General features: G+C 70.2%; 97 protein-coding genes and 1 riboswitch (1 of these 98 only partly in view). Of the genes, 47 read left to right on the forward strand and 50 right to left on the reverse strand.

Annotated elements, in window-relative coordinates:
- The 5 genes from OIE47_RS36930 to OIE47_RS36950 form a co-directional block, all read left to right on the forward strand.
- Nucleotides 1-39 carry the final stretch of an ABC transporter ATP-binding protein gene (locus tag OIE47_RS36930; RefSeq protein WP_326559192.1) on the forward strand. 915 nt of this gene lie to the left of the window's left edge, so only the last 39 of its 954 coding nucleotides appear in the window; its start codon lies beyond the left edge, outside the window; its stop codon occupies nucleotides 37-39.
- Nucleotide 40: 1 nt separating this feature from the next.
- Nucleotides 41-856, forward strand: coding sequence for an ABC transporter permease (locus tag OIE47_RS36935; protein ID WP_326559193.1), 816 nt, complete (start codon nucleotides 41-43; stop codon nucleotides 854-856).
- A 10-nt stretch (nucleotides 857-866) separates the two neighbouring features.
- Nucleotides 867-1,631, forward strand: a complete 765-nt coding sequence (locus tag OIE47_RS36940) for an ABC transporter permease (protein WP_326559194.1) — start codon at nucleotides 867-869, stop codon at nucleotides 1,629-1,631.
- Nucleotides 1,632-1,723: 92 nt separating this feature from the next.
- Nucleotides 1,724-2,149 carry a J-domain-containing protein gene (locus tag OIE47_RS36945; protein WP_326559195.1) on the forward strand — a complete coding sequence of 142 codons (426 nt, stop codon included), beginning with the start codon at nucleotides 1,724-1,726 and terminating at the stop codon, nucleotides 2,147-2,149.
- A gap of 59 nt (nucleotides 2,150-2,208) precedes the next feature.
- The gene (locus tag OIE47_RS36950; protein WP_326559196.1) at nucleotides 2,209-2,943 is read left to right on the forward strand and encodes a M15 family metallopeptidase; all 735 of its coding nucleotides are present in this window, start codon (nucleotides 2,209-2,211) and stop codon (nucleotides 2,941-2,943) included.
- 15 nt (nucleotides 2,944-2,958) lie between these two features.
- On the opposite strand, the gene OIE47_RS36955 is transcribed toward OIE47_RS36950, so the two are convergent.
- Together OIE47_RS36955 and pnuC are read right to left on the reverse strand one after the other, a co-directional pair.
- Nucleotides 2,959-4,095, reverse strand: a complete 1,137-nt coding sequence (locus OIE47_RS36955; RefSeq protein ID WP_326559197.1) for an AAA family ATPase — start codon at nucleotides 4,093-4,095, stop codon at nucleotides 2,959-2,961.
- Nucleotides 4,092-4,769 carry a nicotinamide riboside transporter PnuC gene (gene pnuC / locus OIE47_RS36960; RefSeq protein ID WP_326559198.1) on the reverse strand — a complete coding sequence of 226 codons (678 nt, stop codon included), beginning with the start codon at nucleotides 4,767-4,769 and terminating at the stop codon, nucleotides 4,092-4,094. Before pnuC ends, OIE47_RS36955 begins: the two co-directional genes overlap by 4 nt.
- A gap of 127 nt (nucleotides 4,770-4,896) precedes the next feature.
- On the opposite strand from pnuC, the gene OIE47_RS36965 reads away from it, so the two are divergent.
- Entirely contained in the window at nucleotides 4,897-5,433 is a 537-nt protein-coding gene (locus OIE47_RS36965) for a hypothetical protein (protein WP_326559199.1), read from the forward strand.
- Nucleotides 5,430-6,236, forward strand: coding sequence for a phosphatase (locus OIE47_RS36970; RefSeq protein ID WP_326559200.1), 807 nt, complete (start codon nucleotides 5,430-5,432; stop codon nucleotides 6,234-6,236). Before OIE47_RS36965 ends, OIE47_RS36970 begins: the two co-directional genes overlap by 4 nt.
- Before the next feature lie 27 nt (nucleotides 6,237-6,263).
- On the opposite strand, the gene OIE47_RS36975 is transcribed toward OIE47_RS36970, so the two are convergent.
- Nucleotides 6,264-6,779, reverse strand: a complete 516-nt coding sequence (locus OIE47_RS36975) for a GNAT family N-acetyltransferase (protein WP_326559201.1) — start codon at nucleotides 6,777-6,779, stop codon at nucleotides 6,264-6,266.
- A gap of 163 nt (nucleotides 6,780-6,942) precedes the next feature.
- On the opposite strand from OIE47_RS36975, the gene OIE47_RS36980 reads away from it, so the two are divergent.
- From OIE47_RS36980 to OIE47_RS36990, 3 genes are all read left to right on the forward strand, one after another.
- Nucleotides 6,943-8,799 (forward strand): amidase, encoded by a 1,857-nt coding sequence (locus tag OIE47_RS36980; RefSeq protein WP_326559202.1) that lies wholly within the window; start codon nucleotides 6,943-6,945, stop codon nucleotides 8,797-8,799.
- Nucleotides 8,796-8,975 carry a hypothetical protein gene (locus OIE47_RS36985; protein WP_326559203.1) on the forward strand — a complete coding sequence of 60 codons (180 nt, stop codon included), beginning with the start codon at nucleotides 8,796-8,798 and terminating at the stop codon, nucleotides 8,973-8,975. The genes OIE47_RS36980 and OIE47_RS36985 overlap by 4 nt, the downstream gene beginning before the upstream one ends.
- Nucleotides 8,976-9,259: 284 nt before the next feature.
- The gene (locus OIE47_RS36990; RefSeq protein WP_326559204.1) at nucleotides 9,260-10,093 is read left to right on the forward strand and encodes a SigB/SigF/SigG family RNA polymerase sigma factor; all 834 of its coding nucleotides are present in this window, start codon (nucleotides 9,260-9,262) and stop codon (nucleotides 10,091-10,093) included.
- A gap of 130 nt (nucleotides 10,094-10,223) precedes the next feature.
- On the opposite strand, the gene OIE47_RS36995 is transcribed toward OIE47_RS36990, so the two are convergent.
- A complete protein-coding gene (locus OIE47_RS36995) occupies nucleotides 10,224-10,808 on the reverse strand; it encodes a CGNR zinc finger domain-containing protein (RefSeq protein WP_326559205.1) in 585 nt (194 codons plus the stop codon).
- 134 nt (nucleotides 10,809-10,942) lie between these two features.
- On the opposite strand from OIE47_RS36995, the gene OIE47_RS37000 reads away from it, so the two are divergent.
- Nucleotides 10,943-11,653: an SDR family oxidoreductase gene (locus OIE47_RS37000; protein WP_326559206.1), complete on the forward strand. Its 711-nt coding sequence runs from the start codon at nucleotides 10,943-10,945 to the stop codon at nucleotides 11,651-11,653.
- A 36-nt stretch (nucleotides 11,654-11,689) separates the two neighbouring features.
- Here the strand turns inward: OIE47_RS37000 and OIE47_RS37005 are convergent, their stop codons facing one another.
- From OIE47_RS37005 to OIE47_RS37025, 5 genes are all read right to left on the reverse strand, one after another.
- Complete coding sequence (locus OIE47_RS37005) at nucleotides 11,690-12,067, reverse strand: TSCPD domain-containing protein (RefSeq protein ID WP_326559207.1); 378 nt, start codon at nucleotides 12,065-12,067, stop codon at nucleotides 11,690-11,692.
- A gap of 188 nt (nucleotides 12,068-12,255) precedes the next feature.
- On the reverse strand, nucleotides 12,256-16,335 hold the full coding sequence (locus tag OIE47_RS37010; protein ID WP_326559208.1) for a ThuA domain-containing protein: 4,080 nt from the start codon (nucleotides 16,333-16,335) through the stop codon (nucleotides 12,256-12,258).
- Between the two features lie 84 nt (nucleotides 16,336-16,419).
- On the reverse strand, nucleotides 16,420-17,682 hold the full coding sequence (locus OIE47_RS37015; RefSeq protein WP_326559209.1) for a multicopper oxidase domain-containing protein: 1,263 nt from the start codon (nucleotides 17,680-17,682) through the stop codon (nucleotides 16,420-16,422).
- A 106-nt stretch (nucleotides 17,683-17,788) separates the two neighbouring features.
- A complete protein-coding gene (locus tag OIE47_RS37020; RefSeq protein WP_442792028.1) occupies nucleotides 17,789-20,926 on the reverse strand; it encodes an OmpL47-type beta-barrel domain-containing protein in 3,138 nt (1,045 codons plus the stop codon).
- A 577-nt stretch (nucleotides 20,927-21,503) separates the two neighbouring features.
- Nucleotides 21,504-22,748, reverse strand: coding sequence for an alanine racemase (locus tag OIE47_RS37025; RefSeq protein ID WP_326559211.1), 1,245 nt, complete (start codon nucleotides 22,746-22,748; stop codon nucleotides 21,504-21,506).
- Nucleotides 22,749-22,899: 151 nt separating this feature from the next.
- Between OIE47_RS37025 and OIE47_RS37030 the strand changes: the two genes are divergently transcribed.
- The 8 genes from OIE47_RS37030 to OIE47_RS37065 all read left to right on the forward strand — a co-directional run bounded on the left by OIE47_RS37030 (nucleotide 22,900) and on the right by OIE47_RS37065 (nucleotide 32,149).
- Nucleotides 22,900-24,198, forward strand: coding sequence for a helix-turn-helix domain-containing protein (locus OIE47_RS37030; protein WP_326559212.1), 1,299 nt, complete (start codon nucleotides 22,900-22,902; stop codon nucleotides 24,196-24,198).
- A complete protein-coding gene (locus OIE47_RS37035) occupies nucleotides 24,195-25,466 on the forward strand; it encodes an amidohydrolase/deacetylase family metallohydrolase (RefSeq protein ID WP_326559213.1) in 1,272 nt (423 codons plus the stop codon). Before OIE47_RS37030 ends, OIE47_RS37035 begins: the two co-directional genes overlap by 4 nt.
- 3 nt (nucleotides 25,467-25,469) lie before the next feature.
- Entirely contained in the window at nucleotides 25,470-25,850 is a 381-nt protein-coding gene (locus tag OIE47_RS37040) for a RidA family protein (protein ID WP_326559214.1), read from the forward strand.
- A gap of 180 nt (nucleotides 25,851-26,030) precedes the next feature.
- On the forward strand, nucleotides 26,031-27,317 hold the full coding sequence (locus OIE47_RS37045) for an extracellular solute-binding protein (RefSeq protein WP_326559215.1): 1,287 nt from the start codon (nucleotides 26,031-26,033) through the stop codon (nucleotides 27,315-27,317).
- 5 nt (nucleotides 27,318-27,322) lie between these two features.
- Nucleotides 27,323-28,213: a carbohydrate ABC transporter permease gene (locus tag OIE47_RS37050; protein ID WP_326559216.1), complete on the forward strand. Its 891-nt coding sequence runs from the start codon at nucleotides 27,323-27,325 to the stop codon at nucleotides 28,211-28,213.
- On the forward strand, nucleotides 28,210-29,046 hold the full coding sequence (locus OIE47_RS37055) for a carbohydrate ABC transporter permease (RefSeq protein WP_326559217.1): 837 nt from the start codon (nucleotides 28,210-28,212) through the stop codon (nucleotides 29,044-29,046). Before OIE47_RS37050 ends, OIE47_RS37055 begins: the two co-directional genes overlap by 4 nt.
- Entirely contained in the window at nucleotides 29,046-30,674 is a 1,629-nt protein-coding gene (locus tag OIE47_RS37060; RefSeq protein ID WP_326559218.1) for a beta-N-acetylhexosaminidase, read from the forward strand. Before OIE47_RS37055 ends, OIE47_RS37060 begins: the two co-directional genes overlap by 1 nt.
- Nucleotides 30,675-30,790: 116 nt before the next feature.
- On the forward strand, nucleotides 30,791-32,149 hold the full coding sequence (locus tag OIE47_RS37065; protein ID WP_326559219.1) for a fibronectin type III domain-containing protein: 1,359 nt from the start codon (nucleotides 30,791-30,793) through the stop codon (nucleotides 32,147-32,149).
- Nucleotides 32,150-32,207: 58 nt separating this feature from the next.
- On the opposite strand, the gene OIE47_RS37070 is transcribed toward OIE47_RS37065, so the two are convergent.
- A complete protein-coding gene (locus OIE47_RS37070; protein ID WP_326559220.1) occupies nucleotides 32,208-32,894 on the reverse strand; it encodes a formylglycine-generating enzyme family protein in 687 nt (228 codons plus the stop codon).
- A gap of 18 nt (nucleotides 32,895-32,912) precedes the next feature.
- A complete protein-coding gene (locus OIE47_RS37075) occupies nucleotides 32,913-33,851 on the reverse strand; it encodes an ion transporter (protein ID WP_326559221.1) in 939 nt (312 codons plus the stop codon).
- Nucleotides 33,852-34,373: 522 nt separating this feature from the next.
- Between OIE47_RS37075 and OIE47_RS37080 the strand changes: the two genes are divergently transcribed.
- Together OIE47_RS37080 and OIE47_RS37085 are read left to right on the forward strand one after the other, a co-directional pair.
- Entirely contained in the window at nucleotides 34,374-35,735 is a 1,362-nt protein-coding gene (locus OIE47_RS37080; protein ID WP_442792205.1) for a DUF1996 domain-containing protein, read from the forward strand.
- 110 nt (nucleotides 35,736-35,845) lie between these two features.
- Nucleotides 35,846-36,580 carry a GNAT family N-acetyltransferase gene (locus OIE47_RS37085; protein ID WP_326559222.1) on the forward strand — a complete coding sequence of 245 codons (735 nt, stop codon included), beginning with the start codon at nucleotides 35,846-35,848 and terminating at the stop codon, nucleotides 36,578-36,580.
- A 34-nt stretch (nucleotides 36,581-36,614) separates the two neighbouring features.
- Here the strand turns inward: OIE47_RS37085 and OIE47_RS37090 are convergent, their stop codons facing one another.
- Nucleotides 36,615-37,184 carry a TetR/AcrR family transcriptional regulator gene (locus OIE47_RS37090; protein WP_326559223.1) on the reverse strand — a complete coding sequence of 190 codons (570 nt, stop codon included), beginning with the start codon at nucleotides 37,182-37,184 and terminating at the stop codon, nucleotides 36,615-36,617.
- A gap of 81 nt (nucleotides 37,185-37,265) precedes the next feature.
- On the opposite strand from OIE47_RS37090, the gene OIE47_RS37095 reads away from it, so the two are divergent.
- Nucleotides 37,266-37,760: an FBP domain-containing protein gene (locus OIE47_RS37095; protein ID WP_326559224.1), complete on the forward strand. Its 495-nt coding sequence runs from the start codon at nucleotides 37,266-37,268 to the stop codon at nucleotides 37,758-37,760.
- 201 nt (nucleotides 37,761-37,961) lie between these two features.
- On the forward strand, nucleotides 37,962-38,612 hold the full coding sequence (locus OIE47_RS37100) for a maleylpyruvate isomerase family mycothiol-dependent enzyme (RefSeq protein WP_326559225.1): 651 nt from the start codon (nucleotides 37,962-37,964) through the stop codon (nucleotides 38,610-38,612).
- 59 nt (nucleotides 38,613-38,671) lie between these two features.
- Here OIE47_RS37100 and OIE47_RS37105 read toward each other — a convergent pair whose 3' ends face one another.
- Nucleotides 38,672-39,097: a nucleoside deaminase gene (locus tag OIE47_RS37105; protein WP_326559226.1), complete on the reverse strand. Its 426-nt coding sequence runs from the start codon at nucleotides 39,095-39,097 to the stop codon at nucleotides 38,672-38,674.
- Between the two features lie 201 nt (nucleotides 39,098-39,298).
- Here OIE47_RS37105 and OIE47_RS37110 point away from each other — a divergent pair, with 201 nt between their 5' ends.
- A complete protein-coding gene (locus OIE47_RS37110; protein ID WP_326559227.1) occupies nucleotides 39,299-39,748 on the forward strand; it encodes an Lrp/AsnC family transcriptional regulator in 450 nt (149 codons plus the stop codon).
- A gap of 106 nt (nucleotides 39,749-39,854) precedes the next feature.
- Here OIE47_RS37110 and OIE47_RS37115 read toward each other — a convergent pair whose 3' ends face one another.
- On the reverse strand, nucleotides 39,855-41,108 hold the full coding sequence (locus OIE47_RS37115) for a phosphodiester glycosidase family protein (protein WP_442792206.1): 1,254 nt from the start codon (nucleotides 41,106-41,108) through the stop codon (nucleotides 39,855-39,857).
- A 315-nt stretch (nucleotides 41,109-41,423) separates the two neighbouring features.
- Here OIE47_RS37115 and OIE47_RS37120 point away from each other — a divergent pair, with 315 nt between their 5' ends.
- Nucleotides 41,424-42,299: an alpha/beta fold hydrolase gene (locus OIE47_RS37120; protein WP_326559229.1), complete on the forward strand. Its 876-nt coding sequence runs from the start codon at nucleotides 41,424-41,426 to the stop codon at nucleotides 42,297-42,299.
- A 186-nt stretch (nucleotides 42,300-42,485) separates the two neighbouring features.
- Here OIE47_RS37120 and OIE47_RS37125 read toward each other — a convergent pair whose 3' ends face one another.
- From OIE47_RS37125 to OIE47_RS37140, 4 genes are all read right to left on the reverse strand, one after another.
- Complete coding sequence (locus tag OIE47_RS37125; RefSeq protein WP_442792029.1) at nucleotides 42,486-43,205, reverse strand: amino acid ABC transporter ATP-binding protein; 720 nt, start codon at nucleotides 43,203-43,205, stop codon at nucleotides 42,486-42,488.
- 55 nt (nucleotides 43,206-43,260) lie between these two features.
- Nucleotides 43,261-44,040 (reverse strand): amino acid ABC transporter permease, encoded by a 780-nt coding sequence (locus tag OIE47_RS37130; protein ID WP_326559230.1) that lies wholly within the window; start codon nucleotides 44,038-44,040, stop codon nucleotides 43,261-43,263.
- A gap of 41 nt (nucleotides 44,041-44,081) precedes the next feature.
- On the reverse strand, nucleotides 44,082-44,954 hold the full coding sequence (locus tag OIE47_RS37135) for an ABC transporter substrate-binding protein (RefSeq protein ID WP_326559231.1): 873 nt from the start codon (nucleotides 44,952-44,954) through the stop codon (nucleotides 44,082-44,084).
- Nucleotides 44,955-45,222: 268 nt separating this feature from the next.
- A riboswitch (SAM riboswitch) is annotated at nucleotides 45,223-45,312 on the reverse strand.
- Between the two features lie 73 nt (nucleotides 45,313-45,385).
- Complete coding sequence (locus OIE47_RS37140; RefSeq protein ID WP_326559232.1) at nucleotides 45,386-46,336, reverse strand: NADP-dependent oxidoreductase; 951 nt, start codon at nucleotides 46,334-46,336, stop codon at nucleotides 45,386-45,388.
- Nucleotides 46,337-46,384: 48 nt separating this feature from the next.
- Here OIE47_RS37140 and OIE47_RS37145 point away from each other — a divergent pair, with 48 nt between their 5' ends.
- Nucleotides 46,385-47,008, forward strand: coding sequence for a TetR/AcrR family transcriptional regulator (locus OIE47_RS37145; RefSeq protein WP_326559233.1), 624 nt, complete (start codon nucleotides 46,385-46,387; stop codon nucleotides 47,006-47,008).
- 7 nt (nucleotides 47,009-47,015) lie between these two features.
- On the opposite strand, the gene OIE47_RS37150 is transcribed toward OIE47_RS37145, so the two are convergent.
- The 3 genes from OIE47_RS37150 to metX are packed head-to-tail and all read right to left on the reverse strand — an operon-like array spanning nucleotide 47,016 to nucleotide 50,094.
- The gene (locus tag OIE47_RS37150) at nucleotides 47,016-47,504 is read right to left on the reverse strand and encodes a CoA-binding protein (protein WP_326559234.1); all 489 of its coding nucleotides are present in this window, start codon (nucleotides 47,502-47,504) and stop codon (nucleotides 47,016-47,018) included.
- Entirely contained in the window at nucleotides 47,501-48,859 is a 1,359-nt protein-coding gene (locus OIE47_RS37155) for an O-acetylhomoserine aminocarboxypropyltransferase/cysteine synthase family protein (protein WP_326559235.1), read from the reverse strand. The genes OIE47_RS37150 and OIE47_RS37155 overlap by 4 nt, the downstream gene beginning before the upstream one ends.
- Entirely contained in the window at nucleotides 48,856-50,094 is a 1,239-nt protein-coding gene (metX, locus tag OIE47_RS37160; RefSeq protein WP_326559236.1) for a homoserine O-acetyltransferase MetX, read from the reverse strand. Before metX ends, OIE47_RS37155 begins: the two co-directional genes overlap by 4 nt.
- An 83-nt stretch (nucleotides 50,095-50,177) precedes the next feature.
- Between metX and OIE47_RS37165 the strand changes: the two genes are divergently transcribed.
- Together OIE47_RS37165 and OIE47_RS37170 are read left to right on the forward strand one after the other, a co-directional pair.
- Nucleotides 50,178-50,726, forward strand: a complete 549-nt coding sequence (locus OIE47_RS37165; protein ID WP_326559237.1) for an OsmC family protein — start codon at nucleotides 50,178-50,180, stop codon at nucleotides 50,724-50,726.
- 31 nt (nucleotides 50,727-50,757) lie between these two features.
- On the forward strand, nucleotides 50,758-51,978 hold the full coding sequence (locus tag OIE47_RS37170; RefSeq protein ID WP_326559238.1) for an NAD(P)-binding domain-containing protein: 1,221 nt from the start codon (nucleotides 50,758-50,760) through the stop codon (nucleotides 51,976-51,978).
- Between the two features lie 15 nt (nucleotides 51,979-51,993).
- Here the strand turns inward: OIE47_RS37170 and OIE47_RS37175 are convergent, their stop codons facing one another.
- Nucleotides 51,994-52,590 (reverse strand): TetR/AcrR family transcriptional regulator, encoded by a 597-nt coding sequence (locus OIE47_RS37175; protein WP_326559239.1) that lies wholly within the window; start codon nucleotides 52,588-52,590, stop codon nucleotides 51,994-51,996.
- Between the two features lie 92 nt (nucleotides 52,591-52,682).
- Here OIE47_RS37175 and OIE47_RS37180 point away from each other — a divergent pair, with 92 nt between their 5' ends.
- From OIE47_RS37180 to OIE47_RS37190, 3 genes are all read left to right on the forward strand, one after another.
- Nucleotides 52,683-53,612: an SDR family oxidoreductase gene (locus OIE47_RS37180; RefSeq protein ID WP_326559240.1), complete on the forward strand. Its 930-nt coding sequence runs from the start codon at nucleotides 52,683-52,685 to the stop codon at nucleotides 53,610-53,612.
- Between the two features lie 170 nt (nucleotides 53,613-53,782).
- A complete protein-coding gene (locus tag OIE47_RS37185; RefSeq protein WP_326559241.1) occupies nucleotides 53,783-53,977 on the forward strand; it encodes a hypothetical protein in 195 nt (64 codons plus the stop codon).
- The gene (locus tag OIE47_RS37190; protein WP_326559242.1) at nucleotides 53,944-56,682 is read left to right on the forward strand and encodes a helix-turn-helix transcriptional regulator; all 2,739 of its coding nucleotides are present in this window, start codon (nucleotides 53,944-53,946) and stop codon (nucleotides 56,680-56,682) included. Before OIE47_RS37185 ends, OIE47_RS37190 begins: the two co-directional genes overlap by 34 nt.
- 163 nt (nucleotides 56,683-56,845) lie before the next feature.
- Here OIE47_RS37190 and OIE47_RS37195 read toward each other — a convergent pair whose 3' ends face one another.
- Nucleotides 56,846-57,751 carry an oxidoreductase gene (locus OIE47_RS37195; protein WP_326559243.1) on the reverse strand — a complete coding sequence of 302 codons (906 nt, stop codon included), beginning with the start codon at nucleotides 57,749-57,751 and terminating at the stop codon, nucleotides 56,846-56,848.
- A gap of 128 nt (nucleotides 57,752-57,879) precedes the next feature.
- Here OIE47_RS37195 and OIE47_RS37200 point away from each other — a divergent pair, with 128 nt between their 5' ends.
- From OIE47_RS37200 to OIE47_RS37220, 5 genes are all read left to right on the forward strand, one after another.
- Nucleotides 57,880-58,755 (forward strand): helix-turn-helix transcriptional regulator, encoded by an 876-nt coding sequence (locus OIE47_RS37200; protein WP_326559244.1) that lies wholly within the window; start codon nucleotides 57,880-57,882, stop codon nucleotides 58,753-58,755.
- A gap of 210 nt (nucleotides 58,756-58,965) precedes the next feature.
- Nucleotides 58,966-59,190, forward strand: a complete 225-nt coding sequence (locus OIE47_RS37205; protein ID WP_326559245.1) for a hypothetical protein — start codon at nucleotides 58,966-58,968, stop codon at nucleotides 59,188-59,190.
- Nucleotides 59,191-59,212: 22 nt separating this feature from the next.
- A complete protein-coding gene (locus OIE47_RS37210) occupies nucleotides 59,213-59,989 on the forward strand; it encodes a class I SAM-dependent methyltransferase (protein ID WP_326559246.1) in 777 nt (258 codons plus the stop codon).
- A 94-nt stretch (nucleotides 59,990-60,083) separates the two neighbouring features.
- Complete coding sequence (locus tag OIE47_RS37215) at nucleotides 60,084-60,986, forward strand: bile acid:sodium symporter family protein (RefSeq protein WP_326559247.1); 903 nt, start codon at nucleotides 60,084-60,086, stop codon at nucleotides 60,984-60,986.
- Nucleotides 60,983-64,162, forward strand: coding sequence for a BTAD domain-containing putative transcriptional regulator (locus tag OIE47_RS37220; RefSeq protein WP_326559248.1), 3,180 nt, complete (start codon nucleotides 60,983-60,985; stop codon nucleotides 64,160-64,162). The genes OIE47_RS37215 and OIE47_RS37220 overlap by 4 nt, the downstream gene beginning before the upstream one ends.
- Nucleotides 64,163-64,354: 192 nt before the next feature.
- On the opposite strand, the gene OIE47_RS37225 is transcribed toward OIE47_RS37220, so the two are convergent.
- A complete protein-coding gene (locus OIE47_RS37225; protein WP_326559249.1) occupies nucleotides 64,355-64,648 on the reverse strand; it encodes a DUF1330 domain-containing protein in 294 nt (97 codons plus the stop codon).
- 62 nt (nucleotides 64,649-64,710) lie between these two features.
- Nucleotides 64,711-64,833 (reverse strand): hypothetical protein, encoded by a 123-nt coding sequence (locus OIE47_RS37230; protein ID WP_326559250.1) that lies wholly within the window; start codon nucleotides 64,831-64,833, stop codon nucleotides 64,711-64,713.
- Nucleotides 64,834-64,893: 60 nt separating this feature from the next.
- On the opposite strand from OIE47_RS37230, the gene OIE47_RS37235 reads away from it, so the two are divergent.
- Together OIE47_RS37235 and OIE47_RS37240 are read left to right on the forward strand one after the other, a co-directional pair.
- Nucleotides 64,894-65,403, forward strand: coding sequence for a SigE family RNA polymerase sigma factor (locus tag OIE47_RS37235; RefSeq protein WP_326559251.1), 510 nt, complete (start codon nucleotides 64,894-64,896; stop codon nucleotides 65,401-65,403).
- Complete coding sequence (locus tag OIE47_RS37240; protein ID WP_326559252.1) at nucleotides 65,400-66,860, forward strand: WD40 repeat domain-containing protein; 1,461 nt, start codon at nucleotides 65,400-65,402, stop codon at nucleotides 66,858-66,860. The genes OIE47_RS37235 and OIE47_RS37240 overlap by 4 nt, the downstream gene beginning before the upstream one ends.
- 325 nt (nucleotides 66,861-67,185) lie before the next feature.
- Here the strand turns inward: OIE47_RS37240 and OIE47_RS37245 are convergent, their stop codons facing one another.
- The 5 genes from OIE47_RS37245 to OIE47_RS37265 form a co-directional block, all read right to left on the reverse strand.
- Nucleotides 67,186-68,580 (reverse strand): endo-1,4-beta-xylanase, encoded by a 1,395-nt coding sequence (locus tag OIE47_RS37245; RefSeq protein ID WP_326559253.1) that lies wholly within the window; start codon nucleotides 68,578-68,580, stop codon nucleotides 67,186-67,188.
- A gap of 779 nt (nucleotides 68,581-69,359) precedes the next feature.
- Nucleotides 69,360-69,506: a hypothetical protein gene (locus tag OIE47_RS37250; RefSeq protein WP_326559254.1), complete on the reverse strand. Its 147-nt coding sequence runs from the start codon at nucleotides 69,504-69,506 to the stop codon at nucleotides 69,360-69,362.
- A 38-nt stretch (nucleotides 69,507-69,544) separates the two neighbouring features.
- A complete protein-coding gene (locus OIE47_RS37255) occupies nucleotides 69,545-71,050 on the reverse strand; it encodes a tripartite tricarboxylate transporter permease (RefSeq protein ID WP_326559255.1) in 1,506 nt (501 codons plus the stop codon).
- A 20-nt stretch (nucleotides 71,051-71,070) separates the two neighbouring features.
- Entirely contained in the window at nucleotides 71,071-71,532 is a 462-nt protein-coding gene (locus tag OIE47_RS37260) for a tripartite tricarboxylate transporter TctB family protein (protein ID WP_326559256.1), read from the reverse strand.
- A gap of 1 nt (nucleotide 71,533) precedes the next feature.
- A complete protein-coding gene (locus tag OIE47_RS37265) occupies nucleotides 71,534-72,550 on the reverse strand; it encodes a tripartite tricarboxylate transporter substrate-binding protein (RefSeq protein ID WP_326559257.1) in 1,017 nt (338 codons plus the stop codon).
- 175 nt (nucleotides 72,551-72,725) lie between these two features.
- On the opposite strand from OIE47_RS37265, the gene OIE47_RS37270 reads away from it, so the two are divergent.
- Together OIE47_RS37270 and OIE47_RS37275 are read left to right on the forward strand one after the other, a co-directional pair.
- Nucleotides 72,726-73,409: a response regulator transcription factor gene (locus OIE47_RS37270; protein WP_326559258.1), complete on the forward strand. Its 684-nt coding sequence runs from the start codon at nucleotides 72,726-72,728 to the stop codon at nucleotides 73,407-73,409.
- Between the two features lie 6 nt (nucleotides 73,410-73,415).
- Complete coding sequence (locus OIE47_RS37275) at nucleotides 73,416-74,897, forward strand: sensor histidine kinase (protein WP_326559259.1); 1,482 nt, start codon at nucleotides 73,416-73,418, stop codon at nucleotides 74,895-74,897.
- Nucleotides 74,898-74,932: 35 nt separating this feature from the next.
- On the opposite strand, the gene OIE47_RS37280 is transcribed toward OIE47_RS37275, so the two are convergent.
- Both OIE47_RS37280 and OIE47_RS37285 read right to left on the reverse strand, forming a co-directional pair.
- Nucleotides 74,933-75,892, reverse strand: coding sequence for a TAXI family TRAP transporter solute-binding subunit (locus tag OIE47_RS37280; protein WP_326559260.1), 960 nt, complete (start codon nucleotides 75,890-75,892; stop codon nucleotides 74,933-74,935).
- A gap of 141 nt (nucleotides 75,893-76,033) precedes the next feature.
- On the reverse strand, nucleotides 76,034-76,972 hold the full coding sequence (locus OIE47_RS37285) for an alpha/beta hydrolase (protein WP_326559261.1): 939 nt from the start codon (nucleotides 76,970-76,972) through the stop codon (nucleotides 76,034-76,036).
- A 296-nt stretch (nucleotides 76,973-77,268) separates the two neighbouring features.
- On the opposite strand from OIE47_RS37285, the gene OIE47_RS37290 reads away from it, so the two are divergent.
- Genes OIE47_RS37290 through OIE47_RS37310 form a run of 5 tightly spaced genes read left to right on the forward strand, consistent with a single transcriptional unit; the run spans nucleotide 77,269 to nucleotide 80,800 of the window.
- On the forward strand, nucleotides 77,269-77,964 hold the full coding sequence (locus tag OIE47_RS37290) for a TetR/AcrR family transcriptional regulator (RefSeq protein ID WP_326559262.1): 696 nt from the start codon (nucleotides 77,269-77,271) through the stop codon (nucleotides 77,962-77,964).
- Nucleotides 77,961-78,161, forward strand: coding sequence for a ferredoxin (locus OIE47_RS37295; protein ID WP_326559263.1), 201 nt, complete (start codon nucleotides 77,961-77,963; stop codon nucleotides 78,159-78,161). The genes OIE47_RS37290 and OIE47_RS37295 overlap by 4 nt, the downstream gene beginning before the upstream one ends.
- Nucleotides 78,158-79,378: an NAD(P)/FAD-dependent oxidoreductase gene (locus OIE47_RS37300; protein WP_326559264.1), complete on the forward strand. Its 1,221-nt coding sequence runs from the start codon at nucleotides 78,158-78,160 to the stop codon at nucleotides 79,376-79,378. The genes OIE47_RS37295 and OIE47_RS37300 overlap by 4 nt, the downstream gene beginning before the upstream one ends.
- A complete protein-coding gene (locus OIE47_RS37305; RefSeq protein ID WP_326559265.1) occupies nucleotides 79,375-80,583 on the forward strand; it encodes a cytochrome P450 in 1,209 nt (402 codons plus the stop codon). Before OIE47_RS37300 ends, OIE47_RS37305 begins: the two co-directional genes overlap by 4 nt.
- Before the next feature lie 22 nt (nucleotides 80,584-80,605).
- Nucleotides 80,606-80,800 (forward strand): ferredoxin, encoded by a 195-nt coding sequence (locus OIE47_RS37310; RefSeq protein WP_326559266.1) that lies wholly within the window; start codon nucleotides 80,606-80,608, stop codon nucleotides 80,798-80,800.
- A 147-nt stretch (nucleotides 80,801-80,947) separates the two neighbouring features.
- Here OIE47_RS37310 and OIE47_RS37315 read toward each other — a convergent pair whose 3' ends face one another.
- Nucleotides 80,948-83,056, reverse strand: a complete 2,109-nt coding sequence (locus OIE47_RS37315; RefSeq protein WP_326559267.1) for an MMPL family transporter — start codon at nucleotides 83,054-83,056, stop codon at nucleotides 80,948-80,950.
- A 308-nt stretch (nucleotides 83,057-83,364) separates the two neighbouring features.
- Between OIE47_RS37315 and OIE47_RS37320 the strand changes: the two genes are divergently transcribed.
- Nucleotides 83,365-84,630, forward strand: coding sequence for a sensor histidine kinase (locus tag OIE47_RS37320; RefSeq protein ID WP_326559268.1), 1,266 nt, complete (start codon nucleotides 83,365-83,367; stop codon nucleotides 84,628-84,630).
- Nucleotides 84,631-84,689: 59 nt separating this feature from the next.
- On the opposite strand, the gene OIE47_RS37325 is transcribed toward OIE47_RS37320, so the two are convergent.
- The 17 genes from OIE47_RS37325 to OIE47_RS37405 all read right to left on the reverse strand — a co-directional run bounded on the left by OIE47_RS37325 (nucleotide 84,690) and on the right by OIE47_RS37405 (nucleotide 114,726).
- Complete coding sequence (locus tag OIE47_RS37325; RefSeq protein ID WP_326559269.1) at nucleotides 84,690-85,535, reverse strand: ABC transporter permease; 846 nt, start codon at nucleotides 85,533-85,535, stop codon at nucleotides 84,690-84,692.
- Nucleotides 85,532-86,485: an ATP-binding cassette domain-containing protein gene (locus OIE47_RS37330; RefSeq protein WP_326559270.1), complete on the reverse strand. Its 954-nt coding sequence runs from the start codon at nucleotides 86,483-86,485 to the stop codon at nucleotides 85,532-85,534. The genes OIE47_RS37325 and OIE47_RS37330 overlap by 4 nt, the downstream gene beginning before the upstream one ends.
- A gap of 34 nt (nucleotides 86,486-86,519) precedes the next feature.
- A complete protein-coding gene (locus tag OIE47_RS37335) occupies nucleotides 86,520-87,593 on the reverse strand; it encodes a class I SAM-dependent methyltransferase (protein ID WP_326559271.1) in 1,074 nt (357 codons plus the stop codon).
- 96 nt (nucleotides 87,594-87,689) lie between these two features.
- On the reverse strand, nucleotides 87,690-89,363 hold the full coding sequence (locus OIE47_RS37340) for a phytoene desaturase family protein (RefSeq protein ID WP_326559272.1): 1,674 nt from the start codon (nucleotides 89,361-89,363) through the stop codon (nucleotides 87,690-87,692).
- A gap of 14 nt (nucleotides 89,364-89,377) precedes the next feature.
- Nucleotides 89,378-90,124 carry a 3-oxoacyl-ACP reductase FabG gene (gene fabG, locus OIE47_RS37345; protein WP_326559273.1) on the reverse strand — a complete coding sequence of 249 codons (747 nt, stop codon included), beginning with the start codon at nucleotides 90,122-90,124 and terminating at the stop codon, nucleotides 89,378-89,380.
- Nucleotides 90,125-90,144: 20 nt separating this feature from the next.
- Nucleotides 90,145-90,666, reverse strand: coding sequence for a 3-hydroxyacyl-ACP dehydratase FabZ family protein (locus tag OIE47_RS37350; protein ID WP_326559274.1), 522 nt, complete (start codon nucleotides 90,664-90,666; stop codon nucleotides 90,145-90,147).
- Nucleotides 90,666-91,091 carry a 3-hydroxyacyl-ACP dehydratase FabZ family protein gene (locus OIE47_RS37355; RefSeq protein WP_326559275.1) on the reverse strand — a complete coding sequence of 142 codons (426 nt, stop codon included), beginning with the start codon at nucleotides 91,089-91,091 and terminating at the stop codon, nucleotides 90,666-90,668. Before OIE47_RS37355 ends, OIE47_RS37350 begins: the two co-directional genes overlap by 1 nt.
- Nucleotides 91,081-92,187 (reverse strand): beta-ketoacyl synthase N-terminal-like domain-containing protein, encoded by a 1,107-nt coding sequence (locus OIE47_RS37360; protein WP_326559276.1) that lies wholly within the window; start codon nucleotides 92,185-92,187, stop codon nucleotides 91,081-91,083. The genes OIE47_RS37355 and OIE47_RS37360 overlap by 11 nt, the downstream gene beginning before the upstream one ends.
- Complete coding sequence (locus OIE47_RS37365; protein WP_326559277.1) at nucleotides 92,184-93,440, reverse strand: beta-ketoacyl-[acyl-carrier-protein] synthase family protein; 1,257 nt, start codon at nucleotides 93,438-93,440, stop codon at nucleotides 92,184-92,186. Before OIE47_RS37365 ends, OIE47_RS37360 begins: the two co-directional genes overlap by 4 nt.
- A 37-nt stretch (nucleotides 93,441-93,477) precedes the next feature.
- A complete protein-coding gene (locus OIE47_RS37370) occupies nucleotides 93,478-93,735 on the reverse strand; it encodes an acyl carrier protein (protein ID WP_326559278.1) in 258 nt (85 codons plus the stop codon).
- Nucleotides 93,736-93,781: 46 nt separating this feature from the next.
- Complete coding sequence (locus tag OIE47_RS37375) at nucleotides 93,782-93,994, reverse strand: MbtH family protein (protein ID WP_326559279.1); 213 nt, start codon at nucleotides 93,992-93,994, stop codon at nucleotides 93,782-93,784.
- Nucleotides 93,987-97,943, reverse strand: coding sequence for an amino acid adenylation domain-containing protein (locus OIE47_RS37380; RefSeq protein WP_326559280.1), 3,957 nt, complete (start codon nucleotides 97,941-97,943; stop codon nucleotides 93,987-93,989). Before OIE47_RS37380 ends, OIE47_RS37375 begins: the two co-directional genes overlap by 8 nt.
- Complete coding sequence (locus OIE47_RS37385; RefSeq protein ID WP_326559281.1) at nucleotides 97,940-110,374, reverse strand: non-ribosomal peptide synthetase; 12,435 nt, start codon at nucleotides 110,372-110,374, stop codon at nucleotides 97,940-97,942. The genes OIE47_RS37380 and OIE47_RS37385 overlap by 4 nt, the downstream gene beginning before the upstream one ends.
- Nucleotides 110,375-110,378: 4 nt before the next feature.
- Nucleotides 110,379-111,425, reverse strand: coding sequence for a 2,3-diaminopropionate biosynthesis protein SbnA (sbnA, locus tag OIE47_RS37390; RefSeq protein ID WP_326559282.1), 1,047 nt, complete (start codon nucleotides 111,423-111,425; stop codon nucleotides 110,379-110,381).
- A 38-nt stretch (nucleotides 111,426-111,463) separates the two neighbouring features.
- Nucleotides 111,464-112,480: a 2,3-diaminopropionate biosynthesis protein SbnB gene (sbnB, locus tag OIE47_RS37395; protein WP_326559283.1), complete on the reverse strand. Its 1,017-nt coding sequence runs from the start codon at nucleotides 112,478-112,480 to the stop codon at nucleotides 111,464-111,466.
- 527 nt (nucleotides 112,481-113,007) lie between these two features.
- On the reverse strand, nucleotides 113,008-113,652 hold the full coding sequence (locus tag OIE47_RS37400) for a response regulator transcription factor (protein WP_326559284.1): 645 nt from the start codon (nucleotides 113,650-113,652) through the stop codon (nucleotides 113,008-113,010).
- Between the two features lie 540 nt (nucleotides 113,653-114,192).
- Entirely contained in the window at nucleotides 114,193-114,726 is a 534-nt protein-coding gene (locus OIE47_RS37405; protein ID WP_326559285.1) for a hypothetical protein, read from the reverse strand.
- A 313-nt stretch (nucleotides 114,727-115,039) separates the two neighbouring features.
- Between OIE47_RS37405 and OIE47_RS37410 the strand changes: the two genes are divergently transcribed.
- A complete protein-coding gene (locus OIE47_RS37410; RefSeq protein WP_326559286.1) occupies nucleotides 115,040-115,192 on the forward strand; it encodes a hypothetical protein in 153 nt (50 codons plus the stop codon).
- Nucleotides 115,193-115,343: the final 151 nt, after the last annotated feature.

Below are 115,343 nucleotides of genomic sequence, written 5' to 3' on the forward strand. Positions count from 1 at the left end.
GTCTTCCTCGCCCTGACCGGCCGGACCCTGGTGGACTGAGATGGCCACCGAAACCCTCGCCCCGCCGGTCGACGAAGCGACCACCGGCACCGGCATGGCGTTGCGGGCCTACCGGTACTGGACGTTGCGCTACCGGCGGACCTGGCGCGGCACCATCGTCATCAGCGTCGCCAATCCCCTGCTGTTCCTGGTCGCGATGGGGCTCGGACTGGGCCGGCTGATCGGCCCGGACACGGCGGTCCTCGGCGGCGTCGGTTATCTCGCCTTCTTCGCGCCCGGCATGCTCGCCGCGGCGTCGATGCAGAACGGCATCATCGAGGCCGCCTTCCCGGTCGCCTGGAGTCGGCGGCCGGGCGGCGCCTACCCGGTCGCGGCCGGGACACCACTGGAGCCGGAGGACATCCTCCACGGCCACCTGCTGTTCATGACCCTGCGGGTCCTGACGAGCGCCGCCGCGTTCCTGGTGGTGATGGTCGCCTTCGGGGCCGCGATGTCCCCGCTGGTCGCGCTGGCCCTGCCGGCGGCCACCCTGACCGGGATGGCGTTCGCCCTCCCGTCGGCCGCCTGGGCGGTGACGCTGACCGACGTCGGACCGGTCGGGGGCGTCTTCAAGTGGGTCGTCATGCCGCTCTACCTCTTCTCCGGCACCTTCTTCGCGGTCGAGCAGCTACCGGAGGCGCTGCGACCGGTCGTCTACGTCACGCCGCTGTGGCACGGCGTCGAACTGTGCCGCACGCTGAGCCTCGGTACGGCCACCTGGCCGACCAGCCTGGTCCACATCGCCTACCTGGCAGCCCTGACCGGCGTCGGCTACCTCGTCGCCCGCCGCAACTACCGACGTCACCTGCACGCGTAGGGAGCCGACCGTGTCCTCCGCACACCTGATCGTCCTGCGCCACCTGTGGGTGCTGCGCCACGGGCGGCCGTGGAACCTCGTCGTGAACGGCATCTTCGAGCCGTTCCTCTACCTGCTCTCGGTCGGCATCGGCATCGGCCAGCTCGTCGACGACGGCGCGACCGGCGGAGCGACCACCCGGTACGCGGCCTTCGTCGCCCCGGCCCTGCTCGCCACCTCGGCGATGAACAGCGCCGTGAACGAGACCACCAACAACGCGTGGTGGCGGGTACGTTTCGACAAGCTCTACGACGCCATCGTGACCACCCCGATGCGGATCGCCGACATCGCGGTCGGTGAGATCGCCGCCTCGGTGCTCCGCAGCACCCTCTCGGCCACCTGCTTCTTCGTCGTCATCGTCGCGCTCGGCATGGTCCACTCGTGGTGGGCGGTGCTGGCCGTGCCGGCGGCGGTGCTGATCGCCTTCGCGTTCTCCGCCGCCGGGCTCGCCGCGGCGACCTACATCCGCGACCCGCACCACCACCAGTACCTGCAACTGTGCATGCTGCCGATGTTCCTGTTCGCGACGACGTTCTACCCGCTGTCGGTCTATCCGACCGGGGTGCAGCCGGTGGTCGCGGCGCTCCCGCTCTACCAGAGCATCGAGCTGCTGCGGGGACTCACCACGGGTCACCTCGGGCTCGGCATGGTCGGGGCGACCGCGTACCTGCTGGTGATGGGGGTGGGCGGGGTGTGGCTGGCCAACCGCCGGTTGAGCGGGATGCTGCTGACCTGACCTCGGCACCGCCGACCCGTGACCAGGGGAAAGTGGGAGATGCCCGGCTAAACTCGGCGGGAAGTGGTTCTACCCAGGGCAGGTGAGCGCTGATGTCGAGCTGGTACGAGTCCCGGATCGACCGCCAGATCCGCGAGGCGCAGGAGCGGGGCGAGTTCGACAACCTCCCCGGTGCCGGCAAGCCCCTCCCCGATCGCGGCACCCCCTACGACGAGGACTGGTGGATCAAGGCCTGGATCCGGCGGGAGAACCTCACCGGGCTGGCGCCGACCTCGCTGCGGCTGCGCAAGGAAGCCGAAGACCTGGTACGCACCCTGACCGGAAAACCGTCGGAACAGGCGGTACGGGACAGCGTCGCGGATCTCAACGAGCGGATCCGGCGGGCCCGGCAGGGACTGGTCGACGGACCACCCGTACTGCTCGACACCTTCGATCCGGACGAGGTGGTCGAGATCTGGCGGGAGCAGCGGACCCGTCCCGGCGACTCTGCCAGCAAAAATGGTGCAGTTGGCGCCTGACGTCGCAATCCCCTCTTCCGGAACGGCCTTCCCGCCGTTGGCCGCGTACCGTTTCCGCGGTGCGACGCCGTCCCCACGGGCTGATCCCGGTGCTCCTGCTGGCCCTCGCGGTCGGCGGCTGCGGCACTCCGGCACCCCGGCCCGGCGCGGGCGCGGGCGCGGGTTCCGGCTCGGGCGCGACGTCGCCGTCCGGGACGGCGAGCACCGGCACCCCGGCACCACCCGCTTTCAGCTCCGAGATCACCACGGTGACCGCCACCGAACTCGGGGCGAGCTGGCGACCCGGCTGCCCGGTCGGTCCGGCCGATCTCAGAACGCTGAAGCTGAGCTACTGGGGCTTCGACGGCCAGTCCCACCTCGGCACGATCGTCGTGCACCGTACGGTGGCCGACGAGGTTGTCGGCGTGTTCGCCACCCTGTACCGCGAACGGTTCCCGATCCGTCGACTCACCCCGGTCAGCGACTACGGCGGCAGCGACGACCGGTCGATGGCCGACGACAACAGCTCCGGGTTCAACTGCCGGGAGGCGGTGGCCGACGGGCCGACGAAGTGGTCCGCGCACGCGTACGGGCAGGCGATCGACATCAACCCGGTGGAGAACCCGTACCTGGTCGACGGCGACGTGCTGCCGCCCGCGGGCGCCCCGTACGCCGACCGTACGACGGTCGAGGGCGACGGCCTGGCGGTGCCCGGCGGGACGCTGGTGAAGGCGTTCGCCGGGGCCGGGTGGCAGTGGGGCGGCGAGTGGTCGACCGCGCCGGACTACCAGCACTTCAGCCGGACCGGCGACTGAGCCGGGTCCGGCCGCTCAGCGGGAACGGTCGGCACCCGCCTCGGCCAGCGGCGGAGCGAGCCGCCAGCCGCCAGCCACCAGGTCGGCGCAGGCGGACCGGGCCGTGGCGAGACGCACCTCGGGCGGCCCCGTCAGTTCGCGTACGGGCACCCCGGTGTCGCGCAGCACCTCCCGGAACCGCCCGGTCATCCAGGCGCGCAGGTGCTCCCCGTCACGCAGGCCGTCGTCCTCGAACGGCACACCCTCGTGGTCGGTGAGCAGGTAGAGGTCGGGGCGCCGGGCGGCGGCGAGCGTCGCCACGGACGGGGAGCCCAGGTAGCGCTCCTCCCAGACCGCGGTGGCAGCCGCGTCGGTGTCACACACCAGGATCGGTCCGCCGGACCGGGCCGCGTCGTCCTCGGCCCGATTCTGGGTCTCGGCCACCTCGACGAAGTCCTCCCGCGACCAGGTCACGTCGAACACGCTCGCCCCCGGATCGGTACGCCGCAACGCGGTGAGCTTGCGCTGGGTCAGCTCACGGCCGAACTCCGGGACCCAGCGGGTCTGCGTCCAGACGCCGCCGTCACCGCGCAACGCCTCGGCCAGGGCACGGGCCATCGTCGTGGTGCCCGTGGACTCCGCACCGACGACCACCACCCGCCGGGTGAACCAGGCCCGCACCGGCGGGGCCAGGTGCCGCCACTGCGACACCGGGTCCGCCCGCACCTTGGTCCCGGACACCCCGATGGTGCTCCGTGCCTGGTCAACGCAGACGTGGGTGGCGGAGAACCGCCTGGCCAGCTCGTCGCCGTACCGCTCGGAGCTGAACACGGCGTCCACCGGACCGTCGAGCGCGGCCCGGAAGACCTGACAGTGCGCGTCCCAGGCCACCGGGTCGGCGTAGTCGACCGGGTGATCGTCGACGACGCCGACGAACCACACCCACGGCGTGCTCGCGTGCACCTCGCGCAGCCAGTCCAGCCGCAGTTCGAGCGGAATCGACTCCACACTCGACGGTGCCACCACCACGGTCACCCGGTCGCAGGCCGCCGCGGCGGTGGCGATCAGGTGATGGTGGCCGGCGTGCGGCGGGTAGAACTTGCCCACCACCAGACCGTGCCCGAACCGGCTCTCGGCGGCCGGACGGTCGGGGCGGGGCGCAGGTGCGCTCATGCGGTCACCGTGGCGCCCACCGGGCCGGGTCCTGCCGACCGTTCGCGCAGGTCGGCCCGCCATGCCCGCCACCCGAGTCCGCACAGCCCGAGGAATCCGACGTACAGGATCGCGGTCAGCCACAGGCCCTTGTAGCCGTAGAGCGGGATGTAGACCAGGTCGACCGCCGCCCACAACCACCAGCTCTCCACCAGCTTGCGCGCCTGGCCGTACGTCGCGAGCAGGGAGAGTGCGGTGGTGAACGCGTCCGGCAGCGGGACCGTCGAGCCGGTGAAACGATCCAGGAAGAACCAGAGCAGACCGGTGAGCACCACCCCCGCTGTCGCGAGGCCGGTCCACTCGACCCTCGTGGTGGTACGCACCCCGGTCACGCCGTCCCGTCCGGTGCCCCGGGTCCACTGCCACCAGCCGTACCCGCCGAGCACCACGTAGACGATCTGCAGCCCGGCGTCCGCGTAGAGCCCGGCGGACCAGAAGACCACCATCAACAGCAGCACGTTCAGGATGCCGACCGGCCAGTTCGCGACGTGCTGCCGTACGACGAGCAGCACGCAGAGCATCCCGGTGGCGAACCCGAGCAGTTCCGCCCACGAGGTCGGCGCCCCGAACACCGTCACCGCCGGTGAGTTGAGCCAGTCCAGCATCGCCTCGTCCGTCCGCTCGGCAGTGGCCATACGCTAACGGAAGCCGTACGGCGTGCCGCGACAAGCCCTCCCCGTACCGCGCGGTTCCGCGACGGGGCGGACCTTCCTGTCACCGGAACTGATCGCCGGGCTCGGTGCCCAACCGTACGATCTTCGGGTGTCACTCTTCGGCTACTTCATCGTCGCCCGTCACGTACGACCGCTGCCCGAGCTTCCCTCGATCGAACGGCTCTGCCGGGAGAGTGTCGACGGGATCCGTGCCGGCACGGTCGGTGGTCTCCACAGCGATGGCGACTGGCAGTTCCTACAGGTCCTGGACGGTGCCGGGCTGGACGTCGCGGACCTGGTGGCCGAGACGGGCGCGCCGGCGCTGAGCGTTTATGTGATCGAAAGCGCCGTCGGTGTGGTCGGGGGCGCCGCACCGGGCGGCGACGAGTGGTACGGCTGCCTCAACCCGGCGGACGCCGTCAGGGCGTTCGACATGCCATCCGAACTCGCCGGTTCGGTCGAGCAGACAACCGGGTACGCGGTCCGCTGGGCGGAGTCAGCGGGCCGGACGGCGGATCCGGTAGCGGTCGCCGCAGCGGTCGATGGGGGTGTCGGTCCCTTCGGCGAGGGAGTGAGATCCTTTGTCGACGGTCTCGGGTTCCGCTTCGGCTTCGTCACGGCCGAAATGGGAAGGAAGACGTCATGACCGACACACCGAGCCGGGAGGCTCTGCTCGACCACCTGGTCACGACCCGGATCGCCGGACGGGTCGCCACCCCGCGCGACAACAACCTCGACCATTTCCGGCGGATGAGCAAGCGCCAACCGCTCTACCTGTTCGGGCTCGAACCCGTGGGCACCTGGACGCCGGCCGAGGTACTGGCACTCATGGTGGAGCGTTGCGGAGTCTCCCCCGACGTCGGACACGTACGCGGCGACGACACCATCGACCCCGAGCGCACGGTCGAGCGGCTGGAGGCGATGGCCGTGCTCGTACGCGACGCCGCCCGGCAGCGGCAACGGGTGCTGGTCGCGACCGGACATCCACACGGGGTGATGTCCATCCACCGCGCGCTGGCGCGGGCACTGCGTACGGCGGGCTGTTCGCTGCTCTCGGCGGCGGCGGGCTGGGCGCACCCGGACGAGCCGTCCTACCGCAGCCCGCACCGGTCGATCCGGTTCCTCGACGACGTCGCCGTGCTGACCGACTCCTCCGGTCGGCCGAAGCACACCCATTCCCCGCTGCCGATGGTGGCCATCCTGGAGGCGCTGGAGACCGCCGGCCAGCCGCTGCCCGAACTGGTCATCGGAGACCACGGGTGGGCCGGTGCGGCCGCGCAGGCCGGGATAGCCACGGTCGGTTTCGCCGACTGCAACGACCCCGCGCTGTTCGTCGGTGAGGCGGAGGGCCGGGTACGGGTGTGCGTGCCGCTGGACGACAACCTCGATCCGGGCCTCTACGCGCCGCTGACCGCGTACCTGCTGCACCACGCGGGCCTGGACGGCTGAAGCCGGCCGGTCTTCTTCGACGCGCCGCTAGACGGCGTCGGCGGGGCGGCGGGCCACGTCCCGGGCGATCTCGGCGACGATCTCCCCGTCCTCGTCCGGTTCCTGCTCGACGAAACCAACCGACGCATAGAGCCTGCGGGCCGTGACGTTCGACTGGTCGACGGAGAGTCGGACGGCTGGACAGTCGGGGCGCTCCATCAGCCAACGCACCAGGCTCAGCACGGCGGCGCGGCCCAGCCCCCTGCCCTGCTGCCCCGCGTCGACGAGCATGCCGCCGAGCCAGTAGGTCAGGTCGTCGTTGTCATGCCCCCACATCAGGTGACCGACCACCTCCTCGTCCGCGTAGACGGCGAGCGACCGCCACACCCCCTCACGCATGCTGAGCAGCAGGTATCGGGCTGCCGACGGCGCGACGAAGGCGCGCTGCTCGTCGAGCGGCACGACGTCGGCAACCGCGCGCCAGTTCTCGTCGTCGACCGGCCGCAGTGTGACCCGCCGGTCCGCTCGGTCCGTCAACCCGTAGTCGATCAAGTCCGTGCTCATCCCGGTAGCCTTCCACGCCGCGGATCGGTTTACCGAGCCGAAAAGAGATCGAAAACTCGCCGCAGCGACGACGTTGCGATGATCTTGGCGGGCCGCCAGCCGGCGCCCAGCGGGCATCTCAGCGCGGTGCCCATTCCTGGCACAAGACAGGAGCCCTCAGCACATGCCCGACAAGTTAGACACCTCCCCGAAGGCCGCGGATCCGAACGACGACCACCGGACCGGGTTCAGCCGACGGATGTTCCTCGGCAGCGGCGCGGCGGTGGCCGGCGCGACGGTGACCACCCTCGCCGTCGCGGAGCCCGCGGCAGCGACCCGCAACGAGCACGACGAACTACTCGACTCGCTGCCCTCGGTACGCGACATCCCCCGCCGGGCCAGGATCGTCGACTACGAGATCGCCGAACTGATCGTCCTGCTCCGCGCCAACCGGCTGACCTCGGTCGAGCTGACCAGGGCGTACCTGGAGCGGATCGACCGGCTCAACGGCCCGTTCGAGGTCTACGGCGACAACGGCGGTTACAACGCGTTCGTACGGATCGACCGGGTGGGCGCACTCGGTCAGGCCGCGGCGGCGGACAAGCTGCTGCGCAAGGGTTCGCGCTCGGCGCCGCCGCTGTGCGGCATCCCGTTCGGGATCAAGGACTCGGTCGGCGTACGCGGGCTGGAGGCCAAGAACGGGACGCACGCGTACGACGGGAACGTGGCGTACCGCGACTCCACGGTGGTCGCCAAGTTGCGAGCGCAGGGCGCGGTGATCATCGGCCACACGATCGCCTCGGCGTTCTCGGGCTCGATCTCCGGCACCTTCGCCGGCAACGCCTGGAATCCCCGCTTCATCCCGGGCGGGTCGAGCCAGGGTTCCGGCGTCGCCACCGCCGCCCGGTTGGCGGCGGCAACCATCGGCGAGGAGACCGGTGGCTCGATCATGATGCCGGCCTCGGCGAACGGCGCCAGCGCCATCAAACCGTCGCTCGGCCTCGTCTCGACCGCCGGGGTGATGCCCCTGTCCCCCGGGTACGACGTGCTCGGACCGATCGCCCGCTCCGTCCGGGACGCCTCCCTGGTCCTGGCCGCGATCCTCGGCCCCGACCCGGCACCCGACCCGCTCACGCTGTCCGCCCCGAACCCGTTCCCCGCGCTCCCGGTCGCCGCGCGCAAGGGCAGGTCCCCACTGGCCGGCGTCACCATCGGCATCCCGCAGACCGACTGGATGACCCGCGGTGGAACCGGCACCGCCCCGGCCGAGACCTACGACGCCGACTACCGGGCGGCGTTCGAGCGGTTCAAGCAGGAGCTGGTCAGGCTCGGTGCGCGGGTCAAGGAGTTCCCCGGCCTGGACGTCACGGTGCCCGAGAACGACCCCTACTTCCGTACGCCGGACCGGTTGCCGGTGCCGGTGGGTGCCCCGGTGTCACCGGCGACCGCGGTGCTCAGCCCCAACCGGTACGAGATCCGCTACTGGCAGGCGGTACAGGCGTTCGCCGACTCCCATCCGGCGAACGCAGAAGCGCTCCGGCGCCAGTTCGGTGACTTCGCCGCGGCTGCGGCCACGGCCGGTTCGATCCCCGCCTCCGTACGCGACGAGGGCGAACGCCGTCGCCGCGTCCTGCAGGCCAACTACCAGCGGGCGCTGGACGAGGCCGGGGTCGACTTCATGCTGGTGCTGCCGATCGGCGCCCGGATCGGGCCACGCTCCGGCGGGACCCAGTTGTCGAACTACCGCACCTTCTACCAGCTTCCGAATGCGCTGACCTGGCCGATGGTCTCGTTCCCGATCGGGTACGACGGCACCGAGGGCCTTCCGATCAACGCCGCCTTCTGGGGTCCGCGGTTCTCCGAGCCGACCCTGGTCCAGGCCGCGATCGACTACCAGGACCGGTACCCCTCGTACCACCGGGCGGCACCGCCGGACCCGACCTTCGAAGCCCAGCGCAGCCGGGGGCTGTCGCCCTCGGAGGAGGTCGTACCGCCGGAACTGTCGAACGATCCACTGGTGGCCGAGCGGGCCTGGTCATGACGGCCACCGGTCCGTTCCTGACCGTCGAGTGGCAGCCGCTGCTCAACGCCGGTCTGCCACTGCGCGAGCCGGACGACGAGCCGGCACCCGTACTCACCGTGGAGTGGGGGCCCAAGCTCGGCACGAGCTACTACGCGTACGCCGACGACCTCTCCGGGGAGTCGCCGCACCACTGATCCGACGAACAGGTACGGCGGCGGCCCGGTCCAACCAACGGACCGGGCCGCCGTCGTACCCCCGAACGGGGCGGCTGCCGCCCGTTTCGACCACTTTTAGGGTGTTTCACCCCCTATATACATCGTACTTTCGGCTAGCTTCCGGCTGACTAAACAGGTTATGGTGGCTGCACTGATCGGCCCTAAGCGAACAACCGGTCAGCTCACAGCAACACCGAACGACCTACAACGAACTTTTGTGCAGCACTTGTCTTGTCCGCGGACGAGGTGCAGGGAGGACCACCATGACCGCGTCAACCACCACCGAGCAGGACACCACCACAGCGGTAGCCGCCAAAGCAGCGCCGAAGCTCGACCCGAACGCGCTCACCGACTCGGCCACCGACCTGCTCCTCGCGATGACCGCCCTACCGGCGAAGCACCCCTCCCGCGCCGCCCTGCGCGACCGGGCCATCGAAGCCTGGCTCCCCCTGGCCAACCACCTCGCCCACCGCTACGGCGGACGCGGCGAACCCACCGACGACCTCACCCAAACCGCCGCCATCGGCCTCATCAAAGCCATCGACAAATTCGACCCCACCCGCGGCGTCGACTTCGCCGGCTACGCCATCCCCACCATCATCGGCGAACTCAAGCGCCACTTCCGCGACCGCACCTGGGACATCCGCGTCCCCCGCCGCCTCCAGGAACTCCGCCTCAGCATCAGCGAAGCCAACAGCACCCTCCTGCAAACCCTCGGCCGCTCCCCCACAGTCGCCGACATCGCCACCCACCTCAAAGTCACCGAGGAAGAAGTCCTCGAAGGCCTCGAAGGCGCCCGCGCCTACAACGCCGTCTCCCTCTCGACCCCCACCGGCGACGGCGAACGCGCCACCGAACTCGGCGACATGCTCGGCGGCGAAGACCCCGACTTCGAACAAGCCGAACTCCGCATCGCCCTCGGCCCCGCACTCGCCACCCTCGACGAGCGGGAACAGAAGATCCTCACCCTCCGCTTCTACGGCAACCTCACCCAATCCCAGATCGCCGACCAGATCGGCGTCTCCCAGATGCACGTCTCCCGCCTGCTCACCCGCGCACTGACCAAACTCCGCGGACAGCTCAGCGAGACCTACTGAGCCTCGAGGGAGGGTCCGGTACAGCGAGACGCCGGATGTCAGGGGCCGGGCCATATTGGCCCGGCCCCTGACGCGTCGGTTCGCGACGTGATCGAACCCCGCGCCGTACGGCCGGTGTCCGGTATCGCCGTCATCGGTCCCGGTCGGCCGCGGTACGTCGTTTGCGTTCCCGGGCGGCGCGCAGGTTCGCGACGTTGCCGCACGTGCTGACGTCGTGCCACACACCGCTGCGGTTACGCGACGCGTCGTAGAACGCCGTACGGCAGGTCTCGTTGCGGCACAGCTTGATCCGGGACCAGGTGTCGGACTGTTGGGCGAGCAGCGTCTCCGACCAGAGGGCTGACGCAAGCCACTCGGTGCCCCGCCCACTCGGTACGGGTCGCACCATCCCGTCCTCGCCCGGCACGAGGGTCACCGCGACACCGGGCGTCGCCCCGGACGGAAGTTCGCCACCCTCGATCAGCCGCTCGAACGTCGTACGCAGCCGACGCAGGGCAGCGGCGTCCTCGTCCGACAGGTCACCGTCCGGAACGGCGACTCCCCGGACCGACGCCCAGTGGCGGACGCTCCGGTCCCACCACTCCTGCGCGTGCCCGCGCCCGGACAACAGATCCGGCGCGCCGTCCAGGGCACGCGTATTGATCAGATCCTGGATCAGCGCGGCACCGGTGTCGGCCGCGCGCAACCCGTACCGGCCGGTCGCCATCCATGACATAACCCAACACTAGTTGGTTCTGTCGTGGAGTGCTAACGTTCCTTCCTGACAGAGTCAAACGGATTTTGGTTCTGTCAGGTCCGGGCGCCGGTCTCGCGCACCCGACCCATCCCTCCACCAGCGAAGGAACAGCGATGAAGATCCAGGACTCCGTGGTGTTTGTCACCGGCGGTAGCCGCGGCCTCGGCAAGGCTCTGGTCGACGAGGTGCTCGCGCGCGGCGCGGCCAAGGTGTACGCCACCGCCCGCGACCCGAAGACGATCACCAACCCGAACGTCGTCCCGCTCCGGCTCGAACTGAGCGATCCGGCCTCGGTGGCCGCCGCCACGGCGCAGGCGTCGGACGTCAATCTTCTGATCAACAACGCCGGCGTCACCCTCGGCGCGAACTACCTCAACGGCGACCTGGCGGAGATCCGGCGGGAGATCGAAATCAATTTCTACGGACCGCTGCAGGTGATCCGGGCCCTCGCCCCCCGGCTCATCGCGAACGGCGGCCATCTGCTCAACATCCACTCGGCGCTGTCCTGGTACGCGGCCTTCGGCGCGTACGGGGCGTCCAAGGCGGCGCTGTGGTCGATGACCAACGGCCTGCGGCAGGACCTGCACCCGCACGGTGTCGGCGTCACCGGGCTGCACGCCGGCTGGATCGACACCGACATGGCGGCCCGGTGGGCGGCACCGGACGCTCCCCGGTCCGCCCCGGCGGACGTGGCCCGGCAGGCGATCGACGGCGTCGAGGCGGGCCGGCACGAGGTGCTCGCCGACGACTGGTCCCGGACGGTGAAGAGCGGCCTGGCGGCGGACATCACCACGCTCTACCCGCACCTGGCCGACCACGCCTGAGCTGGCCGAGCCGGAGAAGCCGGGCAGTCACGGTGGTCAGCGCACCTCGCGGCCGTTCGGGTAGTCGAGGTCCAACCGCCGTACGACGTAGTCCCCCAGCGAGGTCGCGCGTGGGATGTCCGGATCATCGGTCGGACCGGCGGGCGGGTAGCTCGTCACCCGGAGTTGTTCGACGAAGGCGGACAGCGGCGCGCCTGCCCGCAGACCCGTGGTGAGCGCGATGGACAAGGCGTCAGCCATGCCCCCGAGGGTGGAGCCCTGCTTGTCCACCGACAGGTGGACGTCGCTCAACCGGCCGTCGGCGAGCGCGGCCGTGACCAGGTGCCCCTCGGTGCCGTCCACGACAAAGCCGACGGTCGCTCCGGACCGTCGGCGCGGAACCGGCACCCTGGCGTCGACCTGCACATCTGTCATGGAATCCCCCTCGACGGCCCGCGCGGGCTGGCACCCGCCCCGATCCGCCAAACCGTAGGTGGCCCGGGGGCCGACCACCAGCACGACACGGCACCCATTCGTACACGTGAACGAATGGGTGCCGTGCTTCGGGTCCACACCGGCGGTGCCGGGTACGGGCGGTCACGCCCGCACCCGGCACCGGTCGGTCAGAGCTCCCTGACCCTGACGTTGCGGAAGTCGATCAGGTCGTTGGTGCCGTGGTTCTGCAACCCGACGTACCCGCTGAGGAACTGCCGCAGATCGGTCGACGGGTCGCCCTGGCGGGACGACTGCTTGCCGGGTGTGTTGTCGAACTCGCTGATCACCACACCGTTGCGGATCATCGTGTAGTGCTGGCCGACCACGCGGATCTCGTAGTCGTTCCACTGGTTCTTCGGGGTCACCCCGGCCTTGTCCAGGGTGTTCGGCGAGAAGTTGTAGACCGAGCCGGTCTTCTGCGGCTCACCGGTCTCGCCGTCGTAGATCTGGATCTCGTGACCGCAGTAGATCGCTACCCAGGCCTGCGAACTGCGGGCCGACCCGACCGTGCCGCAGCTACCCGGCGGGCGCTGGTCCAGCGGGGTCCTCGGGTCCGGGAACCGGACGAAGACTCCGGTGTTGGCGCGGACGTTCTCCGGGGAGACGTCCCGGAACTGAACCTTGATCGAGTAGTCCGCGAACTGCTGGTCGGCGTACCACAGCATGCCGAGGCCACCGGAGCTGCGGATGGAGCCGTCGGGACGCAGCGAGAACGACCCGCTGGGCGCCTGACGCCAGCCGGCGAGCGACTTCGCCGAACCGTCGAAGATCGGCTCGTACCCGTTGGTGACACCGATCGGGGACTGTGCCCCGGCCCGGCGTAGCTTCGTCACCTCACGGTTGTCGATGACGTGCGCCGCGCTCAGTTCGGCGAGGACGGCATCGAGGTGGCTGACGAACGCACCCTTGTTCGGCCAGGTGGTCTCGTCGTCGATCAGATCGTTGATCGTGCAGCCACCGCCGGCCTGACGGTTGGCCACACCGGTGTCCGTGTCGAGCATCCAGACCGTCGGCCGGGCGTCGGCCGCGGCACAACCGGCGTTGACGTCGATCTTCCCGGTGACAACCTCGCCGTCGGCGTACGTCACCTTGACCGTCGCCTGGAAGGTGCCGTACCGCTTGTAGGTGTGCGTCGGGTGGGCCTGGGTCGACACCTTGCTGCCGTCGCCGAAGTCCCACTCCCAGGCCACGCCGCCGACCTTCGCGGCCGAGAACGCGACCGTACGGGGCTGGCTCGGTGTGACCGACTGCGCCTCGGCCAGGCTCGGGTTCGGGGTGGCCTGACCACCCTGGTAGGTGATCCGGATCAGCTTCTGGTTCTGGTGCAGGCTGAAGAAACCACCGGCGTAGTCGAGCAGGTACAGCGCGCCGTCGGGGCCGAACTTCGCGTCCATCCAGGACTGGAGCTGGGTGGTGCCGTTACCGCCCTGGATGATGCTGCGCAGGTCCTCGGCGAAGGCCGGGGCGCCCGCCTGTTCGACCTTGGTCGGGTCGACGGTGACGGCGATCCGGTTGTTGGAGTTGGACTGGTCACCGATGAACCACTTGTTGTCCCAGTACGCCGGCCACGCGACGCCACTGTTGACGTCGACCTTCGAACGCTGGTAGGTCGGGCCGTCCATGATGGCCTGACCGCCACCGCTCAGGTACGGCTGGGTGTAGGTCGTCTGGCTGGTGACGTACGTCGGCAGGCCGCTGCCGTCGGTGCGCTTCGGGAAGACCGGGCCACCGCCCTGGGGCGAGTACCAGATCATGTTGTCCCGGGCCGGCGGGATGTTGACCAGACCGGTGTTGCGCGGCGACTCGTTCTTGAGGTTGTCGCAGTCGTACCAGCCGGTCAGGACCGTGGCGTCGGTGGTGCTGCGGTCCCGGTACGGCTGCCGGTTACCCATGCAGTACGGCCAGCCCTGGTTGCCCGCCGAGGTGATGATCGTGGCGGTCTCGTACTTCGCCGGACCCAGCTCCGGGCTCGGCGCACCCGCGTCCGGGCCGACCCACGCGGCGGTGAGCCAGTCGTTCACCGGGTCCCAGGCGATCCGGGCGATGTTGCGTACGCCCATCACGTAGATCTCCGGACGGGTCTTGCCGCCGCCCTGCTCCTCGCCGGTGAAGAGGTTGCCCTCGGGGATCGAGTAGGTCCCGTCCGCCTCCGGGTGAATACGGATGATCTTGCCGTTGAGGTCGTTCGTGTTACCCGAGGTACGGCGGGCGTCCTGGAACGAGGTGCCCGCGTACTCCTGGGTCCAGTTGTTGCCGGAGTAACCGTCCGAACCGCCGGAGGAGTTGCTGTCACCGCTACCGATGTAGAGGTTGCCGGACTCGTCGAAGGTCATCCCGCCACCGGCGTGGCAGCAGCTGTGGATCTGGGTGTCCCAGTGCAGCAGGTCCTTGCGGGTGCCCTGGTCGATCGACTGCTGGGCGTGGTTGTACGTGAACCGGGAAACCGTACGCTGACCGATCCGCTTCTCCCGGTCGATCGACTCGTGCGGCATCCAGTAGACGTAGAACCAGCCGTTCTCCGCGAAGTTGGGGTCGAGCGTGATGCCGACCAGGCCCTCCTCGTTCTTGACCAGTTCGCTGCCGCTGCCCCGGTTGCCCATCACCTTGAGCGTGGTCAGCAGCTTGACCTGCTTGTTCTTCGGGTCCCACTGGTGGATGGTGCCGCAGCCCAGGCCCACGTTCGGGTTGGCCCAGTCGGTGACCGGCCCGGTCGCGCAGGCGGCCTTGCCGATGTAGAAGACCTTGCCGTCGGGGGCGATGGTCAGGCCGTGCGGCTCGCCGATCTGGTCGAGCTGACCGGACTGGTTCGTCGCGGTCAGCCGCTCGATCTTGTAGTTCGAGGCGATGGTGGCCTGGCAGTCACCGCGTACCAGGCCGGTCGTCCACTGGAGGGCGCCGAGCAGGTGGCTGCGGAACTGCGCGTCGGTGGTGTAGCTGGCCTCGGTACGGCCCATGCCGGTGTAGAACGACCGGCCCCCGTCGTAGTCGCGGCACCAGGAGATCGGGTGGAACGCGCCGTTGCCGGCCAGCCCCGGGTTGTACGACTTCTCCTGCACCTGGGCGATCGTGTGGACCCGACCGACCGGGCTCGGGTTCCAGTTCATCCACTGGTCCGAGCGGGTCCAGTTGAGCGGCAGACCCTTGTTCGCCGGGTGCTGCCGGTCGACGACGTCCACCACCGCCTGCTGCACCGTGTTCTCCGGCGCCGGCCCGGCGTTCGGGCCGATCAGCCAGATCTCGGCGAGCTGGATCAGCGGCTCACCGCTGTTCGCGGTGATGTTCAGCCGGTAGTGCTGGTACGGCGTGGTGTTGGTGAACGTGTACTGCTTGGTCTGGAACCGCCCGGAGAACGTCTCCCCGCTGCGGGTGTCCAGGGTCGTCCAGGAGTTGCCGTCGGTCGACCCCTGGAGGGTCCAGTCCCTCGGGTCGCGTCCCTGGAAGTCGTTTGCCGACGTCAGGGCGTACTGGGCGACCGCCTTCGGTTCGGCGAGCTTCGCGGTGACCCACGCCGCCGGCGTACGGACCAGCCACTTGGTGCCGGTCAGCCCGTCGATCAGGTTCGCCTCGACCTCGCTCGGCGGGTTGCTGCCACTGGCGGTGACACTCTGGATCTTCTCCGCGTTCGGCAGGCTCGCCGCCGGGCGGGTGCCGATGAGGCCGGTGAACCACTCCGAGGTGGGCTGCGCGCGGGCGGCGTCGTGGATGCCGACGAAGCCGCCGCCACCCTTGACGTACGCCTGGAACGCCGCCTCCTGCGCGTCGTTCAAGGTCACCCCGTTGGCCGACAGGAACACCACGCTGCGGTAGCGGTCCAGGTTCTCCGGGGTGAACACCGACGGGTCGTCGGAGTCGTGGACGAAGAAGCCGTTCTCGCTGCCCAGCTTGCGGATGGTGTTCACGGCCTTGACGACCGGGTCGTCCTGGGACGCGGCCGGCCCGTGGAACACCAGCACGTTGACCACCTGGCTACCCCAGGCGGGGGCGACAGCCGACCCGCCCACGCCCGGGTCGGGCGCCGCCGACACCGGTGTGGTCAGCAGGCCGAGCGTGAGCAGGGCACCCGACGTCAGGGCGACCGCGCGACGGAACGGTCCGGCGCCGGGACGCCGCGACCGCAGTACGCGGGCAGGTACGGGTGGCAGGGGGTCGGCGGGGTCGGAACGGAGTCGTCCGACCGATCGGGACAGCTGGAAATGGCGTTGGGCCATTTCTCCTCCTCCAGAGGTACGGAAAGTCCTTCGGGTGGTGGGAAAGCCGGTCGTGGTTGGGAACCGGTGCGACGGAGCCGCCGGTCAGCGATGGTTGGCGTGGGCGGCCGGCGCGGCGGCACCCTGGGCCGGTGCCGGGGCACCCTGCGCCGCAGCGGCACCTTGCGCCGGCGCTACGGGGGCACCCTGCGCCGGTGCGGTCGGCATCGAATTACCGTGCGGCGGCATCGCCCCGTTCTCGTCGAGGACGTGCAACGTCGTCGCCATGCCCAGGTCGGAGTGGAACTGCATGTGGCAGTGCAGCATCCAGTGACCCGGCCCGACCGAGTCGCCGGCGACGAACTGCACCCCGAAGGTGTCACCGGGCCCGAGGGTCTTGTTGTCGATGACCGGTATCGAGTCGACGAGGGCCTTGTTCTCCCCCGCCACCATGCCGGTCCGGGTGTCCGCCCAGGAGTGCCCGTGCACATGGAACGTGTGCATGTCGTTGCCGAGTCCGATCACGATGAACTCGACCCGCTCCCCGAGCTTGGCGACCAGGCAGGTCGGACCGGGCACCGGGTTCACCGGATCGCAGGTGTCCGCGTCCGCGCTGCGCCGCAGGTTGATGGTCTGCCGGTCGCCGAAGGCCGTCACATAGGTCCGGTCCGGCCTCGGGTCACCCTGCCGGCGTACCACGAGACCGCCGAACAGCCCGGAGCTGAGGCCCTGGGTGCCGTGCGGTCCGCCGACCACGTGGTCGTGGTACCACCAGTAGCCGGCCGTGCCCTGCGAGGTGGCGCTGCGGGGCTTGGCGAACCAGATGTACGTACGCGAGCCGCCCGGCGGCACGAAGGAGTTGCTGTGCGCCGTACCGTCGGACATCTGGGTGTACTTGACCCCGTGCACGTGCAACGAGACACCGATCGGGTGCGCCGGGTCGGTACGCAGTGCCTCCAGGGTCGCCGCCGGCACCTGGTTGTGCACGGTGATCGCCAGGCACTCACCCTCGATCATCTCCATCGTCGGCCCCGGGTAGGAGGCCGTCTCCGGTGTGAGGCCGTAACCGAGCCGGACCTGGTTGGTCACCGGATCCTTCGGCAGTTCCACCGCGTACATCTGGATCCGGCGGTCCGGGGCGATGCAGCCCTCGGGCCGCTCGGCCGACCGGACTGCGGCGACGCCGGCACCGGCGGCCAGCTCGGCCGGGCGCTCGGTGGTGCCACCGGCGAGGGCCAACCCACCGGCGCCGACGAGCGTCGCCACCAGGACCCCCACCACCATCACCGCACGGCCCGCGCTCGACCCGAGGAACCGGACCGGCGACGCCGGACGGCCCTGCGGAACGTCGGCCGGTGGCGGCTGCACAAACTCACCTGTGTCGTTCAATTCCCTGTCCAAGGTTCTATCCAATCGCTGCGCCTACCACCGTCGACGGCGGCGGAAGGGGAGAGGACGGCGTGCGGTACCGGCGTCACGGGGTCAGCGGGGCGATCCGGATGTTGCGGAAGCTGGCGATGTCGGCGGCGCCGTGGTTCTGCAGGCCGACGTAACCGGTCGCGTTCTGGCGCCCGGCACCGCCGGGATCGTCCGACCGCGGCGGGTCGAAAACAGCTCCGGGTACGTTGACGTACTCGTTGATCAGCACACCGTTGCGGAACACGGAGTAGTGCTGGCCGACAACACGGATCTCGTAGTCGTTCCAGGTGCCCTTCGGGGTGACCTGTGCGCCGTCGAGGTCGACCCGGTCGAAGCCGTACACCGATCCGCTCTTGTACGCGTCGCCGTCGGTCCGGTCGTTGATCTGGAGTTCGTGGCCGTACTTGATGGCCACCCACTCCGGCCGGGACTCCGTCGGGTGCTGGTGCACCTGCGGGAAGCGGACGAAGACCCCGCTGTTGGCGCGTCCGTCACCGGGGGCGTCGTCGCGCCACTGGAGCTTCAGCGAGAAGTCGCCGTAGGAGCGGATGGGGAACCAGAGCATGCCCAGACCGTCGACGGAACGGCTGGTGATCGACCCGTCGGCGTTGCGGCCGAAGCCACCCGCGCCGACCTGCTCCCACTGCTTGAAGGAGGCGACCGAGCGGTCGAGCAGCGGCTGGTAGCCCGCCTTGTCCTCGGCCTTGCCGACACCGGAGTCGCCGGCCGTGCGGATCAGGATGTTGTGTTCCTTGAGCAGGATGAGACCCCGGTGGTACAGGCGCTCGGCGACCGCGCGTACGTGGTCGACGAACTCGGCGTGGGTCGCCCAGGCCCGCTCGTCCTCGATCAGGTCGTTGATCGAGCAGCGGCCCTCGACGACCCGGTTGGTCACGCCGCTGTTCAGGGTGCCGGTCCAGACCGTCGGCCGGGTGTCGGTCACCCGGCAGACCGGCGCGGGCGGTGCGCTCTCCACGACCGTGAAGGTGGTCGACGCGGTGCCGGAGGTGTTACCCGCCCGGTCGGTGGCCCGGTAGCTGACCGTGTGCGCACCGACGGTGTTGACCGTGAGCGGCCCGGAGTAGACCGTGTAGCCCCGCCCGTCGAGGGCGTACTCGAGGCGGTGGACACCGGACTCGGTGTCGGCGGCGGTGAGCGTGACGGTGGCACTGCCGACGTACGCCCAGCTTCCGTTCTGCTGACCGGTGATCGCGGCGGTCACGGTGGGCGCGGTGGTGTCCGGGTTCGGCGGCGTCACCACGGTGAACGCGACCGACTTCGGGGTGGAGATGTTGCCGGCGACGTCGGTGGCCCGGTACGCGACCGTGTGCTGGCCGGGCTGGTTGACCGTCACCGGGGCGGTGTACTCCGCGTACGCCTGCCCGTCGAGGGAGAACTCGACCAGGTCGACACCCGACTCGGCGTCGGTGGCGGTCACGGTCACCGTGGCGGCACCGACGTAGGCACCGGCGCTGTTCTGCGTACCGGTGACGGCGGCCGTCGCGTCCGGAGCGGTGGTGTCGGGGTTCGGCGCCCCGACGACCTGGAAGGCGGCGGACCCGACCGGTGAGGTGTTGCCCGCCACGTCGGTCGCCCGGTACGTGACCGTGTGCTGGCCCGGGGTGTTGACCGTCACCGGGGCGGTGTACTCGGCGTACGCCTGCCCGTCGACGGCGTACTCGATCCGCTCGACGCCCGACTGGGTGTCGGTGGCGGAGACGGTCACGGTCGCGGCACCAATGTAGGCGCCGTTGCCGTCGCGGTCACCGGTGACACCGGCGCTCACCGTCGGCGGGGTGGTGTCCGGATCCGACGTGCCGGCCACGGTGAAGGCGACCGACTGCGGAGCCGAGGTGTTGCCGGCCCGGTCGGTGGCCCGGTAGTTGACCGTGTGCTCACCCGGCTGGTGCACCATGACCGGCGCGCCGTACGCGGCGTACGCCGCACCGTCGAGGGAATACTCGACCAGTTCGACACCGGACTCGGCGTCGGTGGCCGAGATCGTCACCGTCGCCATGCCGACGTACGCGCCGTCCTCGTTCCGGTCACCGGTCACCGCGGCGGTCGCCGTCGGTGCGGTGGTGTCCGGGTCCGGGGTACCGACCACGGTGAACGCGGTCGACTGGACCGGAGAGGTGTTGCCCGCCACGTCGGTCGCCCGGTACGTGACCGTGTGGGCGCCGACCGCGCTCACCGCGACCGGCGCGGTGTACGCGGCGTACGCGGCACCGTCGAGGGAGTACTCGACCAGTTCGACGCCGGACTCGGTGTCGGTGGCGGACAGGGTCACCGTCGCGGTGCCGACGTACGCACCGTCCTCGTTCCGGTCACCGGTCACCGCGGCGGTCACCGTCGGTGCGGTGGTGTCCGGGTCCGGCGGGGCCACCACCTCGAACGCGGTCGACTGGACCGGTGAGGTGTTGCCCGCCACGTCGGTGGCGCGGTAGCTGACCGTGTGCTCGCCGGGGGCGTTGACCGTCACCGGACCCGAGTACGTGCCGTACGGGCCACCGTCGAGCGCGTACTCCACCCGGCCGACGCCCGAGCCGCTGTCGGTGGCCGAGAGGGTCACCGTGGCGGCGCCGACGTACGCACCGTCCTCGTTCCGGTCACCGGTCACCGCGGCGGTCACCGTGGGCGGGGTCGTGTCCTCGCTCCCACCGGTGACGACGAGCAGCCCGGTCATGGCGCCGTGTCCGGGGATGGCGCAGAAGTACCGGTAGGTGCCGGGGGTGAGCGTCACGTCGACGGTCCACCGGCCCTGGTTGCTGTCGAACGGGTCGGCGAGGATGTTCACGTTGACGTCGCTGTTGTACGCCGGGTTGCCCGTGTCGAACGTGAGGGTGTGCTGCATACCGGTCGTGTTGCCGGTCGCGGCGCTGTTCTCGAAGACGAGGGTGGTCGCACCCGCGACGGCGGTGGTGGGTACGGAGGCGTACGCCTGGAAGTTGTTGTTCGCCGTCCAGGTGAGCACCTGGGCCTGTAGTTGCGGGGCCGACGCGAGGGTGCCGGGCGTGCCCGAGGCGGTGTCGACCGGCTGGGCGTTCACCGGAACCGAGGCCAGTGTGGAGCTGACGAGGAGGACGGCCGCTGCCGCAAGCACCGTCATCGGGCGGCGGAGCCGACCCGTGGTGCGCCGGGTGAGCCGGCGCAGGCGACTTGGCGAACCGCGTCGCACAGGGATAGTTGGCATGTCGCGTGTGCCTTTCGCGAGTCTTCCTTGAACTTTCGGTTTCCCGTCGGGGTTTCCGCGAGGGTCGATGGATGCCATGGCGGCAGACGGCAGCCTCGTCCGGCCCGCGCTGCTGCACCGGCGTGGCGGAGGCCACCCGGTCCGACATGTGGGCACACGAGTCTGAGGTCTGGGACGGACTGGACGTTGGTCGAGGTCGGACCCGCGACCGGCCGGGGGCCGTCCGCGCGTCACCGGGCGTGGAGGAATGGCGTGGTAGCGGGCGTGGCGCGCACCGCCGCGCCGGTTCGGTCTGCGGGCAACACCGACCTCGGGGAGTGCCTCTCCCCTGGTCGGACGGTGAGCTAACCGCGCCGCCGGTTACCTCGACGAAACATCTTGATGTTGACCGACACTAACGGGCTTGGCATCAGCATGTCTACATCTTTCGACAGGATTGGCCGCACTTTCATCCGCTGCGACAAAAGACCCCTGGTTGATCACTTGCAACCCCCTCCGAACAACTGACCGCGAGCCTCGGGTCGCACCGCGCGACGACCCGAGCCCGCGCAGACATGACCGGATCCGGCCGCCGAGATCAGAAGTAGGTGTGCAGGACGTCCACGATGGTGTGTCCATCGTCGACAACCGGGATGGACCGCCACTTGTCGAACGCCGTACACGGGTGGGAGATCCCGAAGCAGACCAGGTCGCCGGGGGCGACCTCCACACCGGGCGCCACGTCGAGGTAGGTGTGGTGGTCGTTGAGGCGGGTCACACCCAAGCCGGTGGCGGGGCCGACCGCGCCGGATCGACGCCGGATCCGCAGCGGCACCGGCAACCCCTCGTCGTACGGGGCGTCGCGCTTGCCCATCCCCACGATCGCCAGCCCCGGCTCCGGGGTGGAGGTCACCTGTGCCCAGAGCTCCAACGCCGGATCCAGGGCGGCGTCGCCCGGCAGGCGGCGGAACGGGGTGCGGTCGGCGTAGAAGCCGTGGTCGTGGGTGACCGAGGCGCCGCTGCGCAGGACCACCCGGAGTTGGTGACCGGGCAGCCAGCCGCCGCCGAGCCGATCCGCCACGACGTCGAAGTACGCGCTGCCGCCGGCACTGACGATCACCTCGTCGGCGAGCAGTCCCCGCCCGGCCAACTCGGTGACCGCCTCCCTGGTCCGGTCCAGGTACGCCGCCACCGAGGTCACGTCCTGCAGGCCACCCTCGTACGCGGTGACGCCGTCGAGACGTACCCGGGGTGCGGCGGCAGCCGCCGCGGCGACCTCGACGACCTGCTCGACCGTGCGGCACCCGGTACGCCCACCGGGATGCCCGAGCTCGACCAGGACCCGCAGGGGTGTGCGACCGGGGTGGTCCGCGAGTGCATCGCCGATCGCCTCGACACCGGCGACCGCGTCCACGAAGATCAGCGCCTCGAAACCGAGGTCGAGTTCACCCGCCAGCCAGCGCAGCGGCACCGGGTCCAGCAGCTGGTTGGCCAGGAGGACCCGGGGCAGCCCGAAGGCGCGGCCGGCGAGCAGTTGGTTGGCGGTGGCCACGGTGATCGCCCAGGCGCCGGCGGCCAGCTGCGCCGCGAACAGGGACGGCGCCATGGTGGTCTTGCCGTGCGGGGCGAACAGGAAGCCGTGCCGGGCACAGAAGGCGGCCATGGTCGCGATGTTGTGGTCGATCGCGTCCCGGCGGGCGACCAGCACCGGCCAGGTGACCGCGCCGTCGAAGAGGTGGCGGCCGGCCGCGACGAACTCGGTGTCGGGCACCGGTGGGCCGGGTTGCCAGAACCCCTTCGCCCGCCAGTCGAGGGCTCGCTCGTCGAACGGGTCGTGCCGCACGGGCCCTCCCACAGGTTCGGATGTGGCTCGCTGATGGACGCACAGCCTGCCCGATCAGGCCCGCACCGTCAACGGGTTGACGGGAGCGGGGCAGAGACAGCAGGCTATCGACGCCCTGCCTCAACGAGCTACTTCCGAACCTGGAGGGCCGATGGTGATCGGTCTCGTCATCCACGCCAGTCACCGTGCCGTGTTCGAGGACGCCGCGCGGACGCTGGCCGGGGTGAGCCTCGAGTGGGTCGTCTACGAACACGAGGACGAGGTCCGGGTACGGGTCGACCGGCTGCTCGCCCGGCAGCGGGTCGACGGGCTGTTGCTCGGCCCGGTCCCGTACGCGAAGTGTCGACACCTCCTTCCCGCGGACCTGCCGGTCGCCATCCTGCGCTCGGCCGGCCTCGACCTGTCGCTGGCCCTGTTCAAGGCGGTGGCCCGAGGGTGGCGACCCACACCGGTCAGCATCGACACCTTCGACGCGCAGACGGTGGACGAGGTCACGAGGGCGTTGGACCTGGACCCGGCCAGGGTGACCTGCCTGCCGTACGACCCGGAACAGAGCGTCGCGGGCATCGTCGCGTTCCACCGCGAGGCCCTGGCCCGCACCGGAGCCGACTACGTGATCAGCCTGCGTACGGCGGTCGCGGCGGAACTGGGCGGGGAGACCCACGTGCTCGGCGGCCTGCCCGGACCGGCGACACTGCGCGCCCAACTGCACGAGCTGGCCCTGCGGGTGCAGTCCAAACAGGCCAGTGCGCTGCGGTTCGCCGCCGGGGTGTTCCTGGTCGCGAAGGCGGGCCCGCAGCTCGACCTGGACCGGGCCCGGGTGGGCCTGATGAACCTGCTGCTGAACACCCCGGAGTTCGCCGACGCGTGGATAGAGAACCGGGGTCGGCGGGGAGTGGTGGTCTTCGCCCACCAGGCCCTGTTCGAGAAGGCGACGAGTAGCTGGGTGTCGCTTCCGGCGCTGAGCCAGGCACTCGAGGCGCTCGGGATCCGGGTCGCCGCCGGCTTCGGTGTCGGTGCGTCCGCGCGCAGTTGTGTGCACCTGGCGGAGCGGGCCGCCAACCGGGCCGAGCAGGAGGAGTCCCCGAGCGCGTTCCTGATCGAGGACGGTGGCGTCATCATCGGCCCGATGAGCCCGGCCGGTGCGGCGTTGACCTTCACCTACCGGGAGCACGGCGCGGAGCTGGAACGGCTGGCCGGCGAGGTCGGGCTCAGCGCCGCGACCCTGTCCCGGCTGGCCGCGATCGAGCGGGGCCAGATGGGCCGGGCCATCTCTCCCAGCGACCTCGCCCAGCAGCTCGGCATCACCGACCCGAGCGGCCGACGGTTGATCCGCAAGCTCGGCGACTCCGGGCTGGTCGAGGTGGAGGGCAGCACCCAGGTACACCGCAAGGGCCGCCCGGCCCGGCTGTACCGGCTGCGCATCGGCGCCGCGATCGAGCGCCCGTGAGCGGGCCGGTGCGCTGGGATCTGCTGCTCACCGGCGGGGACCTGCTCGATCCGGGCGGTGGCCGCAGCGGCCGGTACGACATCGCCGTACGGGACGGGCGGGTCGCCGAGGTGGGCGCGTCACTGCCGAGCGGGTACGCCGCCGAGGTGGTCGACGTGACCGGCCGGCTCGTCACGCCGGGGCTGGTCGACCTGCACACCCACGTGTACGGGGGCGCCACGTACTGGGGGATCGACCCCGACCCGGTTGCCTGGCACTCCGGGGTGACCACCTGGGTCGACGCCGGCTCGGCCGGTGCCTACTCGTTCCCGGCTCTCACGACCGCCATCGCCGGCTACACGGTGCGGGTGCCCGCGCTGCTGAACATCAGCGCCGTGGGACTGATCGCACCGGTCGGCGAGTCACGCGAGCTGGCGAACTGCGACGTCGACCTGGCCGTGGCGACCGTCCGGGCGTACCGGGGGACGATCGTCGGGATCAAGGTACGGATGGACCGGCACAACGTCGGCGCCCACGGCACCGAACCGCTGCGCCGGGCGGTCGAGGCGGCTCGGGAGTGCGGCCTGCCGGTGATGGTCCACATCGGAGCGGCACCGCCCTCGATAGCGCAGATGTTGCCGCTGCTGCGCCCGGGTGACCTCATCACGCACTGCGCCAGCGGCATCGCGGCCGGGCCGACCGGGTTCGATCCGGCGGCGAAGGAGGCGTACGACGCCGGGGTCCTGTTCGACGTCGGGCACGGTTCCGGCGGGTTCGCGTTCGACGTCCTGGAGGCGCAACTGGCCGCCGGTATGCCACCGCACACCGTCTCCACCGACCTGCACAGCCGGTCGCTGCACGGTCCGGCGTTCGACCTGCCCACCACCATGGCCAAGATGCTCGCCGCCGGCATGCCCCTGGAGCAGGTGGTGGAGGCGGCCACGGTCGGACCGGCCCGCGCGCTGGGCCTGGCCGGTGGCGTCGGCACGCTCGCGCCGGGCGCACCGGCGGACATCGCTGTGTTCACCGTCGAGCACGGCCGGTTCGAACTCGTCGACGTGCACGGGCAGCGCCGCACGTCGCCACTGCGCCTGGTCAACGAGACGACGTACCGGTCCGGTCGGCCGCTGCCACCGCGCCTGCCTGCGCCGGTACCGCCGTGGGTTCCGCTCACCGGCGCCCAGCGGGACGCCCTGCGCCACCGCGAACGTGCGGTACGCCAACTGCTGACCTCGCCCCTGGTGGGTCCGGACGGGCTCGCCGAACAGTTCCCCCGACACGGAGGTTGATCCATGCCGAAGAAGGTCGTCGTGGCCGACCGGGCGGCACCGCCCGGTGGTCCGTACTCGCACGCGGTCGTGGCGGGTGGCTTCGCGTACCTCGCCGGGGCGTGCCCGGTGCGCCCGGACGGGACCTGGGTCACCGGGGACTTCGTCGAGCAGGCGCGGGCCGCGTTCACGAACCTGGCCCGGGTGGCCGAGGCGGCCGGCGGTGACCTGACCGATGCCGTACGGGTCGGGGTCTACCTGCGCGACTTCGCCGACTTCCCGGCGATGAACGAGGTCTACGTGGAGTTCTTCGGCACCGAGAAGCTGCCCGCCCGTACCACCCTGCCGGTGGCGCTGGAGGGGTTCGACATCGAGATCGACGCGGTGCTGTACCTGGGCGAGTGATCCCCGGTCCCCCGCAGCCGCCGCCCCCGCAGCCGCCGGGGCGGCTCGACCGGCATGCCCGGAGAACCGCTCCCACCTGCGAAAACGTGGCTTGACGGAACACCTCGGGGAGCCCAACCTGGGGGACATCGATACCGACCTAATTACGAACCTGGCTCGTTATTCGAGGGGAGAGAGTCTGTGCGGAAACCCCTGGCACTCACCGCGCTGCTCGCGGTGGCCCTGAGCGCCGCCGCCTGCGCGCCGTCGACCGGCACGCCCACGGACAGCGCCGACGCCAAGACCGGCACGCTGCGGGTCTGGCTGTTCGACGAGGCGAACCGCGCCGCGAAGGAGGCGGTGGTCAAGGAGGCGGTCACCGAGTTCACCGCCGCCCATCCCGGAGTGACGGTCGACGTCAGCTACCTGGCGACCGACACCCGGGCGGAGAAGTACAAGGGAGCGCTCAACGATCCCGCGAGCGCCCCGGACGTGACCGAGGTCGGCAACACCGACTTGGCCGGATTCGTCGCCTCCAACGGGATGGCCGACGTCAGCGCCGACCTGAAGACCTGGCCCGAGGCCACCGATCTGCCGGCCGACCTGGTGAGCACGGTGACGGTCGGCGACAAGGCGTACGGCGTACCGTGGTGGATCGGCGTACGGGCCCTGTACTACCGCACCGACGTCTTCACCGAACTCGGCCTGACCCCACCCACCTCGTACGCCGAACTCGTCACCACGGCGAAGAAGATCCGGGCCGAGCGCAAGGACATGCTCGGGATCGCGGTCGGCGGGCTCTACGTCTTCGGCGCCCTGCCGTTCGTCTGGGACGCCGGTGGTGACATCGCCACCGGTTCGGCCGGCGGGTACACCGCCACCATCGACTCGGCCGCGTCGAAGGCCGGCATCACCGCGTACACCAGCCTGTTCGCCGACGATATCTGCCCGGCGCAGCAGTGCGTCGACCTGACCGGCGGCGGGACCGTCGAGGCGTTCGCCGCCGGACGGGCCGGTATGGGCATCCTGGGCAACTTCAACCGCTCCGCCGTCGATGCCGGCGCGGTCAAGGGGAGGTACGCGGTCGTACCGCTGCCCGGCGCCAAGCCCGGCTCGATCGCGCCCGCCTTCGCCGGTGGGAGCAGCCTCGGCGTCTTCCGGTCCACCGGGCACCGGAGCCTGGCGGTGGAGTTCATGCAACTGCTCGCCGGCCGCAAGTACACGCTGAAGCTCTACGACGCGATGGGCTTCGTGCCCGCGATGAAGTCCGCCCGGACCGAGGTCATCACGAAGGACCCGCAGCTCAAGCCGTTCATCGACACGATGGAGGCGGGGACCAGGTTCGTGCCGGTGGACAAGGCGTGGACCACCATCGACGCCGAGAAGATCCTGCCGACCCTGCTCCAGAAGGTGATCACCAAACAGGCAACCGTGGACGCGGCGGCGGCCGAGGCGAACACCCGGATCACCACGGCGTTCGGCAGGTAGTGACGGTGTCCGTGACGATCCGCCGGCAGCGGTTGACCCCACTGTGGCTGCTGCTGCCGGCGCTCGCCGTACTGGTGCCGATGTTCGCGTACCCGCTCTACCAACTGGGCCTGCTCTCCCTGTTCGAGTACGGACAACCACAGGTGAGCGGGGGCGAACCGGCCCGGTTCGTCGGCGCCGGCAACTTCCGGGCGCTGTTCGACGACCCGACGTTCTGGACCGTGCTCGGCCAGACCGTGGTCTTCGCGACCGGCTGTGTGGTGGTGACGCTCGCCGTCGGCGCGGCGCTGGCCGTACTGCTGACCCGGATCGGCCGGGTCGCGCGGGCGGCGCTGTCGTTCGCCGCGCTGACCGCCTGGGCCGCACCGGCGATGACCGGCTCGGTGGTCTGGTCGTTCCTGTTCGACAGCAACCTCGGGCTGGTCAACGAGGTGCTCGGGCTCGACGGTTACAACTGGTTCTACGACCGGAGCGTGGCGTTCGCGCTGGTCGGTGCCGTGGTGGTCTGGCACTCGTTCCCGTTCGTCATGATCACCCTGTACGCCGGCATCCAGGCGGTCCCCGCCTCGGTGCTGGAGGCCGCCGCGCTGGACGGCGCGGGCGCGTTCACCGCGTTCCGCCGGGTCACCGCACCGATCCTCCGGCCACTGATCATCATCGTGGTGATCCAGTCGATCATCTGGGACTTCAAGGTGTTCACCCAGATCTACGTGATGACCGGTGGCGGGGGCATCGCCGGGCAGAACCTGGTGCTCAACGTGTACGCGTACCAGAAGGCCTTCGCCTCGTCCCAGTACGGACTCGGGTCGGCGATCGGCATCGTGATGACGGTGATCCTGCTCGTGGTGACCCTGTTCTACCTGCGGGCGCTGCGCCGTACCGGGGAGGTTCTGTGATCCGCCGCCGTGTCGCGGACGCCGTGGCGATCGCGGTCGCGGCCGTGACGGTGTTCCCGATCTACTGGATGGTGCTGTCGGCGCTCAAACCGACCGGCGAGATCCGGTCCGCCGATCCCCGCCCCTGGACCCTGCACCCGACCCTGGAGCACTTCGGTTCCGCGCTGGGGGTCAGCGGGTTCGGCCGCTACTTCCTCAACAGCGCGGTCGTCGCGCTGACCGTGGTCGCGTTGAGCGCGCTGATCTCGTTCCTGGCCGCGGTCGCGCTGACCCGCTACCGGTTCCGCACCCGGACCACCATCCTGGTGATGTTCCTGGTCGCGCAGATGGTTCCGGTGGAGGCGCTGAGCATCCCGCTCTTCTTCCAGATCCGCGACCTCGGCCGGACGGTCCCCGGCGTCGGGCTGAACACCCTCGGGTCGCTGATCCTGGTGCAGTTGGCGTTCAGCCTCCCGTTCGCGATCTGGATGCTGCGCGGTTTTGTCGCGGCGGTCCCGCAGGAGATCGAGGAGGCGGCCACTCTCGACGGGGCCGGACGCTTCACGATCCTGTGGCGAATCCTGTTCCCCCTGGTGGCACCCGGTCTGGCGGCGACGGGGGTGTTCTCCTTCATCACCGCGTGGAACGACTTCCTGTTCGCCAAGACGTTCATCATCAGCGCCACCGAGAACCAGACCCTGCCCGCCGCGCTGCTGGTGTTCTTCAAACCGGACGAGAACGACTGGGGCGGGATCATGGCCGCCTCCACCCTGATGACCATCCCGGTGCTGGTCTTCTTCATCCTGGTCCGGCGCCGGCTGGTCTCCGGGCTCGGCGGGGCGGTGAAGGACTGATGCTCCCGCTGCCGGTCGACGTCCGTACCCTTGCCGGTTCGTTCACCCTCACCGGGGGCACGACCATCGGTGCGGACCCGGCCTGTGCCGGGGTCGCCCGCTGGCTGGGCGAGGCGCTGTCCCGCCCGACCGGACTTCCCCTGCCGACAACCGCCGACCCCACCATCCGCCTCGCCGTCGACCCCGCGCTGCACCACGAGGGATACCACCTTCGGGTACGCCCCGACCGGATCACCATCACCGGCGGCTCCCCCGCCGGGGTCTTCTACGGCGCGCAGACCCTGCGGCAACTGCTCCCACCGGCGATCTTCCGCCGGGCGCCGGTGGTCAGCGGCCCGTGGACCGTGCCGGGGGTGGAGATCTCCGACCGGCCGCGTTTCGGCTGGCGGGGCTGCATGCTCGACGTGGCGCGGCACTTCATGCCGGTCGCCGGGGTGCTGCGCCTGATCGACCTGCTCGCCGTACACAAGCTCAACGTCCTGCACCTGCACCTGACCGACGACCAGGGGTGGCGGGTGCAGATCCGGCGCTATCCCCGGCTGACCAAGGTCGGCGGGTGGCGGCACGAGTCGATGGTCGGGTCACGTCAGCACGAGCGGTTCAACGGCCGCCCGCACGGCGGTTACTACAGCCGGGACGACATCCGGGAGATCGTCGCGTACGCGGCCGAGCGGTTCGTCACCGTGGTGCCCGAGATCGACCTGCCGGGCCACACCCAGGCGGCCATCGCGGCGTACCCCGAACTGGGCAACAACCCCGACGAGCCGGTACGCGTCTCGACCCGCTGGGGTGTGTCGCGGCGGGTGCTCAACGTCTCCGACGAGACCGTCTCGTTCTTCCGGCACGTGCTGGACGAGGTGATGGAACTCTTCCCCAGCAGGCACATCGGCATCGGCGGGGACGAGTGCGACAAGGACGAGTGGCGGGCCAGCCCGGCTGCCCGGGACCGGATGCGCGAACTCGGCCTGCGGGACGCCGACGAGTTGCAGAGCTGGTTCGTGGCGCAGTTCCAGCGCCACCTGAGCGCCAACGGACGCACCCTGTTCGGCTGGGACGAGATCCTGGAGGGTGACCTGCCACCCGGTGCGACGGTGGCGGCGTGGCGCGGCCCCGCGCTCGCGGTCGCGGCGGCCCGTGCCGGGCACGACGTGGTCGCCTGCTGGGACAGCGCCGCCTACCTCGACTACCGCCAGTCCGACGACCCCGCCGAACCCGTCCCCGTCGGTACGGTGCTCACCGTCGCGGACGTCCGTGCCTTCGATCCGGAGCCCGCCGCGCTCCCGGCCGACCTTCGGCACCGCGTCCTCGGCGCGCAGTGCAACATCTGGACCGAGCACGCCGACCACCCACGCGCGGTCGACTACCTGGCCTTCCCGCGCCTGTCGGCGTTCGCCGAGGCGGTCTGGTCACCGGCGGGTCAGCCACCCTGGCAGGGTTTCGACCAGCGACTCGGGGAGCACCTGCGGCGCCTCGACGCGCTGGGCGTCGAGTACCGACCGCCCGGCGGGCCACAGCCCTGGCAGCGCCGACCGGACGCACCCGGCTGGCCCCGTACCCGCACCGACCGGGCGGCCGAACTCGCCGGGCTCACCAGAAACGTGCTGCCGCCAGCGGACGGAACGGTCTGACGCCGGGCGACGGTCAGACCGACCCGATCGGAGGGCACGGACCCGGCCTTCCATCGGCCACCATGGATGTATGTGGCGCCCTTTCCTTCGCTGCGGCGCCCGTACGGGGAAGTGAGATGTCCATGGTCGAGATCCGCCACCGAACACCCAGAACCGCCCGCCGCCCCGGCCGCGCACTGCTGTCCCGGCTGGTAGCCGTCGCCGTGGCCGCGACGCTGGTCCTCCCGGTCACCACGGCTCACGCCGCCGCGGCCGACACCCAGCCGCCAACCGTGCCCGGCCCGATCGAGATCGTCGACCTCGGCACCACGTCGGTCACCCTGAGCTGGGGTCCCTCGACCGACGATGTCGCCGTCCAGCAGTACGTCGTGTACCACCGCGAGACCGACATGATCTTCAGCCAGACCACCCCGACGAACAGCATCACCTGGTCCGGGCTGCAACCGTCCCGGACCTACTACTTCAGCGTCGCGGCCCTGGACGCGGCGGGCAACAGGTCACCGAGTACCGCCGAGTTCAGGGTCACCATGGCACCGGGGGATGCCCAACCGCCGACGGTGCCTGGCCCGGCGGTCGTGACCAACCTGGCGGACACCTCGTTGACCCTGTCCTGGGGTCGCTCCACCGACAACATCACCCTGGGGCGGTACGAGGTGCTCTCCCTCACCCCCGCCGGGATCGAGGTGCTGGCCGTCGTCCCGCAGGTGGTGCCGTACGGTCCACGGACCACCACCACGCTGTACGGGCTGACCCCCGACACCTCGTACACCCTCGCCGTACGCGCCGGTGACGAGGCCGGCAACTACTCGGCGCCCTCGGACTCGGTGACCGTGACGACCCTGCCCCCGGACCGTACGCCGCCGACCGCACCGGGCACACCGGTGGCGGCGACGCTCAGCCCGAGCGAGGTCATGCTCACCTGGGACCCGTCGACCGACGTGGGCGGTGTGGTCCGCTACATCGTGTTCGACCAGGCCGCGCCCGGTGGACCGGCGGAGGTCGGTCGCACCTCCACCAACTGGGACTACGTCCCGCTGGTGCCGGGGCGGTTGTACACCTTCGTCGTCTACGCGGAGGACACCGCCGGCAACCGGTCGGCCGGCTCCGAGCCGCTCACCCTCACCGCACCCGAGGAACCACCACCGACCTGCCGGGTGGACTACCGGGTCCTCGGACAGTGGCCGGGCGCCTTCCAGGCCGAGGTGACGGTGCACAACCTCACCTCGTCGGTGGTGGACGGGTGGACGCTCCACTGGATCTTCCCGGCCGCCGGCCAGGGCATACGCCAGATCTGGAACGCGGTGGCCGACCCCCCGACCGACGCCACCCTGACCGTACGCAATGCCCACTGGAACGGCCGGATCGCCCCGAACGGCAGCACGGCTTTCGGCTTCATCGGCTCCCGGGCCGGCGACAACCCCGCGCCCGACATGGTCACTCTCAACGGCACGCGCTGCGACTTCACCTCGGCCTGAGAATCGCGGGCCCCTTCCGGTCGCCGTCGGCACCGGAGGGGGCCCGGCGGCCGACCGATCAGCGCGGACCGGAACGCGCGAGGCGGAACCCCACGTCGTCGATCCGGTACGTCGGGTGGCTGCGCCGCCGGACCGAGGCGCGGCAACTCCAGTGCTCGTCGAACCACCCGCCGCCGCGCAGCACCCGATAGGTGCCGTAGACCTCGGCGTCGTAGATGTCCCAGCACCAGTCCCAGACGTTGCCCAGCATGTCGTAGAAGCCCCAGGCGTTGGGTTGCTTGCCGCCGACGTCGTGGATCCGCTCGTCCGAGTTGCCGCGGTACCAGGCGATCTCGTCGAGCGGCCCGTAACGCGGCCCGGTCGTGCCGGCTCGACAGGCGTACTCCCACTCGGCCTCGGTCGGCAGCCGGTACCCGTCGGAGGTGCGGTCCCACTCGACGCCCTCGTCGTCGCCGTCGACGTCGGCTGGGAACCGGTACGCCGGCACCAGCCCCTCACGTACCGACAGGGCGTTGCAGAACCGGACCGCGTCCCACCAGGTGACCTCCTCGACCGGCAGTCGATCCCCGGGTGCCGTGCCCGACCGCTCGCCGGTGACCAGCGCGTACTGGGCCCGGGTGACCGGGAAGGCCGCGAGTTGGTACGGCTCCAGCTCGACCGACCAGCTCCGCTGCGTCCGCCGGTCCGACAGGGTCACCCGTCCCGACGGGACGGTCACCATCGCCGCCCCCACCCCCGTGTCCATGGGATGCGACCCTACCGGTCACTGCTCCCCGGACGGGCGGGTACTCCGCTGTTCCGACCTGGTCGGCCCCACCTTGCGTTCGATGCGCAGCTCCCGTTCGAGATCGGCCACCAGGTCCCGCAGGTCGTCGAGTCGCTGGGCGATCACGATCCGGTCGACCTCGTCCGGTACGCCGTCGCCGTCCTCGTCATAGCCGTCCGCCAGGCGCTCGGTCGCCTCCAACCGGCGCGCCTCCTCCATGGAGTTGACGATGACCGCGATGAGGATGTTGAGCAGGAGGTTCGCGGTGATCAGCACGTAGCTCACGTAGTAGATCAGGGTCCAGGGCGACACCGCCATGCCCTGTGCGATCAGGTCCGGCAGGTTCTCCTGGGAGAGCAGGACGAAGAGGGTGAGCACCGCGCGCCCGATCGTGCCGTACTGCTCCGGTTGCTCCTTGGCGAAGATCAGCCAGCCCGTCATGCCGTAGACGTACAGCGTGACGATGGCGAGGGCGAGGAAACCACCGACGCCGGGCAGGCTGCGCAGCAGCGCGGTCACGATCGTGCGGAGCCCCGGCGAGAACCGCACCAGCCGTAGGACCCGGGCGATGCGTATGACACGCAGGGCGGTGGTGTCGCCGTGCAGGCCGGGGATGAACACCGCGGCGATGACCACGAAGTCGAAGACGTTCCAGCCCTGGCGGAAGAAGTCCTGCGGGCGGCGGCCGTACGCCAGCACCCGGATCACGATCTCGACCACGAAGACGGCACGGAAGAACCACTCCAGTGCGTGCAGGAGCGGTCCGGCCGATCCCAGGTGTTCGTACGTCTCGATGCCGAGCACGACGGCGTTGGCCCCGATCACGACGATGATCACCACGTCGAACGCCCGTGATTCCGCGATCCGCGTACATCGCCGGGCCAGCGACGAGGGCCGGGCCGGGCTTCCCGGCGGAACGGCCCGCTGGGCAGGCACCGACCGTCCGGTCACAACGGGTACGGAGCCGAGAAGCGGCCGCCACCGCCAGCGACGTCGTCGCGGGTACGCGCTCTCCCATTGTCGACACCGCTCGGGACCGACGCGGCGGAACACAACACGGCACAACACTTCGGCTCGGCTGATCTCATTGGTGGATGGTAGCCAGGTGGCCCGTCCGCCGGCCGCCGTCAACCAGCCGCCCCAACGGTTCACCCAGGTCACCCCCGGGCGACGGTTGACTTGATGACGTTTCGGGGTAATTAGCACCCATCGGTTGGCGTAGATATTGACAGACCGGTCATCTGTTCGCAACATATGGGAGAGCGCTCTCCAACATGGTACCCGCGCCACCGGTTCCCTCGACGGCACCGGCGACGCGTGCCCCCGCACGCCGTCGCGACCCCTGCCTGCGACGGCTCCCGTCCAATCCTGGGAGTTCCGTTGAGAACACCACACGCACTCCGAAACCGACTCCGGCGACTCACCACCCCGTTCGGCGTCGCCGGGGTCATCATGTCCATGCTCATCGCGTCCCTGGCCGTCGGCGCGATCGAGCTCCAGGCCGCCGGCGCCGCCGTCGGCACCCCGCTCTCGCAGGGCCGACCGGCCCTCGCCTCCTCGACCGAGCTGGGCGAGTCACCGGCGGCGGCAGCGTTCGACGGCAACGGCACCACCCGGTGGGGCAGCTCCTGGAGCGATCCACAGTGGCTACGGGTGGACCTCGGCGCAACCGCCAGCATCTCCGAGGTGGTCCTCCAGTGGGAGGCCGCGTACGCCAGGGCCTTCCAGATCCAGACCTCACCCGACGGCAACGCCTGGACCACCGTCTACAGCACCACCAACGCCACCGGCGGCACGCAGACCCTCACCGTCACGGGCAGCGGACGCTACGTACGGATGTACGGCACCCAGCGCGGCACCGGCTACGGCTACTCGCTGTACGAGTTCAAGGTCTACGGCACGCTGAGCACCACTCCCCCGCCGACCGGGGGGCCCGGCTACGTACCGGCCAATCCACCGGTCACCGGCGTGGTGCCGTCGACGGCGACCCCGCCGCCCACCAACCCGCCGACCACCCACCACGAGTTCCAGGCGAACTGCTCGGTGAGCCGCAGCAACCTCAACGACGACCCGATCGTGTTCTTCGGCCTGCCCGGCGCGTCGCACTCGCACACCTTCATGGGCAACACCACCACCAACGCCAACACGACGCTCCCGTCGTTGCAGGCCGGTGGCACCTCCTGCATCACGCCGGGCGACAAGACCGGCTACTGGATGCCGACGCTCCTCAACGGTGACGCCGCCGTCCAGCCGGTCGGACGCCAGGTCATCTACTACAAGAGTGGTGTCATCGACTACCGCAGCGTCCGACCGTTCCCCCCGGGCCTGCGGTACGTGGTCGGCAGCCCGTCCGCCACCCTGGACGACTTCCGCAACTCACCCGGCGCCGTCGAGGGCTTCGAGTGCGGCGACAGCGTCCGCAACTGGGACATCCCGGCGAACTGTGTCGCCGGCAGCCAACTCAACCTCCGGTTCCAGGCCCCGAGCTGCTGGGACGGCCGGTACCTGGACACCCCGGACCACAAGTCGCACATGGCCTACCCGGTGATCGGGGTCTGCCCGTCCTCGCACCCGGTGGCCGTACCGATGATCGAGTTCAAGATGGCGTGGCCGGTCAGCGGCAACATGTCCAACGTCCGCTTCGCCAGCGGGCGCGGGTACTCGTTCCACTACGACGTCTACAACGCGTGGGACCCGCCCACCCTCGCCGCGCTCTCGTCGCACTGCATCAACGGCGGCCTGCAGTGTGACCCCCGGGGCTTCGACCAGTACAAGCCGAACCGGGGCGCGGCCCTCAACGAGAACTACGTCCTGCCGTAGCCGACGGCCCGGCACTCCCCCGACGGACCCGGTACGGGCTGCTGACGCCGCCCGCGCCGGGTTCGCCGGCGAGTACCCGGCCCTGACCAGGCGCAGTTAAGATCAAGTCCGTGGAGTCCCTCGACACGTTGCTCGCCGCGCACCGCGCGTACCTGCTCGGCTGGGACGTCGGCACATCCGCGGATCCGGAGCTGCTGACGTACCGCAGCGAGGTGCCGCACGCGACCCTCAACGGTGTGGTCCGGGTGTCCGGGCGTACGCCGAAGGACGCACTCGCCGAGGCCCGCGACCGCCTCGACGGCGTACCCCGGGTGTGGTGGGCCGGGCCGGACAGCGATGCCGGCACCGCCGACGGCCTGCTCTCGCTCGACGCCGTCCATCTCGCGGACCTGCCGATCATGACCATGAAGATCGACCGGCCCGCCGCCGTCCCCACGCCGGCCGGGCTGCACATCAGCGAGACCACCGACCTGGACGAGTTCGTCCCGGCGTACGGCCGGGTGTCCGGAATCCCCCCGGCGGGCATGCGAACCGCGATCGACCGGGAGCGGACGTTCGCCGGCGACGGCACGGTGGTCAGGCTGGCCGGTCGCCTCGATGACGGCCGGATCGCCGGGACGGCCGTCGCCTGGCTGAGCCACGACCTGCTCACGCTGTACTTCGTCGGCACCCAGCCCGAGTTCCGGCGTCGGGGCATCGGCACCGCGATGACGGTGGCCGCGATCGACCTGGCCCGGGAACGAGGCGTACGGGTGGCCGCCCTCACCTCCAGCCCGCCCGGTGAGCCGGTCTACCGCCGCATCGGCTTCCGTACGGTCGGCACGTTCCGGCTGATGTCGTTCTGACCTTCCCGCACCCGCCCGCCCGCAGGTCTGCTCGTCAGGCCGGTGGCCAGTTGCGGAGTACGGCGTCGAGGGCGTCCAGTGCCCTCAACCAGGAGACGTCCGCCTCGCGCGGGCTGTGCCGGAACCCGCCCACCCTCTCCAGGCTCACGTACCCGTGGAAGGTGCTGTGCAGCAGCCGTACGCAGTCCGTCTGATCGGGCTCGGACAGCTCGTAGCCGCGCAGGATCGCCCGGGTCATCTCCGAGTGCCGGCGTGCCGCGCTGCCGGCCGCGGTAACCGGGTCGAGTTCGACCTGCATCGCGGCGTACCGACCCGGATGCTCCTTCGCGTAGGTCCGGTAGGCGTTCGCGAACGCGACCAACGCGTCCTTGCCCGCCCGACCGGCCAGGGCGGCGGCGACCCTGTCCGCGAGTTCCGCCAGGGCCAGTACCGCCACTCTCACCCGGAGGTCGTGCGCGTTCCTGATGTGTGAGTAGAGGCTGGCGTCCCTGACCCCGAAGCCGCGCGCGAGCGCCGAGACGGTCACGTTCTCCAGGCCAACCTCGTCGGCCAGGTCCGCCGCCGCCTGCGTCAGGCGTTCGACGGTCACCCCCGCGCGTGCCATGCGCCTCTTCCTTTACCTAGACCCTCTAGGTTGCTGCTTATTGGTTCGCCGGATTTCTCTAACGAGTGTAGCTTTTTGGCTATGGAACCCCTAACCGAGCGGGACATCCGCGCGTCGTTCGTCAACTGCACCAAGGGCGAGGTGAAACGCCTGGCCATGCCCCGGGATCTGGCCGAGCGGCCCTGGGACGACCTGGACTTCCTCGGCTGGCGGGACCAGGCGGCGCCCCAGCGCGCCTATCTGGTCGCCGGATCGGGAGACGGGGTGACGGGCGTGGCACTGAGGTTGGCGTCATCGCACGCCGGGCAGGCACGACGCAGCATGTGCTCGCTGTGCCTGACGACCCACCCGGGCGGCGGTGTCTCGCTGATGACCGCGCGGAAGGCGGGGCCGAGCGGGCAGCAGGGCAACTCGGTGGGCATCTACATCTGCGCCGACCTGGCCTGCTCGCTCTACCTGCGCGGGAAGAAGTCGGCCGCGCCCGGCGGGCGGCTGCACGAGTCGCTCACGCAGCAGGAGCAGATCGAACGGACCTCGGCCAACCTGGCCGGGTTCCTGGACCGGGTGGTCGGGTGACCACGGGACGGAACAGGCCGGCGGACCAGCGGCTGGACGTACTCCTGATCACCGGGGCGAAAAGTGTCGGGCACCCGCTGTAACGTGCCACCCACGCCGGGTCCCCGTGCCCGACCGGGTGTACGCGGGGCACGGGCGAGTGTGACCTGTGGCCACGCCTCGTTCGGGGCACGCGCAGGATTCGACCGAGGAGGATCCGTGATGACCACGTCCACCCGCCGCAGCCGGGTTGCCATGGTGTCCGACGTGGAAGCCGAACGGCTCGACCTGGCCGATCTCCTCGACACCCTCGACGACCACCAGTGGCAGGCCCGGTCGCTCTGCGCCGGCTGGTCCGTACGCGAGGTGGTCGCCCACCTCACGCTCGCCGACCGCGAGTTCACCAGCACGATGCTGCGGCTGATCCCGGCCCGTGGGGACTTCGACCGGGTGACCGCCGAGATGGCCCGCGAACGGGCCCTGCGGTACAGCCCCGGCGACCTCGTCGCACAGTTGCGGGAAACGGCCGGGCGGCCCCGACGGTTCCCCATGAGCAGCCCGCTGGACCCGCTGACCGACATCCTGGTGCACGGACAGGACATCGCCCGACCGCTCGGGCATGAGCGCCCGATACCCGTCGAGCGGGCGCGTCCGGTGCTGCAACACGTCTGGCGGAGCTTCTTCTACGGCGCCCGGAAACGCTTCACCGGGCTGCGGTTCGTGGCCACCGACGCCGACTGGTCGGCGGGCGACGGTCCCGGAGAGGTACGCGGACCAGCCGGCGACCTGCTCCTCGTCATCACCGGTCGGCGGGCGGGGCTGACCGGGTTGACCGGTGACGGGCAGGCAGAGGTCGCGACCAGGCTGAAGTAGCCCCGGTGGCATGCCACGGGTGCGGGGACGGGACCGTCGCGGCAGCCCTCGCCGACGCCCTACCGGTAGTAGCCCTCGACCGGAATCCGCGCCTCGTCGAGGAGGGCCGGTCCTTCGTGCGGCACGGACGGGAACCCGCCGGACGGCTTCAGCGCCAGGAGTTGCTCGTTGGACAGGGCGTACACGACGCGGCCGAGCCCGGAGCGTTCGATCGCGCCGGTGCACATGTTGCATGGTTGGCAACTGGTGTACATCGTCGTACCCACCGCCGTGTCGGGCGCGAGTTCCCGGGCCGCCCACCTGGCCAGTTTCAACTCCGGGTGGGCGGTGATGTCGGCGTCGGTCAGCGAGGTGTTGCGTTCCTCGGCCAGGACGGCACCGTCGGGGCCCACCAGCAGTGAGCCGAACGGCGGGTTGCCGCCCGTTCTCGCCTCGGCCGCGAGTTCGATCGCCCGGTGGAGATGCCGCTTGTCGTCCTGGCTCATGGTTGCTCCGTTGTCCTGGTTGGGCGGTTGTCGATTCACCGGATCCACGGGTCGCGACGGGCGGAGCCACGGTTGCGGTGGCGACGCCGCCGGGCAACCCTGGGATGGCTCGGAAAGCCTATCCAGGCGCGGCCGGCGACTGAAGAGACTTCTCACGGCGTACGGGAAGATCGGCCGTGGATGTCCCGGTGCTCTTGCCCGATGGCCGAGAATATCGACGCAACGGACTGGTCGATCCTGGTCGAGCTGCAACGCGACGGGCGCATCCCGCTCACCGAACTGGGGCGACGGGTGAGCCTGAGTGCCTCCGCGACCACCGAACGGGTCAAGCGGCTGGAGACCGCCGGGGTGATCACCGGCTACCGTGCGGAGGTCGACCTGGTGAGAGCCGGCTTCCCGATCCTCGCCGTGGTACGCCTGAAGTACCCGGGCAGCCAGCACCAGCCACTGCACCGGCTGCTCGGCGAGCGCCCCGAGTTCCTCGAGTGTCTGCGTACCACCGGGGACGACTGTTACGTGCTGAAGGTGGGCGCCACCTCCATGGCCCATCTCGAACGACTCATCGACGAGCTGGCCCAGTTCGGCAGCACCACCACCAATCTCGTCTACAGCCAGCCCCTGCCCTATCGAGGACCACGGGCCCCGTCGTGACACTCCCGCGCTGTTGCGTCATCCTTCGTGCGCCAGCGTGGATCGACCACCGAACGAAGTGGCCCGGGCCGTCGCGACCCGGGCCACTCGAACGATCCTTACGGCGTTACCGGGCCTGGGCGCCGACCGGGCCGTTGACGAAGACGAGGGCGTCACCGACGCCCCGCTGGCTGCCGCCGCTGGGCTGGTTGACCAGTTCACCCTCGACCGACATGGTGGTGGAACCGCCACCGTCGAGGTTCATCGCGTCGCGCAGACCCAACGCGTCGGCGACCATCGCCGTCTCGGCCATCGTGGTGCCGACACTCGAGGTCATCCGGCCGTCGATCGTCGCGAGCACGATCCTGCCGTCGCGGGTCGTCCCGACGATGGTGCGGGGGTTGCGCGCGAAGAAGCTGTCCGAGGGCGACCCGACCGGCACCACGATCTCACCGCCGGCGGTGAGCCGGTAGCGGCCGTTCACCCCGAACAGTCCCGGACGGAGGTTGAGCTTGTTGCCCTTCTCGTTGACCAGGGTGTTGGTCTGCTTGACGCAACCGTTCGCGACGTTGAGCAGGGTCAGGGCATCCTGGCCCGTCGCCTGCAGCGACGTCTGGTCCGGCGTCAGCGCGGTGCCACGGGTCGTCGACGTACGGACCACGCAGCCGCGCCCGTCGAGGACCACCTCGACGCCGGGGCCGGACGGAGTCGCGGCGGCGAATTCCGGGGTGAACTGGACCACGTCACCGGGCACGGTGCACCGGGTCTGGTCGGTGAGGGCGGCACATCCCGCCGGGACCACCGGCGGGTGGTTGATGAACTCCAGTGGCATCGTGGCCTTGGTCCGTACGTTCTTGACGGTGCCGGTCCACTGCAGCCGACCCATGAGGACGACCTTGTTGGTGTTGGCGTCCACGACCACGTCGACCTCGGCGGCGTCGGTTCCCGGCTCGCTGAGCAGCTTCCCGTCGAACAGGCCCAGACCGACCGGGTCACCGGGGTACTGCGCGCTCGCGGTGAAGGTGAAGAAGGAGGCGTTGACGCCGGCCAGCGCACCCGCGGAGCGGACGAGGTCGGTGGTCGTCTCGACACCCGCCAGGTCCGGCCCGTACGTCGCCGCCAGGTGCCCGCTGGTCTTCTTCGGATCGATGGTGAGGACGTTGACGACCCAGGGACCACGGGTGGTGGTGTTGATCTGGTCAGCCGGCGCCGGCTCGGTCCCGCGTACGATGTGGGTCAGCGTGACGCCGCTGGTCAGGGGCGTGATGACGCGCGTTTCGGTGAGATTCGTATCGCCCAGCGGTAGGACGTCGCTGCTGGCCGTGGCTTGACTGCCCGGAACCAGACCGAGGCCGACCGCCGCGACGACGGTCGCCGCGATAGCTCCGGCCCGGCGGAACGGGGATGCCGAGGGGTTGTACGAAGTCATGATCATGATCCTTCGCCGTCAACCCGACATCAGTCCTTCACGAACGTTGGCCGGTGAGCCAACTTCGGATGACAAAACGAGACCGAGGGCTCTGCCTCGCTCGGGTTCCGGAAGGCTCGCGTCCGGATTCCGCCGATGGTCCGGTCCGTCCCCCTTCTCTTGCTACGGTTGGGGCGAAATGCCCGGACAGTCGCACGGGGTGATGATCGATCCCTCTCACCGGACGGCGGAGCGGACGATCCCGCAGAACCGCAGGGGGTCGACAGCGTGTTCGACGGATTCGAGGAGTTCGACATTCCCACGTCGGGAGCGACGATCCACGGACGCCGTGGTGGCAGCGGTCCACCCGTCCTTCTCCTGCACGGCATTCCCGAGACGCACCTGATGTGGCATCGGGTGGCGCCGCGACTCGCCGAGCACTACACGGTGGTCGCCACCGACCTGCGCGGGTACGGCGACAGCGGCAAGCCGCCGAGCACCGCCGACCACGAGCCGTACAGCATGCGGGCGACCGCTCGCGACCAGGTCGAGGTCATGCGGAGTCTGGGCTTCGAGCAGTTCAGGCTCGTCGGACACGATCGGGGTGCCCGGTGCGCGTACCGGCTCGCGCTCGACGAACCGGGTGCGGTCACCCGGCTCTCCGTCATGGACGTCGTCCCGATCGGGGACGCGTACGGCCGCGCCGAGCGGAAGTTCAGCCTCGCGTACTGGGTCTGGTCGTTCCTGGCCGCACCGGAGCCGGTGCCTGAGCGGTTCATCGACGCGGCACCGGCGGTCCTGGTCGACTTCATGCTCGACACGTGGCCCGAGGTGAAGGACGCCTTCCCGCCCGAGGTACGCGCCGAGTACGTCAGGAAATTCAGCGATCCCGCCACCGTGCACGCGATCTGCGAGGAGTTCCGGGCCGCCTCGACGCTCGACTACGAACAGGACGAGGCGGACCGGGGAAAGCGGAGGATCACCTGCCCGGTGCTGTTTCTCTGGAGTCAACGCGGCTCGGTCGCGAAGCTCTACGACGACCCGCTCGGGATCTGGCGGGGATGGGCCGACGACGTTCGCGGCGGGCCGGTCCCGGTTGGCCACTTCATCCCGGAGGAGGCTCCCGAGGAGACCACCCGCCAACTGTTGGATTTCCTGCGGTAGGCGTCCCGCCGCGCGCGGTGATCCTCCGATCATCGTCACTGCAATCGCAGCGGTGTTGGTGGTCCAGGTGCTCGGAGCGGACGGAATACCCGCTGGCCGCAACCTAGCGAGGCGCACTGGACGGCCTCTGGCGCCCGACCGGACGTACCGCCGAGGGATCACCCTTACCGGCAGGGCGGCGCGGCGTCAGAGGACCTGCGCGAGGAACTGTTGGAGCCGCTGGCTGCGGGGAGCGTCGAACACTTCCGCTGGCGGGCCCGCCTCGACCACCCGGCCACGGTCCATGAAGACGACCAGGTCCGCGACCTGCCGCGCGAAGCCCATCTCATGGGTGACGACCACCATGGTCATCCCCTGTGACGCCAGATCCGCCATCAGGGCCAGGACGCCCTTCACGAGCTCGGGGTCGAGCGCCGAGGTCGCCTCGTCGAAGAGCATGACCTGCGGGGACATCGCCAAGGCACGGGCGATGGCCACCCGTTGCTGCTGGCCGCCGGAGAGCTGCGCCGGGCGCGCATCAGCCTTGTGGCGCAGACCGACCACATCAAGGTGGTGCAGCGCGACCTCCACCGCCTCGTCCGCCGGTAGCCGCCTGAGTTGTCGCAGCGCGAGCGTCACGTTCCGCAGCACGGTCAGATGGGGGAACAGGTTGAACTGCTGGAAGACCATGCCGATCTGCTGACGCAGCAGGTCGGGGTCGCGCCGCAGTACGCTCTCCCCGTCCAGGAGTACGTCGCCACGATCGGGCTCCAGCAGGCGGTTGACGGTTCGCAGCAGGGTGGACTTCCCCGAGCCGGAGGGGCCGATGACACACGCGGTCTGCCCCCGCCCGACGTCCAGATCCACTCCGCGCAGCACCTGGTGACGGCCGAACGCCAGGTGGATGTCCCGGGTGGACAGACTCACCGACCCGGTGTCGGCGGAAGTTCGGTCCGGCGGACCTACCTCTGGTTGGTGATCGTCAGGCACGTATCGTCCCTCCTGCGACAGCAGAACTCGCCGGGTCGGCGGCGAGTTCCTCCTCGTCGGGGCCACTCACGCCTGCGTGCCGCAGCCGCCGGTCGATTCCGTTCACCACGTGCGTCAGCGGCACCGTGATGACCAGATAGAAGAGGCCGGCCAGGAGCAGCGCGGACTCGTTGCCGGTGTTCGCGGCGTAGTCCTGGCCGACCCGGAACAGGTCCCGCTGGCTGGCGAGCAGGCCGAGAAAGTACACCAGGCTGGAGTCCTTGATCAGCGCGATCAGTTGGTTGACCCACGCCGGCAGGATCCGTCGGACCCCCTGCGGAATGATCACCAGCCGCATCGACGTCCGGTAGGACAGCCCGAGCGCCCGGCATGCCTCCAGTTGACTGGCCTCGACGCTCTGGATGCCGGACCGGAAGATCTCACCGATGTAGGCCGCGGCGATCAGCGACAACGCGAGAATGCCGAGCGGGTACGGGTTCGGCCCCCACCAGGCCATTCCGAGCGGGGCGAGTCCGACCCCGATGAGCAGGATGGTGACCGCCGCCGGCAGACCCCGGAACACATCCGTGTAGATGCGTGCCGGCCAGCGCAGCCAACGGGTCCGAGCCAGGCCGGCGACAGCGAGGAGCATGCCGAGCAGGGTGCCCAGGATGGCCGAGATCAGCGCGAGCAGCAGGGTGTTGCGCAGGCCGACCGTGAGCATCTCGGGCAGGGCTTCGCGCATCGACTCCAGGTCGAAGAACGTCTCCCACAACGTCTTGAGGGTATCCATCGCCTTACCTGTCTCGAACCCGTTGACCGGTCACCCTCGGATCAGGCCGAGGGGGTGGCGGCGGGACTCGTCCTGACCGCCGGGTACGCGACGTTGCCGCTGCCGGGCTTGAAGGTGTCCGGGACAGGACGTCCCGGGTAGTACTGCTCCTGCAGCCGAGTCCAGGTGCCATCCTCGATCACCTGGTCGAGACCCTTGTTCAGCGCCTCGCGCAGTGCGTCGCTGCCCTTCGCGACCGCGAACGCGGTCGGCGCGGAACTGAGCTGCTTCTCCACCAGGACAATCTTTCCGGCGCTGTCCTGGGCGGACTTCTCCCCGATTTCGGCCGGCGAGATCCAGGCGTCCGCGGTCTTGGCCTTCAACTGGTTGATTGCGCCGTTGTAGTCCGGGACGCGTACCGGATCGAGCCCTTCCTTGGTGGCATAGTCATCCTGGACCGTGCCCTGGACAACAACCACTCGGGTGCCCTTGAGATCCGCAAAACTCTTGATCGGCGACCCGGCCGGTACGTCGAGACCGAAGTAGCCGAAGTCATACCCGTTGCCGAAGTCCACCGTCTTCTTACGGGCCTCGGTGATGGTGATGGAGGAACTGCCCACGTCGAACTTGTGGTTGTTGACCTGCGCGAGCAAGGAGGAGAACTCGGTGCCGACAAACTCGACCTTCAGCCCCACCTTGCCGGCAACGGCGCTCAGCAGGTCGTTGTCGAAGCCGGTGAACTTCCCGTCCTTGAGATAGACGTTGGGCGGGGCGTCGCTGAGCGTACCGACCCGGAGGACACCGGGTTGGAGCAGCTTGTACGGGTTGTCGGCCGAGTCGGTGGACGACGACGAACCGCAGCCGGCAGCAGCACCGACCAGTGCGAGGGCCGCGGCGGCGGGCAGCAGACGTGCGAGGACAGATGACAGACGCATGTGTGGAACTCCAGAAAAATACGCGCGGCACAGCCGCCGGAGAACCGGCAGGAATGGTGGCGCGACAGCCTGACCCGAACGGCGTGTTACAGCCGTTTCAGGAATGGTGGGAAAAGATGCCGGCGCGGTGTGACGACCAGCAGTCGGGTTCAGCCGTACTGGCGACAGAGCATGGTGCTGGTACGGCACAGATCGACATGCCGACGCCACCAATGCCACGTGACGTGCAGCCGACTCACTCGTTCGGCACGCGTACCCACGGAACAAACCTCCATCGGTCCTGGCGGTAGCACCCGCACCCGATGGGGGGTTGCTGCGACGTCAACGAGCCAGGTCTCTCAGTCGCTCTGGATGGGCTCCGTCAGCTTACTGAACCGGGGCGGAATTGTTCCAGCCAGAAACGGTACGTGTGGCGCTCACCACCGCCGTGATCAGTTCACCAGCACGATCTTTCCACGCGCATGCCGGCCTTCGCTCAGTTCGTGTGCGGCCGCGGCCTCGGTAAGCGGGAACGCCGCCGCGACCGGCACCCGCAACCGGCCCTCGTCGGCGAGCGCGACCGCGATCGCGAGGCCGTGCACCGCCAGCGGGTCGGCTGGTGCTCCCACGGCCACGCCCGTGTCGTCTGCCGGCGCACCGTGTGACATGTGTACGCCGTGTGCCGCAGCGGTCCGATCCGCGATCGTCACCACACGCGCCGGGTTGCCGGCGATGGCGACGAGGTCCGGCAACGCCCCTGCGGCACAGTCGAACACCGCGTCCACTCCGGCCGGTGCCAGTGCCCGGACCCGTTCCACCAGCCCCGATCCGTACGTCGTCGGCTCGGCGCCGAGGACACGGAGAAAGTCGTGGTTGTGCTCGCTGGCCGTACCGATGACGGTGGCACCGCGAGCGACCGCCAACTGGACGGCGATGGTGCCCACCCCGCCCGCCGCGCCCTGCACCAGCAGGGTCTGCCCGGCGTCGACCGCGAGCCGGTCGAGGACACGGGTGGCGGTCTCGACGCTGCCCGCGGCGCCGCCGGCTTCCTCCCAACTCCACCCGGCGGGTTTGGGTGCCCAGGCAGCCAGGACCGCGAAGTCGGCGTTGGCACCGCGTACGGCCGATCTGGTCATACCGAACACCTCGTCACCGATCCGGACGCCGGTGACGTCGGGGCCGATCTCGTCCACCACGCCCGCGGCGTCGAACCCGGTCCGGAACGGGAAGGTCACGGGCACCATCTCGCGCCACGCCCCGGAACGGATGGACACCTCCCCCGGCGAGATCCCGGAGGTCCGTACGGCGACGCGGATCTCGCCCGGTCCCGCGTGCGGGGCCTCCACCTCGGCGACGTGCAGGACGCTGGACGGGCCGTACTCGGTGAATTGGATCGCTCTCATGCGGCGACCGTAACGGAGCACCCCGTCCGTTTGGCTAAAGTGAGAGCGGTGACGGCCGAAGTGATAACGCAGCTCCGTGCGGACGCCCGGGAAAACCGGGGGCGCATCCTCGCGGTCGCTCGCGCGGCCTTCGCCGCCGAGGGCCTCGACGTGCCGATCCGGGAGATCGCCCGGCGCGCCGAGGTCGGTGTCGCGACCGTCTACCGGCACTTCCAGACCAAGGAGGCGCTGCTCACCGAGGCCTTTGCCGAGCAGCTGGCCCTCTGCTCGGCGGTCGTGCGGGAGGGTCTGGCCGCCGACGACCCCTGGCGCGGGTTCGGCCTGGTGATCCGGAAACTCATGGAGATGCATGCCCTCGACCGGGGCTTCGCCCGCGCCTTCACCTCGCAGCTCCCCCAGGCGGTCGACTTCGCCGCCGACCGCGATCGCACGCTGCGTCTGCTGCTCGAACTGGTACGACGGGCGAAGGACGCCGGCTCCCTGCGGCAGGACTTCGTGCTGGAGGACTTCAGCCTGGCGCTGATGGCGAACGAGGGCATCCGGGCCGAGACGCCCGAGATGAGGGTGGCGGCGTCGCGCCGCTTCGCGGCCCTGATGATCCAGTCCTTCCAGGCGAACCCCGTCCCGATGCCGCTTCCGCCGCCCGTTCGGTTACCCCTGTCCCGACGTTGACCGTTCGCTATTGGAGCCCGGTGCGGACCGAGGTGATGCGGTGGGTGTTGAAGCCGAGCCAGTGCATCCGGCCCCGATAGCGGGCGTGCTCGATCTTGAGGCAGCGGTCCATGACCACCGTCAACCCGCCGTCCTCCGCGATCTGCCCGCCCTCGGCGTTGATCACCCCGAACTGGCACCAGAGGGCGCCGGCATTGATGGCGACAGCCTCCCGGGCGATCGCCGGCAGCGCGCTCGGCGCGCGGAAGACGTTCACGACGTCCACCGGCACGGGTACGTCGAGCAGGCTCGGGTAGCTGGTCTCACCCAGAATCGTCGTCTCGCGGGGGTTCACGGGGATGACCCGGTAGCCGTGTCGTTTGAGGTAGTAGCCGACAAAATAGCTGGCCCGAAGCTCGTTGTTCGACAGACCGACGATCGCGATGGTCCGGGTGGTGTGCAGCACGCGCTGGATCGTCGACGGGTCCTGGTACCGAGCGAGATCTGTCGTGGTCATGCCGCCGATACCTCATTTCCCGCCGTTGCGGCGACTGCCCCCGCCGTTGCCGCGACCTTGGCGAAACCCTGTTCCAGGTCCCAGATCAGGTCCTCGACGGATTCCGTGCCGACCGACAGGCGTACGGTACCCGGTCCGACGCCGGCCGCCCGCAGTTCGTCGTCGCTCAGTTGGCGGTGCGTGGTGCTGGCGGGGTGGATGATCAGACTCTTCGCGTCGCCCACGTTCGCCAGGTGGGACCAGAGGGTCACGCCCCGGATGAGGTCCTGCCCGCCGGATCGGCCACCGGCGCAGTCGAACGAGAACACCGCGCCCGCCCCGCCCGGCAGGTACTTCTCCACGAGTGACCGGTACCTGCTCGTCGGCAGGCCGGGGTAGGTCACGTTCGTCGCCAGGTCGTGCGACTCGAGGAACGCCGCGACCGTACGCGCGTTCTCGACGTGGCGCTGCATCCGCAGCGACAGCGTTTCGAGCCCCTGCAGGAACAGGAACGCGTTGAACGGCGAGAGCGCCCCGCCGAGGTCGCGCAGGGTCTCCGCCCGCAGCTTCATCAGGTAACCGTAGGCGCCGAACGTCTCGTGGAACTGGAGTCCGTGGTACGCCGGAGACGGATCCGCGATCACCGGGAACCGCCCGTTGGACCAGTTGAACGTACCCGCCTCGACGACCACTCCGCCGATGCTCGTACCGTGGCCGCCGATGAACTTGGTCGCCGAGTGGATGACGATGTCGGCGCCCCATTCGATCGGGCGGCACAGGTACGGCGTGGCGAACGTGTTGTCCACGACCAACGGCAGCTCGTGCTCGTGGGCGATCGCCGCCACGGTCTCGATGTCCAGGACGTTCCCGGCGGGATTGCCGATCGTCTCACCGAAGAACGCCTTCGTGTTGGGACGGACCGCCCGCCGCCACGCGTCCGGATCATCGGGGTCGACCCAGGTCAGCTCGACGCTCATCTTGCGCAACAGGTGCTTGAACTGGTTCACCGTCCCGCCGTAGAGCGCCGTGGACGACACGACGTGGTCGCCCGGCTGCAGCAGGGTGAAGAGCGCGGCCGCCTGGGCGGCGATGCCACTGGAGAACGCCACCGCCCCGGAGCCGCCCTCGAGGTTCGCCATCCGCTCCTCGAACACCGCGACGGTCGGGTTCATGATGCGCGAGTACGTGTTCCCGTACTCCTGCAGGTTGAAGTAGGCCGCCGCCGATTCCGGGTCCTCGAAGACGTAGCTGGTCGTCTGGAAGATCGGCACCGCGCGAGCGCCCGTGTTCGGGTCGGGTCGTTGCCCGGCGTGCAACTGCCGGGTCTCGAATCCGTATGCGTGGTCTTCCTCCGTCCGCAGGGGCTTGTCGGTCACGAAGGCCTCTTTCCTTGGTGTACGCCGACAGCCCGGCCGTGGGCCAGGAACTGGCGGATGATGGGGGTCTGGCGTGCCTCCTCCAGCAGGAAGCAGTCGTGCCCGTACGGCGCGTCGATCAGGTGGTACTCGACCGGCTTGCCGAGGGTGCGGAGCGCGTCCTCGATCTCCGTCGACGCCGACGGCGGATAGAGCCAGTCCGAGCTGAAGGCGATCAGCAGGGTCCGGGCAGACATGCCTTCGAGGGCCCGGACCAGTGATCCGCCGCCGTGCTGCCGTCCGAGGTCGAAGTATGTCAGCGCCCGCGACAGGTAGAGGTAGGTGTTGGCGTCGAAGCGCCGGACGAACGAGTCGGCCTGGTGGCGCAGGTAGTTCTCGACCTCGAACTCCGGCTCGGTGATCGTGTAGCGGATGTCGTCGGCGTACTGCAGCCGTCGGCCGAACTTGTCGTCCAGCGCCGGCCCGGACAGGTACGTGACGTGGCCGACCATCCTGCCCACGCCCATGCCGCCGTCCGGCGCCCGGCCCGTGCCGTAGTAGTGACCGCCCTGCCAGGCGGGATCGCGCAGGATCGCGTCCCGCGCGATCGCATTCCAGGCCAGGCCCTGCGGGTGGAGGGCGTGCGTGCTGGCGATCGCCACGACGGCGTCGACCTGGTCGGGAAACAGGACCGCCCATTCGAGCGCCTGCATGCCGCCGAGTGATCCGCCGGCCACCGCGGCGAGTCGGTCGATGCCGAGAACGTCCAGGAACGCGCGCTGCGTCCGTACCATGTCCGCCACGGTGACCACCGGAAAGTCGGCGCCGTACGGCCTGCCTGTCGCCGGGTTGGTAGACGACGGCCCGGTGGTGCCGCGACAGCCGCCGAGCAGGTTGGTGGCGATGACGAAGTACCGGTCGGTGTCGAATGCCTTGCCCGGCCCGATCATCCCGTCCCACCAGCCGAGCCCTCGTCCGGCCGTGCCGTCACGATCGGTCGCCGCGAACCCGTCGCGGGTGCTCTCCTCGGACGGTGTCTGCGACAGACCCGCCGCGTGGGCGTCGCCACTGAGCGCGTGGCACACCAGGATGACGTTGTCACGCTCGGGCGAGAGAAGGCCGTAGGTCTCGTACGCCACCCGGATCGGGCCCAGCTCACGGCCACAGTCGAGTCGCACCGGCTCGGGCAGGTCGAGGTACCGCGTCTTGACGGCGCCGACCGAGGCGGACCGCGCTGGTGCCACGGGTGTACTCATAGCCAATCTCCTCCCCTCGGGGTATTGTCTACCACCTTCGTAGGTAATTAGGCGAACGGGGCGTGGAAGGTGGAGCACGCATTATGACGACTGTCGACAACGGCGTTAACGTTCAGGCACTGCTCGACGCACGGCAAGCGCTGAAGGGCGCACCCGAGGCCGCCCAGTTCACCTGGCGGGCGTCCTCGAAGTGGCAGAACGGGGTGCACAGCACCACGACGGTGGGGAACTTCTTCGGCCTCGGGCAGGAGCAGGCCCACAAGTCCGAGACGGTGTTCGACGCCGACCACCCCGAGGTCTTCGCGGCCGAGGACAACGGCATCACCCCGATCGAGTACCTCCTCGTCGGCCTGGCGAGCTGCCTGACCGCGGGTGTGGCGTCGGTCGCGCAGAACCGCGGCATCCAGTTGCGTTCGGTGGAGGCGACGGTCGAAGGCCAGCACGACATCCGGGGCATCCTCGGCGTCGACAGCGACGTCCGCAACGGCTTCAACGACATCAAGGTCACGTTCAACATCGACGCGGACGCGTCGAAGCAGGAGATCGAGGCGCTGGTGGCCCAGTCCCAGAAGCGCTCCGCCGTCTTCGACGCCCTGACGAACCCGACCGACGTCACCGTCGAGGTCGCCTGAGGGGGTCCGAGCCATCGAGCGCATCACCACGGTGGTCGTCGGGGCGGGGCACGCGGGCCTCGCCGCGAGCCACTTCCTCACCGAACAGTCGATCGACCACGTGGTGCTCGATCGGGGTAAGGTGGCGAACTCCTGGCGGCACGAACGCTGGGACTCCCTGCGACTGCTCACTCCCAACTGGCAGAGCCGCCTGCCGGATCATCGCTACGAGGGCTCGGATCCCGACGGGTACATGACGACCGGCGAGGTGGTCGAGTTCATCGAGCGCTTCGCCGCCGTCGCCCGCGCCCCCGTCCGGACCGGCACGAACGTCACGTCGGTACGGCGGATCGACGACGGATACCACCTGACGACGAGCCGAGGTGAGATCCACTGCCGGACGGTGGTGATCGCGAGCGGCGCCTGCAACCGGCCGGTGGTGCCACAGCTCAGCCACGCGGTGCCGGCGTCCGTCGAGCAACTGACACCGTTCGACTACCGCGACCCCACCAAGCTGCCCGACGGCGGCGTCCTCGTCGTGGGAGCATCGGCGACCGGCGTACAACTGGCGTCCGAGCTGAGGCGGTCGGGACGGCCGGTGATCCTGTCGGTAGGCGAACACGTACGGCTGCCGCGTTCGTACCGCGGACGGGACGTGCTGTGGTGGATGGACGCGTCGGGCGTGTGGGACCAGCGGTACGACGAGGTGGACGACCTCGCACGGGCCCGGCGTCTACCCTCGCCGCAGCTCGTCGGAACGCCCGAGCGGAGGACCCTCGATCTCAACGCCCTCGCCGCGTCGGGTGTCGAGATGGTTGGCCGGTGGGCGGCCCTGCGCGACGGTCACGCACTCTTCTCCGGTGGTCTGCGCAACGTGTTCTCCCTCGCCGACCTCAAGATGGAACGCCTGCTGGACACGTTCGACGAGTGGGCGCACACCCAGGGACACGGCACCGAACTCGGCCCGGTCGAGCGTTTCCCGTCCACCCGCATCCCCGAGTCGCCGCGGTTACGGCTCGACCTGGGCAGCGGCGAGATCCGGACGATCGTGTGGGCGACCGGTTTCCGGCCCGACTACGGGTGGCTCGACGTGCCCGTGGTCGATCCGAAGGGACAGCTGCGCCACGACGGTGGTGCGGTCGACAGCCCCGGCATGTACGCCCTGGGCCTACCCGTACTGCGGCGGCGCAAGTCCACGTTCATCCACGGCATCGAGGACGACGCCCGTGAGGTGATCGAGCACCTGACCCGGTTCCTGGCCACGCGCAGGTGACCGCCAGGACCCGGGTCAGCGTGACTGCACGCCGCCCCGTGGTCGCGGGCCGTGTTCGAGGGTCGCCAGGAAGCTGTCGGCCGCGTCCTGGACACGGTCTCGGTCGCCGGTTGCCAGCAGGTCGAGCAGGAGCCCGCGGATCGTCGCGATCACCAGGGTCGCGGTGCGCGTCGCGGTCGCCACGTCGGTGTCCGGTCCCTGCGCGTCGACCAGGGCACTCATCCAGTCGGCCACGACACGGTCGAGGAACTCCGCGAACTGGCGCGGCGACTGCAGGGCGCGTCCGTAGACCGCGAAGAAGAGTCGGAACTCCGCCCCCTGGCGGGGGTCGGAGGTGCGGGTCCAGACCGCACGCGCGGCCGTGGCCAGGTCGGGCTGGTCGCCGACCGCCTCGCTCGTGGCCGCGAACGCCCGTTCCCGCAGCCGCCCGAGTATGGCCTCGAGCATCTGCTCCTTGGTGCCGAAGTGGTGCACCAGCGTTGTGGTCGACACCCCGAGGGCGCGGGCCACCGGCCGCCACGACAGGTCGGCGAGCCCGTACTCCACCGCGTAGTCGACCGCGGCGTCGAGCAGGTCCGCTCGCCGCTGGTGATTGACCGGCCGTCCCGTCATCGCTGCTCGTGATCCCTCTCGCATTGCGGTTTCTAGAACGATCGTACTACATTCGTTTCTCGTACGATCGTTCTAGGATCTGGGAGGTCCTCATGCACGTGTTCGTCACCGGAGCGTCCGGCTGGGTCGGTCGAGGGCTCGTCCCCGAGCTGCTCGCCGCCGGCCACAAGGTCACCGGGCTGGCCCGCTCGGACTCGGCGGCCCGATCCCTGCGGGAACTGGGGGCCGAGATCCATCCGGGGTCGCTCGACGACCTCGACGCCCTGCGAGACGCGGCCGCCGCCAGCGACGGCGTCGTCCACCTCGCGTTCAAGCACGACTTGTTCTTCGCCGGCGACTTCGCCGGGGCCACCGACGCCGATCGCGCGGCGATCGACGCCTTCGGCGAAACCCTCGCCGGCACCGGCAAGCCGTTTGTCATGGCCTCCGGCATGCTCGGCGTACTCGGGCTGCCGTCCGGGGTCGTCGCCACCGAGAACGACGGGCTGGACCCGGACTCCGGCACGGGCCCGATCAGCGGGGCCGGCGGACGGATGGCGAACGCCCGCCAGGCCCTCGCGCTCGCCGACCGGGGCGTCCGCTCCTCGATCGTGCGGCTCCCACCCGCCACCCACGGCAGGGGCGACAACGGCTTCACCACCACCGCGATCGGCTTCGCGCGCCAGAAGGGCGCCGCGGCGTACGTCGGCGACGGCGGCAACCGCTGGCCCGCCGTCCACCGCGACGATGCCGCACGACTGTTCCGCCTCGCGGTCGAGTCCGCGCCGGCCGGCTCCGTGCTGCACGCGGTCGGCGACGAGGGTGTGCCGATTCGTCAGGTCGCCGAGACCATCGCCGCACATCTGCACCTACCCGCAGTCTCCGTCACCCCCGAGGAAGCCGGCGACCACGTCGGTTGGCTCGGGGGCCTCTGGGCAGTCGACGGGCCCGCCTCGGCACAGGTCACCCGTGACCTTCTCGGATGGGAACCCGACGGCCCCGGACTGATCGCCGACCTCCGGCAGGGCCACTACTTCTCCTGAGTACGGCACCCGCCCGAAGGAGCGCGCACGGCACCGGTCTAGGTATGCCTAGACGGCCCGCGCACCTACCTGAACCCCGTTGACCGGTGAAGATAGGTAAGCGCTGCCGATGTGGCAGCACCTCCGTCAACCGAGGATTGATCCATCAGCGGTTGACAGGGAGGCAAGTCATGTTTGTACATCCGGACACGTTGCTGGTTCTGGCCAACGACCGTCGCCGTGAGTTGATCGCCGAGGCCGACCGGGGGCGTCTGCTCACCAGCGCCCGCCGGGTCCGCCGGGCACGCAAAGCCACGGCGGTACGCGGACAGCCCGCCGGTACCCTGGCCTCGTGCGAACCATCCGCGGCGGTGCCAGCCCGGTGATGATCGGGCGGGAAAGCGAGCTGCGCCGGCTGGCGCAGCTCGCTTCGGCGCGTGAGCCGGCGGTCGCGATCATCGCGGGCGAGCCGGGCATCGGAAAGACCCGACTCGTGCACGAACTGCTGACGACCGTGCCGGCGGAGACCGTGGTCCTCGTCGGCCAGGCGGAACCCGGCTCACTGTCCCGCCCGTACGAGGTGCTCCTGGACGCCATCGACGGACGCCCGGAGGTCGACGAGGAACAGCTCACCGCCCTCGCGGACCCGCGGCTCAGCCCGGTCGAGCGCCTGCACACCGGCCTGGCCATCCTGGCCGACCTGATCGGCGACTCCCCCGCCGTCATCGTCTTCGAGGACCTGCACTGGGCCGACTCGGAAAGCGCGGCGTTGTTCGAGCGGATCGCCGACCAGCGCGGGCCGCGGCTTCTTGTCGGAACATACCGGCCGGACGAGGTGACCCGCCGCCAACCGGTGGCCGGCCTGCTGGCCCGGATGGAACGCCGGCACACCGTCACCCACGTACGCCTGGATCGCCTCACCCCCGCGCAGACCGCGGCGTTGCTGGCAGCGGCCACCGGCGCCCCGGCACCACTGCGCGCCGCGACGGCACTGCACCACCGCACCGGCGGCAACCCGTTCTTCCTGGAGGAACTGCTGCGTGCGCTGCCCAGCTACGACGTGGAGGCACTGGTCGAGCAACCACTGCCGTGGAGCCTCGCCGACGTGCTGCGCCGCCAGGTCGACGACCTCGACCCGGTCAGCCACCGCATCGTCGAGACGGCCACCGTGCTCGGCCACCGCATCCCGTTCGACCTGCTCGCCGACGTGACCGGCGCCGGCGAGGACGAGCTCATCGCCGTACTGCGCGACCTGGTCACCCGGGGCGTCCTGGTCGAGTCCGGCGACGACGAGTTCGCGTTCCGGCACGCCCTGGTACGCGAGGCGATCGCCGACCAGATGCTCGGCCGGCAGCGCCGCCGGCTGCACGAGGCGGCGCTCGACGTGCTCCTGGGCGGCGGCGCCTCCGACCCGGCCATGGTGGCGCACCACGCCCGTGGCGCGGGCCGGTACGACGACCTGGTCGCCGCGGCCCGTCGCGGGACCGAGCTCTACCTCTCCATCGGCTCCGCCTACCAGGCCCTCCAACTGGCGGAGATGGGCCTCGACGAGGTGCCCGAGGACACCGACCTGCTCGCCTCCGCCGCCCGAGCGGCATGGCTGGCCGGACTGCTCGATGACGCCCTGCGGTACGGCCGACGCTGGCGTGACCTCGCCGACAGCACGACGGACCGGGCCGAGTCGCTCTACCTCCTGGTCCGCATCGCGTGGGAGTCCCGCGAGACCGACGAGATGCGCGCCCTCACGCACGACATCGGGACCCTGATCGCACAACTCCCACCCGGCGCCGACCAGGCACGGGCGATGACCGCGATCGCGCAGTCGGCGTACCTGCGCGACGACCTCGATGCCGCGCTGGTCTGGTCCGACCGCGCGCTGGCGCTGGCGGACGAGTTCGACCTGCCAGCCGTACGCCTGGCCGCGCTGATCGAGAAGGGCTCGACGCTCACCGAGCGCCCGCAGACCGCCGCCGACGGCCGCAGGATCCTGTCCACCCTGGTGAACGAGGCCGAAGCCGCGGGCGAGTGGGTGTTGGCCGCCCGTGCCCTCAACGCCCTGGTGCACGGCGAGCCACCCACCTCGCCGGTCGAGCACGCCGAGACCCTGGAACGGATGCGGGTCAACGCCGAACGGGCCGGTTTCGAGTCACTCGCGGTGGCCACGTACTTCCAGGGCCGAGCCCGGCTCGCGTTGCGGGCCGGCGACCTGGGCACCGCGATCGCGGCCCTGGAGGAGGGGCGCGAACAGGACCGCAGCTACCGGCGCCGGGGCCGCTGGGCCGACTACCACGGGGTCTTCCTCGCCGGGCTCTACCTGGAGGCGGGCGACCTCGACCAGGTCGAGCAGCTCATCACCGACCTGGCGGCGCTGCCCAACAACCCGTCGACCACGATTCCCGGGCTGGCGTTCCACCTCGCCTGCCGTCGCGCCGACCTTCCCGCTGCTGAAGCGAGCCTGGAGGTGCTGATCGCGGCGATGGACGAGCAGGCGTGGCGCAGCGGTGAGCAGGCTCACGACCTGATCTCCGCCGCGCTGGAGATCGGCCTGCCGACGGACCGGCTCGATCAGATGGCCACCGCGCTACTCGACTCCAACGTGTGGGACGCCTACCGGACACTCGTCGACGCCCAGCTCGCGGAGGCGCACGGCCAGCACGCCGACGCACTGGCCGGCTACCTGTCCATCGCCGAGGCTCACATCCTGGGGCCGGCGACCCGCGGCACCGTACGCGTCAACGTCGCCCGCTGTCTGCTCGCGGACGACCGGCGCGAGGAGGCCACCGCGCAGGTGGAGGCCGCCGCTCCCCTGCTGGCGCAGTGGCGGGGCTGGCGGGTGGACCAGCTCGCCCGGGTACGCGCCCGGCTCGGGATGGCGCCGGTCGACGCGGCACCAGCGGTCACCGGCCCGGCCGCCCTGACCCCCCGGGAGCGGGAGGTGGCGGTACTGATCAGCGACGGGCTGACCAACACGGAGCTGGCCCGGCGCCTCTACATCTCACCGAAAACCGCCGCCGTTCACGTCTCGAACATCCTGCGGAAGCTCGGCGTCTCGTCCCGGACCGAGGTGGGCGACCTCGTCGGTCGGCACTGAACCAGGTCCCTGGCCGCCACCGACCTCTCCCCGCCGCGGCCGACGTCTCCCCGCCGCAGCCGCAGCCAACGCCAACGCCAACGCCAACGCCAACGCCAACGGCGGGGAGCGTCGAACAACCGCGGCGGGTCGTGTGCCGGCGGCCAGTCGGTGACCACCGGGTTCAGAGGTAGCTGACGCCGGTCAGTCCCTCCGCCGCCGTCCAGAGCCGCTTGCCGACGGCCGGATCGGCGGCCTCCCGGCTGAGCCGGGCCTCGGTGACCGGGCCCCGCGTCTCCCAGAGCCCGGCCGGGCCGAAGAACTGGCCGCCCCGCACACCGGGCTCGGTCGCGGCGCGCAACTGCGGCAGCGCGCCCCGCTCCACCGACTGGGTGACGAGCAGGCCGAGCGAGGCGATCACCTGCCCGAACCGACCACGGTGCGCCCAGGCACGCGGAGTCAGGTTGGTGCGGGTGAGACCGGGGTGGGCCAACGCGCTGACGATCGACGATCCGACGGCGCGCAGGCGGCGGTCCAGTTCGATGCCGAAGACAGTGGTGGCGAGCTTGGACCGCCCGTAGGCGGTAGCGCCCCGGTAACCGCGCTCGAACATCAGGTCGTCCAGGTCGAGGTGCGCGTTCCTGTGGGTGATCGAGCTGAGACTGACCACCCGGGCCTCCCGGGCCGCGGTCAGGTTGCCGAGCAGCAGACCGGTCAGCGCGAAGTGGCCCAGCATGTTGGTGCCGAGCTGCAGCTCGAAGCCGTCGGCGGAGGTGCGGCGCGGGCCGAGCAGGACCACGCCGGCGTTGTTGACCAGTAGGTCGATCGCCGGGTGGTCGGCGCCCACCTTCGCGGCGAACGCCCGTACCGAATCGAGACAGGCCAGGTCCAGCTCCCGCACCTCGACGTCGCCGCCGATCCGGCGGGCGGCCTCCTCGCCGGCGGCGGTGTTGCGGACGGCGAGCACGACGTGGGCGCCGTGGCGGGCCAGCTCGTTGGCGGTGACCAGGCCGAGGCCCGAGTTCGCGCCGGTCACGACGGCGACCCGGCCGTGCTGGTCGGGGATGCGGTCGGCGGTCCATCCGGTCATCTGCTGCTCCCAAGGTGTCGGCGGTAGACCGACGACGCTAGGAGCAACACGACCGGGTTCGGTCGTCCCCCGTTACCCAGGTCTGCCGGACCTACCCTGGGCAACCGGCGAGGCGCCACACTTGCGGCATGACCCATCCGTACGCGCGTGAACTCGGTGATTTCCTTCGCGCCCGGCGCGGCCGGCTGCATCCACACGACGTCGGCCTGGTGCCGGGCGGCCGACGCAAGGTCACCGGGCTGCGACGCGAGGAGTTGGCCCTGCTCGCCGGGCTGAGCACCGACTACTACCAGCGAATGGAACAGGGCCGGGAGGTACGCCCGTCCGACGACGTCCTGGACGCGCTCGCTGGCGCGCTCGGCCTCGACGACGAGGAACGCCGGCACCTGTTCACGCTGGCCCACGCCGCCCGCCGGCCGATGCCCGCCCGGACGGACCACGGTCCGGAACAGGTGCCGGACAGCACCCGGCGGCTGCTGCGGGTGATGGACACCCCGGCGGTCGTGCTCGGCCGGCACCTCGACCTGCTCGCCTGGAATCCCCTGGCGGAGGCACTGCTCGGCGCCCCGGACGCCTACCCGGCCAACCGGCTCAACATGCTCCTGCTGATGTTCGACGACCCGCTGACCGGCGGTCGAACCTGCCCGGACTGGGAGCGCCAGGCCCTGGACTACATCGGCATGATGCGCGCCGCCGTCGCCACCGACCCCACCCACCCCCGCGCCACCGCGATCGTCGGTGAGCTGAGCATCCGCAGCGCCGAGTTCCGGCGGCTGTGGGCCCGGCACGACGTACGCGAGTCGGTCAGCGGCACCAAGACCTTCCGGGTTCCCGAGGTCGGCGACATCGTCCTGGCCTGGGACACGTACGCACTGCCGGGAAATCCCGGTCCGGTCATGCTGGTCTTCACCGCCGAGCCGGGCAGCCCCGACGCGGACCGGCTACAACTCCTGGCGTCGTTGCACGCGACCCGCTCGGCACTCGCCAACAAGCACTCCGCATAGGAGACGCACACGGTGCAAGCTGGTCGGAGTTCCCGGAATTTTCGCGCCCATGGACCGTCTTGCAGAGACAGCCTTTCGTCTGCCCGGCACTGCCGACTCCGGCGTCATCCTCGAAGGACTGCGGACGTTGCTTGCCGAGGTCGCCTACGCCTCGTTCGATTCCGCCGGTAACGTACCCTCAGCCCACCGCTGCCCGTCGACGCCCTGCCGGTGACGACCATTCGAATGGCCGAGGTACAGGCACCGGAGGTCGTTCTCGACACGGTCCACACCATCGGGCTGCGGGGCGACGGGCAGGTCCCGTACACCGAGGGTTTGGAGATGGCGGACCTGGTACGGCGTCTCGACGGGCACGTCGTACGCGTCGACCACACGGGCGTGAACCTGCCCGCCAGCGAGATTCCCCTCGGCCAGTGGCGGAGCCGAATCCGTTGATCACCCGCAGTAGGGTGCCCCTATGGAACGGGACATGCGGCTACGTGAGGCATCGTCATTCGGCGCGGCGGCAGTCGCGTACGCCGAGCACCGCCCGGACTACGCGCCGGCCGCGGTGCGCTGGGCCCTGGAGCCCGCGTCCGGCCCACGAGTGCTGGATCTCGGCGCCGGAACCGGCAAGCTGACGGCCACGCTGGTCGCGCTGGGCGTCGACGTCATCGCGGTCGAGCCCGACCCGGCGATGCTGGCCGAACTGCGCCGCGCGCAGCCGGCCGTCCGGGCCCTGTCGGGTAGCGCCGAGGCGATACCGCTGCCGGACTCCTCCGTCGATGCCGTGCTGGCCGGAAACGCCCTGCACTGGTTCGACATGGCCGTCGCGGGACCCGAGATCTCCAGGGTCCTCGCACCCGGCGGGATCCTGGCCGGCCTGTGGAACGTCATGGACAACCGGGTCGACTGGGTAGCCGGCCTCGATCGGGTCAGCGGAAGCGCGGCCATCGGCCCACGTGACACCCTCGGCAACTGGCGAGCCGCGACGGCGGGCCTGCACCTTCCCGAGACGGGCGTCGCCCGGTTCGGCTCGCCGGAGCAGGCCGAGTTCCCGCACGGGCAGCGGCGCACCGCCGACTCCCTCGTCGCGACGATCGCGACCCGCGCGGGGATGCTCGTCATGCCCGAACAGGAACGAGAGGCCACGCTCGGCCGGATCCGCGCTTTCCTCGCGAGCAGACCGGAGACCGCAAGCGGCGAGTTCACCCTGCCGATGCTGACCGGCGTCCTGCGTACGCGGCGGCGGTGAAACCATCGACCACCCGATCCAAGCCTGAAGGAACCCACGCAGAAGCGGCGGAACGGGCTATTGACCGGCTGCGGTAGCCCAGTGAGAATGCACCGTGGGTTCCGCGTTGATCATATCCAGCCTGCCGTTTGCTCTCGGCGTTGTCATGCTCGGCCTGGGCCTCAGCCTGGCGGCGGACGACTTTCGGCGGGTGCTCCGGAACCCGAGGGCGGCCGTGGTCGCACTGCTGTGCCAGATCGTGGTGATGCCGGTGATCTGCTTCGGCCTGGTGCTCGCGTTCCGGCTCCCGCCGGAGCTGGCGGTCGGAATGATGCTGCTCGCCGCGTCGCCCGGTGGTCCCACGGCCAACCTGTACAGCCACCTGTTCGGCGGGAACGTCGCGCTGAGCGTCTCGCTCACCGCGATCAACTCGGGGCTGGTCGTGGTCACCATGCCGATCGTGGTGAACCTGTCGGCCGGGTACTTCCTGCCCGACGGTGCCAGCCTCGGGCTGCAGTTCGACAAGGTCGTACAGGTCTTCGTGATCGTGGTCGTCCCGGTCGCGGTCGGGATGCTCCTGCGTACGCGGGCGCCCGAGGTGGCGCAGCGGCTCAACCGCCCGGTCCGTGCGCTGTCCGTCGTGGTCCTGCTCGTGGTCATCGGCGCCGTGCTGTACGGGGAGCGGGCCAACCTCGCCGGCTATTTCGTCTCGGTCGGGCTCGCGGTGCTGGCCTTCAACGTCGTGAGCCTGCTGATCGGCTACGCCGGGCCGCGCCTCGCCGGCGTCGACCGCCGCGCGGCGATCTCGGCCGGGTTCGAGATCGGCATCCACAACACCGCGTTCACCATCACCATCGCGCTGAGCCCGGCGCTGTTGAACAACCCCGAGATGGCCATCCCCGGCGCGGTGTACGGCATCATCATGTTCTTCACCGCGGTCACGTTCGGTTGGCTGGTCACCCGTCGCCGGGCCCAGGAGTCCGTACCCGGTGAACCGACGCCGGTCGAGCTCAGGTGAACGTACCCGTGCCCCCGGCCGGCGCCGAACCCCTGCGTCTGCGGATCCTCGGCCCGTTGCGGATGTGGCGCGGCGCCGCCGAGCTGGATGCGGGCCCCCGGCAACAGGCGTATCTGCTGGCCCTGCTCCTGGCCCGGACCGGCCAGCCGATCACGACGAGCGAGTTGATCGAGCTGATCTGGGGCGACGACGTCCCCACCAGCGCGCTCAACATCATCCAGAAGTACGTCGGCGCACTGCGGCGCCTGCTCGAGCCCGGGATCCCCGCCCGGGAAACCGGCTCGTACCTGCACCGTCGCGGCAACGCGTACCTGTTCAGCGCCGGCACCGGCACGCTGGACCTGGTCGCCTTCCGGGAACTGCTCGCCGCCGCCGGGGCTGCCCTGACGCAGCAGCATCACGAAGCGGCACTCGAGCACTACGTCGACGCGCTCGGCCTCTGGCACGGCCCCGCGGCGGAGGGGTTCACGCACGCGACACCGGCGATGGCGATCTTCGCCGCTCTCGACGACGAGTTCCACGCCGCCTGTACGGCCGCGGCCGACCTGGCCGTCTCACTACGCCGACCGGAGCAGGTGCTCCCCGCGTTGCAGCTCGCCACCAAGATGGCACCGTTCCACGAACCCGTACAGGCCAGCCTCATCGCCACCCTGGGCGCCGCCGGACGCCAGGCCGAAGCACTGTCGGCGTTCCGCGTACTCCGGGAACGCCTGGCCGACGAGCTCGGCATCGACCCCGGACCGGAGCTGCAGGCCGCATACCTGCGGGTGCTGACGCAGGCCCCGACATCCCCGCCCGATTCGGTCACCAGCGGTAAGGCCGGTGGCGCTCCCGCGCGGAAGGCGGCCGGGCTGATCGGCCGGGCCGAGGAACTCTCCGTGCTGCGGCAATCCATGGAGGCGGCACTCGCCGGCGGCAGCGGGCTCGCCGTCGTCGAGGGCGAGCCGGGCGTGGGCAAGACCCGCCTGCTGGAGGAGGCCGCCGACGTGGCGGAGCAGCACGGCGCGCGCGTCGTCTGGGCCTCCTGCCTGGAAGGCGACGGAACCCCCTCGATGTGGCCGTGGGAGCAGGCGCTCACCATCGTCATCGACAGCCTGCCCGCGTCGGCGCGGGAGAAGTGGCTGTCCAGCGAGCTCGGCAGCCTCCTGGAATCGCGGGACGACGACGGGTCGCCGGTGGTCGCCGGGGGTCGCGCCCAGTTCCGCCTGTTCGAGCAGGTCGTCACCGTCATCGGTCAGGCCTCGGCCGAACGGCCGATACTGCTCGTACTGGACGATCTCCAATGGGCCGACACCGCCTCGCTCCAGCTGTTCGGCCACCTCGTGGGCCGGCTGCCGACCGGCACCGCGATCATCGGCGCCCTTCGCGATCGGGCGCCCACCCCGGGCTCCGACCTCTCGCGGGCGCTCGCCGTCGCCAGCCGGCTGCCCAGCCACCGCAGGATCCGACTCGGCCCGCTCAGCCTGGCCGACGTGGCGGAACTCATCCGCCGCGAAGCCGGACACGAGCCCGGCGCCGACGTTGCCCGCAGCATCCACGCCCGTACCGCCGGCAATCCCTTCTACGTCCGGGAGCTGTCCCGGCTGCTCAACGACCGTGGCGCGCTCGCCGACGACGAGGCGCCGGTGCGGGCCGGGGTGCCGTCGACGGTGCGGGACGTCGTCCGTGGCCGGATGGCCGGCCTCGACGACGGCGCCCGCGATCTGCTCCAGATCGCCGCGCTCATCGGTCGCGACGTCGACCTCGGCCTGCTCGCCCGGGCCGCGGACGCCGACGCCGCGGACTGCCTCGAACGCCTCGAACCGTTGCAGGCGCTGGGTCTGCTCGAAACGAGGCCCGAGGATCCGTTCTCGTTGCGCTTCGCGCACGACCTGGTCCGCGAGTCGATCACGGAAACGACGGCGCAGCAGCGGGCGATCCGGCTGCACCTGCGCGTCGCGGACGCGCTCGAAGCAAGCCGGGCGGACGACGAGTCCATCACCGAGCGCCTCGCCTACCACCTGTGGTCCGCCGGCCCCCTTGCCGACCCGGTCCGGACCGCGGAGGCGCTCAAGCGCGCCGGCCATCGCGCCGCGACCAAGCTCGCGTTCGCCGCCGCCGACCGACACCTGGAGACGGCCGCCCAGGTCGCGCGGAACGCCGGCCTGCCGGAGCTGGAGCTGTCCGCCCTCTCGCTGCTGGCCATCGCCCCGCGCCGGCAGGCCGGATTCGGCGGCACGACGTTCGATCTGCTGGAGCGTGCCGAACTCCTGGCCCGCCAGCTCGGCCGCGACGTCGAGGCCGCCGGCCTCCTCTTCGCCCGCCTGTTCGGGGCCTACACCTTCCTGGAGCCGGACCGCGAGTCTCTGGTACGCCGACTGTACGAGCAGGGGGAGGCGTCCTCCGACCCGATCCTGCGGGTGTACGGCCGGCAGGCATGGGGCCTGCACCAGTGGGACATCGGCAACATCGGTGAGGCATACCGGTACTTCATGGCGAACGACCCCGCCGTGCTGCACGGCGCCGTCTCATCGCACAGCGAGACCCCCGTCCGGCGTGACGTCTCGGGTGAGTGGCCCGGCTGGCGTGCCGTGGTGACCGCACTGCGCGGCGACGCCGGGACGGCGGGCACCATGATCGACGAATGGAACGGCCCGGCCGACCCGCTGGGGGTCGCGACCTGGGCCTACTACATCACCATCATCGCCTCCATGGCCGGTGACGCGGGCTGGGTGATACGCACGATCGAGCGGTGGATGGCCATGGGCACCGGCCGCACCGCCGTCCAGCAGGAGCACTACGTGCGGCTGAACTGGTACTGGGCGCGGGCCCTCACCGGCGACGATCCGGCGGGAATCGCGGCGGAGGCCGAACAACTGCTCGCCACGACGCTGGTCGACCCGCCGAGGTGGGGCATCGCGTACCACAACGGACTGCTCGCCGAGATGTGGCTGGCCGCAGGGAGGCCGGTCGAGGCCGGCACCGCCCTCGACCGGGCGGACCGGGCGCTCGAGGCCCACGGCCAGCGCTACGCCGAAGGACTCGTCCGCCTGCTGCGGGCGCGCCTGCTCCAGGCCCGGGGCGAGCCCGTCGACGTCGTCCGGGCCGCCGCCGAAGCGGCCCGAGCCTGGTCCGCCGATCGCGAGACCCACCTCTTCGCCCGCCGGGCCGAGGAGTTCGTGGCCTCCCTCGACTGACCGGGTTCCCCCGTTGTGATGACGCGGCCGTTACCCACCGCCGATCGGCGCAGGGGTGCCGATGCCCGGCTCTGACGGGTCGTCCTGTGACGGGGGCTAGTGAGATCGAGGGAGGCCCGGACACGATTCGTGGACACGTAACTTGACCGGGTGACGGTGCCGGTCGGTGCCCTCCCCCACCCATCGATGGCGTCAGTCCTCCACGGCATTCAGGATGCGAATGTCACGGTCGGCGCCGTCACCGAGCGCCGCGAGTGCCTCCTGGTAGGCGCGGCTGTGGTACGCCGCGACTGCCGCATCGGCGCTGTCGAAGCGAATGAGGGTCGTACGCAGCGCCCCGGACCCCTCCAGCACATGCACCGGATTGCCACGAGCGAGGAACACGCCGCCCGCCGCCCTTATCGCCGGCCCCGCCAGCTCGACGTAGCGAGCCAGCTTGGCATCGTCATGGATAGCGGTGAACGTGTTGATCCAATAGGCGGTCATGCCCCCCATGATGCCCCCTCCGTCGCCCGGGCCCAGGACTCTTGCGCCCCTCTACTGCGCCTTCACGGGTGTGTCAGCGCCTCGGCTCGACCTTGCCGCCCGTGACCTAGCTGGGTACGCGTCCGCGCGTCGCCGCCGAGGTCGTAGACCCGTACCTGCCAGCCGTACCGGTCCGCGTACGGCATGGAAAACTGGTCCCCTCCAAATTGGGCGGCGGCGGCGTGTAAGTAGGCAGGAGGTGGCGTGTGGATGCCGATAGGCCGTCGTTCGACGCGTACGTGCAGGCCCGTACGGCGGCTTTGTCGCGAATAGCCTTCCTGCTCACCGGCGACCATCACCTGGCCGAGGACCTGGTTCAGCAGACGTTCCTGCGGGTTGCCGGTCGCTGGCAGCGGGTGGTGATGGAGGGGAGCCCCGACCCGTACGTCCGCAAGGTGCTCTACCACGAACACGTCTCCTGGTGGCGGCAGGCACGACGGGTGGGTCAGGTGACGTCGGTCGGCGCAGACAAGCCGGTGCCGGACTACGCCGACCGGGTGAGCGTGACGGTCGCCGTGCAGCGGGCCCTGGCCAGACTCGGCCCACGCCAGCGCGCGGCCCTGATCCTGCGGTACTTCGAGGACCTGACCGAGGCCGAAACGGCGGCGGTCCTCGGCTGCCGGGTGGGCACCGTCAAGAGCCAGGTTCGGGACGGGCTGGCCCGCCTGCGCACCCTCGCGCCAGAACTGGCCGACCTGATGGGGGCGGACTCATGACCGAATCACCCTTGACCGACGTCCTGGCCCGCATCGCCGATCAGGCACGGCCGGCGCGGATTCCCCCCGACACGTGGCGCAAGGGCATCCGCCGCCGCCGGATCCGCCTCGCCGGTGGCGTACTGACGGTGGCCGTGGCGCTCGCGGGGGGTTTCCTGCTGTTCGGCCACCAAGGGGGTCAGGGCATCGCTCCCGCCGACGCGCCCCGGCCGGTGGTGCCATCGGATGTCTACTCTCCGCTGACCGGCGAGGACACCATCGTCGAGGCGCCACCCGGACCGGCCGCGATCCTCGTCGCCGGAGACCATGAACTACGAGGCAGCGACATCTGGGGCTGGGAGGGCCGCAGCCTGCTCGTCGGGCAGAACGGCAGTTACCGACTGGCCCGTACGGTGGGTGAAACCAACGCTGGCGCGGGCGGCCTCCTGCTCTCGCCGGACGGCCGGTACCTGGCCAGTCAGCCGTGGATAGAGGGATCCCAGTGGGCCCAGGATCAGACCGCCGTGGTCGACCTGGTAACCGGCGAGGTGGTCCAGTACGACGGCGGCTTCCCGATGGGATGGACGCCGGACAGTCGCTCGATCCTGCTGCACTCACCCCCGCTGGTCAGCTACCAGGTCGGTGACCTACGGCTGCTCAGCCTGGAAACCGGTCAGGCCCGCCCGCTGCCCGAGGTCGAGGGCCGGATGCGGATCGGCAACTTCGCGGCGTTCTCCCCGGACGGTGCGCGGATTGCGGTGGCCACCGAAGACGCTCTCAGTGTCATCGACGTGGCCGGCAACTCCGTCCGGAAGTTGGTCGACCTCACCGCACGCGACCGCCTTGCCGGGCCCGGCGCTTGGCTGCCCGACGGCAAGCGGATCGCCACGTACACGGTGGGCGGCTGCGAGGAGGGCGAGACCTGCGATGAGAGGAGCCTCGCCCAGCGGCTGTTCCAGGTCCGGTACGTGGACGCCGACAGCGGCCAACCCGCCGACGGGCCGCGCCTGGCCCCGGCCCGGGGACTGGCCGCCCGCATGCTCGGCTGGCAGCGCGACGACGCCGCGGTCGTCGCTGTCTACGCCCCGGAGAAGGGCGCGGTCAAGGGTCCGAACGACCCGAACTGGTCGGAGACCGACTGGTGGACCGTGGGCGGGGTCGACCTCAGGACCTTCCGGGCCGATGGCAGTCAGCGCCGGTTGGTCGACCTACCCGGCAGCGCGCTGTTCGTCGACGTACCCGTGAATCTCCTGGACCGGTTCGGCGGACCCTCACCGACGCCGCTGGAGGGGGCAGCGCGCTGGTTGCTGGCCCTCTACTGGCCCCTGGGACAGGTGGTCGAGCTGCTGATCGTCATCGTCATATCGGTGGTGATCCTGGCGATTCGCGGGTCGGCCAAGCGGCGTGTCAGAGCGCCGACGGAGCCGCCGTTCGCCCCGGGCACCGCATCATCGACGGACGGGCGGCCTTCGGACTAGTGCTGCAACGGCACTGACCGAGTCGAGTCTTGATCACGTTCGTGGGATGCGGCGGTTGCTGCGGTGGGCCGCCTGGGACGTCGACGCGGTCCGGCCATCTTGATCATGGCGTAGGCGTAGGTCGCTCGGGCATCCAGGGTCGGCGTGGCGGACCCGACCGCGGGTCGGTACGGAGCGGACACCTTCACGGTGTCCTGCCGATCGGGCCGAGAACGGTTCACCAGCTCCGGGTGGCCGACGATGCGCACCACGGCGCCGGAGCCGTGCCGGGGGCCGCTGGCCGTGCGTCGGTTGCCGTGCACGGCCAGCGGTCGTTCCCTACGGCTCAGCCTGCGGTGCAGGACCTGATCTGGGGTCGGGCGCTGGAGTTGCCGTTCATCATCGTGGTGAAGCCGAACGTGTTGCCGCTGCCGTTGGAGCGCACCGTCATCACGCTGCCGCTGCTGTCCCAACTGAAGCTGCCGCTCCAGGTGGTGGAGACCCGCTGTGGCGAGGTGATCGCCACGACCACGGACCAGGTGCTGGCCCCGCTGACCGTGACCGAGGTGTTGTACCGGTCGCCCCAGACCGTGCCCGGGGTGATCGACGCCGTGCAGCTACCGCCGGGCGGCGGGGTCGTCGGGGGGAGGGTCGTGGGCGGCGTGGTGGTCGGCGGCGTGGTGGTGGGGTTGGGAGCGCCGCTGTTCAGCGCGGCGAGTACCGCGTCGTACGCCGCTTTCTTGCCACCACTGCTGTTGAACAGCAGCGGACTCTCACCGGACCGCCACGAGTCCGAATCGCGGATACCCCAGACCGTGATGCCGGTGCAACGAGGCACCGCCAGGCAGTCGTTGGTCACGTTGCGGTACGCGTCCGCCGGGGCGTTACGGATGTCCAGCTCGGTGATGTGCACGTCCACTCCGAGTGCGGCGAAGCTGGACAACGTCGTACGGTAGTTGCTCGGATAGTTCGAGCCACCCGTGAAGTGCGACTGCAGACCCACGCAGTCGATCGGCACGCCACGGTTCTTGAAGTCCTGGACCATCCGGTAGACAGCCTGGGTCTTCGCATCGGTCCAGTTGTCGGTGTTGTAGTCGTTGTAGCAGAGCTTGGCGCCGGGGTCCGCCGCCCGCGCGGCACGGAACGCCGCCTCGATCCAGTCGTTGCCCGTCCGCTGCAGGTTGGAGTCGCGCCGGGCACCGCTGGATCCGTCGGCGAACGCCTCGTTCACCACATCCCACCACGTGACCTGACCGCGGAAGTGGGTGGCGACCTGCGTGACGTGGTTGAGCATCGCGTTGCGCAGCGCCGTACCCGACATGCTCTGCATCCAGCCCGGCTGCTGGCTGTGCCAGGCGAGCGTGTGGCCACGCACCTGCATGCCGCGCGACCGGGCGTGCTGCACGATCCGGTCGGCGTTGCCGTAGCTGAACTGGTTCTGGTTCGGCTCGGTCGCGTCGATCTTCATTTCGTTTTCCGGCGTGACCTGGTTAAACTCCCGATTCAGGATGGTCGTGTACGCCGAATCGCTCAACTTGCCCGCCGCGACGGCGGTACCGAAGAACCGCCCGCCACGCTCGGCGGCCGACGCACCCAGGGTCGTGGCCGCCTGCGCCGAGGTGCTCACCACGACCGCGGTGCCGGTGGCGAGCAGCAGGCTCATGACGCCCAGCAACAGCCGGGACTGCCGGATTCGTCTCGTCGTCGGGCGGGGACGCGCCTCAACGGGTTGGTTCATCATTCCTGTAAGCCTCTCTGGTCAGTTGACAAGGTCGACGGAGTTCCACGGTGGGCCCGGGGACAGGGCGGCGGTGCAGGCAGCATTTGGCGGGGGGTCCGGCGGGATCGGTCCGGACGCTGACGGGTGGCGCCGCCCACACGCCGGCCGGCTTGCGACGACCGAGGGAGCGGCGGGATCGCCGCGACAGCGGGCACGACCGGGGCCGGTCCGCCGCCGCGCGGGGTAAGACGCCCAACGCGGCCTCCTTTGCAGGGCGAGGGTGGTGGGGTACGGGTGCAGCCCGAAGCCGGTTGAGCCGGGACATGGACCTCAAGCCCACCCGTAGGCCGAGAGGTTACGGAAAAGTTTCATATGATTCAAGTCTATGAATCTTTGTGTTGACCTGCCCTTCCGCCACAAAAACCCAGGTCGGACAGCGGATAGTCGGCGCCGGACAGCCTGGAAATTTTCGGCCACAGGCTCGTAAGTTTGCGGCCGGGGAGAGTCCACACCGACCACATGGGAGCGGGTACGCCCCCTCGACACGAACGAGCCAACGTCGACTCGTCACCGTCACCCGATTGTCAGACAGGCGGTACGAGCTGCGCAAAGAGCGTGTTGGTCGGCGGGATCCCCGGCACCCGGCGGCCACAGCCCGGTGAACCACGAAGATTCAGGGCCTTGGATATTTCGGAGAAGTTTCGTAACCTGTGCCCACAAGCGACTTTTCCTACCGGCGACCGGAGCCGGCGCACCCCGACGGCAACCTGAGCCGCTCCGCCGCCTCCCTACCCGGAGGATCAGATGCGCAACGGATCGACCAGACCGCTACCGGCCGTTCTCACCGCGGGCACGGTGGTCACCGGATCGGTCTCCGGCAGAAGCTCGTCGCCGGCGGCCACACCGTCGACTTCGTCGGCTCCAATGACGACGGCCGCGCCGACCACGCCACCGCCAACCACGTGCGCCCTTCCGGCGACGGCTCCTACTCCTCCTCGGCGAACACGACCTCGCGGCGCCGGTGAATCGCCGGGAGGACGGCGACGACGAGCGCCGCCACGGCCAGGGCCAGGAGGACCGCGGAGATCGGTCGGGTCAGGAAGACCGACGCGTCGCCGCGGGAGATGATGAGCGCCCGCCGCAGGTTCTCCTCCAGCAAGGGGCCGAGGACGAAGCCGAGAAGCAGTGGCGCCGGCTCGCAGCCGCACTTGATCAGGATGTAGCCCAGGATCCCGAAGAACGCGATCGCGTAGACGTCGTACGCGTTGAACGCCAGGGAGTAGGTGCCGATCGCGGCGAACAGGATGATCATCGGGAACAGCACCTGGTACGGGATGCGCAGCATGCGTACCCAGAGCCCGATCAGCGGCAGGTTCAGCAGGAGGAGCAGCACGTTGCCGATCCACATCGACGCGATCAGGCCCCAGAACAGTGCCGGTTCGTCGGTGAGGACGTTCGGGCCGGGGGTTATGCCGTGGACGATGAACGCGCCGACCATCAGTGCCATCACCGGGTGCGCCGGCAGGCCCAGGGTGAGCAGCGGGATGAACGACGTCTGTGCGGCGGCGTTGTTCGCCGACTCGGGGCCGGCGACACCCTCGATCGCACCACGCCCGAACTCCTGCGGCCGTTTCGAGATCCGCTTCTCGACGGCGTACGAGGTGAACGAGGCCAGCACGTGGCCACCGCCGGGCAGGACGCCGAGCGCGGCGCCGAGACCGGTGCCCCGCAGGATCGGGCCGACGATCCGGCGCCGGTCCTCGCGGGTCGGCCAGAGGCTCGTCACCTTGCTGATGACCGCCGCGCGGGTGTGCTCGTTCTCCAGGTTGCGCAGGATCTCGGCCACCCCGAACATGCCGACGGCGACCGAGACGAAGTCGATGCCGCCGTACAGCTCGCGCTGGTCGAGCACGAACCGGGGCGTGCCGGTGTAGATGTCCTGTCCGACCGTGCCGAGCAGGACGCCGAGCGCGATCATCGCCAGTGCCTTGAGCGCCGTGCCACGGGCCAGCGCGATCGACACGATCAGGCCGAGCAACACCAGCGAGAAGTATTCGGCCGGGCCGAACTTCAGCGCCACGCGGGCCAGCGGTGGGGCCGCGACGGCGAGCGCGACGGTGGCCACCGTACCCGCGATGAAGGAACCGATCGCGGCGGCGGCCAGGGCCGCGCCGGCCCGGCCCTGCCGGGCCATCTCGTGCCCGTCCAGGGCGGTGACCGCCGCCGACGACTCACCGGGCAGATTGATCAGGATGGCGGTCGTCGACCCGCCGTACTGTGCGCCGTAGTAGATGCCGGCCAGCATGATCAGCGCCGTGACCGGCTCGAAGCTGAACGTGATCGGCAGCAGCATCGCCACCGTCGCCGTCGGCCCGATGCCGGGCAGGACGCCGACCGCCGTCCCGAGCAGCACACCCACGAAGCAGTAGAGGACGTTCTGGACCAGGAAGGCGGTCGAGAAGCCCAGCGCGAGGTTGTCGAGAAGTTCCATGCCTCAATCCGGCGGTCGCGTCAGAACCCGAGCCACGGGCCCCATAGCGGGATCCGCATCTGAAGTCCGACGATGAAGATGAGCGTGCTGGCCAGGGTCAGTCCGGCGGCCACGGCGACGGCCGTGAGCAGCCGTACGCGGGTGCTGGCCAGCGTGGTGAGCAGGGCGGTCACCGCCGCTGTCGGTACGAATCCGAGGCGCCGAACGGTGAACCCGAAGAACAGGACCGCGAGCACGATGACGCCGACCGCACGCCACGGGACCGGTCCGAACGAGATCACCTCGCCGGCGACGAGTCCCTTGACGACGATCGCCAGCCCCAGGGTGGCCACGGTCGCGCCGACCAGCAACGGGAAGGCTCCGGGGCCCATCCGCAGTGGGGTACCCAGCTCGTAGCCGAGCGCCCCCACCACGAACGCGCCACCGATCAGTACGAACACTCCCCCGGCGAGGACATCCGGGAAGGACCTGCGGCGTTCCACCTCAGGAGGCCTTGACCCCGGCGTCGGCGATGACCTTCGCCCAGGTGCCGAGCTGCTCCTCGAGCTTGGTCCGGTGTGCCTGCGGGGTCGCGGCCTCGGCCGGGACCGGCGCGGTGCCGAGCTTGGCCATCTGGTCGACGACCGCTTGATCGGCCAGTGCCACCTTCAGCGCCTCGGACAGCTTCTGTACGACCTCCTGGGGCGTGTCCGCCGGGACGTAGAGACCGTGCCACACGCTGACCTGGAGCTGGGGCAACCCGGCCTCGGCCGTGGTGGGCAGGTCGGGCAGGCTCTTCACCCGCTCCGGTGTGGTCACCGCGTACGCCTTCACCTCGCCCGCGGAGATCTGGCCGCTGGTGTTGGTCGTCTGGTCGCACATGAAGTCGACCTGGCCGCCGACGAGGTCGGTCAGCGCGGGGCCGGTGCCCTGGTACGGGACCTCCTGGAGCTTGACCCCGGCGGCGCTCTGGAACAGCAGGCCGCACAGGTGTGATGCCGCGCCGATACCGGCGTTGGCCAGCGTGACCTTGCTGGCGTTCGCCTTGACGTGGGTCACGAGGTCCTGGAGCGTCGCGGGTGCGAAGTCCTTGCGGGCGACAACGGTCATCGGCACCTCGGTGACGAGCCCGACGGTCTCGAAGTCCTCGAGCGGCTTGTAGCCCAGGCTCTTGTACAGGGCCGGAGCCGTTGACATGCCGATGTGGTGCATGAGCACGGTGTAGCCGTCCGGTTGGGCCCGCGCGACCTCACCGGCGCCGACCGTGCCGCCGGCGCCCTCGACGTTCTGGACGACGATCTTGGCGCCGAGCTTCGCCGCCATCGGCTCGGCGATCATGCGGGTGACCGTGTCCGTCGGACCGCCCGCGCTGAACGGCACGACGAACGTGATGTTCTGGTCCGGATAGCCCCCGCCTCCGCCGGTGGCTCCCCCGTTACCGGAACAGGCGGCGACGAGCGAGACGAGGCCGATCGCGGCGACCAACCGCGCGGCGGCCCGGTACCTGCCGGTCGTTTCCATATCGCGGCCTCCTCATCGGCGCATGCGCATTCGTCGGCGAGTGCGCGGCCTCAGTCTCGGCTGGTAGGGACGCGGATGGTGTCAGAGAAATCCCAAGGAATGCTCCGCATGTCAGAGGAATCCAAAGAACTCGGGGCTGACACGATCGTCGATCCGGGGCGTACAATTCGCGGGTATGCGGATCACCGTCATCGAAGATGACGACCGCGTGGCGCGGGGTCTGGTGACCGTCCTTGCCCAGGCGGGCTTCGAGGTCCACCGCATCGCCACCGCCGCGGAGGCAGCGTGCGCGGCCCCATCCGATGTCGTCCTCGTCGATCTGGGTCTGCCCGACGGCGACGGACTCGACGTGATCCGCAGGCTGCGTGACCGCCCGGAGACCGCCGTGATCGCCGTGACAGCTCGTTCCGAAGAGCACGAGCGGGTACGTGGCCTACGCGCCGGCGCCGACGACTACATCGTGAAGCCGTTCGGCGTCCCGGAGTTGCTGGCCAGGATCGACGCCGTCCTGCGACGTACCCGGGTGGCCCGTGCCCTGAGCCACCCGGACGGGCCGCTCGTCCTCGGCCCGATGCGGATCGGCGTCGGCACCCGCGAGGTCACCGTCGACGGCACGCCCGTGACGCTGACCCGCAAGGAGTTCGAGCTGCTCCTACTGCTGGCCCGGCGGGCGCCGAACGTGGTGAGCCGGGACATCATCCTCGACCAGATCTGGGGCGCGACCTGGGAGTCCTCGAGTCGCACCCTGGACACCCACATCGCGGCGCTGCGGCACAAGATCGGGCCCGCCGTACTCATCCGCACGATCCACGGGGTCGGCTATCGGCTCCTGGCCGACCAGCCGGAGCTGATTGGCTGACGCATCGTGCACCGTCGCCTGCTCGCCGTCCTCGTACCCCTCGCGGTGCTGCTCGTCGCCGCGCTCGGGGCACCGCTCAGTGTCACCGTGGCCGAGCGGGAGATGCAGGAGACCTACGTCGACCGGTTGGGCGACGTCGGCCGGTTCGCGTCGCTGGCCGAGACCGCGCTGTCCAGCGGGCGTACCGAGGCGCTCCACCAGGAGCTGGCGCGCTACCACAAGCTGTACGGCATCCCGGTCGCGCTGATCGACACGTCGGGCAAGGTGCTGCTCGGACCGGCCGCCGCCTACCACGAGGCGGCGCGCGCCGAGCCGGCGTTGCCCCGGATCGTCACCGCGGCGCTGGCCGGAGCGCGGTCTGAACCGTCCGGGAAATGGGCGCCGTGGGACGACTCCGCTCTCGTCGTGGCCGAGCCGGTGGGCCGGGACAGCGAGGTCGTCGGCGCCGTCGTGACGATCTCCGACCTGTCCAGGACGCGCGATCGCATCCTCGTACGCTGGGCCCGGCTCGCCGGGCTCGGGCTGCTGCCGCTGATCGCACTGGTGGCCGTCGCCTGGCCGGTTTCGGCGTGGGTGCTGCGGCCGGTGTGGAAACTGGACGCGGCGACCTCGCGGATCTCCGAAGGCGACCTGACGATTCGCGTCGACGCCGAGGCCGGCCCGGCCGAGCTGCGGCGGCTCACAGAGTCGTTCAACACCATGATGGACGCCGTCGAGAATGCCGTGCAGCGGCAGCGGGCGTTCGTGTCCGACGCGTCGCATCAGTTGCGCAACCCGTTGACCAGCCTCCGGCTCGCGGTGGAGAGCCTCGAGATGCACCTGCGGCCGGAGAGCGACGGGCGACAGATGTACGACGTCGCCGTCGACGAGCTGAAGGCCATGCAGCGGATGCTGAACTCGCTGCAGGCCAGTGCGCGGATGGAGAGCATGCGGACGGCGTCGCCGGTGGATCTCGACGAGGTGCTGACGACCCGGGTGGACCGGTGGCGTGCGTTGACGGCAACGGCGGGGCAGACACTGGTGGTCGACGTGCCACCGGGGCTGCGGTTGCTGGAGCCACCGGGCGGACTGGGCAGCATCCTGGACGAGCTGATCAGCAACGCGCTACGGCTGTCGGACGCGCAGGTGGTGCAGGTGAGTGCCCGAGTCGTCCCCGGTGGTGGTGCCGCCGGACACCTCAGCGACTCCGCGACCGGGGGCGTGGTGACCATCGCTGTTCGCGACGACGGCCAGGGGGTCGACGACTCCGAGCGGGCCCAGGCACTACGACGGTTCTGGCGATCGCCGCGACACCAGAACGTGCCCGGGACCGGCCTGGGACTGGCGATCTGCGCCGACCTGGTCGGGGCCGCCGGGGGCGAACTGCGGCTGGAGAAGGGCCTGCCGCGTCCGGACGGGTCCGGCAACGGGTTCGCCGCGGTGATCGCGCTGCCGGTCGTACCGCGGGTCGCGTCGCCCTCCGGCGCCCCGGCCCGGTCGCCGATCTGAGAACCCGGTCCCGTCGCCAGTCTGTTGCCGTCCGGTCAGCGCTTGCGGTCGCGGAACCAGGCGGCCGAGCCCGGATGGAGCGGGACCGATGCGGTGGAGATCCCGGTACGGACGTTGATCCGCCACGCTTCGGGCACGGCCTCGGCGTCGTCACGGCTCTCGGAGGCGATCGTCCCCGCGTACGTGAAGATCGTGTCGGTGATGGCGTAGACCAGGTCGTCGGGCAGGTCGTTGCGCACGAGGAGCACGTTCGGCACCGCGACGGTGCGGGTGGCCGGGACGCCGGCGTAGGCAGTCGCGGGGATCATGGCCGGAGCATAGGGACCGGGGTACGCCGTGAAGAGCGCGTCTGCCTGCGCGTCCAACGGGACCAGCCGGATGGGGTGCCGCTGCGCCAACTCCGTGATCGCGGGTGTCGGTACACCGGTCAGGGAGAACATCGCGTCGATCTCGCCATCGCGCAGTGTCGCCGCCGATTCGGCCTGGCTGAGGAACCGACCGTCGGCCTTCACCGGGCCGAGCCCCAGCACCCGCAGCGACGTGAACTCCGTGCCGGAGTCGCGGGCACCGAGGGATACGCGTTTGCCCTCGAGGTCCCGGAACTCCTCGATCGCCGAACTGGCCATGACCACGAGATGCAGGTGGCTGTCGTAAAGTCGGCAGATCGCCGAGAGTCCCTCGGGCGCGCTGCCGTCGCCGGTGATGAGTGCGTCGAGGCTCGTCAGCCCGAGGTGCACCTCGCCGGCCCGCAGCATCCGGATGTTGTCGGTGGACGCCCCGCTCGGCACGGTGGTCACCACGGCACCGGGCACATGCTCGGAGATGTGTTCGGCCAGCGCACCTCCGATGCGCCGGTACACCGCCCCCGCCGGCCCGGTGGCCAGTCGCAGGTGGACCCTGTCGAAGTCGGGCTGCTGGGAGCAACCAATGAGCAGCCCTCCGGCGGCCTGGAGCACCGCCCGCCGGCTGATCGGTGGCCCCAGGTTCAGCCCCATGCCGAGATGATACGCGGACGGCATCCGTCGGGACGCCGACGAGAACAGAGATTCGTCGATGCCCCGCACCCACGCCACCTGCCCATCTCCGCGCGCCACGAGGCCACCATCTCCCTCGCGGCGATCAACGAATGGCTCTGGTCAACCTTGGTCCGAGCCCGGGCCGGTCAGCCGTGCTCCCAGCCAGGCGCGGCTGCGCTGCAGCAGTCCCCGGGCCACACCCGTGTCGGGAGCCCATGCCTCGAAGCCGTGCGGAGCGCCAGGCACAACGTCGAGCACGCAGTCCACGCCCGCGTCGCGTAGGCGCTGCGAATAGTCCCGGTCCTCGTCGGCGAACAGATCGATGTCGCCCACGCTGATCCAGGCCGGTGGCAGACCGCGAAGATCGGCGCGGCGAGCCGCGACCGAGTAGTCGGGGGTACGCGGGCCGCCCGGCTCGCCGCCGAGGTAAGCGCCCCACCCGACCCGGTTCGCGGCGTTGTTCCATATCCGGTGGCGCACCCGGTCGAGGTCACGACGGGCGGCGGTGCGGTCATCGAGCATCGGGGCAAAGAGCCACTGTGCGACCGGCTGGGCGTCGCCGACGTCGTGCACCCGCTGCACCAGGCAGGCGGCCAGACCGGCGCCGGCGCTCGCACCCCCGACGGCGATGCGGTCCCGGTCGACCCCGAGGGACCCGGCCGATTGTTGCAGCCACTGCCAGGCGGCGAAGGTGTCATCGAGCGCGGCCGGGAAGGGGTGTTCAGGGGCAAGTCGGTAGTTAGTCGAGACAACGGCGACGTCGAGTTCCCGGGCAGTGACGGCACAGAAGGCGTCGTCCTGGACGGCGTCGCCGATGACGTACCCGCCGCCGTGCACCCAGAGCAGCGCCACCCCCGAACCACCACCGACAGGGGTGTACAGGCGCAGGCCCGCGCCATGGTCGACCTTGGCGACCTCGACGCCCTCGACCGGCTTGCCCGCCCCCCGCCGGTGGACCAGGGCACGCACCACCCGCCGTCCCCACGTCCGATTGAGCGGCAGCCGCGGGGTACGCGCGACGGCGCGGCGCAGCTCAGGGTCGACCATGGTCAGCTTCATGAACATCTCTCCTCGAATCTGGCACGCGTCTCGCTGCACGCCCGCCCCGACCTCGGACTCCAGCCATGATCCGGGCGGCGCCGCCGTACCGGCCGGGGCACGAAGGCCGCGATCGCCATGATCAGGTGGAACCCCCGAGTCGGGACAGGCAGAGCCTCGATCTCGTGCTGCACTCACCGAAGTTTAAGTCAATTGATTGACTTACCGGGAAGCTGTCGGCAGGCTGTGAGTCGACCGACATCGCCGAAAAGGACGGTGCGGTGGCTCAGGGCGAGGCGGACCAGGGTGGAATGGCGATGACGGGCAGGACCGCCGGCGACGACGCCGGGAGAACGTTGCGGGCGGAGCGGGCACTCACGACCCGAGAGCTGATCATGACGGTAGCGGAGCGACTGTTCGCCGAACACGGGGTGCTCGCCGTGTCCAACCGGCAGGTCAGCGAGGCCGCCGGGCAGGGCAACAACACAGCGGTCGGATACCACTTCGGCACCAAGGCCGACCTGGTACGCGCGATCGCGCGCAAGCACTCGGCACCGATCGAGGAGAACCGCCAGCGCATGCTGGCCAGGATCGGCCACCACGTGGACATCCGGGACTGGATCGCCTGCCTGGTCCGGCCGGTCACCGATCACCTGGCCGAGGTGGGCAGCCCCACCTGGCACGGCCGGTTCGCCGCGCAGGTGATGACCGACCCCTCATTGCGCTCGATCATGATCGAAGAGTACGTCTCGTCACCGTCACTAAGACGGATCATGGACGGGCTGCACGGGTCCCTCCCCGAACTGCCGGCCGACGTGCGCGCCGAGCGAACCGACATGTCCCGGCAACTGCTGGTGCATACGTTCGCCGAGCGTGAGCGTGCCCTGGCCGATGGCACCCCCACCCCCCGGCCCAGCTGGCACGACGCCGCGAACGGGCTGATCGACGCACTCGTCGGGCTCTGGCTGGCACCGGTCACGACCCGACGCGACGAAGAACGGGAGCAACCATGAGAGTGACGGTGGACGAGGACAGATGCTGCGGCGCCGGCACCTGCGTGATGCTCGCGCCGGAGGTGTTCGACCAGCGGGACGAGGACGGGATCGTGGTCCTGCTCGACCCGTTACCGCCCGAGGCACTGCACGACATCATCCGCGAGTCCGCCAGCGTGTGTCCGGCGGCCGCGATCTCGTTGCGCGAGCAGCCGTGAGCGGAGCCCCGGCGGCGAACCGCCGAACCCGGAGCATCCCCGACAGCGTGCTGGTGGTCGGAGCCTCGGCCGCCGGCCTCGGCACCGTGGAAGCCCTACGCCGCGGGGGTTACCGGGGCCGACTGACGGTGCTGGGCGCCGAGCCGCATCCGCCCTACGACCGGCCGCCGCTGTCCAAACAGATCCTGGCCGGTAGTTGGCCGGCCGATCGGTCCCACCTTCGGCCACCGGCCGCCCTGTCCGCCCTGGACGCGGAGATCATCACCGGTGACCCGGCGGTCGGTCTGGACACCGCGCCCCGCACCGTCCACACCGCCGCCGGACGCACGCTGACAGCGGAGGCGATCGTGGTGGCCACCGGGCTGAGGCCCCGTACGCTGCCCGGTCAGGACGGGCTGGCTGGCGTACACGTGCTGCGCACGCTCGACGATGCCCTGGCGCTCCGGGCGGACCTGCTGCGCGGCTCGCGGATCGTGGTCGTCGGAGACGGCGTGCTCGGCGCGGAGATCGCCGCCACCGCGCGGGGCATGGGGCTCCCGGTCACCATGACCGGCCCTCAGCCCGCGCCGCTGGCGATGCAGTTCGGCCCGCTGGCCGCTGGCCTGCTCGCGGACCTGCACGCCGAGCACGGGGTCGAGCTGCGGCTCGGTGCCGCGGCGACCGGGCTCACCGGGCGGGACGGGTGGGTCACCGGGGTGTGCCTGGAGAACGGCAGGGTGCTGCCGGCGGACGTTGTCGTGGTGGCATTCGGCGCCGTACCGGCGACGGACTGGCTTGTCGGCAGCGGGCTCCCGCTGGACGACGGGCTGGTGTGCGACTCCCGCTCGCGGGCGGCCGACGGGATCTACGCCGCCGGTGACGTGGCCCGCTGGCATCACGAGCGGCTCGACGTGTCGCTGCGGCTGGAGAACCGGACCAACGCCACCGAGCAGGCGGTCGCCGTCGCCGCCACCATTCTCGGCGACGACCGCCCCTACACCCCCGTGCCCTACCACTGGACCGACCAGTACGACGCCAGGATCCAGGTGCACGGGATCCTGGCGCCGGACGCCGAGGTGTCGGTCGTGGACGGTTCGGTGGCGGACCGCCGGTTCGTCGCGCTGTACAGCCGGGGCGGCAGGACCACCGGCGTCCTCGGCTGGAACATGCCCAAACAAGCCCGCCTGCGCCGACGGGAAATCCTCGGCGCTGCGGCACTCGTGGAGGGAGCATCATGACCAGCACCATCGACTCGACCGGAGCACCGGGGTTCCCGGCGGCCAGGGCGGCGAAGTGCCCATTCGACCCGCCGCCGACCATGCAGGCGCTGCGGGAGCGGACCCCGCTGGCGCGGGTCCGACTGTGGGACGGCACCACGCCATGGCTGGTGACCCGGTACGCGGAACAGCGGGTCCTGCTGGCCGACCCGAGGGTCAGTGCCGACATGACCCGCCCCGGCTACCCGAGCCCGGCGCCCATCAGCGACGCGCCCATCAGCTTCATCCTCATGGACGACCCCGAGCACGCCCGACTGCGGCGGATGGTGACCGCGCCCTTCACCATCAAACGGGTCGAGGCCATGCGGCCGGCCGTACAGAAGATCGTGGACGACCTGATCGACGACATGCTGACCGGCCCGAAGCCGGTGGACCTCGTGCAGGCGCTCGCGCTTCCGATGCCGTCGCTGGTGATCTGCCAACTGCTCGGCGTGCCCTATACGGACCATGACTTCTTCCAGGAGCACAGCAGCACGATGATCAACCGGGATGCGGAACCGGAGCAGCGGCGGGACGCCGCCGGCCGGCTGTTCGCGTACCTGGACGAGCTGATCGGCGAGAAGCTCACCGAACCCGGCGACGACCTGCTTTCCGGACTGACCGAGCGGATCAGGACCGGGGAGCTGACCCGACCGGACGCGGCCCAGATCGGCGTACTCATGCTGATCGCCGGGCACGAGACCACCGCGAACATGATCGCGCTCGGCACGCTGGCCCTGCTGGAACACCCCGACCAGTTGGAACTGTTACGCGACTCGAACGACCCGAAGCTCGTCGCCGGCGCGGTCGAGGAACTCCTGCGATACCTGCACATCACACACAACGGACGACGCCGCGTCGCGCTCGAGGACATCGAGATCGCCGGCGGGATCATCCGTGCCGGCGAGGGCATCATCCTGGCCAACGACATCGCGAACCGGGACCCGGAGATCTTCTCCGACCCCGACCGGCTCGACATCCAGCGGGACGCCCGCCGGCACGTGGCGTTCGGCTTCGGGGTGCACCAGTGCCTCGGGCAGCCACTGGCACGGATGGAACTCCAGGTTGTGTACAGCACGCTGTACCGGCGCATCCCCGCGTTGCGGCTGGCGGTCGAGCTGGACGAGGTCCCGTTCAAACACGACGGCTCGGTGTACGGGGTGTACGAGCTACCCGTGACCTGGTGACCCTACCTCCGGAGGAGACCCCATGAAGGTGACCATCGACCAGGACAGGTGCGTCGCGTCCGGGCAGTGCGTAACAGCCGCGACGACCGTGTTCGACCAGCGCGACGAGGACGGCATCGTCGTACTACTCGACCCCAGCCCACCAGGGGAACTCGCCGACGACGTCCGTCACGCGGCAGCCGTATGCCCGGCACTGGCCATCACCCTCACGGAGTAGCACCACCCGCGACCCGCCCGCCACGCCTGGGCCGACCCGGGCGGACCGGTTGGCGCTGCGACGGCGGTGTGGACCGGACGCGCCGGCCGCCATCGGGCGGCCGGCGCGTCGGATACGCGTACGAGGACAGCGGACAGCGGTCAGCGGTCAGCGGGCCGTCGTGACCGGGACGGACGGGGCGTCGACCTCGTGCACCGGCTCGCCCGGATCCGACCGCACGTCGATCCGCGACGGCCACCAGTTCGCCCTGCCGAGCATGGCCATCAGTGAGGGAAGTACCACCCCACGGATGATCAGAGCGTCGAGCAGCACCGCCAACGCCAGGCCCAGGCCGAGCTGCTTGAACTCGATGAAGCTCAGGGTGGCGAAGATGGCGAAGACCGATACCATGACGACCGCGGCACTGGTGACCACCCCCGCCGACTGGCTGATGCCCGTCGCGATCGCCTGACGGATGTCCCCGCCCTGGCGGGCCGCCTCGCGGATCGAATTGACCACGAAGACGTGATAGTCCATGGAGAGTCCGAAGAGCACCACGAAAAGGAACAGTGGGATCCAGGAGACGATGGCGCCGTTGGACTGGAATCCCAGGAGGTCTTCCGCCCACTCCCGCTGGAAGATCAGCACAAGCAGGCCGAAGGCAGCACCGGCCGACAACGTGTTGATCACCAGCGCGACGACGCCGACCACCACCGACCGGAACGACACCACCATGACCAGGAACGTCAGCAGCAGGACGAGACCGACCACCCAGGGCAGCTTCTGCTCGACGTTGGCCGCGTAGTCGAGGCTGTTGGGCACCTGACCACCAACCGTGACTTCGGCCCCGGGCACCCTGCCGATCGTCTCCGGCACGATCACCTCACGCAGCTTCCGTACGGATTCCTCCGCCTCGGGCGAGTTGGTGGCGAACCTGGTCGCCACGTTCACCACGTGCACCGTGCCGTCGGCGGAGGAGCGCGACTGCGGATCCTGCTCCGCGCCGAACAGGTCGTCCTGGCTCACCCGGGTGGTGAGTTGTGCCAGCGTGGCGGTCACCTGATCCGCGCTCGACGCCGGCGCTTCGACGACCACCTGGTGGGTGGTTCCCTTGCTCGGAAACGCCTCGGTCAGCCGGCCGTAGGCGGCGATCGCCGGGATCGACTGCGGATAGTCGTCGACCTCGGCCGACTTGAGCCGCAGGTCCAGCGCGGGCAGCGCCATCGCCAGCAGCGCGGCGACGGCGAGGACGAAGGTCAGCGCCGGGAACCGCAGCACCGGACGGAGCAGCGCCGGCCACAGCCTCGGCTCGCCGCTACGACCGGTCAGCCGCCACAGGATCGGCACCCTCGGCCGGTCCAGTCCCTTGCCGAGCTTGGCGAGCAGTGCGGGCAGCACGGTCAGGGACCCCAGGACCGCCACCGCCACGACGATGATCGACCCGGTGGCCAGCGAGGTGAAGACCAGATCGTTGGAGAGGTAGAGCGCGGCCATCGACACGATGACCGCGATACCCGAGACCACCACCGAGTGGCCGGACGTGGCCGCCGCGATCTCGATGGCGTCGATCCGGTTCCTTCCGCGCGCCCGCTCCTGCCGCTCACGTTTGAGGTAGAACAGCGAATAGTCGACGCCGACCGCCATTCCCATCAGCAGGATCATGTTGGACACCTGACCCGGATCCGGCACCAACTGGGACACGAGCGCCCACAGTCCCATCGCCGCGCCCACCGAGGAGAAGGCGAGCAGGACCGGCACGCCGGCCGCGATGATCGCACCGAACGCGACCATCATGATCAGCAGGGTGACCGGCAGGCTCAGTGTCTCGGCCTTGACGAAGTCGGAACCCAGCTGCTCGTTGATACCGGCCTGCACGGAGGCCGGGCCGGACTGCTCGATCCGCAGGGCGGGGAAGGCGTCCTGCACGGCGGAGGTTTCGTCGAGCAACGGAGTCACCCGTTGGTCGGCGGTCCGCGCGTCACCCGACATCGTCACCGCCACCAGGAGCGCCGAGCCGACCGGTGCGGGCACCGGGTCGGCCACCTGGTCCACCTCGGACAGGGCACGCATCCGGCGGGTGGCGTCGGCGGCGGCCCGCTGCGCCTCGGCCGTGTCGGGACCGACGCCACGGGGCGTGATCAGGATGTTCTCCACCGCCGGTGGGGTCAGCCCCGCCGAGTCACGCGTCTGGGTGGCGCGCCCCGACTCCCCCTGGCCCAGCCCGTCGGGGGTGGCCAGGCGGATCCCGGCCGACGAGGCTGCCAGACAGACCGCCACGAACAGGGTCCAGAGACCAATGGCCCACCACGGGTGGAGCGCGCTCCATCTTGCTACGCGAACGGTGACAGATCGCTTGGTCAACGTCTTGGACCTTTCATTTCGACTGGGGGTAACGGGCATCGGATCGACATCTCGCCAGCACCGAGTCTGAGCCGCAAACCTCGCCCGGTCACGGGTAGCACCATCCCCATGGAAGGTGGTCCTACTACCCGTTTATTCGACGACGGCCTACTCGATAATCGGGTCACCGGCGGCTCGTCCGCCGATGGCGCCACCCGGCGGCGGGGCATCGCGAGGGGATCGACATGACAAAGAGCATCGACCGGATGGCCGGACGTTGGGAGCTGCTGGGCTGGGCGTTCATGATGGCCGGGCTCGCCGTGGCCGAACTGCTCCTGCTCACCTGGGTGCTCACCACCCTGACCCTCGCGGCGGTGTGGATCGGTCTGCCGCTCTTCGTCAGCGCTGTGCTCGCGCTCCGTCGGTTCGCGGACCGGCGCAGGCTGTGGGCCGGCGAGAAGATGGGCGTGGTGATTGGCCGTCTTTATCGACCCGTTCCGGAGCGCGGTTGGGTGATGCGCTTCCAGGCGGTGGCCAAGGACCCTGCGACCTGGCGCGACATCCGCTGGCTGTTCGTCGACTGCACCGCCGGCCTGGCGCTCTGTCTGGTGCCGGTGGCACTCTTCCTGGCCGGCGTACTCGGCCTCGCGCTTCCGCTGATCTGGAGTCAGTTGCCCGCCGACGCCGCTCTGGACTTTCCCCTGGGGTTGCGGGTCACCGACGTGTCGAGCGCGCTCACCATCGCCGTACCCAACGGGATCCTGTATCTGGTCGGCTGGTGGTGGCTGACCCCCGCACTGATGCGGTGGTACGCCCGCCTGGTCGAACTCTGCCTGCGGCCCGACGAACGTTCGCGGCTGTCCGACCGGGTCGAGCGTCTGGCCAGCTCGCGCGCCCACAGCGTGGACCACCAGGCCGCGGAGTTGCGCCGGATCGAGCGCGACCTGCACGACGGCACCCAGGCTCATCTGGTCGCCCTCGGGATGAACCTCGGACTCGCCGAGACCATGCTGACCGACGACCCCAAGGTGCAGAGCCTGCTGGCCGAAGCCCGGGCGCACAACAGCCAGGCGATCACCGAACTGCGGGCCCTCGTCCGTGGCATCCGGCCGCCGGTGCTCAGCGACCGTGGCCTGGTCGGGGCGCTGCAGGCGCTGGCCATCCGCATCCCGATGGAGGTGGAGGTCGACATCGAACTGCCCGCACGACCGCCCGAGCCGATCGAGTCGGCGGTGTACTTCGCCGTCGCGGAGGCCCTCACCAACGCCATCAAGCACAGCGGCGCGACCCACGCGTGGGTACGTGGCACCTTCGTCAACGGCACCCTCTCGTTCCTGGTTGGCGACAACGGGCGGGGCGGCGCGGCACCGACAACGGGCGGTGGCCTGGAGGGGATCGAACGCCGGCTCGGTGTCTTCGACGGCACCACCGCCGTGGCCAGCCCTCCCGGCGGCGGTACCACCATCAGGTTCGACATCCCGTGCGAGTTGAACACGAGCAACCCGGCCTGATCCCTGCCGCCGTCGCGGGTGCCGCAGGTGCACCCGACGGCGGCGGCGGGAGTATCTCGTCAGCGCGTCGCCGCGGTGCTGAATGCCCGCACCGCCAACGGCACGGTGATCACCATCATCAGCGCCAGCACCACCATGGCCACCAGCACCGGCTGCTCCGATGGAAGGCTGCCGCTGGCCGCGATCGGGTTGCCCCAAAGGTGGCGGCAGGCGGCGGCCACGCAGCTCAACGGGTTCCATTCCGCGACGGCACCCAGCCAGCCCGGCATCCGTTCGGTGGAGAGAAACGCGTTGGAGACGAACGAGAAGAGTACGAGCAGGAGCGAGCCGGTCGACTCGATCGACTCGAGACTGCGCATCACCAGCCCCAGCAGCACGCCGACCCAGAGCGTCGCGTAACTGAACAGCAGGAGCAGTGCGAATCCGGCGACGGTCTGGCCGAGCCCGTTGTGCGGACGCCAGCCGAGCAGCACACCCATTCCGGTGACCAGGAGCAGGGTCACCGCCGAGAGGATCAGATCGGCGACCGTGTGCCCGATCAGCACAGCCGCACGCGAGATCGACAGCGTACGGAACCGGTCGACCAGGCCGTTGCGCAGATCCTCGGCCATACCGACCGCGGTCGGACCGATGGCCGTCAGCCCGATCTGCGCGGCGACCCCGGCGAAGATGTACTCCTGGTAGGTGCCGCCCCCCGGCACCACGATGGACGCCTCGAACAGGTAGCCGAGGGCCACGATCATGACGAGCGGGTTCAACGCGACCGCGAGCAGTTTGCCCGGGCTGCGGCGCAGGTGCCGCAGTCGCCGGCCGACCAGCGCGGTCACGTCTCCGAAGATCGGCACGACGTCGTCGAAACGATCCAGGACGGCTACGCGTCCGCCGTCGAGCACACCTGCACTCATGACTCGCCGCCCTTGGTCGTCGGTGCTCCGGTGAGTTGGAAGAAGACGTCGTCGAGGGAGGGCCGGCGCAGGGCGAAGTCGGTGACGTCCAGGCCGGCGGCCCGCAGGGCAGCCGCCGCCTCCGCGATGCTGTCGATGCCACTGATCAACTGTGCCGAAACGGTGTCACCGGCCCGGCTCACCATCGGCGGACCGACCGCGACCGGCACCAGGGCGGCGAGCGCGGCGGGAACCAGATCCGCGCGGACCGAAACCTCGAGCCGCTCCCCACCGACCTTGCGCTTGAGCTCGTCCGGCGTCCCCTCGGCGATCACCCGCCCGCTGTCGATGACCACGAGCTGGTTGGCCAGTTGGTCGGCCTCCTCCAGGTACTGCGTGGTCAGCAACACGGTCACCCCTTCGGCGACCTGGTCGCGTACCAGCGCCCAGAGGGTGGCCCGGCTGGTCGGGTCGAGACCGGTGGTCGGCTCGTCGAGGAACAGCACCGGCGGCTCGGCGATCAGGCAGGTGGCCAGGTCCAGTCGCCGGCGCATTCCACCGGAGTAGGTCCGCACCGGTCGCCGCGCCGCGTCCGTCAGATCGAACCGTTCCAGCAGCTCGGTCGCCCGTTCCCGGGAACGCCGCCGGCCGAGCCGCGACAGCCGGGCGAGCAGGACGATGTTCTCCTCGCCCGTCAGGGTGTCGTCGACGGCCGCGTACTGCCCGGAGAGACCGATCTTCCGCCGGACCTCCCGGGCCTGTCCGACCACGTCGAACCCGGCCACCCGTACCCGGCCCCGGTCGGGGGCGAGCAGCGTGGTCAGGATCCGGACCATGGTCGTCTTACCCGCGCCGTTCGGCCCGAGTACGCCCAGCACCGTGCCGGCCGGCACGGTCAAGCTCACCTCGGAGAGCACAGCTCGGCCACCGTACGACTTGCCGAGTGCCTCGACCTCTATCGCCAGGTCCATCGCTCCCCCAATCGGTTGTTCGCGGGCCACGGCACTAGGCGCGCACGGCAAGCAGGATCCGGTGCATCGGCGTGTCGATCAGACGGATTCGGCGCAGTCCCGCCGTGTTGAGCCACTGGTCGTACTCGCTCAGCGTGTAGGCGTCCCCGCCGCCGGTGGCGAGCATCGAGGCGGCGAAGAGTCGGAAGAACCGGTCCTGGGTCGTACCGGGTCCGGTGCCATCGTCGATGATCTGGTCGATGATGGCGACGACGCCGCCGTCGGCCAGCGACTTGCTGGCCTTGAGGCTGAGGTCCTGCGCCGCTTCCGGGGTCTGGAGGTGGAAGATGTTGGCGAACAGCACCAGGTCGAAGCCGCTGCCCCAGTCCTGTTCCCAGAAGTCCCGCACCACCGCGTCGAACCTTGCCTCCACCCCCACCCGTTCGCTCTGCGACCGGGCGATCGGGACGATCCGGGGTACGTCAATCCCGAGACCGGACATCGCCGGGAACTCCCGCAGCATGAGCTGGCTGTACAGGCCGGTGCCGCAGCCCACGTCGAGCAGCTTCGTGGCCTGGTACGGGGTCCAGCCGTGTTCGCGCAACGCGCCCGCGAGGGCGGAGACGATCGGCGGCGCCCAGAAGTTGATGCCTCGTGCCAACGACTCGTACTGGACGTCGGAGATCTGGTTGTGCTGCTGCGTCGCGCCGCCGGTGCCGCGTACCTCGTCGGCCAGATTGCGCCAGGCGTCCCACGCCCGCATCCGGTCGTAGCGCATCTTGCCCGCCAGGCTGTACAGGCCATCGGGCCGCAGGCACTCCCGCAGGTCCGACGGGAGCGTGTAACCCACCGCGCCGTCGGTCACCGTACGGTCGAGAATCTCGTACGCGTACAGCGCGTCCAACAGCACCCGCATGCCGCGCGGATTGGTGTCGAGCTCGTCGGCCAGTTGCGCGGCCGTGACCGGCTGGTCCCCGAGTGCCACGAAGACACCGAGGTCGAAGGCGGCCTCGATCACCCCCGGCGCCCAGATCCCGATCAGGTGCTCGTACATTCGGTGCGCGGCACGGACGACACCGTGGTCGGCACCGGACGCCGAGACGAGATCCATGTCGACGAGGCTGGTCATCTCCTCCGCAGTACCCACCGCTGCGGCAGTCGGCTGTGGTGTGGACAGTCTCACGGTTCGATCCCCATTCGTTCAGGTGAATGTGTCGGGCGTTGATCAGCCAATGCGGGCGAGTCCCCGCGCGTCTCGTCGGGCGGTGCCTCGGGACACGGCCAGCGGATCCCAGTCCGCCGGGCGGTCCGGAAGGACGGCCGGGTCACCGATCACCGTGCCGGACCGGGCCTGGGCGAGCAGCGGCCGGTCGAGGATCTGTCCGGCGCACATGGCACCACCGACCATCACCCCGCCGATCCCGCTGCCGTGCCGGGTGCTCTGGCCGACCACGTACAGCCCCGGCACGGTGGTCCGGGTGTCCGGTCGGGTACCGACGCCGGCGCCCCAGCGGCCCAGGCCGTAGGGGGTGCCGCCGGTGGACCAGGTGTAGCGCTCCTGACTCAGCGGCGTCGCCGTCTCGAGATGCACTATCCGGTCCCGGAACGGACCGAGTGCCTCCTCCGCGGCGTCGAGCATCGCGTCCGTCACCCGCTGCTTCTCCCGCTGGTAGACCTCGTTGCGGCGGTAGCGTCCGCCCTCCGCCGGGCCGGTGCTCACCCCCCACCGCTCGTATCCCGGTGGGCAGAGGGTCATCAGTTGGAAGTTCGAGTGTCCGGGTGGGCACACCGCGCGGTTGTGCGGATCCTTCAGCGACGCGAAGGAACAGAACAGGTAGTCCACCGTGTCGAACGAGCCGGCGGCCAACCGGGCGTAGAGCCCTTCGATGTCGTCGTCGCGCAACCACCACAGGTTCGCGTTGCGCCGCTCCGGCAGCGGCGTGTCCAGTGCGACGTAGAGCACCGTCAGCGCCAGGGTCGGCACCGCCCGGTCGGTCTTCTCCACCACCGCCGTGGTGAAGGCGTCGCTGCCGCCGGCCAGTTCCAGGACGGTCCGGCGGTAGTCCGCGTTGCACACCACCAGGTCGGCCCGGATGGTCCGGCCGTCGGCGAGCGTCACCCCGGTCGCCCGCCCGCCCTCGACCAGGATTCGGGACACCGCACAGCGCGTCCACAGCTCGCCGCCGTTGGATTCCAGGGACTCCACCAGCGAGGCGGCAAGCATCTGCCCACCGCCCTCCGGGTAGTAGGCGCCGTGCAGGTAGTGGTCGATCATCCTGACGTGCACGCCGACCGAGGCGGCCGACGGCGCCAGCCCGTAGTTGCCGCTCTGCGCGGCCAGCACGGACCGCGCCGGTCTGGAGAGCCGGCAGTGGTCGAACAGATCGGCCAGGGTCCGTCGGTGCCACGCCACGGTCGTCGACGCCTCGATCCGGTGACCGCCGCCGGGCGTCGGGGGGAGACCCGGCGCGGCCCGCACCACCTCCGCGCAGACGTCGAAGTACCGGAGCAAACCTTCGGTCTCGGCGGGGAAGGTGGCAAGCAGCCGGTCCCGATAACGGTCCCAGCCCGCCGGTACGTCGACCGACCGCCCCGGCATCACGATGTGGTCGAAACCGTCCTGGTCCATCGGTCGGAACCGGACCCGATCACGCAGACCCAGACCGGCGAGGATGGCGGGAATGGTGCCGCCCGGCCCGCAGTCGCCGAGATAGTGCACGCCGACGTCGAACTCGTACGCGCGCCTGCGCCGGAAGACGTGCCCGTTGCCGCCGGCGACGTCGTGCTGTTCGAGGACCAGCACCCGCCGGCCGCTCGCCGCGAGGTAGCCGGCGCAGGTCAGGCCCCCGAGTCCGCTACCCACGACAACCACGTCCCACGACAGGTCGTCACCGCGCATCGATTGTCCCGGCATCAGATCGATATCCCGCCGTGAATCTCGACGACCGAGCCCGTGATGTAGGTGGCCCGGTCCGAGGCCAGGAAGGAGACCAGGTCGGCGACCTCCTCGGCGGTACCCATCCGACCCAGCGCGACCGAATCGCGAATCCGCTCGCTGACCGAACCGGACAGGGCGTCGGTCATGTCGGTGTCGATGAAGCCGGGTGCCACCACGTTGGCCCGGATCCCGTACCGGCCGACCTCCTTGGCCAGCGCCTTCGAGAATCCGATGATCCCGGCCTTTGCCGCGGAATAGTTGGTCTGCTTGGCATTGCCGTACACGCCGGAGACGGACGAGATGTTGACGATGCAACCACGCCTGCGCTTCATCATGCCGAAGGCCGCCGCACGGCAGACGTGGTAGACGCCGTCCAGGTTGGTGCGCATCACGGCACCCCAGTTGTCGTCCGACATCGTCACCAGAGGGCCGTCGCGGGTGATGCCGGCGGAGGTCACCGCCACCGAGATCGGACCCACCTCGCGTTCCGTCCGGCTGATCCAGGCGCGCACCGCATCGGCGTCGGCCACATCGACCCTGCTGGCGACCACCCGGGTGCCCCACTTGCCGGCCTGGACCGTCACCTGGTGCGCGGACTCCTCGTCGGCCCGGTAGCAGAAGGCGACGTCGAATCCCTCCTCCGCCAGCCGCAGCACGGTCGCCCTGCCGATGCCCCGGGACCCACCACTGACCACCGCGAGCCGCGATGCGCCCTCGTCCATGATTCCGTCTCCCATTCCCATCACCGATCCACCGAAGCGCCGACACTCGTCGGGTCACTCCCCTGCCGGGCCGCCGGGCTCCCGTACTCCGGGACCCGCAACTCCATCCGTGGGCGCATCGTCACCACCGCCTGGCGTACGGTCAGCACCCCGGTGGTACCCACCAGGCTGTGGCCCTCGATGATCGCGGTGTCCGCGACCTCCCGCACCAGCCGTGCGTGATGCTCGACCAGGTCACCGGGGAGAACCGGGTCGCCGTACCCGACCCCGGAGATCGCACCGAGCAGCATGACGCGATCCGAACCGGCGTCGGCGGTGGTCAACAACAGGCCCGCGGCCTGCACCCAGGACTCCAGCAGCAGGGTCCGTGGGTACGCCACCCGGCGCTCGTCGCTGTCCAGAGCCGTGCCGGCGTACCACGGCTCGTTGCGCGTCACCGCCTTTACGGCGACGATCCGGTTACCCGGCTCGATCGTCACCACCCGGTCGATCAGCAACATCGGGTACCGGTGTGCGAGCGACGGCTGCGGCGTCGTACCCATCACCGGTCACCTCGCCGCAGCCGGAGCCGGACCAGCGCGGCGAGCCCGCGCTCTGTCGACACCCGGGCGGCGCAACCCGTCCCCTGGTCGACCCGGTCCCACTCGACCTCGATCGCCAGGGTGTCCCCCGGATATACAGCGTCGCGGAAACGGGCCGATTCGACCGTGTCGAGGTGGAGCGGGCCGAACTCGGGCGGTGCCGTACGCGTCGCCGCCTGGAGCACCGCCTCGATGACGCACACTCCGGGAAAGATCGGGAAGCCCGGAAAGTGTCCGGCGAGGACGGGCTCGTCCGGGCGTACCCTGAAGCTGGCCGCCGACCGCCACCCGCCATCGACCAGGGCCGCCTGCCGGACCACCCGGACCGGTTCCCGCAGCGGACTCAGCGGCTGCCGGACCGACGTCGAGGTCGCCTCAGGATGCATCGCAGAGCCTCAGCAGGGCGCAGGCCACGGTGCCGTCCCGATCCACCGAGGTGACCAGCGCGACCCGCCCGCCGAGACCACCGGCGGTGTGCGCGGTCGCCAGCACCGACCCGATCTGGAAGGCCCCGGACACGCACGCGGTCTCGCCGAGCAGACCCGACACCGACGGCAGCACCGTCACCTCGTCACCGAGGGTCTCGGCGACCACCTGCCGCTCGTGTCCCCCCAGCGGTCCGGGCGCGTCGCTGAGCGCCACGAGGTCGACATCCGCCGCGGCGAGGCCGGCGGCCTTCAGCGCCGCGAGGATGCAGGCCGCCAACTCCGCACGCGGGTCCGCGTCGAAGAAGATCCGCGACTCGACGACCAGGACCTCGGCCAACGGCCGACGATCCGCGCCGACCGCACCGACCGGTTCGACCAGCATCATCAGCGCGCCCTCGCCGAGCACCACCGGAGTCTCCGGCGCCGCCTGCCGCCACAGCCACGAACGGCTCCGGGAGTAGTCCTCGGTCGCGCCCACCAGTGCCCGCGCCGCCCGACCGTTGGCCAGCAGCCGGCGGGCGTAACGCAGACCGAGCAGCGCACTGCCCCGCCCGCCCGCCATGGTGGTGTTCGGTCCCCGCAGCTCGTACCAGATCGCGCACTGGCCTGCGGCGGCGTTCATCACCGCGTACGGCATCATCGCCGGGTCGACGTAGAAGGGCTTCTCCTCGGTGAGTGAGGCCCGGGTGAAGTCCATCATCGTCTGGGTGCTGCCGAAGGAGGTACCGAGTACCAGGGCGGTGTCGTCCCGTCCCCGCACGCCCCCGTCCGGGCCGAGCTCCGTCAGCAGCGCGCCGACGGCCGACAGGGCCAGAGCGGTGCCCCGGTCCATCGCCCTGGTTCCCTTCTTGCCCAGCATCTCCCGGATGTCGAAGCCGGGTACCAGGCAGGCCCGGTCGTCGGGCACGTCCCACTGCGGGGCGCGCACCTCGGTGTCCGTCGGCCGCTGCTCCCGCAGTCCCTCGACGAACGCCGACCGTCCGACCCCGTACGGGGAGACGGCCGCCCAGGCCGTGATGACCAACCGGTCCGCGTCGACCCCCGTGGCACTCACACCATCACCCCGTTGTCCGCGTCCTCGTAACGGCCGAGCATGACGATCGCGTTGTTCCCGCCGAAGGCGAGCCCGTTGTTCTGCACCACCCGCAACTGCGCCGGCACCGAATGGTTCGGTACGCAGTCGATGTCGCAGTCGGGATCGGTCTCGACGTGGTTGATCGTCGGCGGGATGAAGCCCTGTTTGATGGCGAGCGCGCAGGCAATCGCGCTGAGCGCGCTGGCCGCCCCCATGGTGTGACCGAGCATCGACTTCAACGAGACGGTGCGCGGTGTGTCAGCGCCGAAGACGCTGCGGATGGCCCGGGTCTCGGTCACGTCGTTCGCCTTCGTACCGGTGCCGTGCGCGGAGATCAGGTCGACCTCCGCCGGTGTGACGCCGGCATCCGCGAGGGCCAGCGCCATGCACCGGGCGACGCTGCTCTCGTTGGGCGCCACCTGGTGGTACGCATCGCAGTTGAGGCCGTAACCGCGGATCTCGGCGTAGATCCGGGCGCCGCGCCGCTGCGCCGACGCGAGTGACTCCAGCATCAGCACCCCCGCGCCCTCACCGGTGAGGATCCCCTTGCGGTTCTTGTCGAACGGTTGGCAGAACTCCGGCGCGATGGTGCCGAGCCGGTAGAACCCGGTGAAGGTCTTGCGACACATCGCGTCCGCGCCGCCGCAGAGCGCGAAGTCGACCTCACCGGAACGGACCGCGTCGAAGCCGTACCCGATGGCGTAGTTACCGGCCGAGCAGGCCGTCGCCATCGTGATCGCCTCCACGTCGGACAGGCCGAGTTCACGGGCGACCGACATGGCCAGACGGGACGCGGGGAGGCGGCGGGCACGGGCCGGTTCCATCCGGGTCGGCCCGCCGGCCACGTCCTGCCCCACCAGGTGATCGAGGTCGTACGACTCACCGTCGGTGGTACCGATGGAGATGAGTCCGCGTCGGGCCTGGAGCGTCTCATCGTCCAGACCGGCGTCCGTCACCGCCATCCTGGCCGCCGCCACCGAAAACTGACTGGCCCGACCGAGTTGCTCGATCGGGGTGTTGCGGATCCACGACTCCGGTTCGAAGCCGACGACCTCGCAGCCGTTGGTGTGGGCGAACCCGGTGGTGTCGAAGACGCTGATCGGCCGGACACCGGACCGTCCCGCACGCAGGCCGGCCGCGAACTGATCGGCGCCCACGCCGATGCTGGAGAAGACCCCGACACCGGTGAGCACCACGCGGTGCGCCGAACCTGTTTCCCTGCTAGCTGACATGACCGCTCCCGTCCGATCGTCGCGTCGCCTGATCCGGCTACCAGTTCGCTGCTTTGGCCACGACGTCGTAGACCCCGCGCAGGTTGGTCATCCGGGCCATCTCGGCCTGGTCGATGACCACGTGGTAGCGGCGTTCCAGGGCCGACAGCACCTCGATCGCGCCCAGCGAGTCCGAACCGTGCTCCTCCTGGAAGAGGCTGCTCTCGGTCACTTCCTCCGGTTCGAGCTCCAGGGTCTCGCAGACGATCTCCTTGATCTCCTCGAAGCGTTCGGTGTCGACTGCGGATGCGCTCACTGTTCCTCCAGATGGTGTCGCGACGGACGGTGGTGGTGCGTACCACTCAGCTGCGGGTCGCCTCGATCAGGCTGTTCGGCCGCATGTCGACCCAGTGCTCCTCGACGTAGGCCAGGCAGGCATCCCGGTCGGCTGCGCCGAAGACCGTCGACCAGCCGGCGGGTACCTCGGCGAACCGGGGCCAGATGCAGTGCTGCCCCTCGTGGTTGACGAGAACCAGGAACACACCTTCGGGATCGTCGAACGGGTTGTTACTCAACACGGGCCTCCCGCTGATATTCGGCAAGTTGGTTCAGTTCGGTGGCGAGGATCCGACCGATCTGCGTGAGCGGCTCTGCGGTGAGCATGAAGTCATGCGCGCAGGGCACGTCGTGGCGCTCGATCGGGCCGTCGACGTGTGGGCGCCACAGTTGCGCGTTCGACCCGGGTACGGCGTCAGACTCGGTGGCGCTGAAGTAGACGAGCTTTCCGACGTACCCGGCCGGCCGGTACGCCCGCCGCAGGTGCGCGTTGTTGCGGCACACCCGCAGCAGGTTCGCCAACTGCTCCTCGGTCATGGCCGACATCAGGTGCTCGTCGCGGTGGAACCGGGCGACCAGGTCGGCGAGCACGATCGGACCGACCAGCAGTGCGTCCGGGTCGTAGCCGAGGTAGGTCAGGACCTGCCGCAGCAGCTCGCGGTCGTCGGGCAGTTCCTCGTCGGGGGTGGCCGGTGCCCCGTCGAGGCTGACCAGCAGGGCGACCCGTTCCTGTGCCCGCTGGAGCTGGACGGCCATCTCGTACGCCAGCACTCCGCCGAACGACCAGCCGAGCAGGTGGTAAGGCCCGTCCGGCTGGATCTTCCGAATCTCGCCCAGATACTCGGCGGCCATGTCCGCAAGCGTCTCCGGAAGAGTCTCGCGCCGCATGATCCCGCGCGCCTGGAGGCCGTACAGCGGGTAGTCGGCGCCGAGATGGGCCGTCAGCCCCCGGTAGAACCAGCTCAGTCCGCCGCCGGGATGGATGCAGAAGATCGGTGGCCGAGTGCCCCGCGGGCGGAGCGGGATCATGGTGGCGAACGAGTCGGATTCCGACAGCTCCGCCAGCCGCTCCGCGAGTTCGGCGACCGTCGGGGCCTCGAACAGCGCGCGGATCGGCAAGCGCACCCCGAGCTCGGTCCGGATCCGGCCGGCCAGTCGGGTGGCGAGCAACGACTGGCCGCCCAGGTCGAAGAAGTCGTCGTGGACGCCGATGTCGGGCACCCCCAGCACCTCGGCGAACATCGCGGCCAGCCGGCGTTCCCGGGCATCGCGGGGAGGGGTACCACCGACGGCCGGCCGATCCGGTGCCGGCAGTGCCGACCGGTCGAGCTTTCCGTTGGTGGTCAACGGCAGCGCGTCGAGCCCGACGTAGGCGTTCGGCAGCATGTAGTCGGGCAGCACCTCGGCGAGGTGCTTGCGCAGCACCTGGATGCCGGCGCTGGACGCCGCCGACGCCGGAACGAGGTAGCCGACGATCCGCTCCTTGCCCGACAGGTCCACGCGTACGCCGACCGCCGCCTGGTCGACGGCGGGATGGCCCATGAGCACGCTCTCGATCTCACCGAGCTCGATCCGGTAACCGCGTACCTTCACCTGGTCGTCGGTCCGGCCGAGATACTCCAGTTCGCCGGCGGAGGTCCACCGGGCCAGGTCGCCGGTCCGGTACATCCTGGCGCCGGCACCGGCGGAGAACGGGTTGGCCACGAAACGCGCCGCGGTGAGCGTCGGTCGGGCGACGTATCCCCGGGCGAGGCCGGCCCCGGCGAGGTAGAGCTCGCCGACCACGCCGTCGGCCACCGGCCGGAGCATCGAGTCCAGCAGGTACACCTCGGTGTTCCAGATCGGACGGCCGATCGGTACGGCGCCGGCCGGAGCCGGTGCGCCCGGCGCCACTGCGTAGACCACCGAGCCGACCGTCGCCTCGGTCGGTCCGTACTCGTTGACCACCGTCATCGCCGGCCGACGTCGCCGGAGTTCGCTCAGGTTCTCCCCGAGCAGTTGCTCACCCCCGACGACGAGGTCACCCGTGGGTGAGAAGCGGCCGGAAACCTGGTCCAGCAGACGCAGGTGGCTCGGGGTCGCCTTGAGGAAGGTGCACACCTCGCCGGTCGGTACGGGACCCTCCGGCACCGCCGACTCGGCGGTCAGGTCGGCCGCCACGATCCGGCCGCCGGAGACCAGCGGCGCGTACAGCGTGGTCACGGTGAGGTCGAACGTCACCGGCGAGTGCAGGATCGCCATCGTCGCGACGCTGGGATACGCCCGAGCCGCGAACCGGACGTAGTTGACCGCCGACCTGTGTTCGATGAGGACACCCTTCGGGCGACCGGTCGAGCCCGACGTGTAGATGACGTACGCCGGATGCGCCGGGCGCAGCGGGGCGGTCCGGTCGTGGTCGCCGGGTGCCCGGTCGTCCTCCCCGTCCCACGCCGCACGGAAGTCGGGCTCGTCGAGGTGCAGCACCGGGATGCCACCGGTGTTGACGTCGGGGAGCACCCCGCTGGTGGTGATTAGCAGGACCGCGGACGAGTCGGACAGCACGTACTCGATCCGGTCGACCGGGTGGAACGGGTCGAGGGGGACGTACCCGGACCCGGCCTTGAGCGTGGCGAGCAGCGCGACGACCAACTCGTCGGACGGTGCCAGTGCCACGGCGACCAACCGCTCCGGGCCCGCCCCGTGGGAGATCAACCGGCGCGCGAGCCGGTTGGCCCGCCGGTCGAGTTCGGCGTAACTCAGGGCACGAGCGCCGCAGGTGACGGCGATGGCGTCCGGGGTCCGGGCCACCTGCGCTTCGATCGCCTCGGGCAGGGTCTGCGCGACGACGTCGTGGTGGGTGTCGTTACGGGTCACCAGCAGGTCGTGCCGCTCGGCCGGGTCGAGGAGGTCGAGCTGGGCCAGTGGCCGTTCGTCGCCGGCGGCCACCTGGTGCAGCAACGTGACCAGCCGGTCGGCGATCCGGCGCATCCGTGCCCGGTCGAGCAGGTCGGGGCGGTAGTCGAGCCGCATCGTGAGCCGGTCGCCGGGGACCACGAGCAGGGTCAACGGATAGTGGTTGGCGTCCCGGCCCTGCGCGCCGGTCAGACGCAGTCCCGGTACCAGGTCCGCCAGGCCCGACGGGTCGAGCGGGTAGTTCTCGAACACCAGCACGGTGTCGAACAGTTCGCCCTGGCCGGCCACTTCCTGGAGTTCGCCGAGCCCCAGGTAGCCGTACGACATCAGGGCGGCCTGCTGGCGCTGGAGCGCCGCCATGGTCTGGCCGAGTGAGGCGGCCGGATCCAGCCGGACCCGGACCGGCAGCGTGTTGATGAAGAACCCGATCATCGATTCGATGCCCGCGACCTCGGCGGGGCGGCCGGCGGTGACGCCGCCGAACACCACGTCCCGCCGGCCGGTCAGGGCACCGAGCAGCACCGACCACACACCCTGGAAGACGGTGTTCAGGGTGACCGAGCGGGCCCTGGCCCACTCCGTCAGCCGGGCCGTCTCGTTCTCGCCGAGTTCGACGACTATCTGCTCGGGGAGGGTCGGTGTCCGCCGCTGCTGCGACGGGGCCAGCCGGGTGCCCTCCGACAACCCGTCCAGTGCCGAACGCCAGGCCGCGCGGGCCGACTCACGGTCCTGCGCGGACAGCCAGTCGAGGTAGTCGCGGTACGGCGTCACGGTCGGCATCGCCGAGTCGTCGGCACCGTTGGCGTAGAGGGTGAACAGCTCGCGGGCCAGCAGTGGCATCGACCAGCCGTCGGCGAGGATGTGGTGGATGGTCAGGATGAGCCGGTGGGCCCGGACGTCGTTACGCACCAGCGTGGCCCGGATCAGGGGTGGGCGGGCCAGGTCGAACCGGGCGAGGCGGTCCTCGTCGGCCAACCGGGTCAACGCCCCGTCCCGCTCGACGGTCCCGAGGTGGGAAAGGTCGTGTTCCCGCAGCGGTAACGGAATCGGGTCGGGAATGAGCTGTACCGGCTCACCGGACTTGCGGTAACGAAACGCCGCGCAGAGGTGGGGATGCCGGGCGAGCAACGCGTCTCCGGCGCGACGCAGGGCCACCGGGTCGAGGGGACCGGCCAGGTCCAGGATCAGCTGTACGGCGTAGACGTCGGCGCCCGAGGAGTCGTACTGGGCGTGGAAGAGCATGCCCTCCTGCAACGGCGACAACGCCAGGACGTCACGGAGTCGGGTACGGGTCATGTGGCGGCACCCCAATCGGCCAGATCGTTCTCGAACTCGTCAATCTCGGCCTGGCTGATCGAGGTGTGGGAGACGTCCGACGGGGTCAGCCCGCCCGCGCCGCCTCCGCTGGTGTGCTCGACGATCACCTCCAGCAACCGTGACCAGTTCTGGGCGAGGTCGTAGACGTGGGACTCGGCCAGAATCTCGCCGGCCCAGACCCAGCTCGCGACCAGTTCCGGCCCGTCGACCCGCTCGACCACCACGACGTCGACGGTCAGCGCGTGTGGCAACGGCAGACCGGGGTCGGTCGCGCCGTGCAGCGCCTCCTGCGAGGTGTCGACCGACCAGTCCGACGCTGTTCCCGTGCCAAGCCGGCCGAGGTAGTTGAAACCGATCCGGGGCACCTCGAACGCGCCGAGCACCGGTGCGGTCTCCGGATTCAGGTAGCGCAGCAGGCCGTAGCCGAGCCCACGGTCGGGGATGTCCCGCACCTGCTCCTTCACCCGCTTGAGGGCGCGGCCGACGGATGGTCCGGCGGCCCAGATGTCCGCCCACTGCGGTTCACCGACGTCGAGGTGCAACGGGAAGGAGTTGGTGAACCAGCCGATCGTCCGGGACAGGTCGATGTCGGCCCGGATCTGCTCCCGGCCGTGGCCCTCGATCATCAGTGAGACGCCCGTCGGGTGCGCCCCGTGCTGGGTGCGGCCGTGGGCGACCGCGAGGACCAACGCGGTGAGCAGGACGTCGTTGGTCTCGGCGTGAAAGGCCGCCGGGGCGGTTGTCATCAGCGACCTGGTCAGCTCCGGGCGGAGGCGCAGGTCCAGTCGGCCCGCCGTCGAGGTCAGATCGATGGCCGGGTCCAGCGGTCGCTTGCCCAGCGGCTCTTCCGGCCGGTCGAGCATCCTGGTCCACAGTGCCAGCTCCGCGGTCCGGCTCGCGGTCCGCGCCTCCGTCCGGAGCAGCGCCGCCCAACTTCGCAGCGAGGTGCCGACCGGTGCGAGGGTGGGCCGCGTACCGGCGGTCAGGGCGTGCCACACCTCGGCCAGATCCTCCATCAGCACGCGCCACGACACACCGTCCACCGCGAGGTGGTGCAGCATCAGCAGGAGTCGCCCCGGACGGTCCCCGCCCGCGTCGAACCAGACCGCCTGCAGCACGACGCCGCGCGCCGGGTCGAGCCGGTCCCGGGCCGCGGACCCCTCGACGCGTACGGTCCGTGCCACCGCGTCGTCGTCCAGCCCACGGATGTCGGTCCGGTGCAGGAACGCTCCCGGGCTGCCGCCACCGGGGGCTGCCACCCGCATCGACCATGTGCCGGGTCCACCGGCCAGCGACAGCCGCAGGGCGTCGTGGTGGTCGACGAGTGCCTGGATGGCGGTGGTCAGCAACTCGCCGTCGAGCGCCGGCGGGGTGCGGAGCAGCAGCGCCTGGTTGAAGCCCGCGAACTCGCCTCCCCGGTCGAGCAGGTCGGCGACGATCGGTGTGAGTGCCACGTCGCCGACCCCGTCGTCGGGCGCGGCGGCGGGTCCGGCGTCGACCGCCGTGGCGACCGCCGCCAGTGTCCGGACGGTCTGGTGGGTGAAGACGTCACGGGGGCTGAGCAGCAGCCCCGCCTTACGTGCCCGGCTCACCATCTGGATGGAGATGATGCTGTCCCCGCCGAGGTCGAAGAAACTCTGCTCGACGCCGACCTCGGCGAGACCGAGCACATCCGCGAAGATCGCCCGCAGTGTCCGCTCCGCATCGGTGTCCGCTCCGGTCGGGGCGGAGGTGGTGGTCGCGGTGGGTGCCGGCAGCGCACCTTGGTCGATCTTGCGATTGCTGGTAAGCGGCAGCGCCGGCAGGGCCACGAAGACGCCCGGCACCATGTAGTCGGGCAGCGTCTGCGCGAGATGTGCCCGCAGGGTCGGGACGTCGACCCGGTCCGGACGCCGACCGTGCTGTTCGGTGGGCACCACGTAGGCCACCAGTCGTCGGTCGCCCGGGCGGTCCTCGCGCGCCACCACGACGGCGTCCTCGACCGTGGGATGCTGGCGCAGGACGGCCTCGATCTCGGGCAGTTCGATCCGGAAACCCCGCACCTTGACCTGGCGGTCGGCCCGGCCGACGAACCGCAGCTCACCTTCGGCGGTCCAAGCGGCCAGGTCACCGGTGTGGTACATCCGGGCCCCTGGTTCGTCGGCGAACGGGTCGGCGACGAACCGCCCCGCGGTCAACGGGGCCTGGTTCAGATACCCACGGGCCAGTCCGAGTCCGGCGATGAAAAGGTGTCCGACAACTCCCGGCGGCACCGGCTCCAGCCCTCCGTCGAGCACGTAGAGCCGGGTGTTGGCGAGCGGACCACCGATCGTCGGTGCCCCCGTGCCGGTCACGGACGCAGCGCTCGACCAGATCGTGGTCTCGGTGGGGCCGTACACGTTGGTGACGCTTCGGGCCGCCGGGTGCAGCAGGCCGGCGAGTTCTTCGGTCAACGCCTCCCCGCCGACCAGGACCCGTACGTCCCGGAAGCTGTCCGGGCCCTCCCGCACGAGCGCGTGCCACAGCGTCGGCGTCGCCTGCAGCACGCTCACCCGGTGCCGGGCGACGAGTTCCACGAGCAGCGCCGGGTCACGTACCTCGGTCTGATGGCCGAGGAGCATCGTGGCGCCCGTCGCCAGCGGCGCGAAGATCTCCAGGTTGGAGATGTCGAAGCCGAACGTGGTGACCGCCAGCCACCGGTCGTCGCGGGTCAGGGAGATCCGGCGGCACATGTCGTCGAGTAGGTTGACCAGGCCGGCGACGGAGACCATCACGCCCTTGGGACGGCCGGTCGACCCGGAGGTGTAGATGACGTACGCGAGGTTGTCCGGGGAGAGCGCACCACGCCGCTCGTCGGTGCCGAGATTGGCGCCGCTGCGCTCCCCCAGTTCCACGGCGACGGTCGGGGCGTCGAGCATGAGACGCGGTACGGCGGTGTCCGCGATCTTGTCGTGGACGCCGTCGCGACGGGTCAGCACCAGCATCGGCCGGGCGTCGGAGATCATGTACGCGATCCGGGACGCGGGATAGTCCGAGGCCAGCGGCAGGTACGCCGCCCCGGCCTTGATGACGGCGAGGGTAGCCACGATCAGCTCGACCGACCTCGGCAGGGCGATTCCCACCACCCGATCCGGTCCGGCTCCCCGGGCCACCAGGGCCCGGGCAAGCTGGTTGGCGCGGGAGTGCAGCTCCCGGAAGGTGACCGAGTCCGCGCCGCAGGTCACCGCGACGGCGTACGGCGTCCGTTCGGCCTGCCGTTCCACCAGGTCGACGAGGGACTCCACGCCGAGCGGCCGACCGGTGTCGTTCCACCCGGTGAGAATCCGGTGCCGCTCGTCGTCGGCCAGCGCGGTGACTGTCCGCACCGGGCGGTCCGGCTCCGCCACCAGCCGTCCGAGCAGCCGGACCAGCCGGTCGGCGAGTTGCCGGACCGTGGCCCGGTCGAACAGGTCGGTGCTGTACTCGACGTACCCGTCGATGCCACCCTCGGCCCCGGCCCGGCCGGGCAGTTCCGACATCTCGAAGGAGAGGTCGAACTTCGCCGTGCCGGTAGGCACGGGGGTGACCACGCTGCGCAGGCCGGGCAGCTCGATCGCCCCGGCGTCCGCGTTGTTGAACGACAGCATCACCTGGAAGAGCGGCTGCCGGGCCAGGGAACGGTCCGGCTTCACCACCTCGACCACGCGTTCGAACGGCACGTCCTGGTTGGCGTACGCGGCCAGGTCGACCTCCCGCACCCGGCCGACCAGTTCCCTGAAGGTGGGATCCCCGCTGGTGTCGGTACGGAGCACGAGCGTGTTGATGAAGAACCCGACCAGGTCGTCGAGGGACTCGTCGGTCCGCCCGGCCAGCGGTGTGCCGAGCGGGATGTCGGTGCCGGCGCCCATCTTGGTCAGCAGGGACGCGAGGGCCGCCTGTACGACCATGAAGACGCTCGCGTTGCTCTCGCGGGCCAGTGCGAGCAGGTCGTGGTGCAACGGGGCGGGCACCCGGAACTCGACCAGGTCACCGTCGTAGGTGGCGACCGCCGGTCGGGGACGGTCGTAGGGGAGGTCGATCTGGGCCGGTAGGTCCGCCAGCGCGGCCTGCCAGAAGCGGAGCTGTTGACTGGCACGGCTGCCCTGATCCTGCTCCCCGCCGAGCAGTTCGCGTTGCCAGAGCATGTAGTCGGCGTACTGCACGAGCAGCGGCGGGCGCTCGGGGGCTGCCCCGGCACGCCGGGCGGCGTACGCGTGCGCCAGGTCCCGGAACAGGGGCGCCAGTGACCAGCCGTCGCCGGCGACGTGGTGCAGCACCAGGAGCAGCACGTGCTCGTCGGCGGCCACCTCGAACAGCGTCGCGCGCAGTGGTGGATCGACGGAGATGTCGAACCCGTGACCGGACGCCTCGATCAGGGCGGCGTCCAGACCGTCGGCGTGCTGCGCGACGACGACGAGTTCCGGCCGGCACTGTCGGGCGGCGAGGATGACCTGACGTGGCTTCCCGTCGTCGTCGGGGAAGATCGTGCGGAGCGATTCGTGCCGTGCCACGAGGTCGGCGAGCGCCTCCCGCAGCGCGTCGCGGTCCAGGACGCCGGAGAGCCGGACCGCGGTCGGAATGTTGTACGCCGGGTTCGGCCCTTCCAGCCGGTTGAGGAACCAGAGCCGGAGCTGGGCGAAGGAGAGCGGCAGTACGTCCGGGCGGGTGGCGGGCAGGACCGGCGGCCGGGCCTGCCCGGCCGAGTCGAGCAGTCGTCCCAGCTGTTCCGGTGTGGGCGCCTCGAACAGCGCACGGACGGACAGTTCGACACCGACCTCGGTACGGATCCGGCTGACCAGCCGGGTTGCCAGCAGCGAGTGGCCGCCGGTGGCGAAGAAGTTGTCGTCGACACCGATCCGGGGCACCCCGAGAACCTCGGCGAAGAGCTCGCAGAGGAGTTCTTCGCGGGGTGTGGCGGGCCGGCGGTGGATCGTCCCGGCGTGGTAGTCGGGCGCGGGAAGCGCCTTGCGGTCGAGCTTGCCGTTGGTGGTCAACGGCAGCACCCCGAGGGCGACGAAAGCGGCCGGCACCATGTGTTCCGGCAGTACCGACGCGACGTGGGCGCGGATCTCGGCCAGGTCGGTCCCGCCGGCCCCGGGCACCAGGTAGGCAACCAACCGGCGGTCGCCCGGCCGGTCCTCCCGCACCACCACCGCCGCCTGCGCGACCTGCGCCGACGTACGCACCGCCGCCTCGACCTCGGCCAGCTCGATCCGGAACCCGCGGACCTTCACCTGGTCGTCCGAGCGGCCGAGGTAGTCCAACTGCCCGTCGGGCGCCCACCGGACCAGGTCGCCGGTGCGGTACATGAGGGAGCCGTCCGTTGGTGCGAACGGGTCGGCGACGAACCGCTGCGCGGTCAGGGCGGGCCGGTGCAGGTAGCCACGGGCCACCTGTCCACCGGCGAGGTAGAGCTCACCGGTGGCTCCCACCGGGACCGGCCGGAGGGCGTGGTCGAGCACGTACAGCCGGGTGTTGGCCAAGGGGCGGCCGATCGGCGGGCGACCGGCTGCCTGCAGCGGGTCGCTCATGGTGACGCAGACCGTCGCCTCCGTCGGACCGTAGGCGTTGATCATCATGCGGTCGGTCGCCCAGCGGGCGACGAGTTCGGGCGGGCACGCCTCGCCCGCCACGATCAGCACCAGGTCGCGCGGCAGCGTGGTGTCCGGGGGGAACGCGGCGACCACGCTGGGCGGAAGGCTCACCAGGGTGATCCGCTGCCGGGTGATGAGGTCGGCCAGTGCGGCGCCGGCCTCCCGCTCGTCGTCGCCTGCCAGGACGAGACATCCGCCGCCGAGCAGGGCGACGCTGAGTTCCCAGGCCGCCGCGTCGAAGCTCAGCGAGGCGAACTGGAGCAGCCGGGTGTCCGGGCCGACCCCGAACCGCTCGATCTGGTCGGCCACCAGCCGGAGCACGCTCGCGTGCTCCACGACGACCCCCTTGGGCCGCCCGGTGGAGCCGGAGGTGTAGATGACGTAGGCCGCGTCCCGCTCGGTCAGCGGTCGGGTCCGACGCGCGTCGTCGAGGTCACCGTCGGCCCGGCTGTCCAGCACCGCCCGGTGACCCGGGTCGTCGAGCAGCAGCGTCTCGATCGGCGTCGCGGACAACCTGTCGCCCAGCGACCGGGTCGTGACGGCCAGGGCCGGTCGCGCGTCGTCGAGCAGGAACGCGATCCGATCGTCCGGGTAGTTCGGGTCCACGGGCAGGTAGGCGGCGCCGGCCTTGAGTACGCCCAGCAGGGCCACCACGGTCTGCACGGACCTCGGCACCAGCAGCGCGACAACGTCCCCGGGGCCGATCCCCCGCTCGACGAGCAGCCGGGCGAACCGGTTGCTCCGGGCGTTCAGTTCGGCGTAGCTGAGCACGGTGTCGCCGTGGCGCAGCGCGGCCGCCGCGGGGGTGCGCCGGGCCTGCGCCTCGAAGAGGGCGGGGACCGTACCGGCCGGGACGGCACGAACGGGCCCGTTCCAGTCGACCAGTACCCGCTGCCGCTCCGGACCCTCCAGGAGGTCCACCCGCGCGACCGGTTGGTCGCCGTCGGTCACCATTGCCCGCAGTATTCGCAGCAGCCGGTCGCCGAGCCGGTCGACATCGTCGCGGTCGAACAGGTCCGGCCGGTAGTCCAGGCGGAACCGCATCCGCTGCCCGGGTACGACGAGCAGGCTGACCGGGTAGTGCGTGGTGTCGCGTACCGCCATGTCGACGATGCGCAGGTTGTCGTCCAGGCGCTGGAATCCGGCTAGGTCCAGCGGGTGGCTCTCGAACACCACCACGGTGTCGAACAGGCTGCCCAGCCCGGCGAGCTGCTGGATCTCCGCGAGCCCGAGGTGCTGGTGCGGCATCAGGGCCGCCTGGCCGTCCTGGAGCCGCCCGAGCAGTTCCGTGAGCGTCAGAGCCGGTTCCACGCGCAGCCGTACCGGCACGGTGTTGATGAACATGCCGACCATCGACTCGATGCCGGCAACCTCCGGTGGCCGTCCCGCGACGGTCGCGCCGAACACCACGTCACGCTGCCCGGTGACGGCGCTGAGCAGGATCGCCCAGGCGCCCTGGAACACCGTGTTCAGGGTGAGCCCGTGGGCCCGCGCCCACCGGGTCAGGGAGGCGGTGAGCGGCTCGGTGAGTTCGACCTCGACCTGTCGGGGCAGGGCCCCGAGGGGCGCGTCCTCGGTCGCGTGCACGCGGGTGGGCAGGTCGAGCCCGGCCAGCGATTCGCGCCAGGCGGCCCGTGCCGCGTCCCGGTCCTGTTCGGCCAACCAGGTCAGATAGGCACGGTACGCGCCCGGCCGGGCCAGCCCCGTGTCCGATCCGCCGTTGGCGTAGATGGCGAAGAACTCGTCCAGCGCCAGCGGCATCGACCAACCGTCGGAGACGATGTGGTGGTTGGTCAACAGGAACCGGTAGCGGCCGTCGCCGAGCCTGATCAACGTCGCGCGCATCAACGGCGCCTCGGTCAGGTCGAAGCGGCGGGTACGGTCCTGCTCCGTCAGTCGGTCGACCTCGGCCTGCCGGTTCCGCTGGTCGAGACCGGACAGGTCGTGATCGACCCAGCCCGGCGCGATGCCGTCGGAGATGACCTGTAGCGGATGCCCCGACCGGTTGTACCGGAACGCGGCCCCGAGGTTCGGGTGTCGGGCCAGCAGGGCCGCACTCGCCGATCGCAGGAGGACGGGGTCCGCCTCACCTTCGAGGTCGACCACGACCTGGACGTTGTAGACGTCCAGTGCCTCCTGCTCGTACCTGGCGTGGAAGAGCATGCCCTCCTGCAACGGTGCCAACGGCAGCACGTCGGACAGTCGCGGATGCTCGGCCTCGATCGCGGTGATTTCGTCCTGGGTCAGCGCGACGAGCGGCAGGTCGGACGGGGAGCGACCACCGGTGCCCGGCTGCTCGGCGTGCACGCGCAGGCCACGCAGCGCGGCCACCCACCGGTCGGAGATGTCGCGCACCTCGTCCTCGGTGAGGACGCCGCCGGCCCAGGACCAGGTGGCGGTGAGTCGGGGCCCGTCCGGGCCGTCCTCGGTGATGGCCCGCAGGTCCAGAACGTACGGCAGCGGCATGTCCGGGTCGCCGTCCTCGCCGAGCGTGCCGAACTCGTCCGCCACGGTCCAGTCGGCACCGCTGGCCGTGGTGGTGAACCGGCCGAGGTAGTTGAAGCCGACCTGCGGCATCGGGTACCCGGCCAGCACGGCGGCCGTGTCGGGGTTGAGGTGACGCAACAGCCCGTACCCGAGCCCGTGGTCGGGCAGCGCGCGCAACTGTTCCTTGACCCGGCGCAGGGCGTGCCCGACGACCACACCACCGGCGTCGACCTCGGCCCGGTCGGCCGTACCGGGATCGAGGAAGACCGGAAACACGCTCGTGAACCAGCCCACCGTCCGCGAGGTGTCCAGGTCTTCCCGGAGCTGCTCACGGCCGTGTCCCTCGAGCCCGAGCAGCACGCCCGAGCCGCTGCCCCGCCAGCCCGCCAGCGCCAGCGCGAGAGCGGTCAGCAGCACGTCGTTGGCGGTGCAGTGGAAGGCTGCCGGGATCCGGGTGAGCAGCGGCGCCGTCTCCGCGACCGGCAGGCTGATCTCCACCCGCCGTGTCGTACGCCGCAGGTCGACGCCCGGGTCGAGCCGTCGACGGCCGAGCACCGGGTCCGGCTGCCCGAGGATGCCCGTCCACAACGCCAACTCACCGGTGCGCCCCGCCGACGCCTCGGCGGTCAGCGACTCGCTCCATCGTCGGAACGACGTGGGTACCGGGTCGAGCACCGGACGGGTGCCGGTGGACACCGCCCGCCAGGCGACGAGCAGATCGGGCACCAGGATCCGCCACGAGACACCGTCGACGATGAGGTGGTGCAGCATGAGGACCAGTCGACCGGCCCGATCGGCGCCGGCGTCGAGCCAGACGGCCTGCACCACGACACCCGCGGACGGGGCGAGGCGGGCCTGGGCGGCGAGCCGCTCGTCGGCGACGACCGTCGTGAGCCGCTCGTCACCGAGGTGCGCCACGTCGACGCGGGTCAGCATCTCGGCCGCGGAGACCGTGCCGGACGCGGCGACCGTCATCGACCAGGCGCCGGCCGACCCCTCGATCCGGGCTCGCAGCAGGTCGTGGTGGTCCACCAACGCCTGCAACGCGGCCGCGAGATGGTCGGGGTCGAGGTCCGCCGGCACCCGGAGCACCATCGACTGTTGGTAGGCCGCCATCGGCCCACCGTGCTCGCGGAGCCAATGCATGATCGGGGTCAGCGGGACCGGTCCGGTGCCCTGCTGCGCCGACTCCACGCCGGTGGGGTTGGCCCGCCGGGCAACGGCGGCGAGTCCACCCGCGGTCTTGTGACGGAAGATCTCCTGCGGCGTGATCAACAGGCCGGCTCGGCGGGCCCGGCTGACCAGTTGGATGGAGACGATGCTGTCGCCGCCGAGATCGAAGAAGCTGTCGTCGATGCCGACGTCCGGCACCCCGAGCACCTCGGCGAACAGGTCCCGCAGCACCTGCTCGCCGGGAGTCCGTGCGGCCCGGCCGGTGGTGGTACGGGCGCTCGGCGCCGGGAGGGCCTTGCGGTCCACCTTGCCGTTGGCGGTCAACGGCAGCGCGTCCAGGGCGACGAAGACCGCCGGCACCATGTAGTCGGGCAGCACCCCGGCCGCGTACGCCCGCAGCGACGACGGGTCGGTGACTCCGACCACCCACGCGACCAGACGTTTCTGCCCGTTGGCGTCGGGCCTGACGTCGACGACAACGTCGCTGGCCTCGGGCAGGCCGCGCAGGACGGCTTCGACCTCGCCCAGCTCGATCCGGTGGCCCCGGACCTTGACCTGGTTGTCGCGGCGCTCGACGAACTCCAACTGCCCGTCCGACCGGGACATCACCCGGTCGCCGGTGCGGTACATCCGGGCGCCGTCCTCGTCGGCGAACGGGTCTGCCAGGAACGTCGCCGCCGTCTTCGTCGGATCGCCCAGGTACCCGCGTCCGACACCGACCCCGCCGACGTACAGCTCTCCCCGCCCGCCCGGCGGGACCGGTCGCAGGCTGTCGTCCAGCACGTAGAGCCGGGTGTTGCGGACCGCCCGGCCGATCGCGACCCGGCCGTCGGGCAGGTCGTCCCGACCGGCGATGAACGCGTGGGTGACATCGTCGGAGCACTCCGTCGGCCCGTAGGCGTTGACCATGACGATGTCGGGATAGCGGGCCAGCCACCGGACGCAGAGGTCGGCCGGCAGTGCCTCGCCGGTGACCACCATCCAGCGCAGCTCGGGCAGCCCGATCTCGGGCGCTCCGCTGTCCCAACTGTCCAGCGCCGCGCGCAGCAGGGACGGAACCACCTCCAGTACGGTGACCGCCTCGCGCCGGACCAGGTTCATCAGCAGTTCGGGGTCTGCCGCCGTCTCGCGCGGCACGACCCGTACCCGACCGCCGACGACGAGTGCGGCGAACATCTGCCAGATGGCGATGTCGAACGTCAGCGGTGCGTTCTGTACCACCAGGTCGGCGGCGGTCAGCTCGAGGTCCTCGACCTTGGCGAGCAGGTGGTTGACCATGCCCCGCCGGTGCACCATCGCACCCTTGGGACGACCGGTCGACCCCGACGTGAAGATGACGTACGCGAGATCGTCCTCCCGTCCCGACAGGGGGGTGAGCGCGCCGGCCGGGTCGACGGCGTCGTCCGCCATGATCAGGTCGAGGTGGTGCGCCGAGGACGCCACGATCTCCTCGGCCAACTCTCGGCATTCCGGGCCGACCAGGAGGGTCCGCACGCCGCTGTCCGCCAGCATCCCGGCTGTCCTGCCGACCGGCGCACGGGTGTCCAACGGGATCATCGCGGCGCCGGCGCCCAGTACGCCCAACGCCGAGACGATGAACCGCACACCCGGGTCGCCGAGCACCGCGACCAGCGAGTTCGACCCCACGTCGTGGGCCCGTAGCCGCCGGGTCAGCGCGCTCGCCCGACCGACGAGGGCGGCGTACCCGACCGCCTGACCGTCGTCGACGACCGCCACCGTCTCCGGGCGGGCCTCGGCGTGGGCGCGGATCCGTTCCACCACACCGGCGAAGCCGCCGTGCCGGTCGGTCCGGTTCCACTCGACGAGCACCTGTCGCCGCTCCGCCGCGTCGACCAGATCCAGCCGCCCCAGCGGTACCCCGGACTCCGCCTCGCACAGCCCGGCCAGCAGGGTGCCGAAGTGCCGGGCGTGTCCGGCCAGCTCGTCATCCCGGTAGAGCTCGGGGTTGCCGGTGAAGTGCAGCCCCAGGTCACCCGAAGCCTCGTCGAAGGCGGTGATCTGCAGATCACTCACCGGGCCGCTGGAGACCTCGTGCATCCGGGCGACGCACGGGCCGAAGCGGTATTCGACGCCGTACGGCAGGATGTTGATCGCCGGGCCGAACGGGCGCCGATCGTCACCCGCCAGACCGAGGTGGCGCCGCATCTGGTCGCCCCGGAAGCGCTGGTGCCTGAGGGTGTCGCTCAGGGCCCGTCCCACGTCGGACAGCAACTGCGTACGCGTCATCGCCGGGTCCAGCCGTACCGCCAGCGGCACGAAGTTGGCCCGCAGGCCGGGAATGCTCCGGGCGAGTGCGCCGACCCGGCTCGCCACCGGGAGGGTGAGCAGCACCTCCCTGGCACCGGTGACCCGATGGGTGTAGAGCGCCGTGGCCGCGATCACCAGGGTCGGCTGGGTGACCCGTGACTCCCAGGCCACCTCGCGCAGCCGCTCGCCGGACGGGTTTGTCACGGCGTCGGTGACCCGGCGGAAGCCACGGCCCGGTACGAAGGGGCGGGTCGACAGGCTGAGTGGTTCCTGGGCCTCGGTCAACCGGGCGACCCAGTGGTCCCGGTCGCGCCCGGAGCGCTCGGACCGCTCGTACGCCTGCTCGTCCTCGATCAGCGCGCGCAGGGGCGGAAAGGGAGTGCCGGTGTCCGGCAACTGCTCGGCGAGGGCGGTGTAGATCTCGCCCAGCCGGCGGGCGAAGAGCCCACCGCTGAACGCGTCCCAGAGCACGTGGTGCACGACGACCAGCATCAGGGACCGGTCCTCGGCGAGTTTGGCCAGGCAGAAGCGGTAGAGCGGCGGACTGACCAGGTCCATCGGACGACCGAGGTCCTCGTTCACCTTCGCCCGTGCGGCCGCCTCGGGATCCGGGAACGCGCGGAGGTCGACCGTGCTGAAGGGCAGCTGGTCGAGCGGTGCCACGATCTGGCGCGGCACACCGAGCTCCGGGACGAAGTGCGCCCGTAGGCAGTCGGTCTCGATGACGGCCTGACGCAGTGCGGCCTCGAACAGCCGCTCGTCGAGCGGGCCCCGGATGTCGAGCCAGCCACCCATGTTGAACGTGGGGTCGCCGACGTCCAGTTGCTGGGCGTGCCACATCTCCCGTTGCCCGGCGGACAGTGGCAGCGCGAACACTCGGTCGTCCGTCATGACCTCACCTGCTCCTCGGTTGACCTGACGCCACCGGTCCTGCTGCGACCGGTGCCGGCACGCTCGCCACCAACGAACGTGGCCCACCCTCGTGGACGTCGCTCAGCGCGTCGCCGTACATCTCGCGGAGCCAGGTCTTGTCGTAGACCGACTCCAGGTAGCGGTCGCCGAGATCGGGCGAGATGGCGACCGCGGTCAACTCGTTGTTCGCATCGTGTTCGGCCAGCCAGGCCAGCGCGCCGCTGACCACCGTGCCGGTGGAGCCACCCATGAGGAAGCCGGCCCGGACCATCTGGTGACAGGCCCGGACCGTGTCGACCTCCGCCACGTGCACCACTCCGGCCAGGGCCGAGGTGTCCAACATGGGCGGTCGCACGCCCGCACCGAGCCCGGGGATCATCCGGTTGCCGGCCGGTCCGCCGAAGGTCACCGAGCCGTCGCTGTCGACGGCGACCACCCGCACCGAGGGCCGCTGCTCCTGGAAGTAGCGGACGCACCCCATCAGGGTGCCGGTGGTGCCGGCACCGACGAACAGCACGTCGAGTTGCGGGAAGCTGCGGGCCACCGCCGCCGCGGTGACCCGGTGGTGCGCCCGCCAGTTGTTCGGGTTGGTGTATTGGTTGAGCCACACATACCGCTCGTCGCGGTCGCACAGGTCACGTACGTACCTGAGCCGGGCGCCGAGGAAGCCACCCACCGGATCGGGCTCGGTGATGACGCATACCCGACTCCCGAAAGCCTCCATGGTGCGGATAACCGACGCGTTGCTACGTACGTCGGTGACGCAGACGAACCCGTATCCACGACTGGCGGCAATGGCACTGAGCGCGACTCCGAGATTCCCCGACGAGGACTCGACAAGTACGGACCCACGACGGAGCAAACCCATCCGCTCGGCTCCGGCGACCATCTCCGCCGCAGCTTTGAGCTTGATTGATCCCGCGAAGTTGAAACCTTCACACTTGAGATAAAGAGAGCGTCCAAAGATTTGCTCAAGATTGATGAACAGCTCTTCTTCGTTATAGTCCTGCGGCGCGGTGATGACCTGCACTCAAGGCCCCCGTCAAACAGAAGTAGTTTGAAGCCGCATCAACCGTACCTACGGAGTTCGGCGAAGAAGTCGTCGATCACAGCCAGTTCACCGGACGCCCGAACCTGGTCGTAGACGTATTTGCCCACTGCCAGATCGAGTATGCCCAGCCCAAACGGCGAGAAGACAACAGAACGGTCGGCAGGCACCGATACGTTGCCGAACACCACGTCGCCGAGCGTGCCCAGGATGAATTCCCGGCCGCCACTGATCTGCTCGGCCAGGTGCGGCGAGGTGTCCGCCTTCAGGCAGTGCTCGATGTCATCGACGATGTTCGTGGCGTCGAGAATGAGCTCGGGCGCCAGGTCGCGCAGGGAGAGATGCAGCACCAGCGGGTGGTGGCTGAACCATGCTGCGTCATGGACGTGCGGCCGCCCCGCCACTGTCGCGAACACGACGATGTCGGAGGACCTGATCAGATCCTCGGTCTCCTGGTAGACCGTCACCGGTGCGTCATCCGCCCTGGTCAGGTACTCGCGGAAGCCCTGCGCGTGGGAGTCGACCAGGTCGCGTACGCCCACCTGCTCGAACGTCCAGCCGCTGCCGACCAGGTAGGTGTGGGTGAATCTGGCGATCAGCCCCGCACCGACGAACCCGATCCGCGCCGGTCGCCCACGTCCTCTGGTCAACCAGTCGGCGGCCAGTGCCGCGGAGGCGGCGGTCCGGACGGCACTGATGACCGAGGCTTCGAGACAGGCGAGTGGGTAACCGGTCGCCGGATCGTTGAGAATGAGCACGGCAGAAGCGCGCGGCAACCCACTCTCGACATTCCCCGGGAAACTGGAAATCCACTTCAACCCGTCCACAGGATCCGCACCACCCATGGAAGCGGGCAGGGCAATGATCCGCGAGGTCGGACGATCAGGGAATCGCAGGAAGTAGGAATCCGGATTCACCGTCTCGCCACGACGGTGCGCCCCGTACGCGGACTCGACGATCTGTATGACCTGCCGCTCTCTCGATTGGAGAGTGCCACGGACCTGACTGCCCGGAATCACCGCGAAAGACGGCGCCATGGACTGACCCACCCGATCCCCCCAGATCGCACGAGAACGGCCGGCACTATTACCCGACCGAGCGGTTCAAACGGCAAAACCATAATCCACGGTCGAGCATCGAGCAAGCCGCTACTCAACGGTAGCGACCCGTACCGTGGATTTGATCTTGACCGCTACTTGCCAACTGCACGACAAAGACCGGCTTCGTTTTATGAGGCCGTGAGCGACGCTACACGAGACAAGCCCCACTCGGGAGGGACACATCGACCCGCGTGCCGGGATCGCCGGCTGCAGCAAGCTGCAAAAGTTAGTGCTTTATCCGACTTGGACACACCGCCAAACGGGCATACCCCCGGCAACCAACGCCCGACGCGTTACCGCGTCACAATTGATTTACGAAGAGTAGCCTTCCGAACACACTGTTTGTACCACCGTGGCCACCCCTGTTCAGAGCCGGCAGGCTGACCGAACAGCCGAGGTGTCCCGGATGACCAGGCTCACCGACCCGGCCTGCCGGCGCGGCCCCGCCGGCAGACAAGCTCCGCCTAACTGTCCAAATAGGCCAGTACGGCGAGCACCCGCCGATTGTCGCTGTCGGACAGTTGCAGCCCAAGCTTGCTGAAGATGTTGTTCGTATGCTTGGCGACGGCCTTCTCGGTCACGAAGAGCTGACCCGCGATGGCACTGTTCGACCTGCCCTCGGCCATCAACGCGAGAACCTCCCGCTCCCGGGGCGTCAGCACGTCGAGCGAGTGCCCACGGGCGCGCCCGGTCAGCAGCTCGGAGATCACCTCGGGATCCATCACGGTGCCACCGGCGGCGACCCGACGTACGGCGTCGACGAACTGGCCGACCGCGGAGACCCGGTCCTTGAGCAGGTAACCCACCGCGCCACGGCGATCGGAGAGCAACTCACGCGCGTAGAGCGGCTCCACGTACTGCGACAGCACCAGCACCGGCAGCCCCGGCACCCGCGCGCGGGCGGCGATCGCGGCGCGCAGACCGTCGTCGGTGAGGTCGGGCGGCATCCGGACGTCGACGATAGCGACATCCGGTCGGTGCGTGACCAGCGCCTCACGCAACTCCGGGCCGTTGTCGACGGCGGCGACAACGTCGAAATCGTACGCCTCGAGCAGCCGGATCAGACCGTCTCGCAGCAGAGCCAGATCCTCACCAAGGACAACCCGCACCGGAGACTCCATCGTCAAGCTTGATGGACCGTCGGGCCCGTCCAACGCACGCACACTACTACGGATCCGGGTCCGGCCGAGGGGCGATCGGAGCACGCGAAGGCCCGGTGCAGCGGCGGAGCAGGGCGTTCCACCGGGCGATCCCCTCGCCCCGGTCGTCCGCCGACATCCCCGTTCGCACCTGCGGTCGCGGTCAGGTACATGGCTCAGGAGTACGAGGCCCAGCCCATGACACCGAACCAGCGCGCCGACATCGACCACAACAACGCCATGCCTCTGGTCCCCGGGCTGTTCGGCGCTCGAACTCGGCGCTGCTCGCTGTGCCGTGGCGGTGGGGTCTGGAGCAGACGGGTCGCGGCCACGACACCGCCGCCGACGAGCAGGCCGGGCCGCGCCCAGCGAACGCGAATTCAGGTCCCTGCCCCACACGGCGTGTTCGTCCGGGTACGCGCGACCGGCGGTCATCACGTGCAACGGCAACTCCACCGCCAACATGAGCAAGGACAACCCACCCCACGAGGAGCCGAGCCCGGCCTCGCCTCAGGCTCCGGACTCCCGGACCGGCTCGTCGCACTTCCTGAACCAGCTACGCCACCCGTTGTCCCGGCTCCCGTGGTAGATCACGAGCGCGGCACGCTGGTCGTCGTCCCACTCGATCCCGAACCCCACGCCCTCGGTGACGGTCTTCTCGTCGAGACGCTCGAACTCCAGTCCCACGAACGGCAGGCCCTGGATGCTGCGGCTGTAGTCCCAGCTACCGCTACCCGAGGTCGGAGCCACGCCGCCGAACTCCGTCCGGAGACGGTACCCGTCAACGTAGTCACCGTCCCCCAGCATCTCGTCCACGTACGTCTTGGAGATCCGCTCCATCCTGAAGGTGCCGTCAATCCGAAGGTCGAGGAGCTCGTTCTCGGTACCGCACCAGACGCCGGGCATGTCCGACTCCACGGGTGGCGGCGGCGGCTCCGAGAAGCAACCCGTGGCCACCATCGCGACCAGGGCCAGCACAAACGGCAACGCACGCCGGACGCCGTGCCCTCTCGTCCGCCGGCAGGCACTGGCCGGAGACACCACGAGTCCTCCTCTGGACGGGACGAGCCGAAGATCAGCTCCGGCTCCAGCATCACCCATACCGGACGGCTCCCGCCGCAGAGGGCGCTCGGAAGAAGCGCTTCCCCCGCCGCGAGGTGGGCAGGGTCGCCCCGACTCTGCCCACCTCGCCTAACAACCCGGCGCCCCTAGCCGACGGACAGCCCGCCCGGCGGGCGAATCGGAGGCCAACCGCATCGGCCTGACTCGCGACAGCGAACGACATGGTCAGCAAGAACGCTGGGCTTAGCAGCCCGCACCCACCGAGAACGATGCCAACCGGGTCGCACTGCCCCAGGTGACGGCGGACACCGACGTGCCGGCGCCGGACGACACCGACGAACAGCCGGACATCGTCACCGAAGACGACGGCGCGGGCATGGCCGGCGGATCCTCCGGCAGCAGCAGTGGCGGTTCCAGCATGCCGGGACATCCGGACGCGGCCGACTGACTTCTCGCACGGCAGGCCGCACGACCGAACCGGGCTCACATGGCGGCGGTGAGGACGGGTTCGGCCACGGGCCAGTGACGCGCCACCGCCGACGCCGCGGCGATCAACTATGCCGGCAGAAGCCCGTCCGGTTCGGGGTAGCTCGCCGGGC

The organism is Micromonospora sp. NBC_01796, assembly GCF_035917455.1.
Classification (GTDB): Bacteria; Actinomycetota; Actinomycetes; order Mycobacteriales; family Micromonosporaceae; genus Micromonospora_G.

Bases quoted from the DNA above. Each gene is read 5' to 3' on its own strand.
- OIE47_RS36980 (WP_326559202.1), top strand. From the start codon at position 6,943: ATGCCCGACAAGTTAGACACCTCCCCGAAGGCCGCGGATCCGAACGAC.
- OIE47_RS37180 (WP_326559240.1), top strand. From the start codon at position 52,683: ATGCACGTGTTCGTCACCGGAGCGTCCGGCTGGGTCGGTCGAGGGCTC.
- OIE47_RS36935 (WP_326559193.1), top strand. From the start codon at position 41: ATGGCCACCGAAACCCTCGCCCCGCCGGTCGACGAAGCGACCACCGGC.
- OIE47_RS37200 (WP_326559244.1), top strand. From the start codon at position 57,880: ATGACCCATCCGTACGCGCGTGAACTCGGTGATTTCCTTCGCGCCCGG.
- OIE47_RS37005 (WP_326559207.1), bottom strand. From the start codon at position 12,067: ATGACAGATGTGCAGGTCGACGCCAGGGTGCCGGTTCCGCGCCGACGG.
- OIE47_RS37245 (WP_326559253.1), bottom strand. From the start codon at position 68,580: ATGATGAACCAACCCGTTGAGGCGCGTCCCCGCCCGACGACGAGACGA.
- OIE47_RS37165 (WP_326559237.1), top strand. From the start codon at position 50,178: ATGACGACTGTCGACAACGGCGTTAACGTTCAGGCACTGCTCGACGCA.
- OIE47_RS37060 (WP_326559218.1), top strand. From the start codon at position 29,046: ATGCTCCCGCTGCCGGTCGACGTCCGTACCCTTGCCGGTTCGTTCACC.
- OIE47_RS37285 (WP_326559261.1), bottom strand. From the start codon at position 76,972: ATGAAGCTGACCATGGTCGACCCTGAGCTGCGCCGCGCCGTCGCGCGT.
- OIE47_RS37175 (WP_326559239.1), bottom strand. From the start codon at position 52,590: ATGACGGGACGGCCGGTCAATCACCAGCGGCGAGCGGACCTGCTCGAC.
- OIE47_RS37185 (WP_326559241.1), top strand. From the start codon at position 53,783: ATGTTTGTACATCCGGACACGTTGCTGGTTCTGGCCAACGACCGTCGC.
- OIE47_RS36970 (WP_326559200.1), top strand. From the start codon at position 5,430: ATGACCGACACACCGAGCCGGGAGGCTCTGCTCGACCACCTGGTCACG.
- OIE47_RS36985 (WP_326559203.1), top strand. From the start codon at position 8,796: ATGACGGCCACCGGTCCGTTCCTGACCGTCGAGTGGCAGCCGCTGCTC.
- OIE47_RS37350 (WP_326559274.1), bottom strand. From the start codon at position 90,666: ATGGGTACGACGCCGCAGCCGTCGCTCGCACACCGGTACCCGATGTTG.
- metX (WP_326559236.1), bottom strand. From the start codon at position 50,094: ATGAGTACACCCGTGGCACCAGCGCGGTCCGCCTCGGTCGGCGCCGTC.
- OIE47_RS37020 (WP_442792028.1), bottom strand. From the start codon at position 20,926: ATGCCAACTATCCCTGTGCGACGCGGTTCGCCAAGTCGCCTGCGCCGG.
- OIE47_RS37105 (WP_326559226.1), bottom strand. From the start codon at position 39,097: ATGAGCCAGGACGACAAGCGGCATCTCCACCGGGCGATCGAACTCGCG.
- OIE47_RS37040 (WP_326559214.1), top strand. From the start codon at position 25,470: ATGCCGAAGAAGGTCGTCGTGGCCGACCGGGCGGCACCGCCCGGTGGT.
- OIE47_RS37280 (WP_326559260.1), bottom strand. From the start codon at position 75,892: ATGGGGCTGAACCTGGGGCCACCGATCAGCCGGCGGGCGGTGCTCCAG.
- OIE47_RS36945 (WP_326559195.1), top strand. From the start codon at position 1,724: ATGTCGAGCTGGTACGAGTCCCGGATCGACCGCCAGATCCGCGAGGCG.
- OIE47_RS37295 (WP_326559263.1), top strand. From the start codon at position 77,961: ATGAGAGTGACGGTGGACGAGGACAGATGCTGCGGCGCCGGCACCTGC.
- OIE47_RS36975 (WP_326559201.1), bottom strand. From the start codon at position 6,779: ATGAGCACGGACTTGATCGACTACGGGTTGACGGACCGAGCGGACCGG.
- OIE47_RS37380 (WP_326559280.1), bottom strand. From the start codon at position 97,943: ATGACCCGTACCCGACTCCGTGACGTCCTGGCGTTGTCGCCGTTGCAG.
- OIE47_RS37270 (WP_326559258.1), top strand. From the start codon at position 72,726: ATGCGGATCACCGTCATCGAAGATGACGACCGCGTGGCGCGGGGTCTG.
- OIE47_RS37365 (WP_326559277.1), bottom strand. From the start codon at position 93,440: ATGTCAGCTAGCAGGGAAACAGGTTCGGCGCACCGCGTGGTGCTCACC.
- OIE47_RS37110 (WP_326559227.1), top strand. From the start codon at position 39,299: ATGGCCGAGAATATCGACGCAACGGACTGGTCGATCCTGGTCGAGCTG.
- fabG (WP_326559273.1), bottom strand. From the start codon at position 90,124: ATGGACGAGGGCGCATCGCGGCTCGCGGTGGTCAGTGGTGGGTCCCGG.
- OIE47_RS36995 (WP_326559205.1), bottom strand. From the start codon at position 10,808: ATGTCATGGATGGCGACCGGCCGGTACGGGTTGCGCGCGGCCGACACC.
- OIE47_RS37265 (WP_326559257.1), bottom strand. From the start codon at position 72,550: ATGGAAACGACCGGCAGGTACCGGGCCGCCGCGCGGTTGGTCGCCGCG.
- OIE47_RS37095 (WP_326559224.1), top strand. From the start codon at position 37,266: ATGGAACCCCTAACCGAGCGGGACATCCGCGCGTCGTTCGTCAACTGC.
- OIE47_RS37330 (WP_326559270.1), bottom strand. From the start codon at position 86,485: ATGGACCTGGCGATAGAGGTCGAGGCACTCGGCAAGTCGTACGGTGGC.
- OIE47_RS36990 (WP_326559204.1), top strand. From the start codon at position 9,260: ATGACCGCGTCAACCACCACCGAGCAGGACACCACCACAGCGGTAGCC.
- OIE47_RS37010 (WP_326559208.1), bottom strand. From the start codon at position 16,335: ATGGCCCAACGCCATTTCCAGCTGTCCCGATCGGTCGGACGACTCCGT.
- OIE47_RS37000 (WP_326559206.1), top strand. From the start codon at position 10,943: ATGAAGATCCAGGACTCCGTGGTGTTTGTCACCGGCGGTAGCCGCGGC.
- OIE47_RS37195 (WP_326559243.1), bottom strand. From the start codon at position 57,751: ATGACCGGATGGACCGCCGACCGCATCCCCGACCAGCACGGCCGGGTC.
- OIE47_RS37080 (WP_442792205.1), top strand. From the start codon at position 34,374: ATGCTCATCGCGTCCCTGGCCGTCGGCGCGATCGAGCTCCAGGCCGCC.
- OIE47_RS37070 (WP_326559220.1), bottom strand. From the start codon at position 32,894: ATGGACACGGGGGTGGGGGCGGCGATGGTGACCGTCCCGTCGGGACGG.
- OIE47_RS37305 (WP_326559265.1), top strand. From the start codon at position 79,375: ATGACCAGCACCATCGACTCGACCGGAGCACCGGGGTTCCCGGCGGCC.
- OIE47_RS37290 (WP_326559262.1), top strand. From the start codon at position 77,269: ATGACGGGCAGGACCGCCGGCGACGACGCCGGGAGAACGTTGCGGGCG.
- OIE47_RS37225 (WP_326559249.1), bottom strand. From the start codon at position 64,648: ATGACCGCCTATTGGATCAACACGTTCACCGCTATCCATGACGATGCC.
- OIE47_RS37150 (WP_326559234.1), bottom strand. From the start codon at position 47,504: ATGACCACGACAGATCTCGCTCGGTACCAGGACCCGTCGACGATCCAG.
- OIE47_RS37240 (WP_326559252.1), top strand. From the start codon at position 65,400: ATGACCGAATCACCCTTGACCGACGTCCTGGCCCGCATCGCCGATCAG.
- OIE47_RS37130 (WP_326559230.1), bottom strand. From the start codon at position 44,040: ATGGATACCCTCAAGACGTTGTGGGAGACGTTCTTCGACCTGGAGTCG.
- sbnB (WP_326559283.1), bottom strand. From the start codon at position 112,480: ATGGCGCCGTCTTTCGCGGTGATTCCGGGCAGTCAGGTCCGTGGCACT.
- OIE47_RS37340 (WP_326559272.1), bottom strand. From the start codon at position 89,363: ATGCGCGGTGACGACCTGTCGTGGGACGTGGTTGTCGTGGGTAGCGGA.
- OIE47_RS37310 (WP_326559266.1), top strand. From the start codon at position 80,606: ATGAAGGTGACCATCGACCAGGACAGGTGCGTCGCGTCCGGGCAGTGC.
- OIE47_RS37135 (WP_326559231.1), bottom strand. From the start codon at position 44,954: ATGCGTCTGTCATCTGTCCTCGCACGTCTGCTGCCCGCCGCCGCGGCC.
- OIE47_RS37100 (WP_326559225.1), top strand. From the start codon at position 37,962: ATGACCACGTCCACCCGCCGCAGCCGGGTTGCCATGGTGTCCGACGTG.
- OIE47_RS37385 (WP_326559281.1), bottom strand. From the start codon at position 110,374: ATGACGGACGACCGAGTGTTCGCGCTGCCACTGTCCGCCGGGCAACGG.
- OIE47_RS37325 (WP_326559269.1), bottom strand. From the start codon at position 85,535: ATGAGTGCAGGTGTGCTCGACGGCGGACGCGTAGCCGTCCTGGATCGT.
- OIE47_RS37030 (WP_326559212.1), top strand. From the start codon at position 22,900: ATGGTGATCGGTCTCGTCATCCACGCCAGTCACCGTGCCGTGTTCGAG.
- pnuC (WP_326559198.1), bottom strand. From the start codon at position 4,769: ATGGCCACTGCCGAGCGGACGGACGAGGCGATGCTGGACTGGCTCAAC.
- OIE47_RS37140 (WP_326559232.1), bottom strand. From the start codon at position 46,336: ATGAGAGCGATCCAATTCACCGAGTACGGCCCGTCCAGCGTCCTGCAC.
- OIE47_RS37335 (WP_326559271.1), bottom strand. From the start codon at position 87,593: ATGACCAGCCTCGTCGACATGGATCTCGTCTCGGCGTCCGGTGCCGAC.
- OIE47_RS36955 (WP_326559197.1), bottom strand. From the start codon at position 4,095: ATGAGCGCACCTGCGCCCCGCCCCGACCGTCCGGCCGCCGAGAGCCGG.
- OIE47_RS37065 (WP_326559219.1), top strand. From the start codon at position 30,791: ATGTCCATGGTCGAGATCCGCCACCGAACACCCAGAACCGCCCGCCGC.
- OIE47_RS37230 (WP_326559250.1), bottom strand. From the start codon at position 64,833: ATGCCGTACGCGGACCGGTACGGCTGGCAGGTACGGGTCTACGACCTC.
- OIE47_RS37355 (WP_326559275.1), bottom strand. From the start codon at position 91,091: ATGCATCCTGAGGCGACCTCGACGTCGGTCCGGCAGCCGCTGAGTCCG.
- OIE47_RS37210 (WP_326559246.1), top strand. From the start codon at position 59,213: ATGGAACGGGACATGCGGCTACGTGAGGCATCGTCATTCGGCGCGGCG.
- OIE47_RS37090 (WP_326559223.1), bottom strand. From the start codon at position 37,184: ATGGCACGCGCGGGGGTGACCGTCGAACGCCTGACGCAGGCGGCGGCG.
- OIE47_RS37255 (WP_326559255.1), bottom strand. From the start codon at position 71,050: ATGGAACTTCTCGACAACCTCGCGCTGGGCTTCTCGACCGCCTTCCTG.
- OIE47_RS37320 (WP_326559268.1), top strand. From the start codon at position 83,365: ATGACAAAGAGCATCGACCGGATGGCCGGACGTTGGGAGCTGCTGGGC.